Source organism: Yoonia ponticola (genome assembly GCF_014199395.1).
Taxonomy (GTDB): Bacteria; Pseudomonadota; Alphaproteobacteria; order Rhodobacterales; family Rhodobacteraceae; genus Yoonia; species Yoonia ponticola.
In genome coordinates, this window is sequence record NZ_JACIJM010000003.1 from 343,543 (window position 1) to 457,324 (window position 113,782).

Consider the following 113,782-nt stretch of genomic DNA (forward strand, 5'->3'; position numbering starts at 1 on the left):
CACCAGCAAATTCCCCGCCGTGTCACGCGACTTTGACCAGCCAACCGCCGGAATAGCCACGCGCATCCCGCGCAAATTCGACGTGATTGTATAGCGAGGGGCCTGCCCTGTTTGCAGCCGCAGATCAATCTGGCCCGCGCTGCTTCCCGCGACAGATCCAGGCGGCAAAGTGATGTCAAAGGCGTCCATCGCGGCCTGCGATAGCGTCAGCCCGGCCTGTAATCTGCTGCCCGACCCATCAAATTGCTGCACCCATTTGCCGTCAATCGTGATCCCGTCCACGGTCGCGGGCCCTTCGATTTCCAACCGCGTTTTGTCCACGTACAAGGACAACCGATCAGCGGACAGGCTACGGTTCGGGATCAAACGGTCACTCGACAAATGACGCAACACGGCGTTCGCAGAGACCACAAAATCAGCGGCCTGATTGCCGCGTCGCATCGGGTGGGTCAGCGCGATTTGGGCGTCCACATGCCCGTTCGCCATATCAATCGGCAGCTTTGCGCGGCTGATTAATCCCAGCGGCGGCACGTCTAGCAACGACATGACGGCGGTCGCGGGGCCAGCGACGTGCAGGTCATATTCCGCCTGTCGCGGGTCCATGTTGATATCCGCGACATGCAGCGTCGTGCCGCCCAAATCGACGACCCCGCCTTGCTCTGCCGTGACCAATCCGTCGTCCACCGTCACCGTAAACGTCTGGTCCGTGAACGCCCCCACGCCCGATCCGTCGATGACCGGCGGCATGGTGTTCAGGAACCGAACATCGGCTTGCGAAAACGCAAAATTCCCGCCGACCTGTGGCGGCAGCCCCGGTGCCTTGCGCAATGCGAAATGAACGTCGGTGTAGATCGCATCGGGAATTTGCCGTTCCAACCAGCCACGCGATGCCCCCCCGATAGACGCGGGCCAAAGGCGCAACAAAGCAGCATGGTTCATTTCCGAGATATGACTATCAACGGCCACGTCCCAGCCCGCATCAGTCGCCGCAAACCGCCCCTTGGTCAGCAGATTTACGTCGTCCGCTTGGACAAAGACTTGGCCCAGATCAATCGCAAAGGGGCGCATGTGCAACCGCATATCGACCTGCATAAGTGGCAGCGTTAACCCATCATCATAGATCCCCGGAGGGGTCAAAACCGTGTCGGTAAAGCTGAATTGCCCAACCAAAGATTGTGGTAAACCGTCCTGAATATCCTTCAGAAACGCCTGCCCGTTTGCACGCAACTCGCCCCAATCGCTGCTGATTTCCAACTGGTCAAAAGTGATCGTATCTGCGGCGGGATCAAAGCTAAGGTAGGCTTTGGCTGCATCAAACTGGATCGGCTCTGTCGCGGGGTTCGGCTGCAACGCGCCCTGCCCTAATTCCAACGCCGCATTCAACGGCCCTAGCGCACCCGCCTCGTCCAGAACTGTGCGCAACGTCAATGAAATAGGGGCATTAATCTCTGCCATCCAACTCAGCGCCGCCGATTGCGCCGCAATATCGGACGCAAATGCATCGGTGATCGTGACGCCAAAGTCAGCGGCCCTGCTGCCGCGTTCACTGGCGTAGGTCATGGTTAATTCCGTGACGCCCGCCCCGCCTGACAGCACCGAAAACGCACCGCGCAAATCGGTGGTGTTGTCCGTCAGATCAAGGTCAATCTCGCCACCATCCACGGTCCACGCTTTGCCTGCCCGGGCGTCTTGGTAGTTAATTATCAAACCGTCGGCACTGATCGTCTCAAGTGCAGCCAGCGACGGCTGCTCGAACGCTTGATCAAACTGGTCGAGCAATTCAACAAAACTACCAGCCCGCCCGACGTCCGCAGCACCCGATTGAAACGCAAGCGCCACGGTCCCGTCCGCATTACGGCGCAGGTTGATCTGCACGCCGCTCAACTGAACATCCTGCATCAACGCATCACCTTGGTACACCAAACCGCGCGGCGACATCAGCCCCTGCACCACCGGAATACGGACAACAGCCGTGCCAGCGGCATCGGTCAAAACGGTGTCATGCAACGTAACGCGCGGGTGTAAATCACGGCCAATGTTCACCGTCACTTCACCAAAGCTCAGCGCACCACCGCTGAGGAAATCACCCGCAGTCGCTTCGACCCGGGTCTTGATCCACGTCGGCGCGGAAATATCGCGGTCCAAAATTGCAACGAGCCCGACCATCACCAGCACCAACGGGGTGAGCAACAAAATCGCTACCATTTTCATACCATGATGGCCCCAATGACGCCACGCGCGGAGCGCGGGCTTGGCCGTCGTGTCTTGATCTGGTGCCTGTTCTGGTGCGGTCATTGCAGCCCATTCTGGGGGTCTTGGTGGAAATTGCGATCCTGGCCTTTATCTTTGCGCGACTTGCCCTAAAACAAAACCAAGAAATGTAGCGTGACAAAGGATACCCGATGACAAACCTGACGATTGGCGACCAAGCCCCTGCAATCAACTTGCCACGCGACGGCGGTGAAATGGTCGATCTGGCCGCAATGACGGGTCAAGCCGTGGTTGTCTACTTCTACCCCAAAGACGACACGCCGGGTTGCACCAAAGAAGCGATCGGGTTCACCGAACAGGCGATGGCTTTCGCGCGCGCGGGTGCTGTGGTGTGGGGCGTCTCCAAAGACACCGTCGCCAAGCACGACAAATTTCGGGCGAAATACGAACTGGGCATCCCACTGCTGTCCGATGAGGACGGCACGGTCTGCGAAGACTACGGTGTCTGGGTCGAGAAAAACAACTTTGGCAAGAAATATATGGGGATCGAACGGGCGACCTATCTGATTGATGGCAGTGGCAAAATCGCGCAAATCTGGCGCAAGGTCAAAGTGCCCGGTCACGTGGATGCCGTTCTTGAGGCCGTGCAAAACCTCTAAAGGGTGGCGATTTTTCCGGAAAAATCGGACGCATTTTCGCGAAAATGCGCGGCGTCCGGCAAATAGACACAAGGACAGCACCATGTTGCCATTGGCAGAAATGGCCGTGACCGTATTAACCACGGCTAACGGGCGCGACAAAACGGCGATCTCGCGAGAGTTTGCCAGCGTGTGGCGCGATGCCCGTGCGGCGGGTGTTGTCCCTGACATCGGCCATGCCGCCCCGCCCGACATGCCCGCGCGCCCCGACCAACCTGCCCTGCTCGCCCCCCGTGATGTACCACTTCGCAAAACAGGCTCGCCCGAGGGTCGCATCGCACTGCTTCATGCCGTCGCCCATATCGAGTTGAACGCCGTTGATCTACATTGGGACATCATCGCCCGCTTCACTGACGTCGAAATGCCGATCGGATTTTATGACGACTGGGTGCAGGCCGCTGACGAAGAATCCAAGCATTTCAACCTGATGTGCGACTGTCTTGAAGCGGTTGGATCGCATTATGGCGCGCTGCCTGCGCATGCTGGCATGTGGCAAGCGGCCGAAGATACCAAGGATGATCTGTACGGCAGGCTCGCCGTTGTGCCGATGGTGCTTGAGGCACGCGGGCTTGATGTGACCCCCGGCATGATCAAGATTTTCAAGCAGGCCAAATCCCATGACGCGGTCGCAGCCCTAGAGACGATCTACGCCGAAGAGGTCCACCACGTCGCCTACGGCAGCAAATGGTTCAATTACCTTTGTGGGCGCTTAGACCAAGATCCGACCCCATTCTTCCACGCGCTCGTGCGCAAATATTTCCACGGCGACCTGCGCCCTCCCTTTAACGAAGAAAAACGCGCCGAGGCCGGGATACCGCCAGACTTCTACTGGCCGTTAACCAAGGATGGTCGCCCAACTTGACGCCACGTCGGCAGAAACCCGCGCAAATTTGTTGAAAATACGGCAATTCTGCTGACTTATTCCCCAAGCCTGTTGCGGCAACGCCTACCTTTGCCGTACAGAACCCGAGCGGGACACTGGGTGTGGGAGCCCACCGCGAGGGAATTGGGACAAGAGGTCGACACGTGCGGACACGGATAACGAACCGTATTCATCATTGGCTTGAGCAATATTTTCCAGAAAAGCGCCTCTTTTTGCGCTCGGATTCGGAAACGCGGTTCATTCGGTTAATGCCTGAAACACAATTGGTCGCTTGGACCGGTAGCATTGTTGTCGTCGCTTGGACGATCATCGCAACCGCCATTTTGTTAATGGACAGTATCGGGTCCGGCAATTTCCGCGCACAGGCCCAACGTGACCAAATGGTCTACGAACACCGCCTGAACGCCCTGTCCGCTGAACGCGACGCCCGCGCTGACGAAGCGATGGCCGCGCAAGAGCGGTTCAGCTCTGCGCTTGATCAAATCTCGATCATGCAAAGCGAACTCTTGAACACCGAAGATAAACGTCGCGAATTGGAAACTGGTCTTGAGGTTGTGCAAACGACACTGCGCAACACCATGCGCCAGCGTGAAGATGCCCGCGATCAATTGGCTGAACTGGCCGCAGACGGGGCAGACCCTGCCGCTGTGACCGCGATCAGCGAAGAGGCAAATGGCACCGTTGAATTGCTCGCCTCCGCCCTCGCCCAGACCTCCGAAGAGCGCGACTTGATCGCCGAAGATGCACAGTTCGCGATTGAACGCGCCTCAGAGATCGAACTTGAATTGCGCCTGTTGCACGACAAGAACGATGAAATCTTCCGCCAACTCGAAGAAGCCATGATGGTTTCTGTCGAGCCGCTGGACGATATGTTCCGCGCCGCTGGCATGAACCCTGACACGTTGCTCGCACAAGTCCGTCGCGGCTATTCCGGCCAAGGTGGGCCACTGACACCTCTGTCGTTCTCGACACGTGGCGGCGCACCTGATCCAGACGCATCCCGCGCAAACGACATTCTTGGATCGCTTGACCGAATCAACCTCTACCGGATCGCTGCAGAACGCGCGCCGTTTGATATTCCGATCAAAGACAGCTTCCGTTTCACATCAGGCTTTGGCCAACGGTGGGGCCGCTTGCACGCTGGCACAGACTTTGCCGGACCTGTTGGCACACCGATCTATGCCACTGCTGACGGTGTTGTGACTTTCGCTGGTTGGTCTTCGGGCTATGGTCGTCTTGTGAAGATCCAACACGAGTTCGGAATCGAGACACGCTACGCCCACCAGAGCAGACTCCGTGTTAGCGTTGGACAAAGGGTCTCGCGCGGCGAACGAATTGGTGATATGGGAAATTCTGGACGGTCTACCGGATCGCACTTGCATTACGAAGTCCGCGTTGGCGGGCAACCCGTCAACCCAATGATTTACATAAGAGCTGGACAAGATGTTTTCTAAAAGCAAAATCAACGAACCTGCGCCTAAGGCCGGCGACAAAAAACCTGCAACAGACACTGCAGCGGCAACACCGCCTGCGACGTCCGGGACAGATTTCAAATCAACTGCGCCAAAAACAAAGCCGCCAGCGTCTACGCTGTCCGCTGACCTGATGATCACAGGCAACATCAAAACAACCGGCGACATCATCGTTGAAGGTCAAGTTGATGGCGACATCCGCGCTCACCTGCTGACTGTTGGCGAAGGCGCCACTGTTAAGGGTGAAGTTGTTGCTGACGACGTTGTGGTCAATGGCCGCGTTGTAGGCCGTGTACGCGGTCTGAAAGTACGCCTGACAGCGACTGCACGTGTTGAGGGTGACATCATCCACAAAACAATCGCCATCGAATCCGGTGCGCATTTTGAAGGCTCTGTTCAGCGTCAGGACGATCCATTGTCCACTGCCGGTGCAGCACCAAAAGCCAAGATGCCAGAACCTAAGTAAGCGCCGCACCCTACCTAGCGGCCTCAAAGATCAAAGCCTCCTGCGTCAAACGCAGGAGGCTTTTTCGTAGGTTAGGGTGTCGGTCCCCCTATGCAGCACCCGACAGTGCCGCATAGGGAAAGCGTTTATTTCGTGCCGTAAAAGATGCCAGCAGCGCCCCCGGAATCAAATGCACCACCAACAGTGCCGTCGCCATAGAACCCGCCGGTAAAGGCAGTTTCGACGTTTTTGTATTCGATCTCGCCAATGATGCTTCCATCTGCAGCCACATCGCCGTCGACTTCAAAGTCGCTGCCATCAGGCGTCTCGATATCGCGATCCGCAAAATCATACACCAGGGTCAAAGGGCCGCTCACCGACGTCGTTGCTGAGTTGTAGCTATAGCGGCCTTCAAACCTCGCGTTGCCTGTAGGCGCGGCGCTGAGTGTACCGTCGATCCCCGAGAATGCGACGCCGTCAGAGATACCACCCAACAGCGTGACATCATCATTCACAAAGCTGTTGGCGCGGTCGGTCCCATTTATCCATGCGACTTGTTGGTTAAGGATTACGTTTGACGCTGGCAAATCGATCACGTTGCCATCGTCCACAATGCGAAAGCTACCATCCGCATTTGCTGTGATCGCGCCACGGTTATTTGTGTTGACTGTATTTCCCAGGATCGTTGGATTACTGCTGCTGATCGTGGTTGTGCTGCTGCTTCCGCCGCACGCACTTAGCAAAGTCACGGCCGCAAGCGCGGTCATTGTCATTGTTTTCATAACATCTTTTCCTTGTTAACGTTCACACGGTGCAATCGCACCAAATCGTTTTAAAACACACCGACGACGGACGGTGTAGACGTCACGCCGTCAAAATACAATTCCAATTGAATGTCTCGTGTGCGGTCTCGTGATCCGAATAACAGACCACAAGACCGCGATTATCGTCTTACCCGCAAAGCGACGGGTCGACTTATTACTTCGTGCCGTAGAACACGCCGGATGCTGTTTCGCTATCGAACGCACCGCCGACAGTATTCTCGCCGTAGAACCCGCCAGTAAAGCCAGTCTCTACGTCGTTGTATTCGACTGTGCCGGAAATCGTGCCGTCAGCCGCAACTTCGCCGTCGACTTCAAAGATATTATCGTCACGCGATTCGATATCCATATCGAGTAAATCGAAGTCCAGTATCACGTCACCAGTATTGGTGCCGTCTGGCGTGATGTAAGTGTAACCGCCTGTAAATGTCGCGTTACCTGTCGGTGCATTGCCAGCATTGCCGACAATGACCCCAGAGAATGGCAAATCGCCGGAATAGCCACCGATCAGCGTCACATCGTCGTTGGCAAAGCTTGTGATGTCCAAATCGCCGCCAACGGCCGTCTTGACGCCACTGGACGCCACGCTACCCGCAGCCAGCTCAATAGTTTCACCACCGTCAACGATCGTATAGCTGCCGTCAGCGTTCGCAGTCACGTCGCCGCGCTCGGCCGTGAAATCTTCAGAAACATCATCAAATGGATTGCTACCGCTTCCGCCACATGCGCTCAGCAGTGTTACGGTTGCAAGCGCAGTCAAAGTCATCGTTTTCATGTAGTTCACTCCTAATTAGTCCTCGGCTGTTGCATCAGCCCGGCTCATTCCAGATACATCCATGGCGAGAGTAGCAGCCATCAGGCCGTCCAAATCGCCATCAAGAACACCTTGCGTATCGGATGTCTCGTAGCGGGTCCGCAGGTCCTTAACCATCTGATATGGTTGCAGGACATAAGACCTGATCTGATTACCCCATCCGGCATCACCAGCGTTCTCGTGCACTTCGTTAACCAATGCAGACCGTTTATCAAGTTCAATTTGATACAACCTGGATTTGAGCGCTTTCATTGCAATTTCACGGTTCTGGTGCTGCGATTTCTCGGATGATGTGACCACAATCCCAGTCGGATGGTGGGTGATCCGCACCGCGGAATCGGTGGTGTTGACGTGCTGTCCACCGGCACCGGACGACCGGTAGGTATCCAGACGAATATCCGACGGATTCACTTCGATCTCGATGTTATCATCGACCACCGGATACACCTTCACAGAGGTAAACGACGTGTGCCGTTTTGCGGCACTATCAAACGGCGAAATGCGGACCAAACGGTGGACACCGCTTTCGGATTTCAGCCAGCCATAGGCATTCAACCCGCTGATCTTGTAAGACGCGGATTTGATGCCCGCCTCTTCGCCCGGTGTCGTGGATTGCAGTTCGACCTTGTAGCCTTTGCGTTCGGCCCAACGGACATACATCCGCGCCAGCATCGACGCCCAGTCACAGGATTCAGTGCCGCCCGCACCCGAGTTGATCTCAAGGAAGGTGTCGTTTGCGTCAGCTTCACCGTCCAGCAGTGCTTCGAGTTCTTTCTTTGCAGCAACTTCGGCAAGCGCGGTGATCGCCTCTTCGGCTTCTGCCACCACTTCGGCGTCGTCTTCCATCTCGCCCAACTCGATCAAGTCAACCGTGTCGGTCAGTTCCTGTTTCAGCGTCTCGTAATTATCGATCCCATCGACCAGCGCCTGACGATCGCGCATCAGTTTTTGCGCCGCTGTCGCGTCATCCCACAGGTTCGGATCTTCAACGCGGGCGTTGAATTCTTCCAAGCGGTGCGGCGCGGTCTCGTAATCCAACCGCTGCGCCAGCAACGCCAACGACTTTTCAATCGCTACAATCGTGTTCTGTGTCTCAGCGCGCATGGATGATTTCCGCAAATTGGGTGTGATTACAAAGGATGAAAGCTAGGGGTGTGATAGCTCGGGGGATGTGTCCGGCGCAACCCGCCGGACAATCTGGTTAGTACAGACCGCCAGAGGACAGCGTGCCAAAGGTCGCCCGTGGGCCAACCGTCGCCGTTCCGCCAGTCGATGTTGTGACCTGACGGGACGCCTGCGGGATTTCTTCGAACAATGGCAAGTTGGCGGACACGCCAAAGCCACCGTCAAAGGTAATGCCGAACACTGGCTCTTCGCCCGGACGGAAACATTCCGCGATCACGTTGTCGCCTGTGGCACCATCCGGCAATTTTGCACCAGAGAAACGGTCGATGCGGATGAATTGACAATCGCTCGGTGTACGGAACGCACCGCCACCGAATTTATCAACAGCCTTCGTCATAAAGCGGTTAAACACCGGACCACAGGTGCCGCCACCCGACGCGCCACGCATCGTGCGCGGTGTGTCATAGCCGATGTAGCAACCCGCGACGATGTTCGACGAGAAGCCAACGAACCACACGTCTTTGGTGTCGTTGGTGGTCCCTGTCTTACCCGCGATAGGTACAGATTGGTTAATGCTGCGACGCGCGGTGCCGCGATCCACAACGCCCTGCATCATGGATGTCAGCTGGTACGCGGTGATTTCGTTCATCACACGTTCACGGTTCGAAACGATGCGCGGGGCTTCACCAGAGGCCAGTTCATAGCCGCTACAGTTCACGCAATTACGCTGGTCATGTTGGTAAACAGTCTCGCCGTAGCGATCCTGCACACGGTCCACCAGCGTCGGCTCAACCCGTTCGCCGCCATTCGCAAACATCGCGTAGGCCGCAACCATCTTGAACACAGTGGTTTCATCAGACCCCAGCGACGCCGCTAAAACGCGGTTCATCTTGTCATAAACGCCAAAGCGTTCCGCATATTCAGCAACTGTCCCCATGCCGATTTCTTGCGCCAAACGAATGGTCATCAAGTTCCGGGACTGCTCGATCCCTGTCCGCAACGGTGTCGGACCGTAAAACTGGTTCGATGCGTTTTGCGGACGCCACACGCCTTGCGGGGTGTTAATCTCAATCGGGCTATCCACCACAATGGTCGCAGGCGTATAACCGGAATCGAGCGCCGCCGCATAAACAAACGGTTTGAACGACGAACCGGGCTGACGCATCGCTTGGGTGGCGCGGTTAAAGACCGAGTTCTGATAAGAGAACCCGCCCTGCATCGCCAAAACACGACCCGTGTTCACATCCATCGCCATGAAACCGCCCTGCACTTCTGGCACCTGACGCAAGGTCCAACGGATAAACGCGCCGTCGCTGTCTTGGGTCATGCGGCGGACGTGAACCACGTCACCGGGTTCAAAATTGTCAAAGAAGTTGCCGCGCATCCATTGGATATCTTCGCGTGGCACAACCTGCGGTTCGGCTTCAGTAGAGACGATCCCTTCAACACCAATCCGTAACTGATTGTCGGAAATTTCCAGAACAACCGCAGGATGCCATTCGTTCTCAAGTTGAATGTCACGGGCAACACGCACATCGGACAGGGCACTGCGCCATGCGGCCTCGTCGGTCAGCGTCTCAACAGGAACCGATTTTCCAGTGCCGCGCCAAACGCCCAAGCCACGGTCGAACTGCTCAAGCGAGATTTGCAGCGATTCTGCCGCGACCTTTTGCAGCTCTTCATCAATCGTGGCGCGGATCGACAGGCCACCGTTAAAGAATTCTTCCTCGCCAAAGTTCACGCTCAACTGGCGGCGAATTTCGTCAGTAAAATAGTCACGCGGCGGGCGTTCGTCAAAGTGGGACGGGAAATCGCCGCCCTGCACCGTGCGCAGCGGATCAGCCTTTGCGACTTCCCATTCCTCGTCGGTGATATAGCCGTTTTCATGCATCTCGCGCAGAATAAACGCACGGCGTTCCAGCGCATCTTCGCGGTTGCGCACCGGATGATAGCTATAGGGTGCTTTCGGGTGAACGGCGAGGAACGCTGCCTCGGCAGGACTTAGCTCGCTCAGTGATTTGTTGAAATAACTTTGAGCCGCAGCTGTCACACCAAAGGACCGCACACCAAGGTCGATCTCGTTCAGGTACAGCTCCAGAACTCCTTCTTTTCCTAGCGTTTCTTCCAATCGTGGCGCCAGAATAAGCTCTTTGATTTTCCGCGAAATCCCGTCCAAACCGCGCCGCGATCCATCCAGCAAAAAGTTCTTCGCGACCTGCTGCGTGATCGTGGACGCGCCGCGCAATTCCTGACCGCGTGACTGAATAGCCTCAAGCAATGCCGACGCCATCCCGCGCGGATCATAACCCGGATGTGTGTAGAAATTCTTATCTTCGGCGGAAATAAACGCCTGTTTCACCAGATCGGGAATCTCTTCCGCAGGCGTAAACAATCGCCGTTCCGTCGCGAATTCGTCGATGATTTTACCTTCGCCCGAATAAATCCGGCTGATGGTTTTCGGCGCATATTGCGACAGCACATCATAGGACGGCAAATCGCGCCCATAGACATAAAAAACGCCGCCCAAACCGAGCGCCGCAATGACAAGCCCGAATGTGAGCATCGTGAAGATGCCCCCGAAGAAAGAAAGTATAAACCGCAGCAAGCCCGTAATCCTTTTGGATTTGTTGGCCTCGACTATACCTGCTCGGGTCGGGATGGTCAAAAGCCGATTGGGGGGAAACCTGCCGCTTTTGGCCTAATTCCAGCCGCGTCCCGTGACGTTTTATTGACGCACCAAAGGCGCGCGCGCGGCCTCGTCCTGCTCCCATACGAGAACGCTTGCGACGATGCCTTCAACGATGCGGGCGCGGCCTGCGCGGGTCGACAGAATTTCGCGGTCGCTGGCACTGGACAAGAACCCGACCTCGATCAAAACGGACGCAAAATCAGGGGCGTTGAGCACAGCCAAGCGCCCTTCGCGCCGTGGTTTCGAATTCAAACGCGCCCCTGCGTCACGCAATCCAGTCACAACATGTTCGGCAAAACGCTGGCTTTGTGGTTCGGTCTCGGCCCGCGCGAGATCCATTAAAACCGTCGCGACACGGTCATCTTGATCCGACAGATCAACCCCAGCCAGCAAATCACCCCGTTCGTGCCGCTCGGCCATGCGCGTCGCAGCCTGATCAGAGCCTTCGTCGCTCAATGTGTAAATCGACGCCCCCCGCGCCTCGTCCACTTCCAACGCATCGGCATGGAGCGAGATTAACAAATCAGCCTTCGCCGCCCGCGCAATTGACATCCGCCCCTCTAGCGGGACAAAAACGTCAGCCTCACGGGTCAAAATCGCCCGCACACGGCCCGTCCTGTTCAACCCTTCAGCGACCTCGACGGCCAACTGCAGCATCAAATCCGCCTCTTGCACGCCACCTTGAATGGCGCCCGGATCAACACCGCCATGGCCGGGATCGATGACCACGGTTAACGGCCTATCCTCGGACGTAGGCGCAGGCAAACTCGGCAGTGCCGTCGCCACATCCCACGCCGTACTGGCTGGCGCACCGGATTTCTCTGCGAATGTTTCAGCACTCACGCGGTCGAAATTCAACGTTAACTTCGCGGTGCCATCTATCTGATTTGAAACGAGTTCTGCCGTTTCCAAAACAACCGGTTCCGTCAAATCAACAACCAACCGCGACCAGCCCTGCTGGAACGCGCCAAAGCGCACGTCGCCCGCGATTTGCGATTGATCCAACTGCGCCTTATCGGTGCCAGTCCAGTCGATTTCACGAAAATCCACAACCAACCTGCGCGGCTCGTCCAAGGTAAAAACGCGGTACGGCACAACTTGGGTTAACCCAAGATTAAGCTGCATCCCGCCGCGGGTATCTGTGATCGCACTATCAGCATGAACAACACGCGCCAAGCCGCTGAAATCTTGTGATAAAGCTGGCGTGGCGAGAGTCAAAAACGCGATCACATAGCGAATCACGCTTGGCGTCCCTGCATAAATGTCGCGAGCCGCGTTAAGCCTTCGGTCATATCTGCTGTGCTACGTGCATAGGAAAACCGCAACCAATGGTGGCCGCGAATGGGGTCAAAATCCAGACCAGGCGTCACGGCAACACCCGCTTGTTCCAAAATCTCGCCCGCAAACGCGAGCGCATCATCGGTGTAGTCGGACACATCCGCATAAACATAAAACGCACCATCCGGCGGGGCAAACTTGGTAAATCCTGCTGCCTGCAGACCGTCAATCATCAACTGCCTGTTGGCCGTATAGACTGCAATATTCTGCTGCAGCTCTGCATCGCAATCCATTGAATACAATGCCAAACGTTGCGCCGCATGCGGGGCGCAGATGAACATATTCTGTGCCAACCGTTCCACAATACGCACGTGATCTTCAGGGACGATCATCCAACCAACGCGCCAGCCTGTCATCGAAAAATACTTCGAAAACGAGTTAATCACGTAAACGTTATCCGTGACCTCTAACGCCGAAACGGCCCGCCGATCATAGCCCAAACCGTGGTAAATCTCGTCCGAAATCAGCGCCGCGCCAGACGTGTCACAAGCCTGCGCGAGTCCTGCCAATTCATCATGGTCCAGCATTGTACCTGTCGGATTGGCAGGTGACGCCACGATCAACCCCGCCAAATCATGATCCGCAACTGCACGCGGCTGCGGCTGAAAACGGTCTGCTAATGTCGTCTGGATATCCACCGGTGTCAGGCCAACAGCCTTGAGAATTTGACGATATGACGGGTAGCACGGCGTACCCAGTCCAACCTTTTCTGCGTTATCAAACAACGCACTAAACGCCAAAAGGAAAGCACCAGACGCCCCTGACGTAATCACCACACGCCCCGGATCAATGTCGACATCATACCAATCACGGTAGTGCTGTGCGATCCGCGCGCGCAGTTCCGGCAGGCCCAAACCGACCGTATACCCCAACGGATCATCCAGGTCAGCTGCCAGCCGCGCACGCGCCTCTGCAGGCGCCCCCGTTCCCGGTTGACCGACTTCCATATGGATAATGTGACGCCCCGCAGCCTCTAGCTGTCGCGCGGTTTCCATCACGTCCATCACGATAAACGGATCGACCATGCCTCGGGTTGAATGACGCATCTGCTGCCCTCTTAATTTTGGCAGAGTTTTGCACGCAAGCGCCCTGCGACGTCAATGGCACTTGGCACACCTTGTCCAATATGATCTTGAGGCCGCGACCCTCTTGAGGAAAGTAGACATGATGCTTCGTTTTGCCCCCCTTGCCGTTCTGGCGACCCTCGCGACCCCACTGGCCGCCCAAGATATGACAGCCGACGAGCGCACCGCGTTCCGCGCCGAAGTCCGCGCCTATCTGCTCGACAACCCAGAGGTGCTGATGGAAGCCATCGGCGTGCTTGAGGACCGCCAAGCCGCCAATTCCCAAGCCAACGATTTGGCCTTGGTCGCGCAGCATTCGGACGCCTTGTTCAACAGCGAAACGTCCTTTGTCGGTGGCAATCCTGATGGCGATTTCACCGTCGTCGAATTTCTCGATTACCGCTGCGGCTACTGCAAACGCGCACATCCCGAGGTCAACGAACTGATCGGCACCGATACGAATATCCGATATATTATCAAAGAGTTGCCAATCTTAGGCGAAGAATCCCTACTCGCATCACGCTACGCAATTTCCGTGCAAATGCTGGCTGGCAACGACGCCTATAACGATGTGCATAACACGTTGATGGAGTTCCAAGGCAACATCACCGACGCCAATCTCGCGCGCATGTCTGGCGCTTTCGGGCTCGACCACGCGGCCGTCGCGGACAAGATGAACACCGCCGAAGTCACCGCCGTGATCGCGGAAAACCGCGCACTCGCCGACGCTTTGGCGATCACCGGCACGCCGTCTTTTGTGTTTGAAGACCAGATGTTACGCGGCTACGTGCCTTTGGCGCAGATGGAACAGATCGTGGCACAATTGCGATCACGCGATGGTTAACAACTAAAACTAGTTCTTGCTGCGAAATACCCTAGATTTATTGCAACGCATATTGCGCAATCTGGAGGATATTATGCAAAGCCTTAACCAAAACCGTCGTCAATTCCTGATCACGACCGCCGCCGCTGGCACGGTCACTGTTCTGCCGTTTGCGGCCCGCGCAGACAGCCATGGCCCCGACGTTTTCCCGACTGATAACGGCGCAATCGAGATTTCCCCGATTGCGCACGCGTCCTTTGTGATGACGGTGCCTGCGGGCGTGATCTACGTCGATCCGGTCGGCGCTGCTGCGGATTACGAAGGCTTTCCCGCCCCTGATCTGGTGCTGATCACGCACGAGCACGGCGACCACTTTAACCTTGATACGCTAAAAGGGCTCGTCAGCGACAGCACCGTGCTGATCACCAATCCGGCGGTCTACGACATGCTAGACGCCGACATGCAGGGCCGTGCAACGCCTATCGCAAATGGTGAAAACGCGACCTTCGGCGATATCGCGATTGACGCAATTCCGGCGCATAACACAACCGAAGACCGGATGAATTTCCACCCTGTCGGACGTGACAACGGCTATGTTCTGACCGTCGACGGCAGCCGCGTTTATATCTCTGGTGATACCGAAGATATCCCCGAAATGCGCGCCCTTGAAAACATCGATATTGCGTTTGTTTGCATGAACTTACCGTTCACAATGGATGCAACCACGGCTGCCGACGCGGTGAACGAATTCAAGCCGAAAACAGTCTATCCATACCACTACCAAGGCCGCGATGACGGCACGCAAGACCCTGAAGAATTCGCAGCACTGCTCGCGGACGGGATCGCCGCAAAAATGGGCGGTTGGTACGCCTAACGCTACTAGAGGCTCTTGCGCGACGTGCGAGAGCCTCCGGCGAGGCCCTGAGAACGTCAAATAAACGGGGCGGCTGGGGATTACTCAGCCGCCTCTTTTGCGGCCAAGGCATCCAGTTCGGCGGCTTTCTTTTCGACCTGTTCGACGATGTGATCAACCATGCTGGCGTTGTCTTGCTTGTGGCTTTGCTTGCCCGCAAGATAGACCATCCCGTGACCTGCCCCGCCGCCGGTAAAGCCGACATCAGTCATCAGCGCCTCGCCCGGACCGTTCACAACGCAGCCGATAATCGACAGCGACATCGGCGTTTTGATGTGTTCCAGACGTTGTTCCAGCGCCTCGACCGTTTTGATGACGTCAAAGCCCTGTCGTGCGCAGGACGGGCAGGAAATGATATTCACGCCGCGGTGGCGCAAACCCAGTGATTTCAGGATTTCAAAGCCCATTTTGACTTCTTCAACCGGATCAGCGGACAGGGACACGCGGATCGTGTCGCCAATCCCCATCCAGAGAAGATTGCCCATGCCGATAGCCGATTTCACGGTGCCACTGATCAAACCACCCGCTTCGGTGATGCCCAAATGGATCGGCGCGTCGGTAGCGTCGGCTAGTTTTTGGTAGGCGGCGGCGGCCATGAACACGTCAGAGGCCTTGCAGCTGATTTTGAATTCGTGAAAGTCGTTGTCTTGCAGCAGCTTGATGTGATCCAGACCGGATTCAACCATCGCGTCGGGGGTTGGCTCGCCGTATTTATCCAGCAAATGCTTTTCCAGCGATCCCGCATTCACGCCAATACGCATCGAACAATTGTTGTCGCGGGCGGCTTTGATCACCTCTTTGACCCGTTTTTCGTCGCCGATATTGCCCGGATTGATCCGCAGGCAAGCAGCGCCCGCCTCTGCCGCTTCAATCCCGCGTTTGTAGTGGAAATGGATGTCGGCGACGATCGGCACGGATACTTCCGGCACGATCAGTTTCAGCGCACGGCTCGATTCCTCGTCCGGCACCGAAACCCGCACGATGTCTGCGCCCGCGTCTGCCGCCGCTGTGATCTGCGCGATGGTGCCTTTGACGTCCGTGGTTAACGTGTTGGTCATCGTCTGCACCGTGATCGGCGCATCGCCCCCAACAGGCACGTTGCCCACCATGATCTGACGGCTTTCGCGGCGGTAAATATTACGCCAAGGACGGATATGGTTCAGCGACATTTTCAGGGGCCTTTGATCTGCAATGTTGGCCTTAACCTATGCGCGACCGTGCCGCGCAGCAACGGGTCAGCGCAGGTTATTGTGCCGCAGGGATCACTTCTGCGACACGCACAACTTCGGCGAGATCGCTGTCAGACGTGATATCGGCCACGGTGTAGCTGGCGGTCAGGCCATCGACGGACATCGCGAGGTTTGACGTGACCTGCCCGCGCGGGCCAGCAGGGCCGTAATGCGTGCCGTTGATCGCAAAGTAGATCGCGCCGCTTTCGCCCACGCGCAATGTTGCTGGGCTTTCGGTCTGTGGCACGTTGAACGTGTCACCGGCCTGCATTGTGGCCTCGAAAATTGTCGTGCCGTCTGCCGCTTTGACGCGGACCCAAGCGGGACGCACGGCGACCATCTGCACTGCAGGTGCAGGTGTTTCGAGCACTTGAACGCCGCTCACAGGTGGCAAACCGCCAACAGCTTCGGCCAAGGCGCGTTCAACGGCGGTCATATCTGTTGTCGGTGTCGCTTCGTTGCTGGCCACGCCGAATGTACCGGGGTTCAACGACGCAATCGGGCCGTCGCGTGATACCAATACAGGCACATCAAGTGCGGCTGGACGGTACAACCGATCCAACGCTTCAACCGACGGTGCTGTGAAAGATGCCACATCTTCGGTTTCGGGGGCGATATTTGCGCCACCCGCCAGCGGGTCAATGTCGGAGACAACTGTCGGCGTCTGCTCGACAGGCGCGAATTGCACGCGCTGCACTTCTTGCAGAACGGTATAGCCGCCGTAGCCAATGCCGCCGATTAACGCGACCAGCACAAGGACCGATCCAATTGCGCCCGGCTCAATCCGGCTGAACATCGCGTCACCCGACGGAATGAACGGCGTCGCGGAAGACGAGAAAATATCGTTGCCCTTTGCAGGGGACTTTTTCAGCGTGGATGGTTTCGCAGCTGAAGCCTCGGCAGACATGCCGTGCGCTGTCACAAAACCGCTTTCGCCGCAGAACGTATCAAACGCCCAATCGGGGTCCATATTCAGATAACGCGCGTAAGACCGCACATAGCCTGCAATAAATCCGGGTGTGTCAAATGCAGTCGGGTCCGCGTTTTCAATCGCCGCGATATACGCTGCTTTGATCTTGAGCTCGCGCTGAACGTCCAACAGGCTTTTGCCCATGGTTGCCCGTTCACCACGCATCATGTCGCCAAGCCGCAAATCGAATGCGTCAAAACCGTTCGATTCAGCCTCTTGCTGAACGCGATTACGTCTGAATCCCTTGACGATCATACTTGTCCCGTAGCCCGCTAGTGTCCCCTATACCGCCGCAATCTGTCCCGAATCCTAGCAGTAACAGGTAATTCCTAACACAACATGAAGTTGCTTGCACATGCAGAAAGCACAAAAATGTGAGGTCACCCAGCCAATTCGGCGCGATTCAGCGCACAGTGGCTCCACAATAGATCCAATCCGGAAACAAGCGCATCCATCTCGGCAGGACCGTGCACAGGCGACGGGGTAAAGCGCAAACGCTCTGTGCCGCGTGGTACAGTCGGGAAATTGATCGGTTGTACGTAAATGCCATGATCCGACAATAAACGATCAGAAAGCACCTTGGTATGCACAGGATCTCCGACAATCAGCGGCACGATATGGCTGCCTTCGTCGAGGATCGGCAGGCCCATGCCCTTGAGACGGTATTTGAGAATCGCGGCTTGTGTCTGCTGCTGGTCGCGCAAGTCCTGATCGGTCTTGAGGTGCTTCACAGAGGCCGCAGCCCCCGCCGCAATCGCTGGCGGCAGTGACGTGGTAAAGATAAAGCCGGGTGCGTAAGACCGCACCGCATCGCACATTTTCGCGCTGGCCGCGATATAGCCGCCCATGACGCCATACGCTTTGGCCAAGGTGCCGTTGATAATGTCGATACGCCCCATCAACCCGTCACGTTCCGCCACACCTGCCCCGCGTGGGCCGTACATGCCAACGGCGTGGACTTCGTCGATGTAGGTTAATGCGCCGAATTCATCGGCCAGATCGCAGATTTCCTTGATCGGACCAAAGTCGCCGTCCATGGAATAAATCGATTCAAACGCGATCAATTTGGGTGCGTTGCTGTCATCAGCCTCAAGCAATTCACGCAAATGCGCGAGATCATTGTGCCGGAAAATCCGTTTCGCCCCGCCATTGCGACGCACACCTTCGATCATTGACGCGTGGTTACGTTCATCCGAATAGATAATCAGTCCGGGGAACAGTTTTGGCAACGTGGACAAGGTCGCGTCATTGGCGATGTAGGCGGATGTGAACACCAGCGCCTCTTCTTTGCCATGCAGATCGGCCAATTCGGCTTCAAGCAGCTTGTGGTAAACGGTGGTGCCGGAAATGTTGCGCGTCCCGCCAGACCCCGCGCCTGTGGCTTCGATTGCTTCGTGCATCGCGTTCATCACAACCGGATGCTGGCCCATGCCAAGATAGTCGTTCCCGCACCAAACAGTCACAGGCGCCGTGGTGCCGTCTTCTTTGTTCCACGTCGCGTGGGGGAACTGACCGCGCGTGCGCTCGATGTTGATAAACGTCCGGTAGCGACCTTCATCATGCAGACGCTTAATTGCTGCATCTAATTGTCCGTTATAATCCACCGGGTATTCCTTCGTCTTAGCAGCGGTCCAAGTCATTGGCGGCACACCAATCTAGAACCTTTCTAGGTCTCATATAGGGCGGGTCCCCGCGCATCAATACGCTTTGACGCGCTACAAATTGCCGCCCCCTCGATCTGATCAAAATCACATACCCGAAGCACCTCCGATATGATCTACATCAAAAACATGCACTTACCCAAGGTAAAGCGTGCGCGATCGCCAAATTGGTCCGGCGATCTGTTTGCAAGACCGCCGGAATTGGCGTCCTATGTGCAAAACTCAGGTTCCGAAAGAAAGAAGTCCACCATGACCTTAGCCCTAGATCCCGTTCTCGCCAAAATTGATGCAGACCTTGATGCCGCAACGGCGCGTCTGCTCGACTTGTTGCGCATTCAGTCGATCTCGACCGATCCGGCCTACAAGGACCAATGCGACGCAGCGGCGAACTGGTTGGTGGATGATCTGGCGACAATCGGCTTTGACGCCTCGAAACGGCCAACACCGGGCCACCCGATGGTCATGGCGCACACAGGCGACAGCGGCGCGCATGTGCTGTTCTACGGTCATTACGACGTGCAACCCGTTGATCCGCTTGACCTTTGGGACAACGATCCGTTTGATCCACAAGTCGAAGACACCGCCAAAGGCAAAGTCATCCGCGGTCGCGGCTCGTCCGATGACAAAGGCCAGTTGATGACATTTGTCGAAGCCTGCCGCGCATGGAAAGCCGTGCACGGCACCCTGCCCGGCAAAATTTCGATCTTCTTTGAAGGCGAAGAAGAATCAGGCTCGCCGTCGCTTGTGCCCTTCATGAAAGACAACGCCGAGGAACTGACCGCCGACGTCGCCTTGATCTGCGACACGGGCCTTTACGGCGACAGCACGCCCGCAATCATCACGCAATTACGCGGGCTTTTGGGCGAAGAAATCACAATCACGGGCCCGAAACTGGACCTGCATTCCGGCATGTACGGCGGGCTTGCCATGAACCCTGCGCGCGTGCTGGCCAAAGTTATCGCATCCTTGCACGACGAAAATGGCGCGGTCACGGTGCCCGATTTTTATGACGGCGTGCCAGAGCTGTCTAACGAATTGGCAGCCAGCTGGGACGATCTCAAGTTCGACGAAAAAGAATTCCTTGGTGAAGTCGGCCTATCGATTCCCGCTGGTGAAAAGGGTCGTCGCCCGCTCGAAATGATTTGGTCGCGCCCGACGTGTGAAGTCAACGGCATGACATCCGGCTACACTGGCGACGGTTTCAAAACCGTGCTGCCGTCCAAAGCATCCGCAAAAATCAGCTTCCGCTTGGTTGGCACGCAAGACCCGCACAAAATTCGCGAAGCGTTCCGCAAGATGGTCACGGACATGATCCCCGCCGATTGTCAGGTCGAATTCCACGCGCACGGCGCATCCGCTGCGGGGCAAATGTCCACCGAAAACCCGGCCTTCGCCAAAGCCGCGAATGCGCTGTCCGACGAATGGCCAAATGCGGCGGCCTATGTCGGTTGCGGCGGGTCGATCCCGATTGCTGGCCACTTCAAACGGGTGCTCGATATGGACGCAATGTTGATCGGTTTCGGCAAAGACGACGACGCGATCCACAGCCCGAACGAGAAATACGACCTGTCCAGCTTCCACAAAGGTATCCGCAGCTGGGCGCGTATTTTGCACGCGCTTTCAAAGGACTAAGACATGAAGCGTATTTTGGGGTGGACCGTTGCCATGCTGCTGGCAGGCGTTTTAGCGCTTGGCATATCGTGGGTCTACTACGCCCCGCCCCAAGAGATACGCGGCACATGGAAAACCGATGGATACGGGCTGGTGATCGATATCACCGGCCTGACCATCAACGTTTACCAATCCGGCGACACCTACTGCATTCACGACCAAAAAGCGCCCGCACACATGGGCCTCGTGAACTTGGTCGAAGGTGTCACATTCGACATCACCGACGACCGCCTCAAACTTACCTCATCCGGCATTCTCAACCCGATCTATGCGGACCGGATCGCAGAGGTGCCCGCACTATGCGACACACCGCCATCCAATTCAGAGGCCAGCATATTCGACGCCGTCTGGGGGGCCATGAACAGCCACTACGCGCATTTCGACACGCACGGCATCGACTGGGCGGCACGACAATCGCTGCGCCCCACAGCAGGCTCGTCCAGAGACGATGCAGGCGTCTTGGCGCTGCTCAAAGACTTGCTCGCGGGCCTCGACGATAACCACGTTTATATCGCAACAGACACCGACGTCTGGTCGCCTGCCCTGCCCACCGCATGGCACGACGCCCGCCACCTCGTACGCGACACAACGCTCGCCGCTGTACCTGACCTATCCGCACCTAGCGCAACAGGCCTGCAAGTCGGTTGGGCCGCACCCAACATCGGCTACGTCTACATGGCCCATATGGCCCCCAACACAGGCATCGGCCAACGCGCAAATGTCGCAGCATCCCAGGCACTTAGCCAAGTGCTAGCCTATCTTTCCGACGCCGACGGAATCATCCTCGACGTGCGTTATAATCCCGGCGGCTCAGACGACGTGGCGATGGCCTACACTGGGTATTTCACCGACAGCGCCCTGCCCGCCTTTACCAAAACCACACGCACCGACAACGGCTACACCACGCCGTTCACGGCAATGCTTACACCGCATCCCGCAACCACGGATATCCCCACCGTCGTGCTGACCAGCCCCTACACCGGCTCTGCGGCTGAAATCTTTACGCTCGCGATGCGCGAACTGCCGCAGGTCACAACAATGGGCGGATCCACCTCTGGCAGCCTGTCTGACGTGATGACGGTCACCCTTCCAAACAGCTGGGAACTGGGGCTATCGCACCAACGCTACCTCAGCATGACCGGTGATTCCTTTGAACATATTGGTATTCCTCCTGATGTGACGATCCCCGTCGATGTCACTGCTGCGCAATCCGGCCAAGACACGATCTTGGACGCTGCGATCAGCCTACTGCAAACACGTTAAGCATTCCTTACGCGGCCAAATGACCGCGACAAACGCAAAACGCCGCTCTCCAAACAAATTGGAAGCAGCGTCGCATAGCGAATTCATCATAATGTGGAAAGTGGCGCGGTTGACGGGGCTCGAACCCGCGACCCCCGGCGTGACAGGCCGGTACTCTAACCAGCTGAGCTACAACCGCGCGTTCGGGTGGAATAGAAGGAAGCACCCCACCCGTCAACGCTAAATCGCCCCGATCTGCGAAGTTTTCTGCAAATCGCGAAAGTCAGGCAAGCGGATCACCCTGCTTGCCCGAAATCGCGCGTTATTCCGCGATGATCTCTGGCCATTTCGCGTCGCCCGCGGCGATGTAGCCCGCAATGTCACGTTCCCAGCGGCGCTGAATGCGGTTCGAATAGTTCAGGTACAATTTACCATCCACAATAGACCATGCCTCTGGTGTGGTAGAAACCAGCGCACCACTGTCAGCGATCGCATAGGCGCAATAGCCGCCGTACTGCGGCGCATAGGCCGTCGGGTCAGCCGCAAATGTGTCGCGATTCTCGGCGGTAGAAAAACGCCACGTGGCACCCTGCCAGTCAAAGGTAAATTCCGCAGACCCAGCGACAGGTGCACCTTCGGTGAAATAGGCAACCGCATCGGTGCCATCAATCGCAATGCCGTCTTCGGCGTAGATCGGAATCGCTTGCTGCGCGAAGGCAAAGCTTGGTGCGGCGGCAGCAAAAGACGCGGCTGCGGATAGCGTTAAGAAATGGCGGCGTGAAAAGGTCATGGGATGCTCCTGCAAGGTTAACTTGCGGCATCAATACTGCAGGAAAGCAGTCCGCGACAGGCACCTAACGCAAGTGTCATAAGTCGTCATATACTGTGAGGAAAAGAGAGGATGGCGCGGTTGACGGGGCTCGAACCCGCGACCCCCGGCGTGACAGGCCGGTACTCTAACCAGCTGAGCTACAACCGCGCATCTCTCAACATCTTGCGACGTTGGGAGGCTTCTATGCTGGGTGTTGGGGGGCGTCAAGAACGCAGGACACAGAAAACAAAGAAAATGTGATTTTCTTTTTGGGTGGGAGGTTTAGAGGGGAATTCCACACGAATTGGCAGAGCTTACAGCAAACACGCCAAGGTCAGGCCAACGGACAGCAAAACCCAAATACTAACAAAACCCTAGGAGGAATGGTGGGTGATGAGAGGCTCGAACTCCCGACATCTTCCGTGTAAAGGAAGCGCTCTACCAACTGAGCTAATCACCCGATTTGCGTCGTTTAGGCTATCGTCGCGCGTTACTCAAGTAGTTTTTGCACGCCATCTTTCAAATGGTAAACGCAGCCTTGCCCGCCATGGATCGTGGGGACCGAAACAGCCCCCTCGCCCGCCACGATCGACCGTAACATGCGGCTGGTGATTCCATGTGTGACCAACACGCTTGGGCCAGTCAGATCAGCGAGGAACGCGCGACAACGCACCTCTAACCGTGCGAATCCTTCACCACTCGGGGCAATCTCGTACTGGGCCATGAACGGGTCTTTGCCCTCAGGCACCGGAAGCCCGTCGCGCAGCACACCAGACCAATCACCAACCCCGATTTCACGCAAACGGTCGTCGGTGTGAATATCCGCCGCGATCCGCCCCAGCGCCAGACCAGCGGTCTGAAACGCGCGTCCTTGCGGACTGCACAAAAACTGAAACCCCGTCAGATCAAGCCCGTTTAGAATCGCAGCCTGCCGCGCTGCATCCCGCAAACCCTTGTCCGTCAGCGGCGAATTCAACGCGCCTTGCATCCGGTTTTCGGCGTTCCATTCGGTTTCGCCGTGGCGCAGGATATACAGTTCTGGAAATGTCATGCGGCGACCCCATTATGCAGAAAAGGCGCACCATGGTTGGCACGCCTTTGAAAATCTGGTGGGTGATGAGAGGCTCGAACTCCCGACATCTTCCGTGTAAAGGAAGCGCTCTACCAACTGAGCTAATCACCCGATAACGGTGGATTTAATCCGAGTGCCGCAGGACTGCAACCCCCGAAAGTCACATCATCATTCGGTTTGTGTATTTGGGGTGCGCAATTTCAGCGTGATCGCCTTGGCGCCCCGGCCTACTTCCTTGGATTTGATGAATTTCAGCTTGCCCAACGGGGGCACGTGCAAGTCACCTTCGTTAATCAGGTTGGTCGCCATGACCTCGAATAACGCCTCGACAACCATCTTGGCGTCAGACCGTTTCACGCCGCATTTTTCAACGACTTGATCCAAAAGCTCGCCCTTTTTGATCGGGCCATCTTCGGCAATCGTGGCGGCCATCGCAGTTTTCACGCCAGCGGACACGGGTGTCGCTGTCGGCACGGACACCGTCACCGGTTTCGGGCCGGTGTTGACCGGTGCCAGTTTAGCCTTAGGCGTCGGTGTGCCAGCTTCGAGTTTTACAGTTTTGTCGTCGGGGGAATCATTATCAGCCATGGGGCCCTCTTTTACGGTTTAACCTACCCTACTGGGTCCAAACGACACAGCAACGGGGAAAAACAAAAGGGCACAACCATGGCCGCGCCCTTTTGTATTTTACGTCTTATCGCGAGTTAGTGTGCGACTGCACCAGCGGAATTGCCACCCGTACCAAGCGCTTTTGCAGCGGCGGCGGCTTCTTCTGCTTCGGCGTCCCATTCAATGGGTTCCGGTTGACGGACCAACGCATGCTTCAACACTTCGGACACGTGTTTCACCGTGATGATCTCAAGACCTTCTTTCACGTTGGCCGGGATTTCCGGCAAGTCCTTGGCGTTTTCTTCAGGGATCAATACAGTTTTGATCCCGCCACGCAGCGCCGCCAACAGTTTCTCTTTCAAGCCACCGATTGGCATTGCGTTACCGCGCAACGACACTTCGCCCGTCATCGCGATATCGCGACGCACTGGAATGCCTGTTAGAACCGACACAATCGACGTCACCATGGCCAAACCGGCAGATGGGCCGTCTTTTGGTGTCGCACCGTCAGGCACGTGTACGTGGATGTCGATCTTGTCGAACTTCGGTGGTTTCACACCGATTTCGGGACTGATCGAGCGCACATAAGATGACGCCGCGTCGATGGATTCCTTCATCACATCGCCCAGCTTACCCGTTGTTTTCATGCGCCCTTTACCCGGCAGGTTCAGCGCCTCAATCGACAGCAATTCGCCCCCAACAGAGGTCCAAGCAAGCCCAGTCACAACACCAACCTGATCTTCGGTTTCGGCCAGACCGTAACGATGTTTCGCGACACCAAGATAATCGTCAAGATTAGCGGCGTTCACCTCAACGTTGACGACCTCTTTCTTCACGATCTTGGTCACTGCCTTGCGGCAAATCTTGGCCAATTCACGTTCCAAGTTCCGCACACCCGCTTCACGGGTATACCGACGGATCATTTCGGTCAGCGCATCGTCAGCGATCGAAAATTCCTTACCCTTCAGCCCGTGATTTTTCAGGACTTTTGGCAGCAAATGTTGACGTGCGATTTCACGCTTTTCGTCTTCGGTGTAACCCGACAGCGAAATAATCTCCATCCGGTCCAGCAAAGGCCCAGGCATGTTGTAAGAGTTCGCCGTGGTCAGGAACATCACGTTCGACAGATCATATTCCACCTCAAGGTAGTGATCGACGAATGTGCCATTTTGTTCCGGATCAAGCACCTCAAGCATCGCTGACGCAGGATCGCCACGGAAATCTTGGCCCATCTTGTCGATTTCATCGAGCAAGATCAGCGGGTTCGTCGTCTTCGCCTTTTTCAAGGCTTGGATGATTTTACCCGGCATAGAGCCAATGTAGGTCCGGCGGTGACCGCGAATCTCGGATTCATCACGCACACCACCAAGGGAAATGCGGATGAATTCGCGACCAGTTGCCTTAGCAACCGATTTACCAAGCGACGTTTTACCAACACCCGGAGGGCCAACAAGGCACATGATCGGGCCTTTCAGCTTTTTAGAGCGTTGCTGCACGGCCAGATATTCGACGATCCGTTCCTTAACCTTTTCAAGGCCAAAGTGGTCAGCATCCAGCACCTTTTGTGCGCCAGCCAGATCCTTTTTCGTGCGGGATTTCACACCCCAAGGCACGCCCAGAATCCAGTCCAGATAGTTGCGCACAACCGTGGCTTCGGCGGACATCGGCGACATATTCTTGAGCTTTTTCAGCTCGGCGTCGACCTTTTCGCGCGCTTCTTTGGACAGCTTGGTTTCCGCGATCTTCGCTTCCAGCTCTTCAACTTCGTTCTGGCCCTCTTCGCCGTCACCAAGTTCCTTCTGAATGGCCTTCATTTGCTCATTCAAATAGTATTCGCGCTGGGTGCGCTCCATCTGGGATTTGACGCGTGTCTTGATCTTTTTCTCGACCGACAACACGGACATTTCGCCCTGCATCAGACCGTAGACTTTTTCCAGCCGTTCGGACACGGACAGCGTTTCCAGCAATTCCTGCTTTTGCGCCACTTCGATACCCAAATGTCCGGCCACCAAATCGGCAAGCTTCGCAGGTTCTGTTGTTTCACCAACAGCGCCCATCGCCTCTTCGGGGATGTTTTTCTTAACCTTTGCGTAGCGTTCAAATTCAGCCGCAACAGAGCGCAGCAATGCGTCTGTTTCGTCTTCATTGCCCGGCATTTCGGTCAGATATTCAGCTGATGCTTCAAAGAAATCAGGGTTATCAAGGAACCCTGTAATCCGCACACGGCTGCGCCCTTCGACAAGCACCTTCACAGTACCATCGGGCAATTTCAGCAGTTGCAAAACATTGGCAAGCACACCGGCCTTGTAGATGCCGTCTTGCGCTGGATCGTCCTCGCCGGGATCAATCTGGCTGGACAGCAGAATTTGTTTGTCGTCCTGCATCACCTCTTCCAAGGCGCGGACAGACTTTTCACGACCCACGAACAACGGCACGATCATATGTGGGAACACCACAATGTCGCGCAACGGCAATACGGGGTAAGATGAACTCAATGGTTCTTGCATCTCTTTTTCCTTCTTTGCGGCAAACAGATCGGCCCCGCGTCGCGGCAACTCGCCCTGTTTCCTGTCTGGTTTTTACATTTGGGGTCTTAAAGCCCCGCCTTCAACCAGTGCTGCTGTCTCATTGGCGTGTATTTTGACTGTTCGTGCCAGAAGGGGCAAGCCATAGCGCAAAGAATTCCCAATTGAATTAGCTTTTCCACTGCATTGCCGCGATCCTGTCCACATTGGCGATAAGCCGCCACCGTAACGCCCAAATATTAACGAATGTTTCCTGAAATTGCACCTTTCAGGAGAACACGGGGTCAAAGCTGTTCGATATCACCATTTGCGCGACCCGCGTGGAAATCTGCTTCCCATGCGGCAAATGTGCCCGCCGCAATCGCGTCGCGCATCCCCTGCATGATCTCTTGGAAATAGTGCAAATTGTGCCACGTCAGCAGCATCCCCGAGATCATTTCTTGCGACCGGAATACATGATGCAGATAGGCCCTCGAGTATTTTGAACAGGCCGGACAGGTGCATTTTTCATCCAACGGACGCGGATCATCTGCATGGCGGGCGTTCTTAATATTAACCACACCATTGCGCGTGAACACTTGGCCAGTACGACCCGACCGCGACGGCAGCACGCAGTCCATCATGTCGATGCCGCGCTTTACAGCCCCCACGATGTCATCCGGTTTGCCAACGCCCATCAAATAGCGTGGTTTATCAGTTGGTAATTGTTCTGGCGCAAAGTCGAGACAACCAAACATCGCCTCTTGCCCCTCGCCCACAGCAAGCCCGCCAACCGCATACCCGTCAAAGCCGATCTCGGTCAGCGCATTTGCGCTTTCTTCGCGCAGATCCTGCTCTAACCCGCCCTGCTGAATACCAAACAACGCATGGCTGGGGCGGTCGCCAAAGGCATCCTTGGACCGTGCCGCCCACCGCATCGACATCTGCATCGACTCATTTAGCCGCGTGCGATCCGCAGGCAACGCGGGGCATTCGTCGAAACACATGACGATATCAGAGCCGAGCAATTTCTGGATTTCCATCGACCGTTCCGGCGACAAGAAATGTTTTGAGCCATCAATATGGGACTGAAACTGCACACCTTTCTCGGACATTTTACGCAGGTCCGACAGGCTCATCACCTGAAACCCGCCGCTATCCGTGAGGATCGGTTTGTCCCAGTTCATAAATTTATGCAGACCGCCCAGATTGGCAATCCGTTCCGCCGTTGGCCGCAGCATCAGGTGATACGTATTGCCCAGCAGAATGTCCGCGCCAGTCGCCGCGACACTTTCCGGCATCATCGCCTTGACGGTCGCAGCCGTGCCCACTGGCATAAACGCAGGCGTGCGGATTTCGCCGCGTGTGGTGGAAATCACGCCAGTCCGTGCGCGGCCATCGGTGTGTTTCAGATTAAATGAAAAGCGGTCAGTCATGCCAAAAGCGTCCTTATTTGTCACCGCATATGGCCGAGCGGCAGCGATTTGAAAAGCCTCGCGTTGCCTTTTGACCCCACGGACAATCGCGTTTAGCGGCGGCCCTGCCCGTCCTTGAACGCTTGTGCGCGTGCAAAGATCGTCCGCTTGTCCATCATCAACGCAAACAACATCGCTTTGGCGAGCGGAAACATGACCCGTTCCCCTTCGGCCAAATCCCACAGGCGCGCCAACATGTTGCGGTCCAAATCGCCGCGATGAAAACTGTAGGGCTGCATATCAAAGGCAATGCTGATCTGATCCGCCCCGTCAGAGCGCACCAAGGGCGTGTCGCCCGCCTGCCCCACAAAGCGGCGTTCAGATTCGACGAACTTAATCATGTCGAACAGAACAGAAAGCCCCATCCCAAGGCTGCGCTGCTCCATCGTGACACCCCAATCCGCAAAGGTCGTCGCCGCTGATATGCGCCAGCGCATCGGCAATGCCTCGGCCAGCAGACGCCCCTTTTCGGCCCACAACCGATGGAACAATGCGGCGGTCTCGGGTGCTGCGTTGTCACGACGCAAGTTCGCAATCAACATCGCATGTATATAGAAAAGCTGGCTCTGCCCCTGAAATTCAGCGCGATATTCCACGTCCCGCAATGCCAGATCGTTTAACTCGGACGTGTCACCCTGCGGCGCAGTCACCACCGCAACCTCTAATGCGTCAAAATCACAATCCACGGCGGGCAAATACGCCTGCGGATCGGTATAAGGTATCCGCTTATTGTCGCGGTGCTTCATCACGCTATGAAAACCGCCGCGATATATCTGTTCTGACAAATCCAAGGTATTTTTCCGTTAACAATTACAGTCACACGCCCCGCAACATGACATATCCGCCCCCGTAATCCACCTGCAAAGACAGTGCACGCCTTGTGCACGGGTTGTGCACGCCTTGTGACATGACCAAATCGTTAAGATTGCAGGCCCCCGCCCCCTTTACGCCCCCTGCTCCAAACCCTATATGAATGGTCAGGAATAGCAGGAAATACGCCAATGACCGACGCAAGCACACCGATGGAAGGCGCGCCACTGATCGCCCCGTCCAGCACCGACCACCCGCTTTACGACGACATCGTGATGGCCTGTAAATCTGTGTTCGATCCAGAGATTCCGGTGAACATTTACGACCTTGGCCTGATCTACACCATTGATATCGCAGAAGATAACGCTGTGAACGTGACCATGACACTGACCGCCCCCGGCTGTCCTGTGGCAGGCGAGATGCCAGGTTGGGTTGCCGACGCGATCGAACCTCTTCCCGGCGTAAAACACGTCGATGTCGAAATGACGTTCGAGCCGCAATGGGGCATGGACATGATGTCCGACGAAGCGCGTCTCGAACTTGGGTTCATGTGATCTGACTGGTGACGACTTCTTAACGATTGGGTGTTAGGGTCGTTGTCACAGACGTGAACATCAAACTCGGGCCGCACCTTGAACTGATCCAACCGACCGCCTACGTTAACCTTATCCCTAGGAGGCACCCCATGTTTGGCATTCCCGGCAAGCAAGCCGTTTCAATCACCGATAAAGCCGCTGCGCAGATTGCAAAGCTGATGACCAAAGACGGGTCGCAAGGCTTGCGCATTGGCGTTAAAAAAGGCGGCTGTGCGGGCATGGAATACACCATGGACTACGTGTCCGAGGTCGATCCAATGGACGAAGTCGTCGAACAAGACGGCGCGCGCGTCATGATCGCACCGATGGCGCAGATGTTCCTGTTCGGCACCGAAATCGACTACGAGGTCTCACTGCTCGAAGCTGGATTCAAATTTCGCAATCCCAACGTCGTGGACGCATGCGGTTGCGGCGAAAGCATCAAATTCAACGAAGACATCTCCGCCGCATGAGCCTAATCAACCAATGTCGTTAAGCGACGGTGACATCGCGTTCGCCGTTGATCTGTTTAACGATCTTGGTGCGCTCACGACCCGCAAAATGTTCGGCGGCATGTGCCTCTATCACGACGGCACGGTGTTTGCATTGCAGTCCAGTGATGGGTGTCTGTACCTGAAAACCAAAAATCCGGTTGCCCTGTTCGACGCCCAAACCGACCAGTTCCACAACATGCCCTACTATGCGATCCCTGAGGATATTCTTGACGATCCCGACACGGCCTGCGCCCTTGCGCGGCGTGCTCTAATCGCTCTCTAATCCTTTGGATTTACTGCATCTTTTAAATGCACATAGGTCTCGTTAAACCGCTTTTGCAGATGGTCCACGGCCATGATCGGATCGCCGCCCTTTGGCGAAACATCCGCATCGTGGTTCGGGTTGAAAAACAGCGGCACAGATATCCGTTCCGCATCCGTACCAATCACTCGATGGGGTGTCGCGACGATACGTTTCGCGGTCCACATCTCTAACATTTCACCAAAGTTAATGACGAATTCACCCGGCGGTGCGGCCACCGGAATCCAGCCGCCGCCCCGCTTACGCACCTCTAATCCAGCGGAGCCATCCGTCGCCAGCAACGTCAAACAACCATAGTCGGTATGGGTCGCAATGCCGAAATCCTTGTCCGTCGCCCAAGCGGGCCGTTCAGGGTAAAAGTTACCCCGCAACAGAGCCATCGGGTGGCTGAATTTGTCGCGGAAATAGGCACCATCTTCACCCACCGCATCGGCAATCGCACAGAGCAAGTCCAACGCAAAAGCCACCGTATCACGGTAGTATGCCGGCAACGTTTCCGCAAAACCCGCAGGCTGATCCGGCCAGATATTTGGCGCATATGCGGGCAGGTTCAACGCAGCAAGCGGCGCGTGTTCTGCCACGGGCAGGCCGCAGTCAAACACTTGTTTATAATCAGGATTTGCACTCGGATCGACCTGTTCCGATCCCTGCGCACCCCACCCCCGATTTGATCCGGTTTGTGCCATATCATAAGCCGCCTTTTGGCCCGCTGGCAGGTGGAAAAACGCGCGGTACGTCTCGATTACATCTCGCACCGTCCTGGCCGAAATCGGTGTGTTATAGACCGTCAGAAACCCGATATCCGCAGCCCCAGTGACCGCCGCGGCACGTGCATTTGCATGGCCCGGATCATTCGGATCAATCAGTGCTTTGGCGTCAATTCTCGGGATCATCATAGCCTCCTGCGACTTGGCCTATGTCATGATGTACTTTGCATCCTGTCGCAACAACGATACCACAGCCCCACAACCCCAATAGGAGATCGCCAATGCGTCGCAAACTTGCCGCTGGAAACTGGAAAATGAACGGAACGCCTGCAGAATTGGCGCAGTTGAACGCGCTCATCACGGCACATCCGACGCCAAATGTTGACGTGCTGATTTGCCCGCCAAGCACGCTAGTCGCCCAAGCCGCTGATATCTTTGCGGCTTTTCCGCTCGCGATTGGTGGTCAGGATTGCCACACCGCCAAAAGCGGTGCGCATACGGGCGATATCAGCGCGGACATGTTGGCTGCGGCTGGTGCGACGTATGTGCTGACGGGCCATTCGGAACGGCGCACGGATCATGGTGAAACAGACGCTGTGATCGCTTCCAAATCCACCGCAGCTTACGACGCGAACCTGACCGCAATCATCTGCATCGGCGAGACACTCGACGAACGCGAAGGCGGCACAACCCTGGACGTGCTTGATGCACAACTCGCCGGATCGATCCCCGACACTGCGACCGCCGCGAACACCGTTGTCGCCTACGAACCTGTCTGGGCGATTGGCACGGGCAAGGTCCCGACGCTAGATCAAATCGCCGAAGTTCACGCCCACATCCGCGCCCGCTTGACCGCGCGTTTCACAGATGGCGACGGCTTTCGCATCCTCTACGGCGGCTCTGTCAAAGGCAGCAATGCGGCTGATATTTTCGCAGTCGTGGACGTTGACGGCGCATTAGTCGGCGGCGCAAGCCTGACAGCTGCAGATTTCTCGCCTATCATCACAGCGCTCGAAAACGCCTAAAATATAACGCGACCTCCGGCTTCTTTGACTTCTTCAAAATCCCCGCCGGAGGCTCCCGCCCGCACAAAGCAGGACGGCGCATATGGCACGCGCCGTCCTTACCACCCAAAATCTACCAAAAATAAAGCACCACATCACCGCGCAGAACCGATTGCACCTTGCCCGAAAACGGCGCAAATATATGTGATGAAACGCTTTGATCAGTCCCCGACAGACCCCGAATTTGTCCAGAACCCCTACCCGACTTATGCCGCCGTGCGCGCGCAAGATGAGTTCGTGTGGTGGGATACGTATAATGCTGCCTGCGCGATGTCTTACGAGACTGTGCGGTTGGCGTTGCGCGATAAACGGATGGGCCGCGAACAGCCTGCCGAGTTGGTTCAGCCGATTGCCGACCATATGAAGCCATTCTACGCGATCGAAGCCCACTCGATGTTGGAGTTGGAACCGCCAGTGCATACGCGCCTGCGGGGGCAGGTTTTACGGGCGTTTACCTCGCGCAAGATCGCAGAGTTTGAACCACAGATTGCCGCGTTGTCGCATCAGTTGATTGATCAGTTCCCTGACGAACCCTTTGATTTATTGGACGCTTTTGCCAAACCGCTGCCGGTGATTATCATTTCGCGATTGCTGGGCGTACCTGAAACCGATGCGGACCAACTGCTTGCGTGGTCCAATGCAATGGTCGCAATGTATCAGGCCGGACGCACCCGCGAGGTCGAAGATCAGGCCAGTGCCGCCGCCCTCGCCTTTACCGCTTATTTGCGCGACGTGATCGCAGAGAAACGCAAATCCCCCGCCGACGATCTAATTTCGACTTTGATCGCGGCCACGGACAGCGGCGAAAAACTCAGCGAAGACGAGCTGATCACCACCTGTATTTTGATCCTGAACGCGGGTCACGAGGCCACGGTGCATACAATTGGCAACGGCACAAAGACGCTGCTGGAAACCGGCCACCGCGATATCACCGATGGCTGTGTCGAGGAAATTCTCCGCTATGATCCGCCGCTGCATATGTTCACGCGGCACGTTTACGAGGACGTGGTATTGGGCGGCCATCAGTTCAAACGCGGCGACCAGATCGCTTGTATGTTGGGCGCTGCGAACCGCGATCCGGCGGCTTATCCCGATCCTGACCGCTTTGATCCGACCCGCGCGGTGAAGCAGAACACCAGTTTTGGCGGCGGTATTCATTTTTGTGTGGGCGCACCACTGGCGCGGTTAGAGCTGAAAATCGGGCTGGGAATTCTGTTTGACCGCTGCCCGAATCTCGCGATTGCAGCCCCGCCCAAGTATGGAAATGTCTATCATTTCCATGGACTTGAAGCGCTGATGGTATCCGTCTGATCCCGTCAGAGCGGCAATGCAACCGTCGATTTGATTTCTTCCATCGACAGTAGCGCTGTGACGTTGAACACGCGGACCTCTGAAATCAGGGCTTGGTAAAACACGTCATAGGCCCGCGCGTTTTGCACCCGCACTTTCAGGATGTAGTCGATATCACCCGCCAAACGGTGCGCCTCTTGGACCTCGGGACGGGCTTGCAGAGCGGCGAGAAATTTCTGCTGCCAGTCTGCTTCGTGTTCGGACGTGCGGATCAACACAAAGAAACACGCCTCAAACCCCAGCGCCTCTGCGTCCAGCAAAACAGTCTGCTGGCCAATGATTCCCCCTTCGCGCATTTTCTTGATCCGGTTCCACACAGGCGTCTTGGACGAGCCTACTTCGCGGGCAATATCATCAAGACTTTGTGAGGCATCGCGTTGCATTGCCTTGAGGATTTTCCGATCCACATCGTCTAGTCGCACATTCATTCCAAAATCCTTCGTCTCGTGGGAAATACTGCCTACTTCGGCCTCGTGAGGGAACATATGTCCTTTGTTATCTGAGCATGTGGGCAATAACCAGAATAATGTTCTATATAGAAGGTAACAAACACACGAGGTTTTCGGATGGATCATTTTCCAGTCTTCATGGCCGTATCCGGTCGCCGCATTGTCCTGTCGGGCGGTGGCGATGCTGCGATGGCTAAACTGCGCTTGATTTTGAAGACCACAGCGAACGTTGTCGTCTACGCGGATGACGCGGCTGCCGAAATCCACAGCTGGGCCGCTGACGGTAAACTGACTTTTGTTGCGCGGGCCATGCAAACGGGCGACGCGGTGGACACCGTGTTGTTCTATGCGGCAAACGAAGACGATGTTGAGGACGCCCGTGTCGCGGCGATTGCCCACGCTGAGGGTGCGCAGGTCAATATCGTGGATAACCTGCACGACAGCGACTTTATCACCCCTGCGATTGTGGACCGCGATCCGGTTGTTGTGGCGATTGGGACAGAGGGTGCTGCCCCCGTTCTGGCCCGCAAGATCAAGGCCGATATCGAGGCACAGTTGCCTGTATCGTTGGGTCTGCTAGCCAAGATCGGCAAGACATTCCGCCACGCAGTTGACGTGCTGCCGATGGGTGGCAAGCGCCGCAGCTTCTGGTCTGAATTCTATTTTAACGCAGGTCCAAAGGCTGTTGACGCCGAAGGCAAATCTGCTGTGATCCCGACGCTGGCAACGCTGCTGGATAAGCACATTATGACCACTGAAAAGGCCGGTCACGTTGATCTGGTTGGCGCAGGTCCGGGTGATCCAGAATTGCTGACGCTGAAGGCGCGCAATGCCTTAGATAAAGCCGACGTGGTGATCCATGACCGTTTAGTCACGCCGGAAATTCTGGAACTCGCCCGTCGCGAAGCCACGATTATTGACGCGGGTAAAACCGGATTTGGCCCCGCCATGGCCCAAGGTGATATTGATGCGCTGATCGTGGAACACGCCCTCAAGGGTCATCATGTTGTGCGCCTGAAAGCCGGTGATCCAACTGTGTTTGGTCGTCTGGACGAAGAAATCGACGCATGTGATGCGGCTGGGATCAGCTGGCGTGTTGTGCCGGGCATTACCGCTGCGTCTGCCGCTGTCGCCAATATCGGGCAAAGCCTGACCAAGCGGGATCGCAATTCGTCTGTGCGCTTTATCACGGGCCATGACACCAAAGGTTACGCAGATCACGACTGGCGTGCGCTGGCGCAGAACGGCGAGGTTGCCGCGATTTATATGGGCAAGAAATCTGCCCGCTTTATCCAAGGGCGTTTGCTGATGCATGGTGCCAACCCTGCCACGCCCGTGACGATTATTGAAAACGTCAGCCGCACCGATCAACAGATCATCGCGACCACGCTGGCCGAATTGGAACCTACCCTGACACGCGCAAATCTGCGCGGTCCGGCGATTACTTTCTACGGGCTTGCCCCACGTGCGGCGCTGGACGTCGCGGACACTTTACCCCTTGAGGAGCTTGCATAATGGCCCGCGAATTCACACCAAAAGTCATCACAACCAACCACTTGCTGTCTGGCGACGCGGTTTGGTTCACTGTTGATAGCACATGGACCGGCGATATCTCAGAGGCAGAATTGCTCGAGGATGAAGCCCACGCTGACCTACGTCTGCTTGAGGCAAACGCCCAACGCGATCAAGTGACAGGCGCTTATCTGGCCGACGCCAAGGACGGCGAAAACGGCCCAGAGCCAGTGCATTTCCGCGAAGCGTTCCGTACGCGCGGTCCATCCAATTACAACCACGGCAAACAGGCAGAGGTGTAAACCCATGTATAAGTATAATGATTTCGACGAAGCTTTTGTCCGTGAACGTGTGTCCCAATTCAAAGCTCAGGTTGACCGCCGGATTGACGGATCGCTGACCGAAGACGAATTCAAACCGTTCCGTTTGATGAATGGTTTGTACCTACAATTGCACGCCTACATGCTGCGCGTGGCGATCCCCTACGGCACGTTGAACGGTGGGCAGATGCGTCAGCTGGCGTATGTCGCCGAGACTTTTGACAAGGGTTACGGTCACTTCACCACGCGCCAGAATATCCAGTATAACTGGCCTAAACTGGCCGACGTGCCTGTGATCTTGGAAAAGCTGGCCGACGTGGAAATGCACGCGATCCAGACCTCGGGCAACACTATTCGGAACGTGACCGCTGACCACTTTGCGGGTGCGGCTGGTGACGAAATCGCGGACCCGCGTCCGATTGCCGAACTGCTGCGCCAGTGGTCAACCGATCACCCTGAATTCCAAGCTCTACCGCGCAAATTTAAGATTGCGGTGTCTGGGGCGACGAATGACCGTGCTGTTTTGCGTGCCCACGACGTAGCTGTGCAAGTGGTGGAACAAGACGGCCAGCGCGGCTACCGCATTTTTGTTGGTGGTGGTCTGGGACGCACGCCGATGATCGGCAAAGTGCTGCGCGACTTCCTGCCCGAAGCGGATTTGCTGCCATATGTCGAAGCCGTTGTATCGGTTTGGAACCTGTTGGGTCGTCGCGACAACAAATATAAAGCGCGGATCAAGATCACGGTGCATGAGCACGGGATTGAAGAAATCTCGCGGCTTGTCGAAGATCGCTTTGCTGAAATTCGTCCCACGTTCAGTGGCGTGGATCAGGTGATCCTGCGCGAAATCGAAGCGCATTTTGCCAACCCGACGTATAAGACGGGCAGCACTGACGGGTTTGACGCGTACAAAGCCGCGAACCCTGCGTTCCGGTCTTGGGCGGACACGAACCTTGCCGCCCACAAGAACCCTGATTACGCGATTGTGTCGATCTCGCTGAAAGCGCACGGTGCCACGCCGGGCGATGCATCTGCGGATCAAATGCGGATGATGGCAGAGCTGGCTGAAAAATACGGCCACAATGAATTGCGGATTTCGCACGAGCAGAACGTGATCCTGCCCTACGTGCATAAATCTGACTTGCCGGAAATCTACAACGCGCTGCGCGGTGTGGCACTGGCGACCGCCAACATTGGTCTGATCAGTGACATTATCGCCTGCCCCGGTATGGATTATTGTGCGCTAGCCACGGCCCGTTCGATCCCGATTGCGCAAGAGATCGCGACACGGTTCGACGAGCTGAAGCTGGAGCATGAAGTTGGTCCGCTGAAGATCAAAATCTCAGGCTGCATCAACGCCTGTGGTCACCACCATGTGGGTCATATCGGTATCCTTGGGCTTGATCGTGCTGGTGTGGAAAACTATCAAATCACGCTGGGCGGCGACCACACCGAGAATGCCGCGATTGGCGAACGGGCTGGTCCGGGCTTTAGCGCCGACGAGATCATTCCAGCGATTGAACGGTTGGTTCTAGGCTACCTCGATATTCGCCGCGACGCGGACGAGACCTTTATTCAGGCGTACCGCCGTCTTGGTGCGCAGCCGTTCAAAAACATCCTGTATCCAGAAAAGGCCGCTCAAAATGCCGCTTAAGGAAATCGCAGAACGTCAAAACCTGTTGCACGCGAAAAGCACGCCGCAGGCGATTTTGAAACATGTGCTAGATGACGTGCGTTTGGGTGACACAGCACTTGTCAGCTCTTTTGGGGCGGAAAGCGTTGTGTTGCTGCATATGGTTGCTGAAATTGACCGCGATACACCGGTGATTTTCATTGAGACCGAGATGCTGTTTGCCGAAACGCTGGCCTACCAAAAAGAGGTCGCTGACCTGTTGGGCCTGACAAATGTGCAGGTGATCACGCCGTCCCGCGCGGCCCTGCTAGAGCGCGATAACGACGGGTTGCTGCATCAATCGAATGTTGATGCCTGCTGCACCCTGCGCAAAAAGGAACCGCTGGAACGCGCGTTGAAACCGTATGGGTCGTGGATCACCGGTCGCAAACGCTATCAAAGCGGGACACGCGCCGCGTTGCCATTGTTTGAAAAAGAGCAAGACACCATGCGTATCAAGGTGAACCCGCTTGCAAGCTGGGGTCGCGCCGAGATTGCCGACTATTTGGACGAACATGATCTGCCGCGTCATCCGCTGGTGGCAAAAGGGTTTCCGTCAATTGGTTGTAAACCCTGTACCCATGCGGTGGGTGTCGAGGACGATCCGCGTGCGGGTCGTTGGATGAATACTGAAAAAACAGAATGCGGCATTCATTTTTAAGGTTCGCGCCAGAAGATGAGTTGTTATGGCGAAATGAATGAAGGCGTGACGCCTAGAGGAAAATATGATGTCGGATGAAACTGTGATTGTGACGGACAACGGCTTTGTGGCCGATGATTGGGACTGCGGGTTCCGCGAGTTGGACAGCACGCCCGCCAATGATTGCCCGCAAGGGATTGATTTGCCGTCGAACACGCCACCAGAAACATTGGCTGGATTGGCGAATGTTGCGATGATCCGTGTGGATTTTCCGGGTCCGGGTGATGGACGCGGGTTTACGTTGGCGGCATCGCTGCGCCGTTTGGGCTTTAAGGGTCGGTTGCGCGCGAAAGGTCATGTTTTGGCGGATCAATACGCAATGGCGCGGCGGTCCGGTTTTGACGAGGTCGAGATTCCGGCTGATCTGGCCCAACGGCAGCCAGAGGACCAGTGGTTGGCGCGTGCCGACTGGCGTGCCCATGATTATCAGGCGCGGATGCGCGGATAAGCCCCCCTTTACTGATAGCGATCAATGATGAATACGGAGGGCGGTCTGAAAAGGGCCGCTAAATGAGTTATGACAGAGCAAACACCTGTGACCGAAACAACTGCTAAAGCCGTTCCTGTTCTGCCTGATGCGCAGACAGTGACCTCTGTGAAACATTATACTGACCGTCTTTTTGCGTTCCGTGTTAGCCGTCCTGCGTCGCTGCGGTTCCGGTCGGGTGAATTTGTGATGATTGGTTTGATGGGTGATCCGCATCCTGAAACCGGCAAGCAGCGTCCGTTGTTGCGGGCCTATTCGATTGCGTCGCCGTCATGGGATGACGAGTTGGAGTTCTATTCGATCAAGGTGCCTGACGGGCCGCTGACGTCGAAGTTGCAGCACATCAAGGTTGGCGATCAGATTATTCTGAAGCCGAAACCTGTGGGCACATTGGTCCATGATGCGTTACTGCCCGGTACGCGGTTGTATCTGTTTTCGACTGGCACGGGTTTTGCCCCGTTTGCGTCATTGCTGCGCGAACCTGAGACCTATGAAAACTTTGACGAAATCGTCATGACCCATACGTGCCGCGATGTGGACGAGCTGACATATGGTCGTGAGTTGATTGAGAACCTGAAGTCAGACGAGATGATGATCGAATTGCTGGGCGAAGAGAACCTTGCGAAAATTCGGTATTACCCGACGACGACACGCGAGCAGAGCCCGAAGATGGGTCGCATCACCACGCTGATCGAGAATGGCGAGCTGTTTGCTGATCTTGGCGTCCCTGCCCTAGATCCTGCAGTGGACCGCGCAATGGTGTGCGGGTCGTTGGCGTTCAACCTTGATATCAAGGCGTTGATGGAAAAAGCGGGCCTGAATGAAGGTGCCAATTCCGAGCCGGGTGAGTTTGTGATCGAGAAAGCGTTTGTTGGTTAGGTCCACCGCTTAACGATAAAAAAAGGGCCGCGTCATTGCTGACGCGGCCCTTTCTATTTGGTGCGAGGCGGGCTTACATGCCGAGTGCTTCGCGGATTTTTTCCAGTGTGTTGCCCAGCAATTCCGGGTTATTTTGCACAGCTGTCAGGCCTGTTGACAGGGTCGTTTTCTGAACCGCGCCCAGATCGGAGTTGTCGAGCAATTCCTGAACTTTTGCGAGGTTGAAACCTTCTACTGTCAGAAGCTCTGCAATGGATGCGTCGGATTCTACAGTCACGTCAGCAGCTGGCGCTTCGTCAGCAGTTGTAATTTCTGCGTCTGCGGCTGCTGGTGCTTCTTCTGGTGCAGCGTCTGCGTCGCCAGTGAGGGCGTCTTGGATCGCGTCAACAGCGGCGGCTGCGTCGTCGGTGGCTGCATCAACGGCTTCTTCAGCGGCATCAACTGCGTCGTCTACAGCGTTTTCAGCGGCGGCGGCAGCTTCTACGGCTGCGGCTTCTGCTTCTGCCGCGGCTTGTGCAACTGCGGCTTCGGCGGCAACTGCAGCTTCGGCAGCAGCGGCTTCGGCTTCTTCAGCAAGACGCGCGGCTTCTGCTTCGGCAGCGGCAGCTTCTTCTGCAGCAGCTTCTGCGGCTGCATTTGCTTCGGCTTCGGCCGCAGCGGCGGCTGCGTCGATTTCTGCTTGCGCCGAGATTTCAGCCGCTGACGGGCTCATGCCCAATGCTTGAGACGGTGTGTTTCCGTTCACGCCATATTGATATCCAAAAAAGCCAAGTACGGCCGCCACAATGACAATGATTGTCGCTCTCATTTGGTATTCCTTCCACAACAAATAACTTGTCTCACAATTGAGACCCATGGCTCATATGTCACGAAGCACGAATAAGTAAAAGTCCACGATAGCGGGGAATTTCATCGCAGCAGGTCAGTTTTTGCGGGTTGAAGCTGCACCTCAGGCACACTAAGTTGTGCTACGTAACAGTTTTAACGACCAAAGGATAAAGACCATAGGACGCAGACCCCATAACGCGCCACCACAGCGCGACACAGGCCCCCGGATCAATGATCGGATTAGGGCCAACGAGATCCGCCTGATTGGGGCGGACGGCGAGAATGTTGGCGTTGTCACGCCAGAACGCGCAATGAGCATGGCAAATGAAGCCGGCCTTGATTTGGTAGAAATTTCTCCAAACGCGAACCCGCCAGTCTGCAAGATCATGGATTTTGGTAAATTCAAATACGAGACTCAGAAGAAAGAAGCTGAGGCCCGTAAAAAGCAAAAAATCATCGAGATCAAAGAAGTTAAGTTCCGTCCGAATACGGACAGCAACGACTACGATGTGAAGATGCGGAACGTGTTTAAGTTCTTGGAAAACGGCGATAAAGTGAAGATCACTTTGCGGTATCGTGGTCGGGAAATGGCGCACCAAGATTTGGGTCGTCAACTGCTTGAGCGTGTTGCCGAAGACACCAAAGACGCTGGCCGCGTGGAGAACTTTCCGAAGATGGAAGGCCGCCAGATGGTCATGCTGATCGGACCTTTGCCGAAGTAAGCACTGCTTGGCACGGACGCTCTCGGTGTTTGTGCCAAACACCTGCCGCTTGGGACAGCGTTTTCGAGGAAACGCTGGGGAAGGCCGCCAAATGGTTATGCTGATCGGGCCTCTACCGAAGTAAGCACTGCTTGGCACGGACGCTCTCGGTGTTTGTGCCAAACACCTGCCGCTTGGGACAGCGTTTTCAAGGAAACGCTGGGGAAGGCCGCCAAATGGTAATGCTGATTGGTCCTTTGCCGAAGTAATCGAATTTTCACGAAAATTCGTACGATTTTTCTAGAAAAATCTAGTAGCCCTGCGTGTCAAAGCGCGGGGCTATTCTTTTGGGTGGCGCCTTGGGCGATGCCTTGCAGGGCTTTCTTTGAGTAGTCCACCGACCCCCATGCCGGCGATATCTGTGTCGCTGACGTTCAGCCCGCAGAGCGTCCGTTCGACAACCCAGTCAGCCCCGTTTAGTGCCAGCGACCGTGCGCAACCCGGTAATCCGATGACGGGTTTGTCGCCAATCGCCCCCACAAACAGCAGATTTCCCGGATCAACAGGCATGCCGAACCGCGTGATTTTTCCGCCTGCGGCCCGTACCGCTTGGGGCGCTACGTCGTAGGCGTCCGAGGTCGCAGAGCCGGTGAGGATGAGCACCATTGATCCGGATGCCGCGCTGATTGCTTGCGCGAGCGCACCTTCATCGTGGTTAACGACGACCCGCCTTGTGAGTTGACAGCCCAAGCGGTCGAGCCGCGTTGCCATCGCAGCGCGGCCTTTCGGGCTCGGCGTATCGGGGCCGATTTTCGTCTCGATCAGCGTGACCTCTGTGTGCTGTGCGGTCAAAAGTGCGAGCGGTTTTGCGATCTGTACTGCGCGTGTGATGTCTGATGCAGCGACGCCGTAGCTGATGATTTTGACCGTTGCGACCATGTCGCCTGTCACCACGCGCTGATATTGCGGCTGAGTAGCGATGGTAATCATCGGGTTGATTGCATTGACTTTTTCGACTGATGACACGTCACATTTGAAAATGCCCGGTGCGGTCGCAATGATATTCACGCGGCCTGTCGCGGCCTTTGTGACGCGCAAACCAGAGCCGTGCGGCATGAAGGCATCGGCCAGTTTTTGCGCTGCTGCGTCTTCGTGCATATCGTCAGGATCAAGCTGCGCGACGGTGACGGTTTGCACGCCTTGGGCGGTGAGGTTTGTGATGTCGTCTGCAGTTAACACTTTGCCTTTGCGCAAGCGTCCGCTGGCCAGATCGGCGGAGTGCGCCAGAATTGCGCCGAGCGCGTCGCGGGTTGGAATGGGGCCAAATTTCATTTGCGGCGCAAGACGTCAGTAATTTGCGCCATGATACTGACGGCGATTTCGGCGGGAGATTTGCCGCCGATATTCAGGCCGACGGGCGCGTGAATGCGGGCTATTTCGGCGTCGGAAAAGCCCGCGTCTTGCAACCGCAACACCCGTTTGGCGTGCGTGCGGGTCGAGCCGAGGCAGCCGAGGTAGAATGCGTCAGAGCCGAATGTCGCGATGATCGCGGGGTCGTCCAATTTCGGGTCGTGCGTCAGGGTCACGACAGCGGTGCGGGCGTCGGGTTTGAGTGCTGCGAGTGCGTCGTCGGGCCAATCGTCGAGAATTAGCTCATTTGGAAAGCGGGCTTCGGACCCAAATGCCCCACGCGGATCGAGGATGTAGGGCGTGTATCCGCAGGCGTGCGCCATCGGGACGAGGTGTTGCGCGATGTGGACAGCACCGACGATGATCATGCGCAGGGGGGGATTGTGGATGCCGACGAAGGTGCGGCCATCGTCTTCGATCCCTGATTTATCGGAACGGAAACGGGTGGTGAATTCATCTGTGTCTGCGGTGCGCCGCGCGGTGCTTTCGAGGTCGATGATATAGGCGATAGGGGCTTTTGCGTCGGTTGCCGCGACGAGTTGTTCAAGCATTTCCAAAGGCATAGCGCTACCGACGGGTTCGATCAGAACGCGGATGCGGCCACCGCAGGCAAGGCCCACCGCGAAAGCTTCGTCGTCGCTGACGCCGTAGTCGAGCAGGCGTGGTTTGCCGTCTGCGAGGGCCTCTAGCGCTTCGACGATCACCGCACCTTCGACGCAGCCGCCTGAGACTGACCCTTCCATCGCGCCGTCCCCGTCGATCACCAGCAGGCTGCCCGTCGGGCGCGGCGCTGATCCCCATGTTTCGACCACAGTGGCGAGCGCGGTTTTGCGGCCTGCACGGTGCCAATCGAGGGCCAATTTCAGGGAGTTCGTTTCGGTCATTGCGGTGTTCCAATGTCGGAATTGCGGGTGTGGGCCAGCGACCAGCCGAGCCGCGATGTGTCGGGGCGTGGGCCGCTGTCGATCAGCGCCATAAAACGGTGTTTGTCGCCGCCGTCATGCGGTTTTGATAGCGCTGCGGCGACGCCTTCGAGTGAAGCGATGTTATGGCCTGCTCGGAATGTGTCAACATGAGGGAGCATTTGCGCGATGCCGCGGGCCTTGGGCGCAAAGCCGTCGTAACGCAGTAAGGGGTTGAGCCATATGACTTGTTTTGCGGTCAAGGACAGGCGTTCCATGGTTTTGGACAGGTCCGCGTCGCCGTCACGGTCCAGTCCGTCAGTAATCAGCAGCACCACAGCGCCCTGCCCCATCACACGCCGCGACCAATCGCGGTTAAAGCGGTCGAGGCAGGCGGCGATCCTTGTGCCACTTTCCCAATCTTGCGCTTGTGCGCCTGCCGCGGCAAGCGCTGCGTCCACGTCGCGGGTCCGCATGTGGCGGGTGATATTGGTTAACTGCGTCCCGAAAGTGAAGGCGTGGACATGCGCCCAGCCTTGCCCCTGACGGTTCGCGACAGCGTGGACAAAGTGCAGCACGGCGCGGGAATATTGCGACATGGACCCCGAAATATCGCAGAGCACCACGAGGTTTGGATAGCGGATGCGCGGGCGTTTGGTTTTGAACTGATTGATCTCGCCGCCCGTCCGCATGGCCGCCCGCATGGTGTTGCGCCAGTCTGGAATACGGCCATTCAGGGCTTGGGTGCGGCGGCTGAGGATCGGCGGTACGGGTAGTCGCATCGTCGCAAGGATGCGCTTGGCACGGGCCATTTCGGCGATGCTCATTTGCTCGAAATCAAGCGTTTTCAGGTGCTCTTCGCCAGAAGTGGTTTGGCTGGCATCAATGTCGACTTCGACCTCGTCTTCGTTGGTTTTACCGTCGGGCAATTCGGGGTCTTTTTGATCGAGTAATGCTTGGGCCGCGCGGCGTTCGGCGGCGACGGCTTTGCGTTCTTCTTGCACACCGCGCACGGCGGGTGTGAGAAAGGCCATCATGTGTTCCATGAATTGCGGGTCGCGCCAGTAGAGGCGGAAAATCTGTGCAAAAACAGCGCGGTCTTCGGGTTTACTGACGAAACAGGCGTGTAGGGTCCAGTAGAAATCCACCTTGCTGGTGAAGCCTGCGGCGGACACGGCGAGGATTGCGTCGGTGATCCGGCCGGGTCCGATGTTGAGGCCAGCACGACGTAGGGCGCGGCCGAAGTGCGTGATGTTTTCCGCGAGTTTGGGATCGTCGGGGAGTGATAAAGGGGGGAGTTTCATGTGGTTAACGCTGGGGGCTTCACGCCCGCCGCCTTTGTCGCTCGGACCAATGGCGCACCAAAGTCGGCCCCTCCGTGGGATTTTGAAGAAGTCAAAGAAGTCGTGGCGGCGCGAGTGGAGCTAAGCGAGCGCATCATTCTGCAGGGATGCTTTTGCGGGCGTCGTCGAGGATTTTCTTGGCCTCTGATCCTTGTAGGCGTTGAATGTCGTCTTGGTATTTCAGCACCGCGCCGAGCGTGTCGGCGATGACTTCGGGCGATAAGGTCAGCACGTCGAGCGCGAGCAGGCATTTGGCCCAGTCGATGGTTTCCGCGACACCCGGTTTTTTGAACAGGTCTTCGGTGCGCAGGCGTTGGACGAAGGCCACGACCTCTTCTGAGAGCTGCTGTGTGGCTTCAGGAGCGCGGGATTGCAGGATCTCCATTTCGCGCTCGAAATTGGGGTATCCGACCCAGTGGTACAGACAGCGGCGCTTCAGCGCGTCGTGGACTTCGCGGGTGCGGTTGGAGGTCAGGATCACGATGGGTGGTTCGGGCGCGACTATAGTGCCGCGTTCGGGGATGGTGACTTGGAAGTCCGACAGCGCCTCGAGCAGGAATGCCTCGAAGGGGGCGTCCGTCCGGTCAATCTCGTCGATCAGCAAGACGGGTGCGCCACCCTCTTGGGGTTTCATTGCCTCAAGCAGGGGGCGAGCGATCAGGTAGTCATCGGAGAACAGGTTTTCTTTGGCCTCGCCCGTGCGGATTGCGATCATTTGCGCCGCGAAGTTCCATTCATAGACCGCAGAAGACGCGTCTAACCCTTCGTAACATTGCAGCCGGATCAAGCGCTTACCCAACGCCGCAGCAATCGCTTTGGCGATTTCGGTTTTACCGGTGCCCGCCTCGCCCTCTAGGAACAAGGGCCGCCCGAGCCGCTGCGACAGGAACACCACTGTCGCCAATGCGCGGTCGCAAATGTAGCCGGTATCGCCCAATTCGGATTGCACGGCGTCGATGGTGTCAAAGGTCATTTTGTTCTCCTGCTGCTGTCTCAACCTGCACCCCTACCCCGTGGCGTCAAGTCACCCCTTGGTCGTAGTTGATCACAAGGATTGTAACCGCCACGTGGCCCGCGTAGGTTTTGCCCAAACCGCACGAGGAGCCTGCCATGACCGACGCAACACCCCTTCCCCACGGCTACGGCCCTGACCTGAATGCCTTTGATTGGGAAGACGCGCTGCGCCTTGAGGATATGTTGTCCGAGGACGAGCGGATGTTGCGTGATGCGGCCCGTACTTTTGCCCAAGATGTGCTGCAACCCAAGGTAATCGAGGCCTACCGCGACGAGGCGACGGACCCGGCGATTTTCAAGCAAATGGGCGATGCGGGCCTGTTGGGGGCGACGATCCCCGAGGAATACGGTGGATTGGGTGCAAATTATGTGACTTACGGGTTGATTGCCCGCGAGATTGAACGTGTGGACAGTGGCTATCGGTCGATGATGTCGGTGCAATCGTCATTGGTCATGTATCCGATTCAGGCTTACGGATCAGAAGAACAGCGTCAAAAATATCTGCCCGGTCTGGCAGCTGGTACATTGATTGGCTGCTTTGGCTTGACCGAACCGGATGCGGGGTCTGATCCCGCTGGCATGAAGACGACGGCCAAGAAAACCGCTGATGGATATGTGCTAAACGGGTCCAAGATGTGGATTTCCAACGCGCCGATTGCCGATGTTTTTGTGATCTGGGCAAAATCCGAAGAGCACGGCGGGAAAATCCGTGGTTTTGTGCTGGAAAAAGGCATGGAAGGACTGTCTGCCCCCAAGATCGGCGGAAAACTGTCGCTGCGTGCCTCGATCACGGGTGAAATCGTGATGAAAGATGTGGCGGTGTCCGAGGATGCGTTGCTACCGGGTGTGCAAGGGTTGAAGGGGCCGTTTGGCTGCTTGAACCGCGCACGTTACGGGATTGCGTGGGGTGTCATGGGCGCGGCTGAATTCTGCTGGCATGCGTCGCGCCAATATGGTCTGGACCGTAAGCAATTCAACAAACCGCTGGCGCAGACGCAGCTATTCCAGAAAAAGCTCGCGGATATGCAGACGGAAATTTCACTGGGATTACAAGGCGCTCTGCAAGTTGGTCGCCTGATGGACATGGGCAAAGCGGCCCCTGAGATGATCAGCCTGATGAAGCGGAACAACTGCGGCAAGGCGCTGGATATTGCGCGGATGTCGCGGGATATGCACGGCGGCAATGGCATCTCTGACGAGTTCCAAATCATGCGCCATATGGTTAATTTGGAAACCGTGAATACATATGAAGGCACGCATGATGTGCATGCTTTGATCTTGGGACGGGCGCAAACCGGACTGCAGGCTTTCTTTTGATTGGGAATGACCGCAAAAGAGGCGCAGGACCTGCCCATTTTGGCCGCATTGACGTATGATTAAGGTAAGACCCGCTGCTGGAGGCATGAGTGACCAAAGATACACGAATTGACATCGATTCTGACCTAGCTGGCCTTGCTGGCGATGCGTGGTTTGCGCAACTCGAAGAGGTGTCCGAAGATTTAGGATACTTTGAACGCTTAGAGAAACATGCCGCCGCGTTTATCGATGCGGGAACGAAGTTGCTGGTCACTTTCGAAAATGCCGATACGATTCAGACGCAAGACCCTGACGCCGAACCTTTTGGGTTTCACTTTGTGCGCCAAGAAGGCTGGTCGCATTTGGGCATCTATTCCCAATCACCAAGCTGGTATCGCGAAGAACGGGTGTACCGGTATTTCGACCGCTTGATTGATGACGGGTTCTTCGAAGACTTTGATGACGTGCTCTTTTATGGCGCGGATTCAGGGGCTTACGCGGCGACGGCCTATAGTGTTGCAGCCCCCGGGTGTCGGGTGTTGGCATTGCGTCCGCAGGCGACGCTTGACCCGAGGATTGCCGGATTTGACCATCGGTATCGCGACCAACGGATCAAGGATTTTTCCAGTCGTTATGGCTATGGCCCTGATATGATTGACGCAACTGAACGTGCCTATATCGCCTTTGATCCGCATCAGTTGATGGATGCGGTTCATGCAGCCCTTTATACCAAGCCGAATATGACGGCGCTGCGGTGTCATGGCCTTGGGCCACGGCTGTCACGCGCGTTGGAAGGTCTCGAAATTTTGGATGTGATGGTGCATGACGCGATGAACGGATCGCTGACGGCCCCAAGCTTTGGCAAGCTGCTACGCGCCCGCCGGACTTATGCCCCCTATCTGCGCAATCTGTTCAACCAGACGATGAAACGTGACCGGATGGATTTGGCGGTGAATGTCTGCGCCCATGCGATGCGCGTCGGGCATACCCGCTTTTTCGCAGAGCAGTTTGATGCGTTGACCGCGCAGGGCTACCACCCGTACCGCCCCGTCAAAGTAAAGGCGGCCGAATAACGACCGCCCTCTTGTAGGTGCTGAAATAGTGCAACTTAAAATGTGGCGGGTTCAATCGCCACTGGTATGTTCATCCCCGTTTCAGCAATCGAAGAGCTGCTGGACAGGATGTAAGCCGTGTCGAGCGCTGGCAAATATGCGTAAAGCAACGACGCGCCGTAGTCATCGTTTGGCCAGCGATATTCAACAACCGCATGGATCGTTTCGTAATCGCACCCCGAAATACGGGTGACTGGCGCGTCCAAAAAGAACACGTCGTAGAGTTCTGACCGTTTGACCCCATCAGGGAATATATTCGTCGTGTTGCCCGACCAGAAAGTCCCCACCGCTGGTGCGGGCAACGCGGATGATGCTTCGTCAAATACGATCTCGAGACGCGACGCATCTTCGGGTTGTGCGGCACGCAGCGTGACTTCTTCAGTGAAGTAGAGCCCGTGCTGCCCCGTAAATTTGATCGTCAGGTCTTCTGCGGCGTAGGATTCTGTCACCTCGACCAGACCTGTTTGCGTCCTGCGCATCGCTACCGACGACTGGTTTTCGAAGGTGACAATGATTCCGCGGCGCATGTCTTCTTCATTGAGACATGCAGCAGCAGCACCATTTACACCGACAGCCATCGCCAACGCGGCCCCCACCGCGCAAGTGATCGTATTGAACATCTATGCCCCCTAAATTTGAGCCAAGGCCACCGTCACACAATTGCCATATCCTGCCAACAGATAGCTGGCCCGAGAACAGTCATTGTCGGATTTGGCAACAATCGCAGGGAATGATTTCGATGTGGTAAATGGCTTTAGGTTGTGGGGTTCGAGCGGGACTTAGGGCGCATTTTGGCATATAAATAGGGGGTTATGCTAAACGGACGGCACTGCCGAAAATGGGGAACCACTGATCCCCTTCTTAGCACATCTCAACCCTTGCTTGCAGACACGCAGCGACACCCGCAATCGCTGATCTCGCAACAGTTGCCTTATTATGGGCACAATTGGGCGACTTGCAGAGACAGGGTGCTGGTCAGTTTAGGATTGTTTGCCTTGCACAACCGCTAGGATTCGCGTCGCGAAATAGCCCAGCAACAAGCCGACGCTCAGCCCGATGGCGTTGCCGCTGTCGAAGATCGACGCCACAAATGCCGCAATCAGCATTGCGATAAGCAGTGTGATGGCGCGGTGTTCTGACCCGTCGATAGGGATGACTTTGCGCAGGCGCGCAGTGACAGGTTTGCCGATTGCTGTTTCCAGCTGTGGCACCAGAAATCCGGCGATGGCTGCAATAATGAATCCGAGCATTTGATATCCCTTACGTGATGTACACTTCAATACGCCGAGCCTGCGGCCGCGATCAACCAACATTGTGATCTTTGCATGATCGGTGTAATCGAAAGTTATGAAAGATAAAGCGATCACCGAACTCACTATCCGGCGCCCGGATGACTGGCATTTACACCTGCGTGACGGGGCGATGCTGCAAGCTGTTTTGCCTGAAACCGCGCGGCATTTCGCCCGTGCGATTGTCATGCCGAACCTTGTGCCGCCTGTTGTCACCGCTGAACAAGCGCGTGGTTATCGCAACCGGATCATGGCCGCCCTGCCCGCTGGGATGACCTTTGATCCGCTGATGACATTATATCTGACCGAAGATACCGACCCCGACGATGTGGCTGCTGCTTTTGCCGATGGCACGGCGCGTGCGGTCAAGCTGTATCCGGCGGGTGCCACGACAAATTCGGCGTCTGGCGTTGCCGACTTTGATAAAGTCCGTCCGGTGCTGGCGAAGATGGCTGAAATCGGGATGCCGCTGTGTGTGCACGGCGAAGTCACCGACCACAACATCGATATCTTTGATCGCGAGGCCGTGTTCATCGACAAGGTGCTCAAGCCGATCCGCAAGAAGAATCAAGACCTTAAGATCGTGATGGAACATGTCACCACCCAAGACGCGGTGGATTATGTGCGCGACAATACCAAGAACCTTGCCGCGACGATCACCACGCATCACCTAATCATTAACCGGAATCACATTCTGGCGGGCGGGATTAAACCGCATTTCTATTGCCTGCCAGTGGCTAAGCGCGAAACCCATCGCGTTGCGCTGGTTCAGGCGGCTGTTTCCGGCGATAAACGCTTCTTTCTTGGCACCGACAGTGCGCCGCATACCGATCCAGCGAAGCTGCAAGAATGTGGCTGTGCAGGCATTTTCACAGCGCCAAACACGATGTCCTGCCTTGCCGAAGTTTTTGAGGCCGCAGGTGCATTAACCAAGCTAGAGGCGTTCACATCGCTGAACGGTCCCCGCTTTTACGGGCTGCCAGAAAACACTGAAACCATCACACTGACCAAGGGCGATCCTGTCGCTTATCCGTCGCATATCGTGACTGACGATGGACCTGTCACGGTCTTTGACCCCGGCTTTCCTTTGCATTGGAACGTCTCGGTCTAGCATCGATTTTTCTAGAAAAATCGCGGCCCACGCGGCTGCGGTGCATGAAGCAACAAGATGAGACAAACATGATCCCCACCTCATATCCGCCCAAAGAAGAAATCGCCCGCCTGACTGCGAGCATGTTGATTGAGATCGGCGCGATTGATTTCAACGCAAAAGAGCCGTTCACCCATGCGTCTGGCAAACAGGCACCCACTTATGTGGATTGCCGCAAGCTGATTTCGTTTCCACGTATCCGCGCCACTTTGATGGATTTCCTGACCGTCACGATCATGCGCGAAGCCGGATTCGAGCAGTTCGACAACATCGCAGGCGGCGAAACTGCGGGGATTCCTTTCGCGGCGCTGGTGGCGGAACGTATGGCGTTGCCAATGACTTACGTGCGCAAAAAGCCCAAAGGCTACGGTCGCAATGCCCGCATCGAAGGTGTCATGTCTGAGGGACAGCGCGTGCTGCTGGTCGAAGATTTGACCACCGACGGCGGATCGAAACTGTCGTTTGTTGACGCGATCCGCGACACGGGTGCGACCTGTTCGGCGACGGCTGTGATTTTCTATTACGGCATCTTTGACGGCGTGGAAAAAACGCTGGGCGATCATGGCGTGCAACTGTTGCACCTGTGCACATGGTGGGACGTTTTGGCCGAAGCCAAGCGCAGCAACGCCTTTGACGCGGCGACATTGACCGAAGTGAACGCGTACCTGCACGACCCTGACGCATGGTCCGCTGCCCGCGCCACTTAAAACTTATCCCCAAGCCTGTGGGTCAATTCCGTTCGGAATCGGTTAACAGGCTTGGATACGCCCACGTTTTAGTGGGTAGCTGACAGGCCCACACAAGCTGTGGTATAAAGCCGTGACAGCGCGACTTATACACAACGTTGTCCCCGCTTTATCCACCGACATTTGCAGATGGCGCAAATCACGCGCCCACGGTAGGAGGAATGCGGGAACCAAAAGGGGTGAGTGATGAACGAGATTGCGACATTTAACGCAACCGGAACCGACGTCGAAACGACCAATCAGATGCCACATTCCATCGAGGCTGAACAACAGCTTCTGGGTGCGATTCTGACCAATAACGACGTGTTTGACCGTGTGGCCTCTATCGTTGGTCCGGACCATTTTTACGACCCCGTGCATGCACGAATCTTTGAAGTTGCATCCGCGCGGATCGCGAAAAACGCGCTTGCGTCGCCTGTCACGCTCAAGACGTTTCTTGAGGATGACGAGGGTCTCAAAGAACTCGGCGGGCCAGCCTATTTGGCGCGTCTTGCGGGTGCTGCGATCTCTGCGTTTGCGGCGGCTGATTACGCCCAAATGATCTATGATTTGTCGGTGCGTCGCGAGTTGATCACCGTGGGTCAGGCGATTGCCGAAAAGGCCGCCAAGGTCGACGTGAAAAGCGAGCCGCGCGAACAGATTGTTGAGGCGGAACAAGAACTTTACCGCCTTGCCGAGCAAGGCACATCGGAAAGCGGTTTCCAGAGTTTTCTAAAGGCCGTGACCCAAGCCGTGAACCTAGCCAACACCGCGTATCAGCGGGATGGCGATCTGTCCGGTGTCTCTACTGGCTTGATTGATATGGATAAAAAGCTGGGCGGCTTGCACAAGTCCGACCTTTTGATCCTTGCGGGTCGTCCGTCGATGGGGAAAACATCGCTTGCCACCAACATCGCGTATAACGTCGCAAAGGCCTATAAAAAGGGCATTCTGCACGACGGAACCGAAGGCGCTGTAAATGGCGGCGTTGTTGGGTTTTATTCGCTCGAAATGTCTGCCGACCAGTTGGCCGCGCGTATTCTGTCCGAAGCATCCGAGGTTCCATCCGAGCAAATTCGTCGTGGTGACATGACAGAGGCCGAATTCCGGCGCTTTGTTGAGGCTGCCAAGCAGCTTGAAAGCTGCCCGTTGTTCATCGACGACACGCCTGCCCTGCCGATTTCGCAGCTTGCGGCCCGTGCGCGACGCTTGAAACGGACGCATGGTTTGGACGTTTTGATCATCGACTATCTTCAGCTGGTGCGTGGCACAGGTCGCTCGGAAAACCGTGTGAACGAGATTTCCGAGATCACGATGGGCCTCAAAGCGATTGCGAAGGAATTGCAGATTCCTGTGATTGCTTTGTCCCAGTTGTCGCGTCAGGTGGAAAACCGCGAAGATAAACGCCCGCAGCTGTCGGATTTGCGTGAATCGGGGTCGATTGAGCAAGATGCCGACGTCGTGATGTTTGTGTACCGCGAAGAATATTACGTAGAACGCGAAAAGCCCGGCGATCACGAGATGGAAAAAATGGCTGCTTGGCAGGAACGTATGGAAAACCTGCACGGTAAGGCCGAAGTTGTGATCGGCAAACAGCGGCACGGTCCAATTGGGACGGTTGAACTGTCGTTCGAGGGACAATTCACGCGTTTTGGCAACCTTGTACAGCCTTGGCAGAACCCGAATCAAAGCGAAGAATATTAACGTATTTAGTTGCGCCTCTGCTTATCGTGGGGGCGCAGCGTTACGACAATTCGGCGATCAAATCCGGTGCTGGTGATGTCACACGTTGGTAAAGATGCCAGCTTGCGTGGCCCAAAATTGGCATCGCGATAAAGAGGCCAAGGAATAACGGAATCATTGCGATCAGCGTGATAATTCCGATGCAAATCCCCCAGAGTATATAGGTTAATGGACACGCTGCGACCGCCCCGATTGAGGTGATGATGGCGGTGACGAAATCGACATCGCGGTCCAGTAGCATCGGCATGCCTAGCACGCTCATCCCGAAGACGATAAGCGCGAAAACGCTGCCGACGGCCGTGCCGAAGCCGAGCATCATTAGACCGTTGGGACTGAGGAATACGTCGAACGTGGATAGGACGTTGGTCATCGGTGACAGGCCGAGGAACAGCGCAAAGATCATGTGACCGAGGAAGAACCAGAACAGGAAAACCACCACAATGATCGCGGCGAGCCACGGCAATTGCCCGCCACGTTGCGCCCAGACGGTGGCAACCACGTCTTTGAAACGGGCTTGTCCGGTCGTGTGTAATTCGCGGCTGGTCTCGTAGAAACCGAGAGCCGCGAGGCTGCCGATCAGCGGATAGCCCATGACCGCCAAGATTAACCAATATGTCGTGCCTGTTAGCACCGTGATCGCGGCCATGATCAGCCCTGCGAGCACAAAGAAACTGGCAAAGAAAACCGCAAGACCGGGCGCCGCTTTGAAATCCTGCACCCCATGTTTCAGGCTTGCAGTCAGATCGGCAAGTGTGAGCGTGCGCACCTGTGGGGCGCCGTGAGGGCGTGTCATTGTCATAGCTTTACTATGCCGCGTCCTAAAAAAATGTAAACGACACCGATGGTGTGATTTGTTTTTTGGCCGCGCGGACCCTATCTTTATGCGAACGTCATAAGGGGCAATATTCATGGCCAAAGACACCGATCCCGCGCAATTAAGCCGCACGCAGGCCCACGCATTGCGCCATGCCAACGAATTAGAAGGCCATTTGACATGGTTGGACGGGATCACGGGCACCGCCTTGGGCGTGTTGGCCGTGGCGTCTGGCATTTACACTTATTTAGGGGTTTCGTCGTTATTAGATGATAACGGGGCGCTGAGTTTCATTGCGGCGATGGCCTATTCGGTGGCCGTTTCAGTCGCGATCTTTGTGTTCTGGTCGTATCTTTTGCGGTTGCTGCCCGCCGTGCGCACGGTCGGGTCGCGGATCGGGTTATTTTTGTCGATGTGTTTGGGTTCATTGGCAATTATCGCGATGTCCTCGTGGTTAAATGCCGCTGCTTTGGCGGGGGCTGCTGCGGTTGAGCAGCATTTGGCGACGACTGTGCAGGACTATCAAGCCGCTCTTGAGCGGGCGAATACGATTGCCGTATCGGCCCAAGGATTGCAGCGCGATGTGGCGCGTGTGCGGCAAGGCTTTGACGATTTGAGCGAGCAAGAAGCGACGGGAAACCTGTCGGGGATCGCGGGCCAAGGTGCTGTGTTTCGGTTGTTGCAACAAAAGTCGGGCGAATTGGCCGGATTAGAGACCCAGATCGCGTCCCAGCAGCCGTTTGTTGATGCGGCTTTTGCTGAGGGGAACGCAATTCTGTCGCGGATGCGGGCTTTGACGGTTGAAGCGGGTCCGGTTGAGCCGCGCTCGGTTTTGTTCTCGGAAGAGGCCGTGCGTTTGGCGAATATTATTACGCAGTTGCGGCAATTGTCCGTGGCCCCATTAGTCGTGCGTGCCGCGCAGGATTTGTCGGCGTCAGTCGTCACGCCGCAGTTGCGATCCACGTCGAATGAAACGCGGCAGGATCAGGCCGCGACGATTGATTCTGTGCTGACTGTATTGGGTCAACGGGCGGAAACGTTGCGCATCGCCGCAGAGGCCGTCAGCAGCATGACCCCGCCGTCTGACACCGTTTACACGCCGATTTCCACGGCGGACGCGGTGATCAAATATGCGGGTAATTTCATCCCAAGCTGGGCCGGTGCCATCGCGATTGACCTGCTGCCCGCCGTGTTGGTGTTAATCATGACCGTGACGCAAGCCGCCATTCGCGCGGGCCGCGACGGATCGACCACCGAGGACATGATGACGCTGGCTGATTTGCGGGCCGCGATGATCGCCTTGAAAGAGGTCGAAGGGCATTTGCACGTCAAAGCCCCCGAACCGATTGCAGAACCGCATCCCGTGATTGGCCCACAGCCCGTGCAGATGACAAAGCCTGCTGAATGACCGACGCCGCCGGTAAAAAACGCAAGCCTCACAGCCTGTTACGCTGGGTGCTGTGGGTGCAGCTAGGCTTTGCGGTGGTGCTGTTCGGCTCTGATCTGGTGCGGGTTTTGCCGCAGATTGTCGCTCCGTCGAATGCACCGCAGATGACTGAGCCGCTTCGACCTGGCGATCAGACGCGGCGGTTTAATCCTGCGCAATTGCCCGAGCGCGAGGCGTCGCCCAATTCGCGCCCACTACCCAACACGGGCGATATGCCGTCGCGGTTAATGTTCGAGGCTGTGCAGTGGGAGGGCCGTGACGCGGTCACGATGACCGGCCAAATCCAAGCGGGTGATGCAGCGCGATTCACCGAATTTCTGGACCGCAACGACACGCCTGAGGTGGTCTACCTGAATAGCCCCGGTGGGTCGGTCACGGATGCTTTGGTCATTGGCCAAGCGATCCGCGATATGGAGGCGGAAACCGCCATGTCCGACGCTGATATTTGCTTGTCTGCCTGCCCCTATATTCTGGCCGCTGGCACGTCCCGCGCGATCCCCGACGGGGCTTGGGTCGGGGTGCATCAACACTACTTTGGCGAAAACATCGCCCTGCCCGCTTTTTTGGCTGTTGAGGACATTCAACGCGGACAAGGCGACGTCATGCGCTACCTTGATACCATGGGAATCAACCCGCTGGTGATGCAGCACGCGCTCGTCACACCGCCTGACGAGATCTACATTTTGACGCAGGACGAATTGAGAACCTATGATTTCCTACCAGAAAGCGCCGAAGCCACTGCGAACTGACACCTTTTTCTTGACCTCCCGCGCCGGAGTGACAAAAGGGACGTCATGAGCACTGGACACATATCAATCGACCTTTCCGCTGTGGCCGCCAACTGGCGTGCCCTTGATGCAAAAACGACCACCGAGACAGGTGCCGTCGTCAAGGCTGACGGCTATGGCTTGGGGGCTGTGCGGGTCGCAACGGCCTTGGCTAAGGTCGGCGCACGCAAGTTTTTTGTCGCCGTCGCCGAAGAAGGTGCCGCGCTGCGCAAAGCCTTGGGTGACGAGTTTGAAATCAGTGTGTTCGCGGGCCATATGGAAGGCGACACGCAGCTTATTCACGACAACGCGCTGACCCCTATTTTGAATTCGGTTGATCAAATCGCACGGCATATGAAGGCGCTGCCGAAGCACCGTTTCGGTGTGCAGCTTGATACGGGCATGAACCGTCTGGGGCTGGAATGGGACGATTGGGCGGCTGTCGCTGAAATCGTGTTGTCTGAACGCCCGTCTATGGTGATGAGCCATCTCGCCTGTGCCGATGATCCAGATCACCCGATGAACCCTTACCAGTTGGACATTTTTCATAAAATGACTGACGGGATCACCACGCCGCGGTCGTTATCGGCGACAGGTGGCATGTTGCTGGGCGCCGATTATCATTTCGACATTTGTCGTCCCGGGATTGGTCTTTATGGCGGCGCACCGTTCAAGGATTCGCGCCCTGTTGTGCGGCTCGATCTGCCCGTCATTCAGGTCCGTGCGTTGGACGCTGGTGAAGTCGCAGGTTACGGCAATTCTTGGCAGGCCGCCCGCCCGTCCCGCATCGCGACCGTCTCTGCAGGCTATGCTGACGGATTGCTGCGGGCGATGTCCGACAAAGCCACGCTTTGGTATGACGATCACCCCTGCCCGTTGGTGGGACGTGTGTCGATGGATTTGCTGACCGTGGACGTGACGGACCTCGGCTTTGATCCCGAAGCGTTAACCATCCTTGGCCCCAAACAATCTATTGACCAATTGGCAGACCGCGCTGGCACGATCGGCTACGAAATCCTGACGTCGCTGGGTCGCCGCTATTCACGTCAGTCCGTCAGCGGGTGAGATTTTTAGCCGCGATAGGTGCGGCGGTGCTGGGGGCATTGGCGGCCCTTGGGCGCTTTGCGATTTTCACTGGGCAGACGATCAGCCACCTTGCGCGCCCACCGTTTTATGGCGGCGCGTTTGGGCAGGCCTTGATCCAGATCGGCTATTTTTCATTGCCGGTTGTCGGCCTGACCGCGTTCTTCACAGGCGGCGCGTTGGCGTTGCAAATCTATTCCGGCGGGGCGCGGTTTTCGGCAGAGGCCGTTGTACCGCAGATCGTTGCAATCGGCATGGTCCGCGAATTGGGTCCGGTTTTGGTGGGCTTGATGATTGCCGCGCGGGTCACATCGTCGATAGCCGCTGAAATCGCCACGATGAAAGTGACCGAGCAGATCGACGCGTTGGTCACGCTATCCACGCATCCGATGAAATACCTGACCTTGCCCCGCGTTTTGGCGGCGACGTTAATGATGCCGTTGCTGGTCGCTGTTGGCGATACCATCGGGATTTTCGGCGGCTATTTAGTCAGCACGCAACGGCTGGGATTTAACGCCGCCAGCTATATGCAGAACACGATCGATTTTCTCGAAGTGCTTGATATCACGTCGTCATTAGCCAAAGGTGCTGTGTTTGGATTTATCGCTGCCATCGTCGGCTGCTATTACGGGATGACGTCGGAACGCGGCGCGATGGGCGTTGGACGGGCGACAAAGGGGGCGGTTGTGGCCGCGTCAGTCTTGATCTTGGCCGCGAATTTCTTCCTGACAGAAGCGTTTTTCAGCACATGATTACGCTGTCCGGCATTCATAAAACATTCGAGGGGAACCCTGTGTTGCGCGGCGTCGATCTGACGGTTGGGCGCGGCGAAAGCATGGTGATTATCGGTGGGTCCGGGTCCGGTAAATCGGTGTTGATCAAGTGTATTCTGGGGCTTTTGACGCCAGATATTGGCGAGATCACGATTGACGGTGCTGCGATGACGCCGAAATCCCAAACGGGATTTTTAGACCGCTTCGGGATGCTGTTCCAAGGTGGGGCGCTGTTCGACAGCCTGCCCGTTTGGCAAAATGTCGCGTTCAGATTGCTGCGCGGACCGCAAAAAGCGCAGGCGCGTGAGATCGCTGTCGCAAAGCTGGCGCAAGTTGGGCTGAAGGCGGATATTGCTGATCGCTATCCGTCTGAATTGTCGGGTGGCATGCAGAAACGTGTGGGCCTTGCCCGCGCGATTGCGGCTGATCCAGAGGTGATTTTCTTTGACGAGCCGACAACCGGTTTGGACCCGATCATGGCTGGCGTGATCAACGATTTGATCCGCAATGTGGTGACAGAATTGGGCGTGACGGCGATCACGATCACCCACGATATGACGTCCGTAGACACAATCGCGGACAAAGTTGCGATGCTGCATGACGGGAAAATCCGGTGGACTGGCGCGAAATCGGCGATGGAAACTGCCGACGATCCGTATCTGACGCAGTTTATTGCAGGCACGACGGATGGGCCAATTAAGGCGCGTTGGTAAGGCCGATTCGGAGCGAGTTTCTTGGGATTGCGGTATAATTTGTCAAAAAGATGGCAATTGTGACCCTTTTCGCAACAACCGTTTTTGGCATTTTTTGTTTCAACTCAGGAAACATGCGCCAAATCAAAAATGTTTGCGGATTAACCTTTAATTAAGGGGTCATATGGCAGAATTGGAAATGGCAGATCGCGATTGCAAACTGAAAGACCCCGTTTATTGACCACGAAAGGGAAACAATAACCCAAGATACCGCTTAGAATCACGTCGCAAAAGCGGCTGCGTCAACAACGGATTGGAATTCCCCTTTGGCAGCAAGCAGTTGTTCGCCTATCCTAAAGCTATCTTTAGCATTTGGGGGAATGCACTTTGTTGATGTTCATGCGCAATGCCACCCGTATTTGCCACGCCCTTTCTCTTTTTCTGGTCGCGGCTTTCGCCATCGCTTTGGTCTTTTACACGATCATGTGCGCCTTGGGGCAATCGCCTTGGTTCACGATGCCGCTGACGTTTGGGGAAACGACGTTTCCGCACGCGGGGATGTATGTGCAGATCGTCCTCACCGTTCTGGTCGGGTCGATGGCGTTTTACCTGCCAACAAATGCACGGATCATGGCGTTAGAGAACAGTCACCGCAAATTCCACATCTCGATGTCAGATGTCGCCCGCGCCTATCACGAGGTCCACACCGCCGACCGTGCTGGTCTGTTTACCCTATCGTCCGAATTTGACGCGGTGCGTGAACGGCTAGCCTATCTGCGCGATCACCCTGATTTGGAACAGCTGGAACCTGCGGTCATGGAAGTAGCAGCGCAGATGAGCCAGCAAGCCCGTCATTTGGCTGATGTGTATTCAGACGAAAAAGTCGCGCGCGCCAAGGCGTTTTTGGCCCAACGCCAACAAGAGGCCGAAATGCAGCAAGAGCGGATTATCGAAGCGCTGCATGCTTGCACCGAAATTCGCAAATGGGCGCAACAGGTTGAGTTGGAAGAAAGCATCGTAGCCTCGCAATTGGCGCAGTTGGATGAAAAGCTGCAAAAGGCCCTGCCCGTCTTGGGATATTCGTTGGAACACGAAGACGGCGACGAATATTTGGTCGATTTGGAAGTGCCGGACGTTGCAAAGGATCTCGACAGCAACGTGTTGATTTTGGCACAAAAACCGGCGGCGGAATGACGGGGACTTGTATGGCGGCGCACACCATCCCCATTTAGGGCGCAGTGTTTGTCATTCAGGTGTTCCATGCTTTCTGTCCTTAAAATTGTTAACCTTAGCCTATTAATCTTGTTCCCGATCGCGTGGTTTGCCCCTTTGATGCGTGCAGGATTGCTGCCGTTGTTTGGATTATCAGAGATATCCGTGATCTCGGGGCTGCAGAGCCTGTGGAAGACGGATGTGTTTCTCGCCCTGCTGGTCACGGTGTTTGCACTGTTCGCGCCTTATCTGAAAACCATTGGGCTGGCGCTGGTGCATTTTGATCTGCTGAAGGCGAAAACGCTGCCCGTCTTGGGGTATATGGGTAAATTAGCTATGGCTGATATCTTCTTGATTGCACTGTATATTGTCGTCGCAAAGGGTGTCGGTATCGGCAAGGTCGAGACAGCTTGGGGTTTGTATATGTTTACCGCCTGCATTTTGACGTCGATCCTGATTTCCGCACTCACGCCGAAGCAATCGCCTGTCGTTTGACCCCGATTTTTCGCGAAAAATCATACGAATTTTCGAGAAAATTCGCCCCCGTGGATTCCCGTTGCGGCCGGATTGAAAATGGGACAAAACGGAAACATGGCTAAATCATTAACTTACACCTGTAACGAATGTGGCGCGTCCAGCACGAAGTGGTCGGGTCAATGTGATGCCTGTCAGGCATGGAACTCGATTGTCGAGGAAAAGCCGCTGGCGGCAGGACCCGGCAAAAAATCATTGGGTGCGCGACGTGGCAAGGCGATCCCACTGACCGATCTGGCAACCATCGGCGAGGCCCCGCCCCGCACGATGTCGGGCGTCGGCGAATTGGACCGCGTTTTGGGCGGTGGCTTGGTCAAGGCGTCGGCCCTGTTGGTGGGCGGCGATCCGGGTATTGGGAAATCGACGTTGCTTTTGCAAGCCGCCGCACGCTTTGCCCGTAACGGGTTAAAGGTGATTTACATCTCGGGCGAGGAATCGACCGCGCAGGTTCAGATGCGTGCCCGTCGGTTGGGGTTGCACGAAAGCCCTGTTTCCTTGGCCTCTGAAACCAACTTGCGCGATATTCTGACGACGCTTGAGGCCGAAAAACCTGATTTCGCGATCATCGATTCGATCCAGACGATGTGGGCCGATCATGTGGACAGTGCGCCGGGATCGGTATCGCAGGTCCGCACCTGTGCGCATGAATTAACCACGTTCGCCAAGACCCATGATGTCGCCATCGTGATGGTTGGTCATGTTACCAAAGAAGGTGCAATCGCGGGTCCGCGTGTGGTCGAACACATGGTTGATACGGTGTTGTATTTTGAAGGCGAGCGCGGTCATCAGTTCCGGATTTTGCGCTCGGTCAAGAACCGCTTTGGCCCTGCTGATGAGATTGGCGTGTTTGAAATGACCGGTAAAGGGTTGGCTGAGGTTAAGAATCCTTCGGCTCTTTTCCTGTCTGAACGCTCTCCTGCCCCCGGTTCTGTGGTGTTTGGCGGTCTTGAAGGCACCCGTCCGATGCTGTGCGAGATCCAAGCGCTTGTGGCCCCTTCGCCACACAGCCAACCGCGCAGATCGGTGGTCGGATGGGACGCGGGACGGCTTGCCATGATCCTTGCTGTGCTCGAATCGCGCTGCGGTGTCCCGTTCACCGGATTGGACGTTTATCTTAATGTAGCAGGGGGTTTGCGCATCACAGAGCCCGCAGCGGACTTGGCCGTGGCCGCAGCCCTTGTGTCCGCCCGAGAGGACGCAGCATTGCCCAAAGAATCCGTTATTTTCGGCGAAATCAGCCTGTCGGGTGCATTGCGTCCTGTCGTTCAGACCGAAAATAGATTGAAAGAAGCGGCAAAACTTGGTTTTACCTCCGCAATAACACCGCAACAGACCAAACAGGTCGCGGCGTCCGGCCTGTCCATGCGTCAACCGCGGGATTTGGCCAGTTTTGTAGAAGAAGTTTTCGGCGAGCGAAAATAGCTCCCGACCAAGAGGAACGACATGGACTTTACAATCATCGACGGTGCCGTCGCGATCATCATCGTGCTTTCCGCGCTTCTGGCTTACAGCCGTGGATTTGTCCGCGAAGCGATGGCCATTGCGGGTTGGATCGGGGCGACGATCCTTGCCTTTATCTTTGCCGATCAAGTGCAGCCCCTGATCCGTCAAATCCCAGTTGTTGGTGATTTCATCGGCGATAGCTGCGAATTGTCGATCATCGCGTCCTTTGCTGCCGTGTTTGCGGTGGCTCTTGTGGTTGTGTCGATCTTTACGCCGCTGTTCTCTAGTCTGATCCAACGCTCTGCGCTGGGTGGCTTGGACCAAGGGCTGGGCTTTGTGTTTGGTGTGGCGCGTGGCATCTTGTTGGTCGCCGTTGCGTTCTTTGTTTACCAAACGGTTCTATCCACTCAGAAAATCGAGATGATCGAGAACAGCCGTTCTGCTGTTATCTTCTCGCAGTTCACCGGCCAGATCGGCGAACGTGACCCCGAAGCTGCGCTGGGGTGGATCACCACACAGTACGAGCAGCTTGTTGGTGAATGTGGTGCCACAGAGCCTGTTGAGACACTGACAACCGAGTAAGACAACAAAGGTGCGCTGCGGCGCACCTTTTCATTTGGGCAATCCCATATGAAGGGCGTGACTCTGCCACGCCAAAGGACTATGACGCCCCCGAACGCAGCCACTGGATATGGAAAGCTCACCTTGTCCCATCAGATGCCCCCTGCCCACCCTTTTGACGATGATAAGCTCAAGGAGGAATGCGGCGTCTTTGGCGTCGTCGGTGTCAGTAACGCCGCGAACTTTGTAGCGCTTGGCCTTCATGCCTTGCAGCACCGCGGCCAAGAAGCCGGCGGCATTGTCACCCACCATCCCGAGACCGGATTTCACCAAGCCCGCCGCATGGGATTGGTCCGCGATAACTTTACCTCTGCCGAAATGATCGAACGTCTGCCCGGCCCGATTGGCATTGGCCACGTCCGCTATTCCACTGCTGGCAACAAAGACCAGCGCACCGAAATCCGCGATGTGCAGCCGTTCTTTGGCGAATTTTCAATGGGCGGCGCGGCGATTGCGCATAACGGGAACATCACCAACGCGCTGTCTTTGCGGCGTGAGTTGGTCGAGCGTGGCTCGATTTTCCAGTCGTCATCCGATTCCGAATGTATCATCCACCTGATGGCCCGTTCCATGGGGCAACACATCCCTGACCGCATGGAAGAAGCCCTGCGCAAGGTTGAAGGCGCGTTTTCCGTGGTCGCCATGACCCGCACCAAACTGATCGGCTGCCGTGACCCATTGGGCGTGCGTCCGCTAGTGCTGGGCAAGGTTGGCGACGGCTGGGTTCTGTCCTCTGAAACTTGTGCGCTGGATATCATCGGTGCAGAGTTCATCCGCGAGATCGAAGCGGGCGAAATGGTTGTGATTACCAAAGACGGCGTGGAAAGCCATTTCCCGTTTCGTCCTGCGAAATCCCGTTTCTGTATCTTTGAGCACGTGTATTTCAGCCGCCCTGACAGCCAGCTTGGTGGTCGCTCGGTTTATGAAACCCGCGAAGATATTGGTCGTGAGTTGGCGAAAGAAGCCCCTGTCGAGGCTGATTTGGTCTGCCCTGTCCCCGATTCCGGCACGCCTGCTGCTATTGGCTATTCACTGCAATCGGGCATTCCGTTTGCGATGGGCATCGTGCGCAACAACTATATGGGCCGCACGTTTATCGAGCCGACAGAGCAGATCCGCAACATGGGTGTGCTGCTGAAACTCAACGTGAACAAGGCGTTGATCAAAGGCAAGCGCGTGATCTTGGTCGATGATAGCGTTGTGCGCGGCACCACCAGCCGCAAGATCAAAGAGATGGTGCTGGATGCCGGTGCCGCAGAGGTGCATTTCCGGATTGCGTCGCCGCCGACTGCGTGGCCTTGTTTCTACGGCGTTGATACGCCTGAGCGCGAAAAACTGCTGGCCGCGACCATGACCGCCGAAGAAATGCGCGTGCATTTGGGTGTGGACAGTTTGAAATTCATCTCGCTGGACGGGCTATACCGTGCGGTTGGCGAAAAGAATGGCCGTGACAGCGCGTCACCTGCCTATTGCGATGCGTGTTTCTCGGGGGAATATCCAATCCCGCCGTCAGATATGATCAAGCAAGGTTTCAAAGCCAAAAGCACTGTTAAATAAGACTGGAAACTGGGCCATCAGCGGCTTCGACATCGTTTAGCTCTGCCGCCCTCTTGACCGTGTGCGGCAGAGACGTCACATGGTGCTTATGACAAAGATTGCATTGATCACTGGTGCCTCTCGTGGGCTTGGCGCGGCTTTGGCCGAGGAATTGGCTGCGACGCATCACATCGTGGCCGTGGGCAAAACCACTGGCGCGTTGGAAGAATTGGACGACCGTATTCAAGCCAAAGGCGGCCAGTCAACGCTGGCACCGATGGATATCACAGTCGAGGCCGCAATGCAGCAGTTGTGCCGTTCGATCTATGATCGCTGGGGCAAGCTGGATCTGTGGGTGCATACGGCGGTTCACGCGGCACCCTTGGCCCCTGCTGGCCATATCAACCCCAAGGATTTCGACAAATCCGTTCTGACCAACATGACCGCCACTGCGCGATTGATCGGCTATATCAGCCCGCTTTTGGGGACTGATGGACGCGCTGTGTTCTTTGATGATCCAACAGCTGGTCAGGCGTTTTTCGGCGCTTACGGGGCGACCAAAGGCGCGCAAATCGCGCTCGCCCGCAGCTGGCAAGTCGAGAGCGCCAAAACCGGACCTAGCGTGAAAATCCTGTCACCCGCCGCGATGCCGACCGCCACACGCGGCAGGTTCCATCCGGGTGAAGATCGCTCTGTTCTGGCGCAACCTAGTGCTGAGGCCGCACGGCTTTTGCCCGAAATCCTCGGATAAGCGCTACCGCCCCCCGATTCGCCGTCAAAAGCGGCTCAAATCCGGTTCGTTCTGAGTCTCTGCCGCAACATTGCAAAAATGACGCAGGTGCCAGCTTGTTCAATGCGCCAACCTCCCTTACGAACATCGTAACAAAGGGGCTTTTATGCGCATTCTCATCACAAACGACGACGGCATCAATGCGCCCGGCCTGAAGGTTCTGGAGGCCATTGCGCGTGATGTGGCCGGACCTGACGGTGAAGTCTGGGTCGTCTCGCCTGCGTTCGAGCAATCGGGCGTTGGTCATTGTATCAACTACAGCCGTCCCACGATGATCACGGAAATCGAACCGCGCCGGATTGCGATTGACGGTGCCCCTGCCGATTGCGTGCTTGTGGCGCTTCATAAGTTTATGAAAGACGCCAAGCCGGATTTGATCCTGTCAGGCGTGAACCGTGGCAATAACGCGGGTGAAAACACGCTGTATTCCGGCACCGTGGGCGCATGTATCGAAGCCGCATTGCAAGGCTATAACGCCATCGCCCTGTCGCAATATAACGGCCCCGCGAACATTGGATTGGATGATCCGTTTGAGGCCGCAGCGGTGCATGGCCCTGCGTTGATCAAGAAACTGATCGCACAAGGCGTGTGGAACACCGCTGATTACCGTCTGTTTTATAACATCAATTTCCCGCCCGTACCCGCAGCCGACGTCAAAGGCCATCAGGTCGCGACCCAAGGTTATCGACCGACCGCCCGCTTTACTGTCGCCCCGCAGGTGTCCCCGTCGGGCCGCCAGTATTCGTGGATCAAAGGTGGTAGTCAGCAAGAAATGACCGCCGAAGGCACCGACGTGCGCGCCAATCTTGAAGGCATGATTTCGATCACACCAATGCGTGCCGATCTGACGGCCCATGATGTGATGGACCAACTCAAGGATCAACTGGGGTGAACGTCGGCGCTGACATCAAAATGCAATTCTTGTTCGCGCTCCGCTCAAAGGGTGTGACGGACGCACGTGTGCTGACCGTGATGGAACAGGTTGACCGCGCATCGTTCTTGACGGGTCTGTTCAAGGACCGCGCCTATGACGACATGCCGCTGCCGATTGCCTGCGGGCAGACGATCAGCCAGCCGTCGATTGTCGGCTTGATGACCCAAGCGTTAGACGTGCAGCCGCGCCACAAGGTTTTAGAGATCGGCACTGGTTCTGGATATCAGGCGGCCATTCTCGCGAAACTGGCGCGCCGTGTGTACACTGTCGATCGGTTCAAGCGGTTGGTGACAGAGGCCAAAAACCTGTTTGATGCGCAAAACATCAGCAATATTACCGCCCTGACCGCTGACGGCAGTCATGGCCTACCCGAACAAGCCCCCTTTGACCGCATTTTGTTGACGGCAGCCGCCGAAGACCCGCCGAGCACCCTCTTGGCCCAATTGCGGATTGGGGGTATTATGGTATTGCCTGTCGGCCAATCCGATACGGTGCAAAGTTTGATCCGCGTGACAAAGACGCAAACCGGTTTAGACTACGAAGAATTACGGACCGTTCGTTTTGTTCCCCTGCTCGAAGGGCTGGGCCAAGACTAACCAAAAGGCGAGATAGGGCAGAACCTCAGCAAACGGGGCGCCCGCATGAGGAGCAGAGATATGACCGTCATTCAGCCAACTGGGGTGCGCCGCATCCTGATGACAACCGCAGCGCTTGCCATTCTGGCGGGCTGTGCGGAAAATTCACTGAACGGGTTCGACTTTGACCTGCGCGATTTGGGAGACGGGTTTGATACGTCGGATGCCGTGGCCAACATTGCGCCGCGCCCTGCCCCAGATGATCGTGGTGTGATTTCATACCCCAATTACCAAGTTGTGCTGGCCCAAAAGGACGACACAATCCGCGCGATTGCGGGGCGTTTGGGTATGGATGCGGCAAGCTTGGCCTCGTTCAACGGCATTGACGCTGATCTGACGCTGCGCCGCGACGAAGTGATCGCATTGCCGGCCCGTGTCTCTGAACCATCCCCTGCAACTGGTGCCGCGTCAACGGGCCCGATCCAGCCGTTGGATGTGTCCGCCGTTGCCACCACGGCGCTAGACCGCGTTGATGCGCAAGCGCCTGCTGCTGTTGCACCTGCCGCCCCTGCCCGTCAGAGCGGCGCAGAACCTGTCCGCTATCAGGTTGGTCGCGGTGACACGGCCTATACAATCGCCCGCCAGTTCAACGTGCCTGTTGCAAGCATCGCAGAGTGGAATTCGCTTGGCGCTGACCTTGCGATCCGCGAAGGCCAGTTCTTGTTGATCCCACAAAGCACAACACCGAGCCGTCCAGCATCCGTGGCTGCAGCACCCGTCACCACGCCCGGTGCAGGTAGCCAAACACCTGTGCCACCGAGCGCATCAACGCCGTTGCCGGAAGAAGCACCAGAGCCCGCACCAGCGCCTGAAGCACCTAACCTTGGTGCGACGACCACAACACCAGCAGCCCCTGCACCTGCCCCCGCTGCCAGCAGCAACGCGCAACTTGTACGCCCTGTTGCAGGCACGATCATCCGCGCCTACGCGGCTGGCCGGAACGAGGGTATCGACATCGGTGTGCCGTCTGGCACCACCGTGAAAGCAGCGGATGCGGGATCGGTTGCGGCTGTGACAACAGACACGTCAGGCGTCGCGATTGTTGTGATTAAACACGCGGGCAACCTGCTGACAGTCTACACCAACCTTGCTGATCTGAGCGTCGCAAAAGGCGACACCGTGTCACGCGGTCAGGCTATCGCGAAAGTTGGGCCGGGCGATCCGAGCTTCTTGCACTTTGAAGTGCGGCGCGGCTTGCAATCTGTTGATCCAGCTGACTTTTTCTAAGGTTTCTTGCGAGAGCCACCCGAGGTCTTTGTTGAGATTTCGGGAGCCTCTGGCGGGGATTTTAAGAGAGCCAAAGAAGCGAAGGCGTGGCGCACTTAGGTGAGCGTCACGCCTTTTCTACCTGCAAGATCGACAAAGTATTGCCATGCAACGCGGCCAGAACGCGAGCCGCGTGTGGCTTGCCATTCTATCGCTTCGGCCCGCAATGTGTCGTCGTCGATAGCGACACCGTGCGCGTCACAGTAGCCACGGATCATCGACAGATATTGGTCTTGGTCACACGGATGAAAGCCGAGCCAGAGGCCAAAACGGTCTGACAGCGACACTTTTTCCTCGACCGCTTCACCCGGTGTGATCGCGGTAGAGCGTTCGTTTTCGATCATGTCGCGCGGCATCAGATGGCGGCGGTTGGATGTCGCATAGAGCACCACATTTTCGGGCCGTCCGGCGATACCACCGTCCAGAACCGCCTTGAGCGATTTGTAATGCGCGTCGTCGTGGCTGAACGACAGATCATCGCAGAACATCAAGAACCGTTGCGGCTGGCCGCGCAGCATATCAAGGCAACGACCGATGCTTTCCATGTCCTCACGTTGGACTTCGACGATGCGCAGGTCGGGGTGGTCTTTGATAACGGCACCATGGATCGCTTTGACGAGGCTGGATTTGCCCATCCCGCGTGCCCCCCAGAGCAGTGCATTATTCGCGGGCATTCCTTTTGCAAACTGGATGGTGTTCGCGAGCAGCGTGTCGCGGGACCGATCCACGCCGATCAGCAGGTCCAGATCAACGCGACTGACCTTGTCCACTGGCACCAGTTGGTCGGGGTTGGTTTGCCAGACATAAGCGCTTGCCACGCTCAGATCCGGGGCAGGAATTGGCGCGGGTGCCAAGCGATCTAAGGCGTCGGCAATCCGCAACAATGTCTCTTCATTCATGGTTTCTGCTCGTCTTGTGCATTGGTCGTGTCTTCTGCGTCAGCCAAATCGGCCGCTTCTTCGTCGTCGTCGTCGGTATCAAAAAGGCTTTCGCCTTCACCGATGATCCCTTCGGCGCGGGCCGCTTTGTCTTTTCGACGCTCAACAGCCGCGACAAGATGGATTGAGATTTCGTAGAGACCAAAGACCACAACAAACAGGATCAACTGTGTGGTGACGTCCGGAGGCGTGACCAGAGCCGCGACGACCAAAATGCCCACAACCGCATATTTGCGCACGCTACGCAGGCCACGGGACGAGGCCAGACCAGCGGTGCCCATCAATGTCAAAAGCACCGGCAGCTGGAAGCAGATCCCGAAAGCCACGATCATTTTGAGCGTGATATCAAGCGTTTCGTTGACCTTGCCGTTGAACACAATGTCGACGCCAGTGTTGGCTGTCGGGGCTGCAACAATGACATCGACGCCATCAGAAGGCACCACAACCGCGTCCGCCATGATCGCTGAAACAAAGGATGGCAGGTCCGCAAAGCCGAGGAAGAACGCCATTGCCAGAGGCACCACGACGTAATGCGCGAAGGCCGCGCCAATCAAGAACAGCAGCGGGCTAGAGATGATGAACGGCAGGAACGCGCTCTTTTCGTTCTTGTAGAGACCGGGGGCTACGAACCGCCAGAGTTGGTAGGCGATAACCGGAAACGACAGCGTCAGGCCGCCGACCACGGAAATCCGGATCAGCGTGAAAAAGTATTCCTGAGGTGCAGTGTATTGCATAACAGGGTTCGGATTGCCGAGCGAGCGCATGGTTTTCTCGATCGGTCCCAGTAGGAAGTCCAACAATATGCTGCCAAACGAGAAGCAAATAATCATCGCCACCAAGAACGCGCCGACAGAGTAGATCAAACGCGACCGGAGTTCGGTCAGGTGTTCGATCAAGGGTGCTGCGCTGCCGTCCATTTCGTCGTCTTGGGTGCTCATTGGTCGGTCTCTTTTGGGGCGTCGGGGGCTTTGGTTTCCCCGATTGCGGTTTCACCGATGGGCGCTGCTGTGGTTGCAGGCGTCTCGATGTGATTGTCAGATGGGGTTTGTGCTGCCTTAGCGGCTTCGCGTTCTTTGCGTGCCTCAGCCGCTTTGGCCATGCCAGCGTCCATCTTTTCCTTGGCCGCCGCCCGTTCGGGCGACAATGCAGCAGTCGCGGCTGTGATCCCTGACGCCTCTTTCAGCTTGTCGATGCCGAATGCCTTGGGGCTGGTCGCGGCCTTAAGGCTGCTGGAGATGTCGTTGACGCCCGCATCGTTCGCCGCGTCGTTCATCGCCTTGGAAAACTCGCGTGCCATGCCTTTGGCCTTGCCTGTGAACTCTCCGACGGTGCGGAAAAGTTGCGGCAGGTCCTTGGGACCGATCACGATGAGGGCAACAATGCCCACCACCATCATTTCACTCCAGCCGAGGCCAAACATGTGCGATTACCTTATTGGGGATCTTGAGACGGCGAATTAGACTTTGTCTTTTTCGTCAGCTGGGGTCACGTCTTTGGCGGATGCCATGTCGTCCGTGATTTCTTTGTCACCGTCGCTGACGCCGCGTTTGAAAGCTGTGATGCCTTTGCCGACTTCGCCCATCAGGCTGGATACTTTGCCACGGCCAAACAAGACCAAGACGACGACGGCGATCAAAAGGATGCCGGGGATACCGATGTTATTAAGCATGATGTTCTCCATGATGCGGACCATTGGCCGCGCGTAAATCTGTTATTCCCTGACAGATAGGGGGCATTGCGGCGTGATGGAAGTAGGAAACGACAGCATTAAACCCCTTTTTTGCAAGGCTCGCGATAAGGTTACGACAAAAACTTGTCAGTTGTCAGCTTTTTGGCAAAACTAGTACGGAACGAGAGGGAATCACTCATGCGTCGCGCCGACCGATTAATGTCACTTGTCCAAATCCTGCGCGATGGCGCGCTGCACCGTGCATCCGATCTGGCCGCCGCTGTCGATGTTAGCCTGCGCACGATCTACCGCGACATGGAAACGCTGGCCGCATCTGGCGTCCCGATCCAAGGCGAACGCGGTGTGGGCTATCATGTCACGGCAGCGATCACCCTGCCCCCGTTGAACCTGACAATCACCGAAGTCGAGGCGCTGCATTTGGGGCTCATGGCTGTGGCGGGCGGATCGGACGCGGAACTAGCAACAGCTGCGCGCGCGTTAACCCAAAAGATCGACGCGGTGATGCCCGAAGGCAGATCGCGTAGCCCTGCTCCGTTCAGTTTCGCGGTCTATCCCTTTGCGGATGCCGCCAAGGGATTCCAGCATCTGCCGCAAATCCGCCAAGCGATCCGCACCCGCCAAAAGCTGATGCTCACAATTGCGGGCCAAGATCGCACGGTGCGTCCGTTGCAGCTTGATTACTGGGGGCGGTTGTGGACCTGCGTGGTATGGTGCGAAACGACCAAAGCGTTCGCCGATCTGCGTGTCGATCAGATTGCGGCGCTGCGTGTGTTGCCGAGCCTGTTCATCGACGAGCCGCAAAAATCGCTGGCCGCATATTTGGCAAAACGCTGACGTTTGAGACGCCAAATTTTCTCAGAAATTTGTACGATTTTTCGAGAAAAATCGCGCCGCTACCAGCCCAAGGTTTTGCGCAACATGTTCAGCGCTACGAAGATCAGGAACACGCCGAACACCCGTTTCAGCGGCTTTGGGTCCATTTTATGCGCCAATGCGGCCCCCCAAGGTGCGGTGATCAAAGTCATCGCGATGACTAATCCAAAAGCCACGAAGTTCACCGCACCAAATGAAAATGGCGGCGTTGGGTACGCGGACATATCAGTCAGCAAAAATCCGATGACCGACGGCACCGCGATAATCACGCCAAAGCCAGCAGCCGTGGCCACCGCCCTGTGGATCGGCACACCGTAGAGCGACATCACAGGCACGCCAAAAGACCCGCCGCCGATGCCCATCAGCACCGATAGGAATCCGATCAGCGGCGACAATACGGCCCGCACAGGTCCGGTTGGCATCTGTGGGCCCAAACGCCAAGATGCGCGTCCAAAAGTCATGTAAGCACCGACAATTACTGCCAAAATGCCAAATATCAGTTGCAATGCACCGGACCGCAGCGACGTCGCGATGCTGACGCCGATGATCGCGCCGATCACAATGCCGGGCGCCCATGTTTTGAGAATGGCGACGTCAACCGCGCCCTTTTTATGATGCGACAAGCCAGAGCGCACCGAGGTCACGATGATCGTGGCCAGCGAGGTGCCGAGGCACATCTGCATCAACTGCGGGCTGTCATAGCCAAGCACCGAGAACGCATAGAAAAACGACGGCACAAGGACGATCCCGCCGCCCACGCCTAGCAATCCGGCAAGCACGCCCGCAAAGGCGCCAATGGCCAAGATCATGCCGATCATTGGCAGCAAAAGTGTGGCTTCGGGCATCAGGCGGCCTCTTGTGTGATGTATGAAAGGGCTTGCAGCAAAACGGCTTCGTCAGCGCCGTCGCGGTGTGTATTTTCGGACAAATGTCTGCGCCACATACGCGCACCGGGGCGGCCTTGGAACAGGCCGTGCATGTGGCGGGTGACTTGGTGCAGACGGCCACCGCGCGTCATGTGATCGACGATGTAAGGCACCATCAAATGCACGATATCTTCGGCAGTTTTAGTGCCGTCTTTGCCGTAAATCTGGGCGTCCGCATTTAGCAAAACATCCGCTGGCGCATGGTAGGCAGACCGTCCGATCATCACCCCGTCGAGGCCCGCATCAAGGAATGCTTTGGCTTGATCCAGCGACGTAATACCGCCGTTCACGGACAGATGAAGATGAGGGAACAAACCCTTCATTTCATGGACTAATTCATAATCCAAGGGCGGCACATCGCGGTTCTCTTTCGGGGACAGACCTTGCAACCACGCCTTGCGCGCATGGATGGTAAAGCGGTCTACGCCCGCCGCACTGACTTGGGACAGAAAGTCGGGCAAAATCACCTTTGGATCTTGGTCGTCCACGCCGATCCGGCACTTGACTGTGACGGGCAAATCGCTGGCCGATTGCATCGCCTTGACACAAGCGGCGACAGTGGCGGGCTGTTCCATTAGTATCGCACCAAACGACCCCGATTGCACACGATCAGACGGGCAACCGCAGTTCAGGTTTACTTCGTCGTAGCCATATTCTGCTGCAACTTCAGTCGCCTGCGCCAGTTGCGCCGGATCAGAGCCGCCGAGCTGCAATGCAACAGGATGTTCCGCGTCATGAAACCCGAGCAAGCGATCACGGTCGCCATGAATGATTGCAGGGGCCGTGACCATTTCGGTGTAAAGCAAGGTCTCGGACGACATCAGCCGGTGCATGTAACGGCAATGACGGTCCGTCCAATCCATCATCGGTGCGACGGAAAGCCTTGAGGCTGTTTCAAGATTATATTTCAATGACCTACGCCCCACTCTTCATCCAAAACGACGACGCAAAATTGTTGCTAATATCCGGTTTTTCGCGGATTTTTCGACGTTTCGAGATTCTATTTGCGACTAACTAGCAGGTCTAAACCTGCTCTGCACCCCCGCCTGATAGGTCTGTGCGGGGTTCATATGTGTTCGTGGGAAAGGTGCTGCGGGCATGTTGGTGCCCGCAGCACATTGTTTACTCAGCCAGTGTCACATCGCGGAAGTATGGCACGTTCAGCGACGACCGCCAGAAGCCGTCCACGTCGGGCGACATCATCATATAGTTGTAGCGGTGATACATCGGCAAGATGACGTGATCGTTCATCAAAACGCCTTCGGCTTCACGCATCGCGGCTAGCCCTTCGGCCTCGTCAGCGGTGGATTTTGCAGCGGACACGGCGCTCGCGAAATCATCGCTTTTCCATGCGGCCAGATTGTTCGGGCTATCGGGCAAGAACACGTCGAGGAAGGTCATCGGGTGCGGGTAATCCGCGCCCCAGCCCATCTGTGCGATTTGGTATTCGACCTGCTGCACTTCGGGGTAATAGACCTGCCATTCGGTTGCGCGGATTTGCACGTCGATGTTCAGGTTTTCCTTCCACATCTGCTGGATCGCTTCGAGCAGTTTTTCGATTGGCGGTGATGTGTAGGTCACGAACACGGTTTCGGGGAAGCCTTCGCCGTTCGGATAGCCCGCTTCGGCGAGCAAAGCTGCCGCCGCTTCGGGTTGGGCGTCTGCGTCGAGACCGTAGGTATCAATGCCGTCGCGGAAATCTTCGCCGTTCAGTGTCAGACCGTAAGGCACAAGGCCGATCGCAGGCTGGTCCGCAGATTGCAAAACGAAGTCCACGATGTCTTGGCGGTCAATTGCCATCGACAACGCTTGGCGCACGCGCACGTCGTCCAGCGGTGCTTGGGCCGGGTTGAAGAATGCGTAGGTCGTCCCGAGCGCCGGCACGATCATGAAGGCATCGCTTTCAGCCATGAGACGCGGGATTTCGGGTGCTGGAACAGCTTCGATCCCGTCAACCTGACCGGATTCCATCGCAGTTAACGCGGTGGCTTGGTCGGGGATCAGGCGGAACGTCAATGTGTCCAGCGACACGTCGTCAGCTTGGAAATATGCGTCGTTCTTGGCGAACACCACGGATTCACCAAAGTTGAATTCGGTTACTTTGAACGGGCCGTTGCCGATGAAGGTTTCGGGATTGCGGGTCCAGCCTTCGGGGTCGACTTCGACCACATCCTGACGCACGGGGAACCAGTTGGTGTAGGTCAGCAGTTGCATCATGTAGGGAATGCGGTTCGTCAGCGTAAAGGTCAGCGTCTTGTCGTCGGGCGCAGAGATCGCCACGTCGCCCTCGCCGTCAGCTGCATAATGTGCCTCGGCCCCGTCGATCAGGTAGAACATCGCAGGATTTTTCGCGCCGGCCGCCGGATCAAGGACGCGCATCCATGCGTAGACGAAATCTTGGGCAGTGACAGGCTGGCCGTCGGACCAGTTGGCGTCGCGCAGGGTGAATGTGTAGGTTAAACCGTCTTCTGAGACCTCCCAGCTTTCGGCCATTGCCCCTTCGATTTCGCCGCCTTCGGTAAAGCGCACGAGACCTTCAAAGGTATTACCGATGATCGGTGCTGCAAAGGTTTCCGACGTCAGGCCGGGGTCGTAGGTGGCGGATTCATTGTTGACCACATAGGTCAGATCGCCAGCCGCAAAGGCAGGTGCTGCAATCAGCGCTGCAAGGGCCGTGGACATGAAAAGGTTACGCATTTTCTTGCTCCTGTTGGGTGTTGGACATGCTGCCATGCAGCGGGTGGTGGCAGGCGACGGCGTGTCCGTCGTCCTGAGTAATGAGATCGGGTTCACTTTGCGCACACAGCGCGGTCGCATAAGGACAGCGGGTGCGGAAACGGCAGCCAGACGGCAGATCCAGCGGGCTGGGGACTTCGCCAGTTTCAAACGGATCATCGCGGCGCGCGGCGGGGTCCGGAACGGGAATCGCCGACCACAGCAGTTCGGTGTAAGGGTGGCGCGGCGCAGTGTGCAGGGCTTCGGATGGTGCGATTTCAACCAATTTTCCGAGGTACATCACGCCGATCCGGTCCGCGATATGGCGCAGCATCGACAGATCGTGCGTGATAAACAGATAGGCCAAACCCGTGTCGCGTTTCAGCTCTGACAGCATATTCACAATCTGGGCTTGGATCGACACATCCAAGGCGCTGATCGGCTCGTCGCAGACCACAAGTTCGGGTTCCAACGCGATGGCGCGGGCAATGCCGACGCGCTGGCGTTGACCGCCGGAAAACGAATGCGGAAACCGGTCGGCGGCGTCCGCACCTAAACCTACATTGTCGAGCAATTCAGCCACCCGCGCCCGTCGCGTCTCAGCGGTGCCGATCCCCATAATCTCAAGCGGTTCGGCCACAAGTTCGCCCACGGTCATCCGCCCATTCAGCGCAGCCACGGGGTCTTGAAAGATCATCTGCACCTTTTTGCGGTGCGGTTTCAGCGCCTTTTCGTTCAGCGTAGTGATATCGACGCCGTCCAGCACAATCCGCCCGCCAGTTGGGCGATAAAGCCGCATCAAAGCACGCGCGAGCGTGGATTTACCACAGCCGCTTTCCCCCACGAGCCCCAAGGTTTCACCGTGCTGGATCGTTAGACTGACACCATCGACGGCTTTCAACAGGCCTTGCCGCGTTTGGAAGTGCATTTCCAGATTTTCGAGGGCGAGCAATGGCTGGGTCATGAGGGGGTCTCGAATATCTGGGCGGGGGCTGTGGCATCGGCGCGCCAGCAGCGGGCGCGTTGGCCTGCCTGTAGGGCTGGATTACCCGTGGCATCGAACATCGGTGGCGGTGTTTCGCAGATACGCATGGCTTGCGGACAGCGCGGCGCAAACGGGCAACCGGGTGGCGGTGTGCGCATGTCCGGCGGGCTGCCGCGCACGGGTGATAATGGCCGTCCCGCCTGTCGTGGATCGGGGATCGCGGCGAGCAATCCGCGCGTGTAGGGATGGCACGGTGCGGCGAACAGATCAGCGACCAGCGCCTCTTCCATCACCTGACCGCCATACAGCACCATCACGCGGTCAGCGGTTTCCGCAATCACGCCAAGATCATGTGTCACAAGGATAATGGCCATGCCGAGCCTGTCGCGCAATTCTTTCAGCAGTGCCAAAATCTGACGCTGGATTGTGACGTCGAGAGCTGTTGTCGGCTCGTCTGCGATCAGGATATCGGGATCACACGCGAGCGCGATTGCGATCATCACCCGTTGACGCATCCCGCCGGAAAACTCGTGCGGGTAGCTGTCGATGCGGGTTCGCGCGGACGGGATACGCACCAGTTCGAACAATTCGACCGCGCGGTCACGGGCCGCTTTTCTGCTGATCTTGCGGTGCTGCAGCAGCACTTCGACGATCTGGCGGCCAACGGTCATCGTCGGGTTCAGCGCAGACATCGGGTCTTGGAAAACAACGCCGATCTTTTCGCCGCGCACCGCCGTTAATTGCCGTTCCGACAGTTGCAACAGATCGCGCCCGTCGAATTCCGCCACGCCAGAGGTGATATGACCGCCGCGCTTTAGCAGTTTCAGGATGCTCATGCAGGTGACGGATTTGCCCGACCCGCTTTCACCGACAAGCCCTAGGATTTCGCCCCGCTGCAAGGTCAGATCAATGCCGCGCACGGCTTGCACGGTGCCACGGTCGGTGCGGTATTCGGTGCGCAGATCACGCAAGGACAACACAGGTGCGGTCATGATGACAACCTCGGGTCCAATGCATCGCGCAGCCCGTCGCCCAAGAAATTGAACGCCAGCATCGTGAGGCTGATCGCCACGGCGGGGAAGAATAATTGGTGCGGATAGGCGCGCAGGGTTTCAACGGCTTCGGAGGTCAGCGTGCCCCAACTGGCTTGTGGTGGTGTCACGCCAAGGCCGATAAAGCTCATGAAACTCTCGATGAAAATAGCAGATGGGATCAGCATGGTCAGCGTCACAAGGATCGGACCAAAGGCATTCGGCAGCAGGTGTTGAAACAGAATTCGCGAGGTCGAGGCGCCCATGGTCCGCGCCGCAGCCACGTAATCCTGACTTTTCAACGTCAGGATTTGTCCGCGCACAACACGCGCCATATCAACCCAGTAGACCGTGCCGATTGCCAGCACGACGGAAAGCAATCCGGACTGCAAAACCACCATCATCAAGATCACGTAAAGCGTGAGCGGGATGGTCGCCACGATCTCGACAAAGCGCATCATCACGGCGTCAACGCGACCACCTATTAGGCCCGCAACACCGCCATAGATCACGCCAATCACGAAGTTCGCAAGCACGGCTGCGGCAGCGACAAGCAGTGAAATCCGCGCCCCGTACATTTGGCGCACCAGCACGTCGCGGCCCAACTGATCGGTGCCAAAGGGGTTGCGATTGTTCATGGCTAACCCGCCTGCTTGGGCCACTTTGCCGTCGATTGTCAGAACCGCAGGCCGCTGACTGTAGTCCAAGACGACCTCGCGGTCGTCGATGACCCAAGTGCTTTGACGGTTTATCATATCGCGGTCATCTGGGCGCAAAAGTGCGGTCAGGCCGCCTTTTTCGCTCACTTCGTACAGGTTCAGGTTGCTGGTGTTCACATGCACCAGCGTGTTGTCTGTGACCGTGTAAGGTCGATAGGTTGGCGGCAGATTGGACAGTTCTAGGTTCTGCTCGAAATAGCTGTAGGGCGACATCATCGGGCCGAAAATCGCGGCGAATATCAGCAACACAATAAACACCAGTCCCGCCATGGCAGGCCGATGCCGGAACAAACGCCCGCGCACACCAGCCCAGAAACCACGGGTGGCAGTTGATACAATCGGATCGCCAAGCTGCCCCGTTTGGGGATCAAGCGGCAACCACATTTCGGGTGCAATCGGAGGACGGGTCATTTGCGGTCTCCGTAAGAAATGCGCGGATCGAGCCAGAGATACAGCAGATCAACGATCAGAATCATCAGCATCAGAAAAGCCGCATAAAAGATCGTGATGCCCATGATAGCGGTGTAGTCGCGGTTGGTGATCGACTGCACAAAATGCCGCCCGATCCCCGGAAGCGCGAAAATCTGTTCGATCACAAAACTGCCCGTCAAAAGGTTGGCCACGACAGGCCCCAGCACGGTCACAACCGGGATCAGAGAATTGCGCAAACCGTGGCGCAGCATGACGGTATGGGCCGGAAGCCCCTTGGCGCGGGCGGTCATGATGTAGTCTTGACCCATGGTTTCCAGCAGGCTGGAGCGCGTTAGACGTGCCACAAATGACATCCAGAACCCCGACAATGCAAACACCGGCAGAATATATCCGCGCCAGTCATCCAGCCCAAACGCAGGCGTCCAGCCGAGCCGTAGCGCAAAAATATACAGCGCCACCGTGGCGATCACATAAGACGGGACCGCGATGCCGAGGCTTGCGATGAACATTGCCGCCGTATCAGGCCAACGCCCGCGATTAAGTGCTGCGACGATCCCCGCAGGCACGCCAAACGCCACCACGCAGATGATCGCCAGCAGCCCTGTTTGCGCCGTCACAGCCAGCCCGTCGGCGATCATGCTGTTCACGCTCACGCCCGGATATTTGAACGACGGCCCCAGATCGAGCGTCAGCACACCGCCAAGATAATTCAGGTATTGTCGCCAGATCGGCTGGTCGAGACCGAACTTCGCGTTCAGGGCAGCTTCGATTTCGGGGGCGAGCATTTTTTCGGACACAAATGGTCCGCCCGGCACAGCGTGCATCAGCGCAAACGTCAGCGTAATCACCGCCAATAGCGTCACGAGCATCATTGCGACCCGCTGCACCAACCAGCCAATCGGAAGGCGGCTTGCGCTGCTCATGACGGTTGCTCTGCTGCGATATTGGGTCGGCTTTGAAATGTGGGGCCGTTGCCGAGCCAGAACAAAACCGCGTCTTCATCGTGTGGGTTCACGGCCTGATGCCGTAGATCGGACCGGAAATGCAGCGTGTCACCGACGCCTAGATCATAGACCTGTCCGTCGATGGTGAACTGCACGCGCCCTGCCCTGACTTCGACGAATTCTTCGCCAAAGTGCTGATCGGTTTCGGTGGTAAAGCCCGCAGGCAATGTAATCAGAAACGCCGAAAACGATGCGCCGACGAATTCGCCGTGCAGGCGTTCGTAGGTCATGCCGCCTTCGCGGACCCAGATCGTGTCGCGGTCTTTGGCGCGGGTGGTCAGGCCTCGGGCGTTCGGGATCGGAATGAAATGCCCCAAGTCTAGGGATAATGCCGCGGCCAAACGGTTCAGCGATCCCAGCGACGGCGTTGCAATATCGCGTTCGATCTGGCTCAGATATCCCACAGACAGATTTGCGCGGGTGCTGAGGTCTTGCAGCGTATAATTGCGAGAGCGCCGCGCCGCCCGCAAAAGCGCACCCACTGCCGGGCGTTCTGCATCTAACTTGAAATTGGCTTCAGGGGACACGCGGCTAGCTCCTGTATGACACAGGATCAGTCTATCTAAAAAATTTAGATATTTGCAATAAGTTTTATATTCGCCCCTGAAACGCTACGGACGCGGACGTCGCTTGCCCATCAGATGCCCAAAATTGTCGCGTTAATCCCCTGCTGCGTGCGCTTGGGAAAGATCGTCGAGCCAGAAGATGACGCTTGGCGATTCTTGGGCGAGGTTCAATTCTTGGTTTATCGCGTCGACCGCCCTGTCCGCGAGGCGTGTCAGGTATAAATTCCCTTCGCTAAAGATTGCTGCGATGCGGCGGCCGTGGCCTGCCTTGCGGCATGGTTTGCTCCTGACCGGCGCGGGTAAACTCGCTTTGGGTTAGCATACCGTGAAACCATGTGCAGGAAACTGCGGCTGTGATTTTTAGCCATGTCTCGTCAGGCTTAGTCGTCTAGATCACCCTCATCGGGCGTGGTGTTCAGGTAGATGCGCCCGATTGCCTTCACAAATGGCAGATTGCAAAAGACCACGATGCCAGCCGCGATGAGCAACCTGTTAACTATGCTGACAGGCATTGGATCAACGTCGTCCGCATAGAGCGCTATGACCACGGTGATCACCACAAACCAGATGATCAGCGCGCGCAGGTGACGCAGGACGCCTTGTTTTGACATTGCCGGCACGTTGCGCCCTCGCATGTTGATCTGTGCCGCCCATTAGTCAGCGGTGAGAGTAATCTGCAAGCCCTTCTCAAGCAGAGGCCCGCTGTGCGGACCTCTTGAAGAAGATGAAATACAGCACCGGTGCCGCGATCAAGGTCAGGACAGACGCAAACGCCAAGCCACCCATGATCGTGACCGCCATCGACTGGAAGAACGCATCGCTGATCAGGGGCAACATGCCAAGGATCGTGGTCGCCGCGGCTAAAAAGACGGGCCGCAGACGTGACGTTGACGCATTCACAATCGCATCGACGAGCGGCAGGTCCGGTTGTGCGGCCCGCGTGAGGTCGATTTCCTCGATCAGCACGATCCCGTTTTTGATCAACATCCCCGATAGCGACAACAGGCCAAGCAACGCCGTAAAGGTGAATGGCAAGCCAGAGCCGAGCAACCCGAGGCTGACCCCGTTGACCGCCATCGGCACCAAGAGCCAGATGATAATCGGCTGACGTAGCGCGTTGAACAGCAGCACAGAAATCAGCACCATCACGATAATACTGAACGGCAGTTGGCCAGCAAGCGAGGCTTGGGCGTCGGTCGAGCTTTCAAGTTCGCCGCCCCATTCCATGGAATATCCGTTCGGGATGTCCATATCTTCGATGGTTTGGCGCACCTCAAGCAGCACTTCTGATGCGGTCATGTCGCGTGGGATATCGGCCCCGACAGTAATCACATCCGCACGATCCCGCCGCAACAGCAGCGTGTCCTGTGGTTCAAAGACGAAACCGTCGGTGATTTGTTCCAGCGAGACAAAACCGCCGCCGCTGTCCGAATAAATCACGTGATCGGTCAGCGCCAGATCAGCGTCGCGGGGGGCGCGGACGGTGATCGGAATTTGACGGTCCCCCTCGCGGAAGGTGCCTGACGCCAGCCCTTCGATTGCGAATTGCAATGTGTGGGTGATGTCGGACCGCGAGATACCAGCATCCTGTGCGCGGTCTTCGGAATAGATCGGGCGCAGTACAAGTTCGCGTTCACGCCAGTCTTGGCGCGGGGTCAGGATGTTGTCGGACGCCGCACTGAGCCTTGCTATCGCTTCGTCCGCGAGATCGCGCAGGACCTCGTGGTCTTTGCCGGAAAAGCGGACTTCGATAGGTGCGCCACCGCCGGGGCCAAAGGCCAGACGTTTGACACGGAATTCACCTTGCGGCACGGCGTTCAGCGCATAAGCTTCGAGCGCGTTCATCTCGTCTTCGATCACGTCAAGCGAGCTGACGCGCACGATCAAATGCCCATAGCCCGGATTTGGATCTTCGCTGTTGTAGGTCAACATAAAGCGGGATGCGCCCTGCCCGATGAAGGCAGTCGTGGTTGTGACTTCTTCACGCTCGGACAGCCAGCTTTCCAGCACCTGCATATCGTCAGAGGTCTGGTGGATCGATGCGCCCTGCGGCAGTTTGTAATGGACAAAGTACAGCGGCGTGTTGCTGTCCGGAAAGAACTGCTGCTTGATCTGGCCGAACATCATAAAGCAAACCGCAGTCGTCGCGATCAAGGCGGCCACAACCGCCCAGCGCAGTTTGATGCACGCTCGCAAGACGGCAGCATAGGCACGGAACAACCCACCGTCATAGCCGCCGCTGTGTGATCCGTCGCCTTGTTTGAACAGAAAATGTCCCAAAAGCGGTGTGGCAGTGATCGCCAGCACCCACGACAGAAGCAGCGAAATCGCGATCACGGCGAACAACGAGAACAAGAATTCGCCCGTCGCATCAGGGCTGAGGCCGATACCGGCAAAGGCCATGATCCCGATAACCGTGGCACCGAGCAGCGGGATTTGCGTTTTGCTGGCGGCTTCAGTGGCGGCATCGCGTGAATTGCGTCCGCCTTGCATGGAAATCTGCATGCCTTCGGCCACAACAATCGCATTATCGACGAGCATCCCCATCGCGATAATCAAGGCACCCAGCGAAATCCGCTCCATCTCGATAGAGCCCAGCGCCATGACGAACAGCGTGCCCAGAACGGTCAGAAACAGCGTCGAGCCCACGACGATTGACGCACGCCAGCCCATGAAGACCGCAAGCACGACAACAACGATGATCACAGACATCGCGAGGTTCACCAGAAATGCGTTAGAGGCTTCTTCGACAACGGTGTGTTGCTGATAGATCGGCTCGATTGAGATACCCAACGGGATATCCATGCGCAGTGTATTGAGGTGCGCATCGACGCGTTTACCGACTTCAACGATGTTTTCGGTGGCAATGCCAGCGACGCCAAGCGTGAAAGCTTCGGTGCCGTTGTGCCGCACGATCAGGTTCGGGTTTGCTTCGCGGCCACGGTAGACGTCTGCGAAGTTCGACAGGTTCACGACTTCGCCGCCGACGCCAATGGACAGGGCAGCGATTTCGGACACGCTATCGGACCCATAAGGGCGTTGCACGATTGTGCGCCCCGCGGTCGACTGGATTTCACCGCCGTCGACCATTTCGTTCGCACCGGAGATAGCGCCTTGGATAGCTGCGGGCGGGATACCCATGTTGTTGATTAACGCAAGATCGGGTTCGATATAGATCACTTCGTTCGGCACACCCGACAAGGCCACATCAGACACACCGTCCACACGCAGCAGTTCGCGGCGCAGGTACGTCGAGAGCTCATTGATCTCGGCGTCAGAATATCCGGGCGCTGTGACGGCATAGTACATGCCATAGACGTCACCAAAGTTATCATTCACAAACGGCTCGGACGTCCCGCTGGGCATTTGTGCGTCGCCCACACGGTCGCGCAAGCTCGTCCAAATCTCTGGCAGCTCGGTCCCGTCGTATTGGTCCCGCATGTTGACGGTGATCCATGACAATCCGGGCTGGTTCATGGTCTGGATATCTTTGACCTCGCCCATCTTTTGAATCTCGGATTCAATCGGCTCGGAGACTTCAAGAGCGACCTCTTCCGCTGAAGCGCCCGGGTATTGTGTCACGATGATCGCGGTCTTGATGGTGAAGGCGGGATCTTCGAGGCGGCCCAGCGCGTTGAAGCCCCATAAGCCCCCCAAGAGGCAAATCAGCATGACGATCCAAGTATAGATCGGGCGGTCGATTGAAACGCGAGCGATATCCATGGTCAGTCTCAGTCCCCGAAGCCGGTAAAGCGGCGCACTGTTTCGCCATCGGTCAACCGACTTGCGCCAATCACGACGATCTGTTGACCGGGCTCTAGCCCTGCTGTGATCTCGACCTCACCGCTGTTAGAGGGTTGGACCTCTACGGCGGTTTTTTGAACCGTGCCTTGATGCTCGTCCGTGGCTGTGTAAACCATAACGCTGGTTGTGTTGTCGTTTTCAATCACTACGGCAGAGGCAGGCACTTCGATATGCGCGACACCGATGTCTACCAGCGCCGTCACCTTAGCGGATGAGCCTGGAAGAACATCCAAGCCTTCCTGTGGGTCCATCCCCAGTGTGATGGTGTAGGTTTGGCCAACTTGCTCTGTCTCGGCGTTGTATTCTCTGATCTCTAGCGGATACAGTTTTTCGCCAAACGGGAATTCAGCCATGAACGTGGGGTCGATGTATTGCCCCGCGCGTTGGAACAGCTGTTCAGGCACGTCGATCTCGATCCGCAGGTCAGACATATCGAGCAGGCGCACAACAGGCGTACCCGCAGCAACGGTCGAAAAGTTCGGTTCAAGACGCGCGGCGACAATCGCGTCGAATGGCGCGTGCAGCGTGGCATTGGTCAGCTCGCGTTCCGCATTTCTGACAGCAATCTCACTGAGCTCCAGTTGTGTCTGCGCGTCCAGCAAGTTGCTTTCGGCGACAGAGCTACCAAGAAGCTGCTGAAACCGGCTGGCAGTCCGCGCGGCTTGGGTTTGCTGCGCGGTGGCTTCTTCGAGCGCCAATTCGAACGGTTGCTGGTCCATCATGGCGACCATGTCCCCCGCAGACATAAACGCGCCCTCTTCTACCGGAAGCTCGACAATCTGCCCGCCGACTTGGAACGCGAGGTCTAGGGTTTCGCGTGCCACGACACGGCCAAAGAAAACGCGGCGCTCTTCGCCACTACCCGACGTGACCGCTTCGATCTTAACAATCGGGGTCTGTGCCTGTGCAGCGAGCGGCATCACGGCCATAGACATGAGCGTGGCAATCCTGATCAGCTTTGTCACCGGCATCTCCTTAATTCGAATCCAGATATACGATGGACCTGACTAGCGCCCGCCTCTGCTAAAGTTCAAGCCTTACGCAACGGCTTTGCTTGCACGCCCTTATCGTTGCCGCCGTTTAAGTGCGCAAAAGTGGCGATCTTGTGGTCTACGCCCCCCCCCGCCATTTCGCCTGCTCACATTTTTTCCAAAACCTGCGACGGAAACAGAACGGCCCCAAGTATAACCACTGATCCCGAGACAAATGGGGTCACATAGAAACATGAGGCAACAATGATCACTTCATTCTCCAAAAACCTGACACTTGGCATCACACTGGCCGCTGTTCTTTTCCCACTGGCAGCATCCGCACAAGACGGCCAACGTCCCGCGCCACCGACCGCTGAAATCGCAGCCGCACTTGGTGTGAGCGAAGCCACATTGGCCACGTGCATGCCCCGCCCTGAAAGAGGCGAACGCCCTGCCAATGGTGAACGCCCAGCCGAAGGCACACGCCCAGCGCGTCCGGACGCCGCAGCGATTGCCACATGCCTGCAAGCGGAAAACCCAAGCCTGACCGAGCAGACTGTCGCTGACACGCTGAAGTCTTTCGCACCAGAACGGCCTTCGCGCTAATCACTAGCGCGGGGTTCTGCCCCGCGCCCCACACCAGAGCCAAAGGCGCAGACGATGTCCCCTACACCAAACACTCCTTTCAAACTGAGCAGACGGCACGTGTTGCTTGGTTTGACCGCGAGCACGATCCTGTCCGCCTGCGTCGAGACCTCTGACGAATTGATCACGCTGCAATCGACCCGCGAGAAAACCGATCCCCTAGGCAGTCTACGGTTTTCCGCAAATGCAGACGCGACCACATGGGCGCGGCACCTTGATGTGTCGCGCCTCATAAACAAACCCCAGATATTGGCCCTATCGGGTGGCGGTGAAGACGGCGCGTTTGGCGCAGGTGCGTTGGCAGGTTGGTCCCAAACAGGCAACAGGCCGGATTTTGACATTGTGACGGGTGTCTCTACAGGCGCGTTGATCGCACCAATGGCTTTTGTCGGCGCAGAGGGTGACAATGCGTTGCTGCATATGTTTCTCGATAACGGTGCTGACGATATCATGCGGTTCCGCTGGCTATCAGCTGCGACCAGTGACGGGATATACGACACCACCCCACTGGCCGAGTTGATCGCGCTTTATACCCCTGACAGCTTCCTTGAGGCCGTCGCCGCAAAGCATGACGCAGGCGGTAGGTTGTTCGTGGTCACAGCGAACCTCAGCACATCGGACGCAGTCGTGTGGAACATGGGCGCAATCGCCAAGTCCAAGCAATACGATCTGTTTCGCACCGTGATCCGCGCGTCAGGCGCATTGCCCGGTATGTTCTCGCCTGTGAAAATTAACTTTTCTGCGGATGGTTTGGACTTTGCCGAGACCCACGTTGATGGTGGCGTTCAGATGCAAGTTCTTGCCACACCACCCGCCGCCTTTGCGGTTCAGTCTGATGCAGCACGCGGTGGCAGCGCCTATGTGATCGTGAACAATACGCTTGATCCCGCCCCGCAAGTCAGTTCCGGCACCGTACTGGGCATATCCCAACAAGCGATGACGGCGATGGTCCGGTCCAGTGCCGCGTCCTCTATCAACACTGCACGTCTGCTGGCCCATGAACACGGTCTTAACTTTGCAGTTACCAGTGTGAGCCCCGACAGTGGTGTGGTCTATGACCCCAGTGACCGCTTCTCACCGACCTATATGGCTGCACTCTATGAACACGGGTTTGAACGCGCAGCATCAGGCGCATTGTGGGAGGCGTAGTCCTACGCCCCCACAGCATCATCACGGCAAAGGAATAAACTCGTCGCGATCATCCACGGGCAGCTCAAAGCGTCCCTCGCCCCACCGTCCCGCACGCCAGTCTTCCTTGGCCGCGGCGATCTTGTCCCTGCTTGACGCAACAAAGTTCCACCACACATGGCGCGGCCCGTTCAATGTAGCACCGCCCAGCGCCATCATCCGCGCACCTTGCGGGCCTGCGGCGACGGTGATCTTGTCACCGGGCCGGAACACCATCATCTGACCTGCCGTGAAGTCTTGGCCCGCGATCGTCACTGAGCCCTGCGTAATATAAAGCCCGCGATCCTCGTGATCGTCTGGCAAGGGCATCCGCGCACCTGCGTCCAGCACCACGTCCAGATAGAACGTTTCCGAGAACATGGTCGCCGGAGCCGTTTCACCAAAGGCCGTGCCAAGGATCAGTTTTGCGTTGATACCTTCCGCTTCGATCTCGGGCAGTGCCTCTTTGCCGTGGTGTTCAAAAATCGGGTCCATGTCTTCGTGGTCTTCGGGCAATGCCAACCACGTCTGGATACCAAACAAGGAATGCGGCCCGCTGCGCCCTTGTTCCGATGTACGTTCCGAATGCGTCACACCTTTGCCCGCCACCATCCAGTTCAACGCACCGGGGCGAATGATCTGATCGGTGCCGATGCTATCGCGGTGATGAAAATCGCCCTGATACAGATACGTCACCGTCCCAAGCCCAATATGCGGATGCGGGCGCACGTCGATACCCTGCCCTGTCAGAAACTCGGCAGGTCCGGCCTGATCAAAGAAAATGAAGGGTCCGACCATTTGCCGTTTCGGTGCAGGCAAGGCGCGTTTGACTTCAAATCCACCGATGTCACGTGCACGCGGAATAATGACTGTTTCGATTGCATCGACGCCGATCTCGTCGGGGCAGCCGGGGGCCAGTGTAGGGTTCCAACTCATCGCAATCTCCTTTCAGGTTAGGCCGATTGTGCCGCATCGCCCCCATAGCTGTAAACGAAAAGCAGGTCTGCATCGACGAACATTGTCTTCGCGCAACCATAGCTTGATTATCGATCCCGACACCAAGTATGCTAGTATACAACATTCAGATAGACGCAGACAGGACACCCCAGATATGAAGCAAACTTGGCGCTGGTTCGGACCGCATGACACGATCTCAACGGCCGATATGCGCCAATGTGGCGTCGAAGGCGTCGTGTCCGCGCTGCACCATATCCAACCGGGTGCCGTGTGGTCGCAAAACGAGATCAAGAAACGGCAAGCGCAGATCAGCACCCTACCCGACGGGACGCCATCGGGGCTTGCGTGGGATGTAGTCGAGAGCTTGCCAGTCTCAGAGACGATCAAGACCAAAGGGCCGGATTACACCACCCATATCGCCAACTACATTGAAAGCCTGCGCAATCTGGCGGCCTGCGGGATCGAAGTGCTTTGCTACAACTTTATGCCGATTTTGGATTGGACGCGTACCGACCTGCACCGAGCGATGGATCATGGCGGCACGGCTATGTCGTTTAATCTGATCGATTTTGTTGCTTTTGATGTTCATATTTTAGAGCGCGGCGCTGCGTCTGATGACTACAGCACTGACACACTTGCCCAAGCTGCCGAACGGTTCGCGGGTTTGGATACGGCTGCGCGCAAGCAATTACAGAACAACATCATCGCAGGGCTGCCCGGTGCCAATGATGCGTGGAGCTTGCAAGAGGTCCGCGACAACCTAGCCACTTACGCCGATATCGACGCGGCAAAGCTATTCAGCAACATGATCGACTTTTTGGCGCAGGTCGCCCCCGTCGCCCAAGAGGTAGGTATCCGGATGTGTTGCCACCCTGACGATCCGCCCTTTCCGCTGCTTGGCCTACCACGGATCATGTCCACCCAAGCCGATTACACGCGGTTGATCGCTGACGTTGATCTGGACGCAAACGGCATCACGTTCTGCACCGGATCGCTGGGCGTTGATCCTGATTTTGACGGGCCGCAGTTTATCCGCGACCTTGGGCACCGCATCCACTTTGCCCATTTGCGCAATACCAAGCGCGAGATGCCGCATGACGGCAAGCGTACCAGTTTCCACGAAGCCCCGCATCTTGGCGGTGACACCAATATGGTCGCAGTGATGCGAGCCCTACTGGATGAAGAAGCCAAGCGTCGTGCATCAGGTCGCACAGATCACAGCATCCCGATGCGCCCCGATCATGGGCAGAACATACTGGACGACCTCACACGCGACAGCATGCCGGGCTACCCGCTGATTGGGCGTATGCGCGGGCTAGCGGAATTGCGCGGCATTATGGCGGCGCTATTGGATGCGTGACGGCACCTGCCGGAAAACACGGGGATTGCTCTGCTGAAAAGCGCTGGCGCTGATTTCTGCGCGGTGCCTGCAAAGCAGTCTTTCCTTCACGCGGGCGCTATCTTAACATCAGTGCCAGCACATAGCGCAGACATAACAGGAGTTCGCACGATGACCGATTTTCCAGTGATTGAAACAGGCGAAAACGTCACACGCCAAGTGCTTGCGGACCATCCCGATCTGATGCTTGTGGCATTTGGTTTTGGCAAAACGGGCGCAGAAGGCGCGTTGCATAACCACCCGCACGTCCAATCTACATTCGTCGAAAGCGGCCGGTTCCGGTTCACTATTGATGGCGTCGTGTCCGAAGTCGGCCCGGGCGATACATTGATCGTCCCGTCCAACGCGGTGCACGGCTGTGTTTGCCTAGAGCCCGGCCGCTTGGTGGATTGTTTCACCCCGCGCCGCGACGATTTTCTCTGATCCAATCACAAACGAAACCGCCCCAAAATCCGGTTGGACCTTGGGGCGGATCACGATGACAAAAGTTCTTGCGACTTAGCTGAACAGCATGCCGCCGTTGATGTCGATGTTCGTGCCCGTCATGAACGCGCTGTCATCACATGCAAGGAACAAAACCAAGTTCGCAATGTCGTCTGGCAGACCCTGACGGCGCACTGGTGCAGATGCTTCCAGACCGCGACGCGCAGCGTCTGGTGTGTGTACGTTGTGGAAATCTGTGTCGATCATACCCGGACAGATCGCATTCACGCGTATTTTTGGACCCAATTCTTTGGCCAAACCACGTGTCATTGTCATCACTGCACCTTTGGACGATGCATAAGCCACGGAACCCGGTCCGCCGCCGTCACGACCAGCTTGGCTGGCAAGGTTCACGATTGTGCTGTTGTCGGACATATGCGGCAAGCACGCTTTGATCATCAAGAAGATGCTTTTCAGGTTCAAGTCCATGACCGCATCCCAGTGAGACACTTCCATTTCCGCGAATGTTTTACGCGCGATCAGGCCGCCTGTGTTGTTGACCAACACGTCTACGCCGCCAAATTCCGCAACAGTCTTTTCAACCAGCGCATTCACGCCCGCCTCGGATGACAGATCGCCTTGCAAAGCGAATGCTTTACCGCCAGCGGCAGTGATCTCTGCAACAGCTTCATCAGCGCCCTTGCTGGACGAGAAGTAGTTGATTGCGACGTTTGCGCCTTGAGCTGCCAGCATTTTAACGCAAGCCAGACCAATATCGCGTCCGCCGCCAGTGACGATCACTGTTTTACCTTCGAGTTTCATAAATCGTTTCCTTCTTTGTGTATTTACGTATCGCGCAGGCTACCGGCCCACGTCGAATGTCTTTGGCACGACGACCCGAAAGCTGCGGTCGTCGGAATCTGTGAAGTAGAGATCGCAGTCGTAACCTTGATCATCTAAAAAGCTGAAAATCCGCTTAGGGTCTTTCAACGAATAAGGCACGAGCAATGTCGCGATCCGGTGCCGAATGGCCTTTGGGAATGTGGCATGCAGGCACGTGCTGACGGGTAGCCCTTCGATCTCGGAGGGGTCCACGTCTGGAAATCCGGTTTCTTGCGTCAATGCAGCTGCCCCCGCTTCGGACCATAGAAACTGCCCGTAGAACCCGGCCTTTTCGCCTGTGTAGCGGAACGTCGCATCGCCCAAGTGCATCGGCGCGTTGGCGTGCAGCAGCCAGTCGATTTCAACGGGTTCGGACGCATCAATGCTATCGACCATCACAAAGTAGCTGTCATTCACGAAATAGACGTCGCGTTTCACGGATGTGACTTCGGGTGACAGCGATTGATACGCCTCGGTCGCATCCCCTTGAATATACACGTGATCTTCGCGTTGTTCGCATTCAGTGATCTGGCCCTTGGACCGCATCGCCTGCACTTTGTCTTTGCCCGCGTATTGGCCTTTGCCATTGATCAGGATCGCGTTTTTCGACAGTGTCTGACGCCGCCAGTTCTGGTGCATCGTCGAGTTAAACGCGACGTAGTGGCCAGACTGAATGGCCAGATCTTCGCCAAAGCCCGCCAGACAGAACGCGTTCTGGTCGCCGTGGCTGTGACTGATTGATCCGTAAGGCGACGATTTCATCACGAATTGGATATGCTCGTCAGGGTCTTGCATCTTGTGCTGGATCGCGACCCAGCCGATGCCTTTGAACCAGCGCAACTGATCGTCGGCGGCAGGTGGCACCGCCTCGATGATCGGGAAATCGGTCTGGTAGGCCATCTCGTCAAAGTTAAAGTCCCACCAGCCCCAATTATAGAACAGCTTTTCGGTGCCCGGATTGGTGCGTTTGATCTCGTCGTAGTACCATTGATACGCGCCGTTGCCCGTCACACCTGCATACTGGCGCAGGTTAAAGCCGATCTTGACCGCAGGCAGATCGCCCATGGTGCTGTCGTCGCCAAAAGTGGCGCGGCGCGTGTCTGGCGATTTGGTATAAAGCGGGAAGTCTCCGGTTTTCTGGAAGAATGGCCGCTGGTACAGGTCAATCCCAGTGTAGCCTTTCAGCAGGTTCGCCGCGTCAATCAGATAGGCCATACCGGTCATCCAATAGTGCGGACCTTCGGCCCAGCCGCCGTCTTTGTCGCCCCAAGGGGAATAGACGGTGAACAGGAATTCGACGGAATAGTTCAGCCAGTCTTCGGCCTCTTCCGCGTCGTCCAGCAAAGCAATCGACGCGGGGATCAGCACCGCAGAGACCGCGCGTACAGCGTGGCTATCAAACGGGAATAACTGGATATTCGCGTGTTTGATCAGGTGATCGGCTGTTTCACGGGTCCGCGCAAGCAAAGCGGCGCGCACGGTCGCCCGCTCGTCCTCGTCCATCTCGTTATACAGCCAGTCATAGCCCCACGCGAGAGCCACATTCACGCGGAACGCCCATTCGTCGGTGTAACTGCGCGACGTGGTGCCTGTGGGATTCCAAGCGGCGGCAGACAGCAACCATTCCTTGGCGCGGGCCAGCATAGCGGCGTCTTGGGTCACTTGACCGCCAACTGCTAAGTGACGGATCGCATAAAGCAATTCCTGACAGTCGATATAAGTCTGACGCCACACGGACGCGACGCGCTGATGGTTCGGATAACCCGCAGGTTCAGGCATGATGTCGCGGTCCATCCACGGCAGGACAGATTCCTTAAAGAAATGCGACCATGTGCAATGGTCGGCGTTCTCGGCCACATCCTTGCGGAATTGTGCCAAGCGGTCACCAGTGAGCCACATACGCGGGTGGGAACGCGGAGCGTCCTTGAACCGCGTAACGCGGGAGGAAAGCGGCGTCTCTGGCAACCCCTCGGCGACGGTGAAAGCGCGGTTCGAACTCCATGTCGACGCGGCCTCCCCCGTGTTGGGATCACATACAGCGTAGGACCAGACATAATCGCCCGCAGGCAACGTCACGTCCGGTGTGAAAAAGTTGAGGGTAATATGCGCAAACTTATGCGTGGCCTTGGCTGGATATTTCGCATCAGTTGATACGCGCAGCACATAGGTTGCCTCGTCCTCAAGTTCCGGCAACCACGTGAAACGCGGCGGGTTCTCAGAGACGGCAGCACCATCTTGCGGGCCGTATTGAATGGTCAGACGACCTGTTTTTGGTTCATCAAGATGTGCAGCAGACGCAGACATTCTATTACTCTCGTGTTTAGATCTACAATACGGTGCGGGCCACATGCGGCCCGCACCAATTTCGCAGTTTGGACTTAGTTATACTGACGCTCGTAGGCGACGTTCATCACCTCAAGAACGTCCTGTAACCCCATGTCCTGCAACGTTTGTTGGTAACCTTCCCAGTCGGCCATTACGTCACCATTGCCCAAGATCCAGCCTTGCTGGCGCTCAAGCATATAGTCACGGATCGACGGCCAGCTGCGGTCGTAAACGCGCTGTTCGTCGGCTGTGAAAGACACGCCTAGGAAATCAGGGATCAGGTAATCGCCGGTTTCATACAGGTCGATGCCTTCCAACGCGTATTGGTTGGACCACTGCTTTTCATACTCGTAGTCCTGAAAGTAACCACGGGCCTGAAGTTGCGAGCCAACTTGATACAGCTGGTTGTTCACCGGCTCGCCGTTCGTGAGGAATTCCTCGGTGAACTGCGGTTTGCCGTCAACCATCGTGTATTGCTCGCCCTCGACGCCAAAGTTAGCCAAGCGACGGCCTTCTTCGGTGAACCAGAAGTCGAAATACTTGATCGTTTCGACAGGATGCTCGTTCGTGACACCAATCGCCCAACCGTCAGGTTTGATCGGGATGCGACGGTGCTCTTCCATACGCACGCCAGATGGTGACGCGGGCGGCAACATCGCTTCGAAACGGAAGCCCTCGACGGTGTCTGCAAGCGACTCGTTATAGCCAGCAGTGGACGCAAACCAATCGTGGGTCATGCCGCCGATGTCTTCCGACAACAGATATTCACGCGAGGATGACCCGCGCGTAAAGATTTCCGCGTCGATCAGGCCCTCGTCGTACCAGTGTGCAAGACCCGCAATCCCGTCGCGATAGCCTTCGCCCGCGTATGGGTGATCAACATTGCCTTCAGCGTTGATGTAGAAGTCGTGGTAAGTGTCTGACCCCGTAGAGCGGCCATCCCACAATGTCACAAGGCGGATCAGCTCTGGCCATTGGCGGGCAAAGTACGGCACTTCGTCCGCGACACCATTCCCGTTGGGATCGTCGTTTTTGAAAGCACGCAGCACAGCTTCGACTTCTTCCAGCGTCTCAGGCACTTCGAGACCCAGATTTTCCAGCCAGTCGTAGCGGATAAAGTAGCCGCGACCGTATTTGCCGTCTGGCAGATATGGCACGTAATACATGTTGCCATCAGCCGCTGAAATCGCGTTCGCGATCTCTGGACGGTCAGCATAGAACGCGGCCAAGTTTGGTGCGTGTTCTGCGATCAAGTCGTCCAAAGGCAGGAATGCGCCTTCGGGTCCGTATTGGTTCACAAAGTCTTTCAGACGGCTAGAGCCCACGATGTCAGGGATTTCGCCTGTCGCAAGCATCAGGTTCAATGCTTCGGTCTTGCCGTCGTTCTCTGACGTCCGTGTGTTTGCACCCACGGTTGTGTCGCGCAGGCTGATGCCTGTCAGTTCGCTTGCGATTTTCTCAACTGGCCATGTTTCGTCATAGCGCGGGTAACGCGCATGGTTCATTTGAATGGACAGCTCTAACGGTTCGTCGACGATCATCAGGTGGCCATCGGCAAACGCCGTGCCGCCTAGCGATGTTCCGGCCAGTAACGCCGCTGATAGTGTTAGTCGTTGCATAGTTTCCTCCCTTATGCAGTCGTTCATGTAATCTGATGCGCTGATCGCTCGCGCTTATTCTTTGACCCCTCCCAGCAGGATCCCTTTTTCAAAGTACTTCTGGATGAACGGGTAGATGATCAGGACAGGGACAATCGAACAGACGATGATCGCTGCTGATACGGTCTCGACCGAATAGCTTGCGTTAACCAATGTTGCGGTGAACTGCTGGTCATCGGACAGCGTGACGATGGTGTGGCGCAGGAAAACCTGTAGCGGGATTTTGTCTTCGTCTTGCAACAAAACCATCGCCCAGAAAAAGCCGTTCCAGCGCGACACGATGCAGAACAGTGCCACCGTCGCAATCGCAGGTTTTGCGAGCGGCATGTAGACCTTAACCAAAACCTGGAAATCATTGGCCCCATCCATGCGGGCGGCTTCTTCAAACGAGCTAGGCACGCCTTCAAAGAAGTTACGCAGCAAGATCAGGTTAAACCCGTTCACCGCAAAGCCGATGATGATCCCGAAATAGCTGTCCAACAGGCCCAGATCACGCATGTTCAAGAAGAACGGGATCAGACCCGCGTTGAACCACATGGTAAACGCCACCAGCAAGTTCCAGAATCTGCGACCGTAGATTTGCGGCCGTGACAACGCATAGGCACCCGGGATCAGGAACAGCAGGCTCATGATTGTGCCGCCGATGGTGTAGATGAACGTGTTGCCGTAGCTGACCCAGAACATCCGTTCAGACAGGATGTACTTATAGGCCTCTAGCGTGGTCTCGATTGGTGTCAGGATCACGTTACCGGCGCGGGCTTCAAAGCCCGAACTGAACGACAGCGACGCGATATAGATGAACGGATACAGCGTCGAAATCGTAAAGATCCCAATCAGTACCATGTTGACGATCACAAAGATCCGATCGTTGCGCGAATATAGATTCATATTAGCCATGTGCGTGCCCCCCTACCACAATGATGTGCGCGAATAGCGCTTGGAGATCGAGTTGGCAGTCATCACCAGAACGAAAGCAATAACAGCGTTGAACAGACCCGCGGCGGCGGCAAAATCGTATTGTCCGCTTTGCAAGCCCTGCCGGTAGATGAAGGTGTTCACAACATCAGCCGTCTCATAGGTCGCAGGTTGATAGAGCAGGATAATCATCTCGAAGCTGACTTCGAGCATGTTCCCGATGCGGATAATCAACATGATGATGATCGACGGCACCGTGATCTTCCACATCATTTGCCACCGGCTGGCCCCATCCACCACGGCACTTTCATACAGTGTCGGCGACACGCCAGAGATCGCGGCGATAAAGACGATGGATTGGAAACCCGCCTCTTGCCAAATCGTCGTCCCGATAAAGATAGGTCGGAACCATTCGGGCTTGGTCAGGAAGTAAATCGGATCAATGTCGAACCAACTCAGAATCGTATTCACGATACCCGCCGAGGGTGAAAAGGCCGTAATCACAATCCCCGCGATAATCACCGACGAGATGAAATGCGGCAGATACACGATGGTCTGCGCGGTTTTCTTGAACGTCTGATGCAAGACTTCATTGAACATCAGCGCCAAAAGGATCGGCACGGGAAAGCCGATAATCAGGCTCATCATAGAGATATAGATCGTGTTTTTTAGCGCTCGCAAAAACTGTTCGCTGGCAAACAGCGTCTCAAAGTGGTCAAAACCGATCCACGGACTGGCGGCGACACCTCTGAAAATACTGTAGTCTTTGAACGCGATCTGAAGCCCGTACATCGGCTTGTAGAGAAACAACAACAGCCAGATCACTGTCGGTGCCAGCATCAGATAAATTTGCCATTCACGCTTGAGGTGATCGACAATGCGCTGGCTGACAGGGCGCTTGTTTACGAAATGGGTGACGGCGGGTTTTGGGGTGGCAGCGTCGCTCATGCGACACGCAATTGGCCAGACAAGGCCACACCCGTTTCAGCGTCAAACACTTTGATCAACGCGGGATCGGCGGTAAAGCCGTTGACCGCGTTCAGTTGGTCCATGTTGCCCAGCGTTTCCGTGCGGATCACAAATGGCTCGCCGCCAATCGTGGTGTGCAACAGCGCCTCAGAGCCCAGCGTTTCAACCAGTTCCAGCGTACATGACACGCTGCCTTCGACCGCTTTGGTCTGCGGCGTTGCGTATTCAGGGCGGATGCCCACGATGACCTTGCGACCAACTGCGTTCTGCAAGCCCGGCAACGGCGGCAATGTGAATTGTTGACCCGCGAATTCAGCAATCGGGGCCGCGTCGCCGCCGCTAATCACGGCTTGGATTTGGTTCATTGGCGGTGCGCCCAAGAAACCCGCAACAAATGCGTTCACTGGGTTCAAGAACAGCTCCATCGGGCTGCCGACTTGTTCGATACGCCCGTCGTTCATCACAACGATCCGGTCAGCCAGCGTCATCGCTTCGACCTGATCGTGGGTCACGTAGATGCTGGTCACGCCTAGGCGTTGATGAAGGCGTTTAATCTCGGCACGCATCTGGGTGCGCAGCTTGGCGTCGAGGTTGGACAGCGGTTCGTCAAACAAGAACACCTTGGGTCTACGTACAATCGCACGGCCCATCGCCACACGTTGGCGTTGGCCACCGGACAGATCAGCGGGGCGACGTTCAAGGTAATTCTCAAGGCCCAGAATGCCCGCGACATCCTTGATCGCCTTTTCGATATTTTCCTTGCTTTCCTTACGGATACGCAAACCAAAAGCGATGTTTTCAGCGACATCAAGGTGCGGATAAAGCGCATAATTCTGGAACACCATCGCGACATCGCGATCTTTGGGTGCAATCCGGTTCACGACTTTGCCGTCAATCGTCAACGTGCCGTCAGAGATTTCCTCTAGACCCGCGACCATCCGCAATGTCGTCGATTTGCCGCAGCCCGAGGGGCCTACTAACACAACAAACTCTTTTTCTTTAACTTCCAAATCAATGCCATGAACGACCTGAACGGCCCCATAGGCTTTGACGATACTCTCCAGCTTAACCCCAGACATAGACCCCCCTACTGCGCAAAAGCGCGATCTAAACACTAAATGTGCCGAAAGCGGGTAGATTCGCTTTCGGTTAATCTGGTATACCAGTTGAAATACTGGAATACTAGTATTGATTTATTGTTTTGGTTGAATTCAACTGTTGCAACATTTTCCAAGGTTCACAACGAAAATTATGAGTCCAATCCGAATATTGCCGAACACCAATGCGTCGACCCTTCGGAAATATACGAAATAAAAAACGCGACGCTTACGCAACAAAACTACAATTAACTATCAAATTCACATGATTACACGCCGAACTTCATCCATAGGTTGCCGCCGCATTCACGCACTTGGCGTCGCCAGAACAGCATCCAGCGCACAGTCGCCTAACTGGTCATTTCGACCAAGACCGTTTAAAGAATGCCCAAATTCGGAGACCAAAAATGACAAACATAACCCAGAGTAAAGACCGCCGCACGAGCGTCGATGTCGTTTTTGACCATCTCTACGACGAGATTTCGTCTCTCAATCTGCTGCCCGGCGATAAAATTTCCGAAGCCGATATCGCCGCCCGATTTGGTGTGTCACGCCAACCGGTCCGCGACGCATTCAGTCGTTTGGAAAATCTGGACCTGCTTTTGATCCGCCCTCAACGTGCCACCGAGGTCAAACGTTTCTCGTCCCGCGAGATCACCAAGTCCCGCTTTGTCCGCGCCGCCGTCGAATCCGAAGTGCTGCGCCGTGCCGCTGCCGAATGTGACGCCATTGGTGCCGCCCAGCTAGAGGCAAATCTGCTGCTGCAGACCGCCGTCACCGAGGCCCGCCAATACGACAAATTCGGCGATTTGGACTATCAGTTTCACCAAACGCTTTGTGAAATCGGCAAGGTCGATTTTGCCTTCGAGATCATCAAACAAGAAAAAGCAAACGTCGACCGTTTGTGCATGTTGAGCCTGTCCAAAGAGGACCGGATGTCGATGCTCTTGGAAGATCACAAAGCGATCAAAGACTGCGTCTGCAATCACGATGCCGAAGGCGCTGTCGCCGCAGGTATGCTGCACCTGTCACGTCTTGATGCGACAATCGAAGCCATCTCGGAAGCCAACGCCGACTACTTTGATCCATAGGATCAAGCAGTTAGCTGTCGATGACTTGGGCGGATTTCCAACCGCCTTTGAAGATACGCAAGTGGAACGACGGGAATTTGAACAGTTCTTCGACTAAGACGAGCGAGAAAACCCAACCCACGGACAGGTCGAGATAAACCACGAACAATAGCGTCAGCGGCACCTTGCAGGCCCATTGTCCGGCCACAAAAACGTTCATCACATACAACGTGTCGCCCGCCGCCCGTAAGGTCTGGCCGCAGATCGCGTTCGACCCTTTGGGAAATGGTAGCACCAACAGCACTGGCAGGAACATCCACAATGCGGCTGTCGTCTCGGCCTGTAGGTCGCTGTAAATCCAGCCGGAACACAAGATGACGATCAAATAGGTCAGCGACACCAAGCCCGCCGCGACAAATGTCCCGCGCCATGCCCGCCGCAAAAAAACGTCCAGGCTGGCCGCATCCAACTGACGCCCCAACAATTGCGCAGCCGTGATCCCCGTCGCTTGCGCCCAGGCCATGCCAAACGTCCCTGCCGTCTGCACCCATGGCAATATCAGCGTCATGGCGGCAAATTCGTTCACCGACATTTTCGCATAGATCAACGTGCAGACCTGCGTGCCGATTGTCATGCTGATGAACGTGCCAGCGATCGGCAACGCAAACACCCAATGCCTGCGCAACGCGGTCCAGAAATTGTCGCGCGACCAGCCAGATGCGGTAAAGACGTCGTAATCGTCGCGGTATGCGCGGTAGGCCATATAGGCGACCCGTGCCAGCGACGACACCGCACTGCCCCACGCGGCCCCCGCTACGCCCAATTCGGGAAAGCCGTACATGCCGTGGATTAGCACGTAACTTAACGCGATATTGACAGGCACGGCGATCAAGTAGCTGAGGAACGGCACTTTGGTCTTGCCGCAGCCATTGAAATGACTGGCGAGACATTGACCAACGGCCTCGAACAGCACGACAAATAGGAAGATGTTCAGGTATGAAATCGCCTGCTCTGCGATCAGGTCCGTATGGGCGAAGCGCGCGATCAGGTCATCGCCCCAGATGATCACGGCGATCAACCCGAGAAGGCTCATCCCGACGTTAATGAACAACCCACAGTAAAAACTGGTCTTGAGCGTGACAGGCCCCGCAGCCCCGAATGCTTGGGCAATTCTGATCTGGGTGGCGTTGGAAAACGCGAAAATCACGCCCATCAACAGGCCCGCAATCGCCCCCGCAAGCCCCATCGCGGCCAATGCGTTTTCGCCCAGTGGCGACACCAAAAATGCATCAATCACCACGATGCCATGCAGCATCATCGCCTTCAGGCCCAACGGCCAAGCCATCGCAAAAAGATCCCCAGAGGTTGGGGTTTCTTTGAGTGCCGTCGTTTTCTGCAAAGGGACCTTCTTTCCGGACGACTCCGCCCGATAGGCTATCACACTAGTATGCCAGTTAGTAGCAAAGCCGTTTGGAACTGGCCAGTCCCACCTGTCAGATTATGACAGGTCGATGACGTCGTCATCCGGCTGCGGCGCGACGGGCTGCGTTAACCATGACATCTGCGCTTTTTGGGCGGTCTGGGCGAGCTGCGCAAAATATTGTCCTGATTGTTTTTCTGCCAGCAGGACAACTTGGGCGGCGGCACGCGCGTCTTCGCCGGCGTCATGGTGCTGAAATGACAGGCCAAGTGCAGTCTTCAAATGACCCAATCCATGACCACCATTTCCCTTGAATTCAGGCCATGCTGCACGAGCGATTTTCACGCTATCGCTCCAGCTTAGCTCAGGTGTCGGAAGTTGATAAGCGCGACATGCTGCAGCAATCGCTGATTTGTCAAAATTACTATGCTGAACAAGATGATACGGGTACAAGCTGATGTGAAGGATCGGCCAAAGTTGTCCGAATGTCGGCGCGTCTTTTACTGTGTCAGGACCAATGCCGTGCAGCTCTATATTAAAGCTGTCAAAGCGTTGTTCAGGGTTCACATAACTGGTCCAACTGTCGATCTGGCCGGACGCTCGCACGCAGGCAATCCCGATCTGACAAATGCTCGCGCTATCCCTGCTCGCAGTCTCAACATCCAGCGCGATAAAGCGGAACGGGCCAACCGGAAGCGGCGCGATAGGTGGTGTCATATTGGCTGCTCCATTAGCGATTTGCGACACAAATCGCGCGTCCCCGCATTCAGTTGCCACCTTAGAACCAATGAAGCGCAGGAACCACTCGATTGCTGTGAGGCTCGGCAAATCGTCGCGGTCGCATGCTTCGCCGACCGCCCAAATAATCACCAAATACGCCCAACAATCATGCAACCGGCCGTCAACGGCGCAGCGATGCAGGGTTCCGCCCGTCGTTACTTGCTAGTCGGTCCGAACCAAACGATGAAAATATCACCCAAAAGAGAATCCCATTCGATATGAACCAGCGTGTTCTCCTGCCTCAATCCACATCGCTACAACGTGCACGCGGTCAGCTTGATCTGTCTGTAAAGTGCGATGCGAACGCGCAGACCAGATTGGTTGATTTACGCGAAGAAGGGTCGTTGCGTGTGATATTCCCGCGCACCCCGAACCAAAGCGTCGAGGCTGTGATTTTGAATACTGCGGGTGGTATTGCGGGCGGCGATCACTTTAACATCACAGCGCAAGCATTTGAAAATGCTGAGCTATCATTCACGACCCAAGCTGCCGAGCGGATCTACAAAGCGATGGATCACACACCTGGTCGATTGCATACCAAAATCAGCGTCGCAGCTAACGCACGGTGCAATTGGTTACCGCAGGAAACGATCCTGTTTGACGGCGCGCAACTGCATCGCAGGCTTGACGTCGACCTGTCCGAAACCGCGACTTTCTTGATGGTTGAACCACTGGTTTTCGGCCGCGAGGCGTCGGGCGAAACCATTCACAACGGGCTGTTTCACGACCGTGTGCGGATCACGCGCGACGGGCTGCCGATCTATTTAGACGGCGTTCATCTATCAGGCGATATGGCCGCGACGCTGCAATCCGAAGCAATCGCAAATGGCGCACGCGCAATGGCAAATGTTGTTTTTCATCAAAAGGATGCAGCACGATCTTTAAGTGGATTGCGCGACCTTCTCCCAGTCACCGCAGGCGCTAGTCTGCTGAATGACACCACACTTGTTGCCCGTATCCTCGCGCCTGATAGCTATGAATTGCGCAAGATATTGCTCCCCATCATGACGTTACTCACTGATAACGCCGTGCCTAAGAATTGGAGGCTTTAGCCGATGAAACTCACACCTCGTGAAAAAGACAAATTGCTTGTGGCGATGGCCGCTGAAGTGGCCCGCAAGCGTCTGTCTCGTGGCGTCAAGTTGAACTATCCCGAAGCGATTGCGTTAATCACCGACGCAGTTGTCGAAGGGGCACGCGATGGACGATCGGTAGCGGACATGATGCAGGCAGGCGCTCATGTGATCACACGCGAGCAGTGCATGGACGGCATCGCCGAGATGATCCACGACGTTCAAGTCGAAGCGACCTTTCCCGACGGCACCAAACTCGTCACCGTCCACAACCCCATCCGCTAGGAGAACAACATGATCCCCGGAGAATTATTCGTGGCTGACGGCACCTTACCGCTAAATGCTGGCGCCGAAGAGACAACAATGATGGTCGCCAACACTGGCGACCGCCCTATCCAAGTCGGCAGCCACTACCATTTTGCCGAAGCAAATGCGGCGCTGGATTTCGACCGCGAAACAGCGCGCGGCATGCGCCTGAACATCGCCGCAGGTACAGCCGTGCGGTTCGAACCGGGCCAGCGGCGCGACGTTAACCTTGTCGCCATATCTGGCGCACGGCGCATTTTCGGCTTTAACCAGCGCGTTATGGGGGACCTGTAACATGGGCAAAACCTACAAATATCCTGATCCGATGAGCTACATCGGCAATGCGTTTCAGGTCGGGTTCATGATGGCCGAAGCAAATTCCGTGATCGCCATGCGGACGCTCGGCATGATGGGCATATGGTCCGTTACACCATCCGAGGACGGGCGCATGATCTCTGAAAAGGTCCACGCCATCGCCAAAGCGCAGTCCGACGCGACCCGCGTTGCGATGAATGGCGGCTCGTTCGATGAAATCGCTGCTGCCGCGATCAAGCCGATCCGCAACAAAACCCGTGCGAATGCCAAACGCCTTGGCAAACGCGGCCTTAAGAAAGGGTAGACCATGCCTAGCCACATTTCTCGGTCCGATTACGCGGCCATGTTCGGGCCAACAACGGGTGATCGGATGCGGCTGGCCGACACCGATCTGATTATCGAGGTCGAACGCGATTTAACCGCAGAACTGGCTGGCGGTAATGCGCCGCTATACGGTGAAGAGGTGAAATTCGGCGGCGGCAAAGTGATCCGCGACGGCATGGGCCAAAGCCAAGTGACCCGCGCAAACGGGGCCGTTGATACGGTGATCACCAACGCGCTGATTGTGGACCATTCAGGGATTTACAAGGCGGATGTCGGCCTGAAAAACGGGCGCATCCACAAGATCGGCAAAGCGGGCAATCCTGACACGCAACCCGGTGTGGACATTATCGTCGGCCCCGGCACCGAAGCGATTGCTGGCGAAGGGCGCATTCTGACGGCGGGTGGTTTTGACAGCCATATCCACTTTATCTGTCCGCAACAAATCGAGGACGCGTTGCACTCCGGCCTCACGACGATGCTCGGCGGCGGCACTGGTCCCGCCCACGGCACACTTGCGACCACCTGCACCCCCGGCCCTTGGCATATTGGCCGGATGATGCAGGCCGCTGATGCCTTTCCGATGAACCTCGCGTTTGCGGGGAAAGGTAACGCAAGCCAGCCTGCTGCACTGGTCGAGATGGTTAACGCGGGGGCCTGTTCCCTTAAACTTCATGAAGATTGGGGCACGACACCCGCTGCAATCGACTGCTGTCTGTCCGTCGCGGACGACATGGACGTGCAGGTGATGATCCACACCGATACGCTGAACGAATCCGGCTTTGTCGAGGACACTGTGGCCGCTCTCAAAGGCCGCACAATCCACGCGTTTCACACCGAGGGCGCAGGCGGCGGCCATGCCCCTGACATCATCAAAATCTGCGGGGACCCCAACGTTTTGCCCGCCTCGACCAACCCGACGCGGCCCTACACGGTCAACACATTGGAAGAGCATTTGGACATGCTCATGGTCTGTCACCACCTAGATAAATCGATCCCAGAAGACGTGGCATTTGCCGAAAGTAGGATCAGACGCGAGACCATCGCGGCTGAGGATATCCTGCACGACATGGGCGCGTTTTCGATCATCGCCTCGGACAGTCAGGCGATGGGCCGCGTCGGTGAAGTTATAATTCGCACATGGCAAACCGCTGATAAGATGAAGAAACAACGCGGTGCCCTGGCTGAGGAAACCGGCGACAACGACAATTACCGCGTGCGGCGCTACATCGCGAAATACACGATCAACCCTGCAATTGCCCATGGCCTGAGCCAAGAAATCGGCAGCATCGCTGAAGGCAAACGCGCCGATCTGGTGATGTGGGATCCGGCGTTCTTTGGCGTGAAACCGGAAATGGTATTGATGTCGGGCACGATTGTATCCGCGCAAATGGGCGACCCGAATGCGTCGATCCCAACACCCCAGCCCGTCTATTCACGGCCTATGTTCGGGGCGTATGGCCGGTCGGTCGAACATTCTGCCGTGACCTTTGTGTCGGCGGCGGCACAGGCCGATAATATCGGCGAAAAACTGGGCCTCGCCAAGCAGACAGTTGCAGTACAAAACACCCGCAACATCGGCAAAAAGGACCTGATCCTGAACAACGCCCTACCCAAAATCGAGGTTAACCCTGAAACCTACGAAGTTCGCGCCGACGGTGTGCTTTTGACCTGTGAACCCGCCAGCGTATTGCCGATGGCCCAGCGATATTTCTTGTTCTGATGGCTGATTATACCTGCACCGAAGTCCTTAAATCCGGCGCATGGACCGGCAGCTTTGAGCTGTGCGTTCTGACGTATGACGAACGTTTTCTTCGCCGCAAAGTCATTAAAACCGTCCACGATGAGACCGTGTTGGTTGATCTTGCGCACACCACGTCGCTGGATCATAACGACGCTTTACTGCTTGACGATGGTCGCTTGATCGAGGTGATCGCCGCCGAAGAACCACTGCTTGCGATCTCCGGTAAAGACCTTGTGCGTCTCGCGTGGCATGTTGGAAATCGCCACACGCCGTGCCAGATCGAAGCTACCCGACTGCTTATTCAGCGCGACAAAGTTATCGGTCACATGCTTGAACATCTGGGCGCAACTGTCACCGAAATCTCGGAACCTTTTACCCCCGAAGGCGGCGCATATGGCCACGGGCGCACCCATAGCCACGACCACGGGCACACGGCGCATGACCACTGATTTTCTGACCTTGGCGCAACTGTTGTCGCCGTCATTTCCGGTCGGCGCCTTTGCCTATTCGAACGGGTTAGAGACCGCGATTGCGGACGGAATGATCTGCACCGCTGCCGATTTGGAAAATTGGTTAACCGCCCTGCTGACCCATGGCAGCGCCCGCGCGGATGCGGTCTTGCTGAACGTAGCCTACACCGCCGACGCGGACGACTTGGCGATGATCGACGCGACCGCCCGTGCCTTTGCCGCATCCAGCGAACGGTTAATGGAAGCCGATCTGCAAGGGGCTGCGTTTTGCGACACGATTACAGCGGTCTGGGACATCCCCCTCGCCCACCTCACCTACCCCGTCGCCGTTGGCAGCACCGCACGTGCGATGTCGTTGGATTTGGAATTAACCACAGCGATGTATTTGCAATCTATCGTCGCCAATTTATCCGCCGCCGCGATGCGCCTTGTGCCGCTTGGGCAGACCGATGGGCAGCGTGTACAAACCGCGCTGAAACCACTTTGTCAGACGGTCGCATCCGACCTGATCGGTGCAACGTTAGACTATCTGCACAGCAGCGCCTTTATGTCCGATATTGTCTCAATGCGCCATGAAACCCAATATTCGCGTGTTTTTCGCACTTAGTTAGGAAATGTCATGTCCTCGAACGGTCCACTTCGCATCGGTATCGGCGGCCCTGTTGGCGCTGGTAAAACCACGCTGACCGCAACGCTTGCAAAGCTGTTGCACCCGCAATTGTCCATCGGTGTGATCACGAATGACATCTACACCCAAGAAGACGCAGAGGCCCTGATGCGGATGCAAATTCTGCCCCAAGATCGGGTGATTGGTGTGGAAACGGGCGGCTGTCCGCACACCGCCATTCGCGAAGATGCGTCGATCAATCTGGCTGCTATTGCGGAGATGCGCAAACGGCACGATGACCTTGATATCGTGCTGATTGAGAGCGGTGGCGACAATCTGTCTGCGACATTCAGCCCCGAATTGGCCGATGTGACGGTCTACGTGATCGATGTCGCGGCTGGCGAAGAAATCCCGCGCAAAGGCGGCCCCGCGATCACAAAATCCGATATTTTGGTGATTAACAAAACCGATCTCGCGCCACATGTCGGCGCATCGCTGGACGTCATGGATCGCGATGCCCGCAGAATGCGCGGCGAAAAGCCGTTTGTTTTCACGTCGCTGCGCCTGAACCAAGGCGGCCCCGAAGTCGCGGCGTTGCTCGCAGAGATCGGTGGCTTTTCGTTACCAAAAAGCCACCGTTGATTTTAAACGATGCCGCCACCTGCCCCGCTGACTGCTGGGCGTTCTGAACCCACGCGCGCGCGGTAGCCCGATGCACGGTAGGCCGCGACCGGGTCGATTGCCCCGCCGTTTTCCAACCGTGCCATCGCCAAAATCGGTTCTACATCGGTTCGGAAACCATGTTTTAGCGTCGTGGTCGCCATCAGCGCGTCGTTTTCGTCCTGAAATCCAGCCAAGGCAGTCCGGTCTACCAGTAACGCCTGCGCGTAGGCGCGTTGCACTTCGGTTGCGGAAACCATCAGGCTTTCGATAGGATCAGTGACGTTGTGGCTCTGGTCCAGCATATGCGTCGGGTTGAAGTCCGGGTTCGTTTCCGCATCAACTAATTCATTGAAAACAAGGAATAAACGATAAGGATCGATACTACCCGTGTCTAGGTCATCATCGCCGTATTTGCTGTCGTTAAAGTGGAAACCACCCAGTTTCCCGAACTGCGTCAGACGCGCCACGATCATCTCGATATTCACGTTTGGCGCATGGTGGCCAAGATCGACAAGACACTTGGCTTTGTCGCCCATTTGCTGTGCGATCAACAGGTTCGTACCCCAATCCTGCACGACAGTTGAGTAAAATGCGGGCTCGTACATCTTGTGTTCTGTCAACAGCGTCCAGTCGTCGGGCAACGCGTTATAGACCTGTTTTGCAGCATCCAAGTAGCGCTCGAACTGGCGGGTAAAGTTGGTTTGACCCGGAAAGTTGGACCCATCACCAACCCAAATTGTTAGCGCCTTTGACCCCAACTGCGCACCCAATTCAATGCACGCAATGTTGTGATCCACAGCCTGTTGGCGCGTCGCTGCGTCCGTGTGCGCCAGCGACCCGAACTTGTAACTATGCGCCTGATCGGGCTGATCTTGGAACGTGTTTGAATTCATCGCATCGAACGACAAGCCGACTTCTTCGGCTTTGCTATTCAGGTCAGCGGCCGGCTGTGCGTCCCATGGAATATGAAGCGAGACCGACGGCGTCGCACGGGTCAGTTGGTGGATCAAACCACAGTCGCTGAGTTTGTCAAAAATGTCCCGTGGTTCGCCAGCGGCTGGAAACCGAGCAAAGCGCGTGCCGCCAGTCCCGACACCCCAGCTGGGGACCGCGACGCCGTAGCTTGCAACCTTGGATTTGATTGCAGCAATGTCGATACCGCGCCGATCTAGGTGTTCGCCCAAAGCGGTGTAATCTGCGTTTAGTTTTTCCGACGCCGTGTCGTTCGACTTGGCAATTACGTCTGCATTAATCATGATCTGCCCCTTACCGTGTGAACGCTTGGACGTTGCCCGCGTCCACGTTGATGATGTTGCCAGTTGATTTCGCGGATTGGTCTGACGCCAAGAAATACGCGGCTTCGGCAATATCTTCAGGTAATACGGAACGTTTCAGCAAAGAGCGGTCGCGGTACATCGCTTCGAGCCCTTCTTTGTCGGTGCCGTAGGTCCCTGCCCGCTGGTCAAGCCATTCGCCTTGCCAGATTTTGCTGCCCTTCAGGACCGCATCGGGATTAACCACGTTGACGCGCACGCCCATTGGTGCGCCTTCGAGAGCCAAGCAACGCGCGAGGTGGATTTCGGACGCTTTTGCTGTGCAATAGGCGGATGCGTTTGGTGACGCAGCAAGGCCGTTTTTCGATGCGACGAAGACGACTGCGCCGCCCATGTCTTGGACTTTGAACAATTTGAACGCTTCGCGGCTAACGAGGAAATAGCCAGTGGACAGGATCGCCATGTTTTTGTTCCACAGCTCTAATGTTGTCTCTTCGATTGGCGCGGAACTCGCAATGCCAGCATTGCTAACCAAGATGTCTACGCCGCCAAATTCCGCCGCGATGTCACTATACGCAGCGGCCACTGCGTCCTCGTTGGTCACATTCATGTTCACAGTACGCACGACGTCTGCGGAATAACGCGCGCTTAATCCTGCTTGGGTTTCGGCCAAGGCCGCGTCGTCGATATCGGCCAACATCACACAAGCACCTTCGCGCAAGTACCGCTCTGCCGTCGCCGCACCGATGCCGCCAGCGCCGCCCGTCACCAAGGCCACACGGCCCGCCATGGATTTCGGGGCCGGCATCCGCTGCAATTTCGCCTCTTCAAGTAACCAATATTCGATGTCGAAGGCTTCTTGTTCGGGCAAGCCTTGGTATTCCGACACGGCATCCGCGCCGCGCATCACGTTGATCGCGTTCACGTAGAATTCGCCGGAAATCCGCGCTGTCGCTTTGTCTTTGGCAAAGGTGATCATGCCCACGCCGGGGATCAGGTAAACCACCGCATTTGGGTCGCGAATTGCGGGGCTGTCTTCTCTTTTGCAGCGATCATAATAGGCCTGATATCCCACACGGTACGCCGCCACGGCGTCAGCCAAACCGGCGAGCGTCGCATCAACGTCCGGTTTTGCCGGATCGAAGTTCACGACCAACGGGCAGATTTTCGTGCGCAAGAAATGGTCGGGGCAGGATGTGCCAAGCGCGGCGAGACGTTCCATATCTTTGGCGTTTACGAACTCAAGCACGGCGTCGCTGTCGGTGAAATGACCGACCATGTGCTGCTGACCCGAGACCATGCCGCGAATGGCGGGCATCAAACGGGCGGCAGCGTTGCGGCGTTCATCTGCGGGCAAGCTTGTGTGAACCGCCCCGCTAAATGCGTCCTTGCCCGCGGTTTCTTTTGCGAACCAATCCATTGCGGTTTGGATAATTTCAACGGTCAGCTCGTAGCACTCTTTTGCGTCATCAGCCCACGTGAACAAACCGTGGCTTTCCAGCACAACGCCTTTTGCATCGGGGTTCTTGGCGCAGAAATCAGACAACCAAAGGCCCAATTCATAACCCGGCTTTTTCCATGGCAACCAGCCGATGTCTTCGCCGAAAATCTGTTGCGTCAGCGCCTTGCTGTCTTTTGCCGCTGCAATCGCGATGATCGCATCAGGATGCATGTGATCCACGTGTTTTTGCGGCACATAAGCATGAAGCGGCGTGTCGATGGACGCGGCACGTGGGTTCAGGTTGAACGTGCAATGCGGCAGGTAGGCGACCATTTCGTCCTCGAACTCAACCCCGCGATAGATACCGCGTAGCGCGTTCAGTTTGTCCATATAGAGCGTCGAAAACCCGTCCATCTTGATCGACCCAACATCACCGCCGGACCCTTTGACCCACAGCACCTCGACCATGTCGCCCGTCAGCGGATCTTTTTGCGTCACCTTTGCCGAAGTGTTGCCACCGCCATAGTTCGTGATTCTCTTGTCCGAGCCGAGCAAGTTCGAGCGATACAGCAGTTTCTCTGGCTCGCTCATTTTGCTCGCGACAGATTCATCCCATTTGTTTTCAAGACGTTGGCTGTTTTCAGAAAGGGTCATCTTTTGTCTCCATGGACGGCAGGTTGATCGACAGTGTTGCCGACAAACTGTCGAGACGACCACCCCAAGTCAATCACTTTCAATCACAAACAATCATTCTGCACTGCAGCATGATTGAAATTGCAAAAAAATGATTGACACATTACCGCGACTCGTCTCAATTTGACCAAATCGAAAGGGCCAATCATGCATGAAAAAGACCGCCATCGCGTTATCCTATCTGCCGTTCAGGATCGGTCTTTGGTCACTGTGATTGACCTATGTGCGTTGACTGGCGCGTCCGAAGCCACCATTCGCCGCGACATCGGTACGCTGGATAAACACAAGCGTCTGCGCCGCGTGCGTGGCGGTGCCGAAGCGATCACAACCAAGCCGTTTGTCGGTCTCGCCGGACGTCCGTTCTCAGTTAACGAAACCATGAATATCGCGGAAAAGCAGGCCATTGCCGCTGCTGCAGTCGAACTGTGTGACGACGGCGAGCCGATCATTATTAACGGCGGCACCACGACGTTCCAGATGGTGCATCCGCTGGCATCGCGACGGATGCAGGTATTTACCAACTCGTTCCCAATCGCGGAACATTTGCTCAAGAATACGAGCAATACCGTGATGTTATCGGGTGGCATTATCTACCGTGAACAAAACATTATCCTGTCGCCCTTCGACAATGACGTGACCCGCAATTTCTACGCCAAGCGCATGTTCATGGGCGCGCAAGGCATCGGGCCGCTGGGCTTGATGGAACAAGACCCGCTCTTGATCCAAGCCGAACAAAAGCTGATCGGCCAAGCCGAAGAATTGATCGTTCTCGTGGACAGCTCCAAGTTCGAGAACCGCTCTAGTTTGGTGCTTTGCCCGCTTGAAAGAATTGACACAATTATCACCGACGACCGCATTGATGACCGCACCGCGGCTATGCTGGAATCGGCTGATATTTCACTGATCGTCGTGCCCACGGGTGCTGCGCAGAAAGACGGGGTGGCTTCGTCGCCAGCCTGATTGCAACCACTCCAGGGAGGAAACCATGAGTGTACTGAAGAAATTGGCAACATCTGTTGCTCTGGCCGGCGCGATGCTGGGCACGCCAGCAATGGCGCAAGATGACGTGCGGATCGCAGTTGTGGTCAAGGCGCTCGGCATCGGGTTCTTTGAAGCCGCAGCACAAGGCGCAGAAGAGGCTGCCGCGGAACTGGGCAACGTCGAAATCATCTACACGGGTCCAACCGACACCACCGCTGAAGGTCAGATAGAAGTCATCAACGCCTTGATCGCCCAACAGGTCGATGCGATTGCGATCTCTGCCAACGACACAGACGCGCTGGTGCCTGCGTTGCAACGCGCCATGCAGCGCGGCATCACAGTGATTAGCTGGGATTCCGGTGTTGCACCCGAGGGCCGTCAACTGCACCTGAACCCGTCGTCTAACCCGTTGATCGGCAACATGATTATCAAGCTTGCAGCAGACCATTTGCCTGATGGCGGCGACGTTGCATTGCTGTCGGCAACAACCACATCGACCAACCAGAACATCTGGATGGAAGAAATGAACAAGGTCATGGGCGACTATCCTGGCGTGAACGTTGTAGCGACTGTTTACGGCGACGATCTGGCCGATAAATCCTACCGCGAGGCCACCGGCCTGATGCAGTCCTACCCTGATCTTGATGCGATCATCGCGCCAACATCCGTTGGTATCGTGGCTGCAGCACAGGCTGTTGTGGATGCTGGTAAAGTTGGCGAAGTCAACGTGACAGGTCTTGGCCTGCCATCCGAAATGGCGGGTGCTATTGAGTCCGGTGCGTCGCAATCCTTTGCGATCTGGAACCCGATCGATCTGGGTTACTCTGCCACAATGCTGGCTTACGAGTTGAGCCAGAACGACATCGAAGCTGTCCCAGGCGCTGAAATTCCGATGGGCCGTATGGGCACGCTGACGCTAGACGACAGCAACGAAGGCGCGATGGCTGATCCGTTTGTCTATGACGCCAGCAACATCGAAGACTTCAAGTCGATCTTCTAAACAACGCTCTTCCAGCCTGATACCACCATCGGTGTCGGGCTGGTTGCCACTACCATCACCCACTGCATGAGGTTGCCAATGACGACGCATACCGCGCCCGCCAATCGATCTGACGTGTCGCCCGTTGTTTCAATGGACATGATCACGAAAACCTTTCCGGGTGTCACCGCATTGGACCGCGTAAAGTTGGACCTCTACCCCGGCCAAGTGACCGCTCTTGTTGGTGAAAATGGCGCAGGTAAATCCACCACCGTCAAAATCCTGACGGGCATTTACCAGACAGACGGCGGCACGATCCGCATTGACGACGCGCCTGTGTCCTTTGCATCGCCCAATGACGCGGCCAAGGCTGGCATCACTGCAATCCATCAGGAAACCGTGCTGTTTGACGAATTGTCCGTCGCAGAAAACATCTACATCGGCCACGCGCCCCGCACCCGCTTTGGTCTGATCGACACCGCCGCCATGCACGCCGCAGCCGCTAAACTGCTGGACGATATCGGCGCCCCCTTTAGCAGCCACACCCAGTTGCGCGACCTTGGTATTGCCAACAAACACCTCGTCGCCATTGCCCGCGCCTTGTCGGTGGACGCTCGTGTTGTGATTATGGACGAACCGACGGCCGCGCTGTCACACAAAGAGATCGAAGAGCTTTACACGCTTGTCGAGACGTTGAAATCCCAAGGCAAAGCGATCCTGTTCATCAGCCACAAATTCGATGAAATCTTCCGCATCGCGGATCGGTTCACCGTGTTTCGTGACGGGGCTTTTGTCGGCGACGGTTTGATCGCTGATATCACCGAAGACGCGCTCGTCACGTTGATGGTTGGCCGCTCTGTCGATCAGATTTTCCCCGATCGCGCCCACACACCCGGCGAAGAAGTCCTGAAGGTCGTGGGGTATTCGCATCCAACCGAATTTGCCGACATTACTTTCACGCTCAACCGTGGTGAAATCCTTGGGTTTTACGGCTTGGTTGGGGCTGGTCGCTCTGAATTCATGCAATCGCTGTTCGGGATCACCAAACCGACCAAAGGCGTGTGCCGGATCAATGGCGAGATCAAAATTATCCGCTCGCCCGCTGACGCCGTGAACAATGGCATCGTTTACGTCCCCGAAGATCGCGGCAAACAAGGCGCCGTGATCGGTTTGCCGATTTTCCAGAACATCACCTTGCCGTCGCTTGGCCGAACATCATCGCGCGGGTTCCTGAAACTTGCCGAAGAATTCAAACTCGCACGGGAATACGCCGCACGGCTGGACCTGCGGGCCGCCTCGCTCGATCAAGACATTGGCAACCTGTCGGGGGGCAATCAGCAAAAAGTCGTCATCGCCAAATGGCTCGCCACCCAACCCCAAGTCATCATCCTCGATGAGCCGACCAAAGGTATCGACATCGGCTCCAAAGCCGCCGTGCATAAATTTATGGCCGAACTCGCAGCCCAAGGGTTGTCAGTCATCATGGTCAGCTCGGAAATCCCCGAAGTTATCGGCATGTCAGACCGTGTGATCGTCATGCGCGACGGGCTGATCGCCTCTGAATTATCGGGCGACGAATTGACCCCTGAAACCTTGGTGCGCCATGCGGCAGGCATCACCACATCGACAGAAGGTACAGCCCCATGATGCGTCACATTCCCGTCCGCGAAACCATTCTGGCCAGCGCAATTTTGCTGCTGATTGTCTTGATCGCATCACGGTTTGCGGGCTTTGTTGCGCCTGCAAATTTGGCCAATGTGTTTAACGACACGGCCCCGCTGATCATTCTGGCCTTGGGGCAAATGGTCGTTATTTTAACCCGTTGCATCGACCTGTCGGTCGCTGCCAACCTTGCGTTGACGGGCATGGCCGTGGCGATGATTAACGTCGCATTTCCCGGTCTGCCGATCCCTTTTATCCTCGCCATTGCCGTCACGCTTGGTGCGATGATGGGGGCTATCAACGGGGTGCTTGTTTGGAAGCTCAACATTCCGCCCATTGTCGTGACGCTCGGTACAATGACCATCTTTCGCGGCATTATCTTTCTGATTTCAGACGGTAAATGGGTGAATTCCCATGAAATGAGCCCCGCCTTCACAGGCTTTCCGCGCGCCGCATTTCTCGGTCTGCCCGTATTGTCATGGATCGCAATCATCACGGTTGTAGCTTTCGGCGTGATGATGTCCCGTACCCAATTCGGACGGTCAATTTTCGCAGTTGGTGGCAACCCGCACGCGGCGGTCTACACAGGCATTAACGTGGGCCGCACGCAGTTCGGCGCCTTCGTCGTGTCGGGTGCATTGGCCGGATTAACCGGATATCTTTGGGTCGCTCGCTACGCGGTCGCCTATGTCGATATCGCGGGCGGTTTCGAGTTGGAAGTCGTCGCCGCATGCGTCATCGGCGGCATTTCTATCGCGGGCGGCATCGGGTCAGTGGGCGGTGCCGTGCTGGGCGCGATCTTCCTTGGCGTGGTGAAAAACGCGCTGCCTGTCGTGAATATCTCGCCGTTCTGGCAGCTTGCGATTTCCGGCTCTGCAATCCTGATCGCGGTGGCCTTTAACGCACGATCAGGTCGCACCAAAGGCCGCATTATCCTCAAATCCGCCGAGG

At 56.4% G+C, this 113,782-nt stretch carries 109 protein-coding genes and 4 tRNA genes (2 of these 113 running past the window's edge); 57 read left to right on the plus strand and 56 right to left on the minus strand.

Annotated features, from left to right (window positions below):
• On the minus strand, positions 1–2,295 hold the 5' portion of the coding sequence (locus FHS72_RS06715; RefSeq protein WP_183527369.1) for a YhdP family protein. It extends 999 nt beyond the left edge of the window; the window shows 2,295 of its 3,294 coding nt (coding positions 1–2,295); its start codon is at positions 2,293–2,295; its stop codon lies beyond the left edge, outside the window.
• A gap of 107 nt (positions 2,296–2,402) precedes the next feature.
• Between FHS72_RS06715 and bcp the strand changes: the two genes are divergently transcribed.
• The 4 genes from bcp (at position 2,403) to FHS72_RS06735 (ending at position 5,730) form a co-directional block, all read left to right on the plus strand.
• Positions 2,403–2,870: a thioredoxin-dependent thiol peroxidase gene (bcp, locus tag FHS72_RS06720; protein WP_183527371.1), complete on the plus strand. Its 468-nt coding sequence runs from the start codon at positions 2,403–2,405 to the stop codon at positions 2,868–2,870.
• Positions 2,871–2,952: 82 nt separating this feature from the next.
• Positions 2,953–3,771, plus strand: a complete 819-nt coding sequence (locus tag FHS72_RS06725; protein ID WP_183527372.1) for a ferritin-like domain-containing protein — start codon at positions 2,953–2,955, stop codon at positions 3,769–3,771.
• Positions 3,772–3,935: 164 nt separating this feature from the next.
• On the plus strand, positions 3,936–5,246 hold the full coding sequence (locus FHS72_RS06730) for a DUF5930 domain-containing protein (RefSeq protein ID WP_183527374.1): 1,311 nt from the start codon (positions 3,936–3,938) through the stop codon (positions 5,244–5,246).
• Entirely contained in the window at positions 5,236–5,730 is a 495-nt protein-coding gene (locus FHS72_RS06735; protein ID WP_183527376.1) for a bactofilin family protein, read from the plus strand. Before FHS72_RS06730 ends, FHS72_RS06735 begins: the two co-directional genes overlap by 11 nt.
• A 125-nt stretch (positions 5,731–5,855) precedes the next feature.
• On the opposite strand, the gene FHS72_RS06740 is transcribed toward FHS72_RS06735, so the two are convergent.
• The 6 genes from FHS72_RS06740 to FHS72_RS06765 form a co-directional block, all read right to left on the minus strand.
• Entirely contained in the window at positions 5,856–6,491 is a 636-nt protein-coding gene (locus FHS72_RS06740) for a hypothetical protein (protein ID WP_183527378.1), read from the minus strand.
• A gap of 196 nt (positions 6,492–6,687) precedes the next feature.
• Entirely contained in the window at positions 6,688–7,305 is a 618-nt protein-coding gene (locus FHS72_RS06745; protein WP_183527380.1) for a hypothetical protein, read from the minus strand.
• A gap of 15 nt (positions 7,306–7,320) precedes the next feature.
• Entirely contained in the window at positions 7,321–8,448 is a 1,128-nt protein-coding gene (gene prfB / locus FHS72_RS06750) for a peptide chain release factor 2 (RefSeq protein WP_183527383.1), read from the minus strand.
• Between the two features lie 97 nt (positions 8,449–8,545).
• A complete protein-coding gene (locus tag FHS72_RS06755; RefSeq protein WP_183527385.1) occupies positions 8,546–11,074 on the minus strand; it encodes a penicillin-binding protein 1A in 2,529 nt (842 codons plus the stop codon).
• A gap of 120 nt (positions 11,075–11,194) precedes the next feature.
• Positions 11,195–12,400 carry an N-acetylmuramoyl-L-alanine amidase gene (locus FHS72_RS06760; RefSeq protein ID WP_183527387.1) on the minus strand — a complete coding sequence of 402 codons (1,206 nt, stop codon included), beginning with the start codon at positions 12,398–12,400 and terminating at the stop codon, positions 11,195–11,197.
• The gene (locus FHS72_RS06765; protein WP_183527388.1) at positions 12,397–13,542 is read right to left on the minus strand and encodes a pyridoxal phosphate-dependent aminotransferase; all 1,146 of its coding nucleotides are present in this window, start codon (positions 13,540–13,542) and stop codon (positions 12,397–12,399) included. The genes FHS72_RS06760 and FHS72_RS06765 overlap by 4 nt, the downstream gene beginning before the upstream one ends.
• 118 nt (positions 13,543–13,660) lie before the next feature.
• Between FHS72_RS06765 and FHS72_RS06770 the strand changes: the two genes are divergently transcribed.
• Together FHS72_RS06770 and FHS72_RS06775 are read left to right on the plus strand one after the other, a co-directional pair.
• Positions 13,661–14,404, plus strand: a complete 744-nt coding sequence (locus FHS72_RS06770) for a DsbA family protein (protein WP_246414536.1) — start codon at positions 13,661–13,663, stop codon at positions 14,402–14,404.
• Between the two features lie 73 nt (positions 14,405–14,477).
• A complete protein-coding gene (locus FHS72_RS06775; protein ID WP_183527390.1) occupies positions 14,478–15,257 on the plus strand; it encodes an MBL fold metallo-hydrolase in 780 nt (259 codons plus the stop codon).
• 80 nt (positions 15,258–15,337) lie between these two features.
• Here the strand turns inward: FHS72_RS06775 and ispG are convergent, their stop codons facing one another.
• From ispG to hemA, 3 genes are all read right to left on the minus strand, one after another.
• The gene (gene ispG / locus FHS72_RS06780) at positions 15,338–16,465 is read right to left on the minus strand and encodes a flavodoxin-dependent (E)-4-hydroxy-3-methylbut-2-enyl-diphosphate synthase (RefSeq protein ID WP_183527392.1); all 1,128 of its coding nucleotides are present in this window, start codon (positions 16,463–16,465) and stop codon (positions 15,338–15,340) included.
• A 76-nt stretch (positions 16,466–16,541) separates the two neighbouring features.
• Positions 16,542–17,750: a helix-turn-helix domain-containing protein gene (locus FHS72_RS06785; RefSeq protein WP_183527394.1), complete on the minus strand. Its 1,209-nt coding sequence runs from the start codon at positions 17,748–17,750 to the stop codon at positions 16,542–16,544.
• Between the two features lie 125 nt (positions 17,751–17,875).
• Positions 17,876–19,135 carry a 5-aminolevulinate synthase gene (hemA, locus tag FHS72_RS06790; RefSeq protein WP_183527396.1) on the minus strand — a complete coding sequence of 420 codons (1,260 nt, stop codon included), beginning with the start codon at positions 19,133–19,135 and terminating at the stop codon, positions 17,876–17,878.
• 270 nt (positions 19,136–19,405) lie between these two features.
• Between hemA and FHS72_RS06795 the strand changes: the two genes are divergently transcribed.
• Both FHS72_RS06795 and FHS72_RS06800 read left to right on the plus strand, forming a co-directional pair.
• Positions 19,406–20,788, plus strand: coding sequence for a M20/M25/M40 family metallo-hydrolase (locus FHS72_RS06795; RefSeq protein ID WP_183527398.1), 1,383 nt, complete (start codon positions 19,406–19,408; stop codon positions 20,786–20,788).
• A 3-nt stretch (positions 20,789–20,791) separates the two neighbouring features.
• On the plus strand, positions 20,792–22,090 hold the full coding sequence (locus FHS72_RS06800) for a S41 family peptidase (protein WP_183527400.1): 1,299 nt from the start codon (positions 20,792–20,794) through the stop codon (positions 22,088–22,090).
• 101 nt (positions 22,091–22,191) lie between these two features.
• Here FHS72_RS06800 and FHS72_RS06805 read toward each other — a convergent pair.
• The 10 genes from FHS72_RS06805 to FHS72_RS06850 all read right to left on the minus strand — a co-directional run bounded on the left by FHS72_RS06805 (position 22,192) and on the right by FHS72_RS06850 (position 29,331).
• Positions 22,192–22,268: transfer RNA gene (locus tag FHS72_RS06805), tRNA-Asp, on the minus strand.
• Between the two features lie 123 nt (positions 22,269–22,391).
• Positions 22,392–22,859 carry a YHS domain-containing (seleno)protein gene (locus FHS72_RS06810; protein WP_183527402.1) on the minus strand — a complete coding sequence of 156 codons (468 nt, stop codon included), beginning with the start codon at positions 22,857–22,859 and terminating at the stop codon, positions 22,392–22,394.
• A gap of 112 nt (positions 22,860–22,971) precedes the next feature.
• Positions 22,972–23,048, minus strand: a tRNA-Asp gene (locus tag FHS72_RS06815).
• A gap of 216 nt (positions 23,049–23,264) precedes the next feature.
• Positions 23,265–23,340 (minus strand) — tRNA-Val (locus tag FHS72_RS06820).
• Positions 23,341–23,370: 30 nt separating this feature from the next.
• Positions 23,371–23,931 (minus strand): histidine phosphatase family protein, encoded by a 561-nt coding sequence (locus FHS72_RS06825; protein WP_183527404.1) that lies wholly within the window; start codon positions 23,929–23,931, stop codon positions 23,371–23,373.
• 56 nt (positions 23,932–23,987) lie between these two features.
• Positions 23,988–24,063 (minus strand) — tRNA-Val (locus FHS72_RS06830).
• Between the two features lie 57 nt (positions 24,064–24,120).
• Positions 24,121–24,540 carry an HU family DNA-binding protein gene (locus tag FHS72_RS06835; protein ID WP_183527406.1) on the minus strand — a complete coding sequence of 140 codons (420 nt, stop codon included), beginning with the start codon at positions 24,538–24,540 and terminating at the stop codon, positions 24,121–24,123.
• Positions 24,541–24,656: 116 nt separating this feature from the next.
• On the minus strand, positions 24,657–27,068 hold the full coding sequence (gene lon, locus FHS72_RS06840; RefSeq protein WP_183527408.1) for an endopeptidase La: 2,412 nt from the start codon (positions 27,066–27,068) through the stop codon (positions 24,657–24,659).
• Positions 27,069–27,370: 302 nt separating this feature from the next.
• Positions 27,371–28,501, minus strand: coding sequence for a tRNA guanosine(34) transglycosylase Tgt (gene tgt / locus FHS72_RS06845; protein WP_183527410.1), 1,131 nt, complete (start codon positions 28,499–28,501; stop codon positions 27,371–27,373).
• A 92-nt stretch (positions 28,502–28,593) separates the two neighbouring features.
• Entirely contained in the window at positions 28,594–29,331 is a 738-nt protein-coding gene (locus FHS72_RS06850; protein WP_183527412.1) for a hypothetical protein, read from the minus strand.
• Positions 29,332–29,541: 210 nt separating this feature from the next.
• Here FHS72_RS06850 and FHS72_RS06855 point away from each other — a divergent pair, with 210 nt between their 5' ends.
• The 3 genes from FHS72_RS06855 (at position 29,542) to FHS72_RS06865 (ending at position 30,702) form a co-directional block, all read left to right on the plus strand.
• The gene (locus FHS72_RS06855) at positions 29,542–29,904 is read left to right on the plus strand and encodes an SUF system Fe-S cluster assembly protein (RefSeq protein ID WP_183527414.1); all 363 of its coding nucleotides are present in this window, start codon (positions 29,542–29,544) and stop codon (positions 29,902–29,904) included.
• 131 nt (positions 29,905–30,035) lie between these two features.
• Positions 30,036–30,398, plus strand: a complete 363-nt coding sequence (locus FHS72_RS06860) for a HesB/IscA family protein (protein WP_183527416.1) — start codon at positions 30,036–30,038, stop codon at positions 30,396–30,398.
• Positions 30,399–30,411: 13 nt separating this feature from the next.
• Complete coding sequence (locus tag FHS72_RS06865) at positions 30,412–30,702, plus strand: TfoX/Sxy family protein (RefSeq protein ID WP_183527418.1); 291 nt, start codon at positions 30,412–30,414, stop codon at positions 30,700–30,702.
• Here the strand turns inward: FHS72_RS06865 and FHS72_RS06870 are convergent.
• Positions 30,699–31,634, minus strand: coding sequence for an isopenicillin N synthase family dioxygenase (locus tag FHS72_RS06870; RefSeq protein WP_183527420.1), 936 nt, complete (start codon positions 31,632–31,634; stop codon positions 30,699–30,701). The genes FHS72_RS06865 and FHS72_RS06870 overlap by 4 nt on opposite strands.
• A 95-nt stretch (positions 31,635–31,729) precedes the next feature.
• Between FHS72_RS06870 and tpiA the strand changes: the two genes are divergently transcribed.
• Both tpiA and FHS72_RS06880 read left to right on the plus strand, forming a co-directional pair.
• Positions 31,730–32,473 carry a triose-phosphate isomerase gene (gene tpiA / locus FHS72_RS06875; protein ID WP_183527422.1) on the plus strand — a complete coding sequence of 248 codons (744 nt, stop codon included), beginning with the start codon at positions 31,730–31,732 and terminating at the stop codon, positions 32,471–32,473.
• A gap of 186 nt (positions 32,474–32,659) precedes the next feature.
• A complete protein-coding gene (locus tag FHS72_RS06880; protein WP_183527424.1) occupies positions 32,660–33,823 on the plus strand; it encodes a cytochrome P450 in 1,164 nt (387 codons plus the stop codon).
• Between the two features lie 5 nt (positions 33,824–33,828).
• On the opposite strand, the gene FHS72_RS06885 is transcribed toward FHS72_RS06880, so the two are convergent.
• Positions 33,829–34,290 (minus strand): Lrp/AsnC family transcriptional regulator, encoded by a 462-nt coding sequence (locus tag FHS72_RS06885; RefSeq protein WP_183527426.1) that lies wholly within the window; start codon positions 34,288–34,290, stop codon positions 33,829–33,831.
• Positions 34,291–34,428: 138 nt separating this feature from the next.
• Between FHS72_RS06885 and cysG the strand changes: the two genes are divergently transcribed.
• The 6 genes from cysG to FHS72_RS06915 all read left to right on the plus strand — a co-directional run bounded on the left by cysG (position 34,429) and on the right by FHS72_RS06915 (position 39,881).
• Positions 34,429–35,826: a siroheme synthase CysG gene (gene cysG, locus FHS72_RS06890; RefSeq protein ID WP_183527428.1), complete on the plus strand. Its 1,398-nt coding sequence runs from the start codon at positions 34,429–34,431 to the stop codon at positions 35,824–35,826.
• On the plus strand, positions 35,826–36,125 hold the full coding sequence (locus tag FHS72_RS06895) for a DUF2849 domain-containing protein (RefSeq protein ID WP_183527430.1): 300 nt from the start codon (positions 35,826–35,828) through the stop codon (positions 36,123–36,125). The genes cysG and FHS72_RS06895 overlap by 1 nt, the downstream gene beginning before the upstream one ends.
• 4 nt (positions 36,126–36,129) lie before the next feature.
• The gene (locus FHS72_RS06900) at positions 36,130–37,797 is read left to right on the plus strand and encodes a nitrite/sulfite reductase (RefSeq protein WP_183527432.1); all 1,668 of its coding nucleotides are present in this window, start codon (positions 36,130–36,132) and stop codon (positions 37,795–37,797) included.
• Positions 37,787–38,476 carry a phosphoadenylyl-sulfate reductase gene (locus tag FHS72_RS06905; RefSeq protein WP_183527434.1) on the plus strand — a complete coding sequence of 230 codons (690 nt, stop codon included), beginning with the start codon at positions 37,787–37,789 and terminating at the stop codon, positions 38,474–38,476. Before FHS72_RS06900 ends, FHS72_RS06905 begins: the two co-directional genes overlap by 11 nt.
• Positions 38,477–38,543: 67 nt before the next feature.
• A complete protein-coding gene (locus FHS72_RS06910; protein WP_183527437.1) occupies positions 38,544–38,963 on the plus strand; it encodes a DUF934 domain-containing protein in 420 nt (139 codons plus the stop codon).
• Positions 38,964–39,032: 69 nt separating this feature from the next.
• Positions 39,033–39,881 carry a ferredoxin--NADP reductase gene (locus FHS72_RS06915; protein ID WP_183527439.1) on the plus strand — a complete coding sequence of 283 codons (849 nt, stop codon included), beginning with the start codon at positions 39,033–39,035 and terminating at the stop codon, positions 39,879–39,881.
• A 73-nt stretch (positions 39,882–39,954) separates the two neighbouring features.
• On the opposite strand, the gene FHS72_RS06920 is transcribed toward FHS72_RS06915, so the two are convergent.
• A complete protein-coding gene (locus FHS72_RS06920) occupies positions 39,955–40,689 on the minus strand; it encodes a hypothetical protein (protein WP_183527440.1) in 735 nt (244 codons plus the stop codon).
• A 157-nt stretch (positions 40,690–40,846) separates the two neighbouring features.
• Between FHS72_RS06920 and infC the strand changes: the two genes are divergently transcribed.
• Positions 40,847–41,431: a translation initiation factor IF-3 gene (infC, locus tag FHS72_RS06925; RefSeq protein ID WP_425511111.1), complete on the plus strand. Its 585-nt coding sequence runs from the start codon at positions 40,847–40,849 to the stop codon at positions 41,429–41,431.
• Between the two features lie 318 nt (positions 41,432–41,749).
• Here infC and FHS72_RS06930 read toward each other — a convergent pair whose 3' ends face one another.
• The 4 genes from FHS72_RS06930 to FHS72_RS06945 all read right to left on the minus strand — a co-directional run bounded on the left by FHS72_RS06930 (position 41,750) and on the right by FHS72_RS06945 (position 46,038).
• A complete protein-coding gene (locus FHS72_RS06930; RefSeq protein WP_183527442.1) occupies positions 41,750–42,742 on the minus strand; it encodes a molybdopterin-binding protein in 993 nt (330 codons plus the stop codon).
• Positions 42,739–43,704, minus strand: coding sequence for an XdhC family protein (locus FHS72_RS06935; protein ID WP_183527444.1), 966 nt, complete (start codon positions 43,702–43,704; stop codon positions 42,739–42,741). Before FHS72_RS06935 ends, FHS72_RS06930 begins: the two co-directional genes overlap by 4 nt.
• Positions 43,701–45,026 carry a vWA domain-containing protein gene (locus tag FHS72_RS06940; RefSeq protein ID WP_183527445.1) on the minus strand — a complete coding sequence of 442 codons (1,326 nt, stop codon included), beginning with the start codon at positions 45,024–45,026 and terminating at the stop codon, positions 43,701–43,703. Before FHS72_RS06940 ends, FHS72_RS06935 begins: the two co-directional genes overlap by 4 nt.
• A gap of 133 nt (positions 45,027–45,159) precedes the next feature.
• A complete protein-coding gene (locus tag FHS72_RS06945) occupies positions 45,160–46,038 on the minus strand; it encodes an AAA family ATPase (protein WP_183527446.1) in 879 nt (292 codons plus the stop codon).
• Positions 46,039–46,175: 137 nt separating this feature from the next.
• Here FHS72_RS06945 and FHS72_RS06950 point away from each other — a divergent pair, with 137 nt between their 5' ends.
• A complete protein-coding gene (locus FHS72_RS06950; RefSeq protein WP_183527447.1) occupies positions 46,176–47,396 on the plus strand; it encodes an acyl-CoA dehydrogenase in 1,221 nt (406 codons plus the stop codon).
• An 89-nt stretch (positions 47,397–47,485) separates the two neighbouring features.
• Positions 47,486–48,448, plus strand: a complete 963-nt coding sequence (locus FHS72_RS06955) for a phosphoadenosine phosphosulfate reductase (protein WP_183527448.1) — start codon at positions 47,486–47,488, stop codon at positions 48,446–48,448.
• A gap of 35 nt (positions 48,449–48,483) precedes the next feature.
• On the opposite strand, the gene FHS72_RS06960 is transcribed toward FHS72_RS06955, so the two are convergent.
• Both FHS72_RS06960 and FHS72_RS06965 read right to left on the minus strand, forming a co-directional pair.
• Entirely contained in the window at positions 48,484–49,107 is a 624-nt protein-coding gene (locus tag FHS72_RS06960) for a hypothetical protein (RefSeq protein ID WP_183527449.1), read from the minus strand.
• Positions 49,108–49,467: 360 nt separating this feature from the next.
• A complete protein-coding gene (locus tag FHS72_RS06965) occupies positions 49,468–49,737 on the minus strand; it encodes a hypothetical protein (RefSeq protein ID WP_183527450.1) in 270 nt (89 codons plus the stop codon).
• Between the two features lie 97 nt (positions 49,738–49,834).
• On the opposite strand from FHS72_RS06965, the gene pyrC reads away from it, so the two are divergent.
• The 3 genes from pyrC (at position 49,835) to FHS72_RS06980 (ending at position 53,355) form a co-directional block, all read left to right on the plus strand.
• Positions 49,835–50,887, plus strand: a complete 1,053-nt coding sequence (pyrC, locus tag FHS72_RS06970; RefSeq protein WP_183527452.1) for a dihydroorotase — start codon at positions 49,835–49,837, stop codon at positions 50,885–50,887.
• A gap of 68 nt (positions 50,888–50,955) precedes the next feature.
• Positions 50,956–51,633 (plus strand): orotate phosphoribosyltransferase, encoded by a 678-nt coding sequence (locus FHS72_RS06975; protein ID WP_183527454.1) that lies wholly within the window; start codon positions 50,956–50,958, stop codon positions 51,631–51,633.
• A 225-nt stretch (positions 51,634–51,858) separates the two neighbouring features.
• The gene (locus tag FHS72_RS06980; RefSeq protein ID WP_183527456.1) at positions 51,859–53,355 is read left to right on the plus strand and encodes a replicative DNA helicase; all 1,497 of its coding nucleotides are present in this window, start codon (positions 51,859–51,861) and stop codon (positions 53,353–53,355) included.
• A gap of 40 nt (positions 53,356–53,395) precedes the next feature.
• On the opposite strand, the gene FHS72_RS06985 is transcribed toward FHS72_RS06980, so the two are convergent.
• Complete coding sequence (locus tag FHS72_RS06985) at positions 53,396–54,187, minus strand: DUF2189 domain-containing protein (RefSeq protein ID WP_183527458.1); 792 nt, start codon at positions 54,185–54,187, stop codon at positions 53,396–53,398.
• A gap of 115 nt (positions 54,188–54,302) precedes the next feature.
• On the opposite strand from FHS72_RS06985, the gene FHS72_RS06990 reads away from it, so the two are divergent.
• The 14 genes from FHS72_RS06990 to FHS72_RS07055 all read left to right on the plus strand — a co-directional run bounded on the left by FHS72_RS06990 (position 54,303) and on the right by FHS72_RS07055 (position 67,902).
• On the plus strand, positions 54,303–55,616 hold the full coding sequence (locus FHS72_RS06990; protein ID WP_183527460.1) for a hypothetical protein: 1,314 nt from the start codon (positions 54,303–54,305) through the stop codon (positions 55,614–55,616).
• A complete protein-coding gene (locus FHS72_RS06995; RefSeq protein WP_183527474.1) occupies positions 55,613–56,404 on the plus strand; it encodes a COG3904 family protein in 792 nt (263 codons plus the stop codon). The genes FHS72_RS06990 and FHS72_RS06995 overlap by 4 nt, the downstream gene beginning before the upstream one ends.
• Before the next feature lie 45 nt (positions 56,405–56,449).
• Positions 56,450–57,487 carry an alanine racemase gene (gene alr / locus FHS72_RS07000; protein WP_183527475.1) on the plus strand — a complete coding sequence of 346 codons (1,038 nt, stop codon included), beginning with the start codon at positions 56,450–56,452 and terminating at the stop codon, positions 57,485–57,487.
• Positions 57,484–58,257 carry an ABC transporter permease gene (locus tag FHS72_RS07005; RefSeq protein ID WP_183527476.1) on the plus strand — a complete coding sequence of 258 codons (774 nt, stop codon included), beginning with the start codon at positions 57,484–57,486 and terminating at the stop codon, positions 58,255–58,257. The genes alr and FHS72_RS07005 overlap by 4 nt, the downstream gene beginning before the upstream one ends.
• Positions 58,254–58,991 carry an ABC transporter ATP-binding protein gene (locus FHS72_RS07010; protein WP_183527478.1) on the plus strand — a complete coding sequence of 246 codons (738 nt, stop codon included), beginning with the start codon at positions 58,254–58,256 and terminating at the stop codon, positions 58,989–58,991. Before FHS72_RS07005 ends, FHS72_RS07010 begins: the two co-directional genes overlap by 4 nt.
• A 372-nt stretch (positions 58,992–59,363) precedes the next feature.
• Positions 59,364–60,164 (plus strand): spermidine synthase family protein, encoded by an 801-nt coding sequence (locus tag FHS72_RS07015; RefSeq protein WP_183527636.1) that lies wholly within the window; start codon positions 59,364–59,366, stop codon positions 60,162–60,164.
• Positions 60,165–60,230: 66 nt separating this feature from the next.
• Positions 60,231–60,677 (plus strand): paraquat-inducible protein A, encoded by a 447-nt coding sequence (locus FHS72_RS07020; protein ID WP_183527480.1) that lies wholly within the window; start codon positions 60,231–60,233, stop codon positions 60,675–60,677.
• A gap of 96 nt (positions 60,678–60,773) precedes the next feature.
• On the plus strand, positions 60,774–62,138 hold the full coding sequence (gene radA / locus FHS72_RS07025; protein WP_183527482.1) for a DNA repair protein RadA: 1,365 nt from the start codon (positions 60,774–60,776) through the stop codon (positions 62,136–62,138).
• A gap of 21 nt (positions 62,139–62,159) precedes the next feature.
• Positions 62,160–62,741: a CvpA family protein gene (locus FHS72_RS07030; protein WP_183527485.1), complete on the plus strand. Its 582-nt coding sequence runs from the start codon at positions 62,160–62,162 to the stop codon at positions 62,739–62,741.
• Positions 62,742–62,822: 81 nt separating this feature from the next.
• A complete protein-coding gene (gene purF, locus FHS72_RS07035; protein ID WP_425511112.1) occupies positions 62,823–64,337 on the plus strand; it encodes an amidophosphoribosyltransferase in 1,515 nt (504 codons plus the stop codon).
• Positions 64,338–64,425: 88 nt separating this feature from the next.
• On the plus strand, positions 64,426–65,067 hold the full coding sequence (locus FHS72_RS07040; protein ID WP_183527640.1) for an SDR family NAD(P)-dependent oxidoreductase: 642 nt from the start codon (positions 64,426–64,428) through the stop codon (positions 65,065–65,067).
• A gap of 145 nt (positions 65,068–65,212) precedes the next feature.
• Positions 65,213–65,998 carry a 5'/3'-nucleotidase SurE gene (gene surE, locus FHS72_RS07045; RefSeq protein ID WP_183527487.1) on the plus strand — a complete coding sequence of 262 codons (786 nt, stop codon included), beginning with the start codon at positions 65,213–65,215 and terminating at the stop codon, positions 65,996–65,998.
• Between the two features lie 20 nt (positions 65,999–66,018).
• Positions 66,019–66,636, plus strand: a complete 618-nt coding sequence (locus FHS72_RS07050; RefSeq protein WP_183527642.1) for a protein-L-isoaspartate(D-aspartate) O-methyltransferase — start codon at positions 66,019–66,021, stop codon at positions 66,634–66,636.
• 60 nt (positions 66,637–66,696) lie between these two features.
• Positions 66,697–67,902 carry a peptidoglycan DD-metalloendopeptidase family protein gene (locus tag FHS72_RS07055; RefSeq protein ID WP_183527489.1) on the plus strand — a complete coding sequence of 402 codons (1,206 nt, stop codon included), beginning with the start codon at positions 66,697–66,699 and terminating at the stop codon, positions 67,900–67,902.
• A 95-nt stretch (positions 67,903–67,997) separates the two neighbouring features.
• Here the strand turns inward: FHS72_RS07055 and FHS72_RS07060 are convergent, their stop codons facing one another.
• The 4 genes from FHS72_RS07060 to FHS72_RS07075 are packed head-to-tail and all read right to left on the minus strand — an operon-like array spanning position 67,998 to position 70,548.
• Complete coding sequence (locus FHS72_RS07060) at positions 67,998–68,840, minus strand: ATP-binding protein (protein WP_183527491.1); 843 nt, start codon at positions 68,838–68,840, stop codon at positions 67,998–68,000.
• On the minus strand, positions 68,837–69,817 hold the full coding sequence (tatC, locus tag FHS72_RS07065; protein WP_183527493.1) for a twin-arginine translocase subunit TatC: 981 nt from the start codon (positions 69,815–69,817) through the stop codon (positions 68,837–68,839). The genes FHS72_RS07060 and tatC overlap by 4 nt, the downstream gene beginning before the upstream one ends.
• Positions 69,814–70,299, minus strand: coding sequence for a Sec-independent protein translocase protein TatB (gene tatB / locus FHS72_RS07070; RefSeq protein ID WP_183527495.1), 486 nt, complete (start codon positions 70,297–70,299; stop codon positions 69,814–69,816). The genes tatC and tatB overlap by 4 nt, the downstream gene beginning before the upstream one ends.
• A gap of 36 nt (positions 70,300–70,335) precedes the next feature.
• Positions 70,336–70,548, minus strand: coding sequence for a twin-arginine translocase TatA/TatE family subunit (locus tag FHS72_RS07075; RefSeq protein ID WP_183527497.1), 213 nt, complete (start codon positions 70,546–70,548; stop codon positions 70,336–70,338).
• A gap of 198 nt (positions 70,549–70,746) precedes the next feature.
• On the opposite strand from FHS72_RS07075, the gene FHS72_RS07080 reads away from it, so the two are divergent.
• Positions 70,747–71,403 carry a helix-turn-helix transcriptional regulator gene (locus tag FHS72_RS07080; protein WP_183527500.1) on the plus strand — a complete coding sequence of 219 codons (657 nt, stop codon included), beginning with the start codon at positions 70,747–70,749 and terminating at the stop codon, positions 71,401–71,403.
• Positions 71,404–71,462: 59 nt separating this feature from the next.
• Here FHS72_RS07080 and FHS72_RS07085 read toward each other — a convergent pair whose 3' ends face one another.
• The 11 genes from FHS72_RS07085 to FHS72_RS07135 form a co-directional block, all read right to left on the minus strand.
• Positions 71,463–72,287, minus strand: a complete 825-nt coding sequence (locus FHS72_RS07085) for a sulfite exporter TauE/SafE family protein (protein ID WP_183527502.1) — start codon at positions 72,285–72,287, stop codon at positions 71,463–71,465.
• Positions 72,287–73,279: a tRNA dihydrouridine(20/20a) synthase DusA gene (gene dusA, locus FHS72_RS07090; protein WP_221235360.1), complete on the minus strand. Its 993-nt coding sequence runs from the start codon at positions 73,277–73,279 to the stop codon at positions 72,287–72,289. Before dusA ends, FHS72_RS07085 begins: the two co-directional genes overlap by 1 nt.
• A 211-nt stretch (positions 73,280–73,490) precedes the next feature.
• Positions 73,491–75,065, minus strand: a complete 1,575-nt coding sequence (locus FHS72_RS07095; protein WP_183527506.1) for a peptide ABC transporter substrate-binding protein — start codon at positions 75,063–75,065, stop codon at positions 73,491–73,493.
• On the minus strand, positions 75,058–76,047 hold the full coding sequence (locus tag FHS72_RS07100) for an ABC transporter ATP-binding protein (protein WP_183527508.1): 990 nt from the start codon (positions 76,045–76,047) through the stop codon (positions 75,058–75,060). Before FHS72_RS07100 ends, FHS72_RS07095 begins: the two co-directional genes overlap by 8 nt.
• On the minus strand, positions 76,044–77,060 hold the full coding sequence (locus FHS72_RS07105) for an ABC transporter ATP-binding protein (protein ID WP_183527510.1): 1,017 nt from the start codon (positions 77,058–77,060) through the stop codon (positions 76,044–76,046). Before FHS72_RS07105 ends, FHS72_RS07100 begins: the two co-directional genes overlap by 4 nt.
• Positions 77,057–78,229, minus strand: a complete 1,173-nt coding sequence (locus FHS72_RS07110) for an ABC transporter permease (protein ID WP_183527512.1) — start codon at positions 78,227–78,229, stop codon at positions 77,057–77,059. Before FHS72_RS07110 ends, FHS72_RS07105 begins: the two co-directional genes overlap by 4 nt.
• The gene (locus FHS72_RS07115; RefSeq protein WP_183527514.1) at positions 78,226–79,173 is read right to left on the minus strand and encodes an ABC transporter permease; all 948 of its coding nucleotides are present in this window, start codon (positions 79,171–79,173) and stop codon (positions 78,226–78,228) included. Before FHS72_RS07115 ends, FHS72_RS07110 begins: the two co-directional genes overlap by 4 nt.
• Entirely contained in the window at positions 79,170–79,781 is a 612-nt protein-coding gene (locus tag FHS72_RS07120) for a helix-turn-helix domain-containing protein (RefSeq protein ID WP_183527516.1), read from the minus strand. The genes FHS72_RS07115 and FHS72_RS07120 overlap by 4 nt, the downstream gene beginning before the upstream one ends.
• A 419-nt stretch (positions 79,782–80,200) precedes the next feature.
• Positions 80,201–80,431, minus strand: coding sequence for a hypothetical protein (locus FHS72_RS07125; protein WP_246414539.1), 231 nt, complete (start codon positions 80,429–80,431; stop codon positions 80,201–80,203).
• 76 nt (positions 80,432–80,507) lie between these two features.
• Positions 80,508–83,543 (minus strand): efflux RND transporter permease subunit, encoded by a 3,036-nt coding sequence (locus FHS72_RS07130; RefSeq protein WP_183527518.1) that lies wholly within the window; start codon positions 83,541–83,543, stop codon positions 80,508–80,510.
• An 8-nt stretch (positions 83,544–83,551) separates the two neighbouring features.
• On the minus strand, positions 83,552–84,589 hold the full coding sequence (locus FHS72_RS07135) for an efflux RND transporter periplasmic adaptor subunit (RefSeq protein WP_343042659.1): 1,038 nt from the start codon (positions 84,587–84,589) through the stop codon (positions 83,552–83,554).
• A 270-nt stretch (positions 84,590–84,859) separates the two neighbouring features.
• On the opposite strand from FHS72_RS07135, the gene FHS72_RS07140 reads away from it, so the two are divergent.
• Both FHS72_RS07140 and FHS72_RS07145 read left to right on the plus strand, forming a co-directional pair.
• Positions 84,860–85,201: a hypothetical protein gene (locus FHS72_RS07140; protein ID WP_183527522.1), complete on the plus strand. Its 342-nt coding sequence runs from the start codon at positions 84,860–84,862 to the stop codon at positions 85,199–85,201.
• A gap of 54 nt (positions 85,202–85,255) precedes the next feature.
• On the plus strand, positions 85,256–86,389 hold the full coding sequence (locus FHS72_RS07145; RefSeq protein ID WP_183527524.1) for a patatin-like phospholipase family protein: 1,134 nt from the start codon (positions 85,256–85,258) through the stop codon (positions 86,387–86,389).
• Positions 86,390–86,410: 21 nt separating this feature from the next.
• On the opposite strand, the gene FHS72_RS07150 is transcribed toward FHS72_RS07145, so the two are convergent.
• Positions 86,411–87,343 (minus strand): pirin family protein, encoded by a 933-nt coding sequence (locus FHS72_RS07150; protein ID WP_183527526.1) that lies wholly within the window; start codon positions 87,341–87,343, stop codon positions 86,411–86,413.
• Positions 87,344–87,518: 175 nt separating this feature from the next.
• Here FHS72_RS07150 and uxuA point away from each other — a divergent pair, with 175 nt between their 5' ends.
• Positions 87,519–88,724: a mannonate dehydratase gene (gene uxuA, locus FHS72_RS07155; protein WP_183527528.1), complete on the plus strand. Its 1,206-nt coding sequence runs from the start codon at positions 87,519–87,521 to the stop codon at positions 88,722–88,724.
• Between the two features lie 150 nt (positions 88,725–88,874).
• Positions 88,875–89,186: a cupin domain-containing protein gene (locus tag FHS72_RS07160; protein ID WP_183527530.1), complete on the plus strand. Its 312-nt coding sequence runs from the start codon at positions 88,875–88,877 to the stop codon at positions 89,184–89,186.
• Positions 89,187–89,261: 75 nt separating this feature from the next.
• Here the strand turns inward: FHS72_RS07160 and FHS72_RS07165 are convergent, their stop codons facing one another.
• From FHS72_RS07165 to FHS72_RS07190, 6 genes are all read right to left on the minus strand, one after another.
• Positions 89,262–90,008, minus strand: coding sequence for an SDR family NAD(P)-dependent oxidoreductase (locus tag FHS72_RS07165; protein WP_183527532.1), 747 nt, complete (start codon positions 90,006–90,008; stop codon positions 89,262–89,264).
• Positions 90,009–90,047: 39 nt separating this feature from the next.
• Positions 90,048–92,372, minus strand: a complete 2,325-nt coding sequence (locus FHS72_RS07170; RefSeq protein WP_183527533.1) for a DUF4962 domain-containing protein — start codon at positions 92,370–92,372, stop codon at positions 90,048–90,050.
• Between the two features lie 74 nt (positions 92,373–92,446).
• Positions 92,447–94,012, minus strand: coding sequence for an extracellular solute-binding protein (locus tag FHS72_RS07175; RefSeq protein WP_183527535.1), 1,566 nt, complete (start codon positions 94,010–94,012; stop codon positions 92,447–92,449).
• Between the two features lie 54 nt (positions 94,013–94,066).
• Positions 94,067–94,948, minus strand: a complete 882-nt coding sequence (locus FHS72_RS07180) for a carbohydrate ABC transporter permease (RefSeq protein WP_183527537.1) — start codon at positions 94,946–94,948, stop codon at positions 94,067–94,069.
• 12 nt (positions 94,949–94,960) lie between these two features.
• Positions 94,961–95,914 carry an ABC transporter permease gene (locus FHS72_RS07185; RefSeq protein WP_183527539.1) on the minus strand — a complete coding sequence of 318 codons (954 nt, stop codon included), beginning with the start codon at positions 95,912–95,914 and terminating at the stop codon, positions 94,961–94,963.
• Positions 95,911–97,014 (minus strand): ABC transporter ATP-binding protein, encoded by a 1,104-nt coding sequence (locus FHS72_RS07190; protein WP_183527541.1) that lies wholly within the window; start codon positions 97,012–97,014, stop codon positions 95,911–95,913. The genes FHS72_RS07185 and FHS72_RS07190 overlap by 4 nt, the downstream gene beginning before the upstream one ends.
• Positions 97,015–97,439: 425 nt before the next feature.
• Here FHS72_RS07190 and FHS72_RS07195 point away from each other — a divergent pair, with 425 nt between their 5' ends.
• Positions 97,440–98,123, plus strand: coding sequence for a GntR family transcriptional regulator (locus tag FHS72_RS07195; protein ID WP_183527543.1), 684 nt, complete (start codon positions 97,440–97,442; stop codon positions 98,121–98,123).
• Positions 98,124–98,133: 10 nt separating this feature from the next.
• Here the strand turns inward: FHS72_RS07195 and FHS72_RS07200 are convergent, their stop codons facing one another.
• Positions 98,134–99,447 (minus strand): MATE family efflux transporter, encoded by a 1,314-nt coding sequence (locus FHS72_RS07200; RefSeq protein WP_183527545.1) that lies wholly within the window; start codon positions 99,445–99,447, stop codon positions 98,134–98,136.
• Positions 99,448–99,600: 153 nt separating this feature from the next.
• Positions 99,601–100,239, minus strand: coding sequence for a 3'-5' exonuclease (locus FHS72_RS07205; RefSeq protein WP_183527548.1), 639 nt, complete (start codon positions 100,237–100,239; stop codon positions 99,601–99,603).
• A 281-nt stretch (positions 100,240–100,520) separates the two neighbouring features.
• Here FHS72_RS07205 and FHS72_RS07210 point away from each other — a divergent pair, with 281 nt between their 5' ends.
• The 8 genes from FHS72_RS07210 to ureG are packed head-to-tail and all read left to right on the plus strand — an operon-like array spanning position 100,521 to position 105,780.
• Entirely contained in the window at positions 100,521–101,354 is an 834-nt protein-coding gene (locus FHS72_RS07210; protein ID WP_183527550.1) for an urease accessory protein UreD, read from the plus strand.
• A gap of 3 nt (positions 101,355–101,357) precedes the next feature.
• Positions 101,358–101,660, plus strand: coding sequence for an urease subunit gamma (locus FHS72_RS07215; protein ID WP_183527552.1), 303 nt, complete (start codon positions 101,358–101,360; stop codon positions 101,658–101,660).
• Positions 101,661–101,669: 9 nt separating this feature from the next.
• On the plus strand, positions 101,670–101,975 hold the full coding sequence (locus FHS72_RS07220) for an urease subunit beta (RefSeq protein WP_183527554.1): 306 nt from the start codon (positions 101,670–101,672) through the stop codon (positions 101,973–101,975).
• 1 nt (position 101,976) lies between these two features.
• Positions 101,977–102,300: an antifreeze protein gene (locus FHS72_RS07225; RefSeq protein ID WP_246414542.1), complete on the plus strand. Its 324-nt coding sequence runs from the start codon at positions 101,977–101,979 to the stop codon at positions 102,298–102,300.
• A 3-nt stretch (positions 102,301–102,303) separates the two neighbouring features.
• The gene (ureC, locus tag FHS72_RS07230; RefSeq protein ID WP_183527555.1) at positions 102,304–104,040 is read left to right on the plus strand and encodes an urease subunit alpha; all 1,737 of its coding nucleotides are present in this window, start codon (positions 102,304–102,306) and stop codon (positions 104,038–104,040) included.
• Complete coding sequence (locus FHS72_RS07235) at positions 104,040–104,510, plus strand: urease accessory protein UreE (RefSeq protein WP_183527556.1); 471 nt, start codon at positions 104,040–104,042, stop codon at positions 104,508–104,510. The genes ureC and FHS72_RS07235 overlap by 1 nt, the downstream gene beginning before the upstream one ends.
• The gene (locus FHS72_RS07240; protein ID WP_183527557.1) at positions 104,500–105,138 is read left to right on the plus strand and encodes an urease accessory protein UreF; all 639 of its coding nucleotides are present in this window, start codon (positions 104,500–104,502) and stop codon (positions 105,136–105,138) included. The genes FHS72_RS07235 and FHS72_RS07240 overlap by 11 nt, the downstream gene beginning before the upstream one ends.
• A 12-nt stretch (positions 105,139–105,150) precedes the next feature.
• Positions 105,151–105,780 carry an urease accessory protein UreG gene (gene ureG, locus FHS72_RS07245; protein WP_183527558.1) on the plus strand — a complete coding sequence of 210 codons (630 nt, stop codon included), beginning with the start codon at positions 105,151–105,153 and terminating at the stop codon, positions 105,778–105,780.
• A 2-nt stretch (positions 105,781–105,782) separates the two neighbouring features.
• On the opposite strand, the gene rhaI is transcribed toward ureG, so the two are convergent.
• The gene (rhaI, locus tag FHS72_RS07250; protein WP_183527559.1) at positions 105,783–107,057 is read right to left on the minus strand and encodes an L-rhamnose catabolism isomerase; all 1,275 of its coding nucleotides are present in this window, start codon (positions 107,055–107,057) and stop codon (positions 105,783–105,785) included.
• Positions 107,058–107,067: 10 nt separating this feature from the next.
• Positions 107,068–109,170, minus strand: a complete 2,103-nt coding sequence (locus FHS72_RS07255) for a bifunctional rhamnulose-1-phosphate aldolase/short-chain dehydrogenase (protein WP_183527560.1) — start codon at positions 109,168–109,170, stop codon at positions 107,068–107,070.
• 186 nt (positions 109,171–109,356) lie between these two features.
• Between FHS72_RS07255 and FHS72_RS07260 the strand changes: the two genes are divergently transcribed.
• From FHS72_RS07260 to FHS72_RS07275, 4 genes are all read left to right on the plus strand, one after another.
• A complete protein-coding gene (locus FHS72_RS07260; protein ID WP_183527561.1) occupies positions 109,357–110,169 on the plus strand; it encodes a DeoR/GlpR family DNA-binding transcription regulator in 813 nt (270 codons plus the stop codon).
• Positions 110,170–110,194: 25 nt separating this feature from the next.
• Positions 110,195–111,190 carry a rhamnose ABC transporter substrate-binding protein gene (gene rhaS / locus FHS72_RS07265; RefSeq protein ID WP_183527563.1) on the plus strand — a complete coding sequence of 332 codons (996 nt, stop codon included), beginning with the start codon at positions 110,195–110,197 and terminating at the stop codon, positions 111,188–111,190.
• A 78-nt stretch (positions 111,191–111,268) separates the two neighbouring features.
• Positions 111,269–112,816, plus strand: coding sequence for a sugar ABC transporter ATP-binding protein (locus FHS72_RS07270; RefSeq protein WP_183527565.1), 1,548 nt, complete (start codon positions 111,269–111,271; stop codon positions 112,814–112,816).
• Positions 112,813–113,782, plus strand: the 5' portion of a protein-coding gene (locus FHS72_RS07275; protein WP_183527567.1) for an ABC transporter permease. It continues 11 nt past the right edge of the window; the window shows 970 of its 981 coding nt (coding positions 1–970); the start codon lies at positions 112,813–112,815; its stop codon lies off the right edge, out of view. The genes FHS72_RS07270 and FHS72_RS07275 overlap by 4 nt, the downstream gene beginning before the upstream one ends.

Excerpts from the sequence above, each read along its gene's own strand:
- FHS72_RS07235 (WP_183527556.1), top strand. The coding sequence starts at position 104,040 with ATGGCTGATTATACCTGCACCGAAGTCCTTAAATCCGGCGCATGGACC.
- FHS72_RS07015 (WP_183527636.1), top strand. The coding sequence starts at position 59,364 with ATGTTCATGCGCAATGCCACCCGTATTTGCCACGCCCTTTCTCTTTTT.
- FHS72_RS06865 (WP_183527418.1), top strand. The coding sequence starts at position 30,412 with ATGTCGTTAAGCGACGGTGACATCGCGTTCGCCGTTGATCTGTTTAAC.
- FHS72_RS07215 (WP_183527552.1), top strand. The coding sequence starts at position 101,358 with ATGAAACTCACACCTCGTGAAAAAGACAAATTGCTTGTGGCGATGGCC.
- FHS72_RS07125 (WP_246414539.1), bottom strand. The coding sequence starts at position 80,431 with ATGTCAAAACAAGGCGTCCTGCGTCACCTGCGCGCGCTGATCATCTGG.
- FHS72_RS07260 (WP_183527561.1), top strand. The coding sequence starts at position 109,357 with ATGCATGAAAAAGACCGCCATCGCGTTATCCTATCTGCCGTTCAGGAT.
- cysG (WP_183527428.1), top strand. The coding sequence starts at position 34,429 with ATGGATCATTTTCCAGTCTTCATGGCCGTATCCGGTCGCCGCATTGTC.
- uxuA (WP_183527528.1), top strand. The coding sequence starts at position 87,519 with ATGAAGCAAACTTGGCGCTGGTTCGGACCGCATGACACGATCTCAACG.
- FHS72_RS07095 (WP_183527506.1), bottom strand. The coding sequence starts at position 75,065 with ATGCGTAACCTTTTCATGTCCACGGCCCTTGCAGCGCTGATTGCAGCA.
- FHS72_RS07060 (WP_183527491.1), bottom strand. The coding sequence starts at position 68,840 with ATGAATGAAGAGACATTGTTGCGGATTGCCGACGCCTTAGATCGCTTG.
- hemA (WP_183527396.1), bottom strand. The coding sequence starts at position 19,135 with ATGACTTGGACCGCTGCTAAGACGAAGGAATACCCGGTGGATTATAAC.
- alr (WP_183527475.1), top strand. The coding sequence starts at position 56,450 with ATGAGCACTGGACACATATCAATCGACCTTTCCGCTGTGGCCGCCAAC.
- bcp (WP_183527371.1), top strand. The coding sequence starts at position 2,403 with ATGACAAACCTGACGATTGGCGACCAAGCCCCTGCAATCAACTTGCCA.
- FHS72_RS07200 (WP_183527545.1), bottom strand. The coding sequence starts at position 99,447 with ATGGCTTGGCCGTTGGGCCTGAAGGCGATGATGCTGCATGGCATCGTG.
- rhaI (WP_183527559.1), bottom strand. The coding sequence starts at position 107,057 with ATGATTAATGCAGACGTAATTGCCAAGTCGAACGACACGGCGTCGGAA.
- FHS72_RS06960 (WP_183527449.1), bottom strand. The coding sequence starts at position 49,107 with ATGTTCAATACGATCACTTGCGCGGTGGGGGCCGCGTTGGCGATGGCT.
- FHS72_RS07100 (WP_183527508.1), bottom strand. The coding sequence starts at position 76,047 with ATGACCCAGCCATTGCTCGCCCTCGAAAATCTGGAAATGCACTTCCAA.
- FHS72_RS06775 (WP_183527390.1), top strand. The coding sequence starts at position 14,478 with ATGCAAAGCCTTAACCAAAACCGTCGTCAATTCCTGATCACGACCGCC.
- FHS72_RS07240 (WP_183527557.1), top strand. The coding sequence starts at position 104,500 with ATGACCACTGATTTTCTGACCTTGGCGCAACTGTTGTCGCCGTCATTT.
- FHS72_RS07140 (WP_183527522.1), top strand. The coding sequence starts at position 84,860 with ATGATCACTTCATTCTCCAAAAACCTGACACTTGGCATCACACTGGCC.
- FHS72_RS07110 (WP_183527512.1), bottom strand. The coding sequence starts at position 78,229 with ATGACCCGTCCTCCGATTGCACCCGAAATGTGGTTGCCGCTTGATCCC.
- FHS72_RS07270 (WP_183527565.1), top strand. The coding sequence starts at position 111,269 with ATGACGACGCATACCGCGCCCGCCAATCGATCTGACGTGTCGCCCGTT.
- FHS72_RS07180 (WP_183527537.1), bottom strand. The coding sequence starts at position 94,948 with ATGGCTAATATGAATCTATATTCGCGCAACGATCGGATCTTTGTGATC.
- FHS72_RS07075 (WP_183527497.1), bottom strand. The coding sequence starts at position 70,548 with ATGCTTAATAACATCGGTATCCCCGGCATCCTTTTGATCGCCGTCGTC.
- FHS72_RS06905 (WP_183527434.1), top strand. The coding sequence starts at position 37,787 with ATGCCGCTTAAGGAAATCGCAGAACGTCAAAACCTGTTGCACGCGAAA.
- ispG (WP_183527392.1), bottom strand. The coding sequence starts at position 16,465 with ATGTCGCTGAACCATATCCGTCCTTGGCGTAATATTTACCGCCGCGAA.
- FHS72_RS07190 (WP_183527541.1), bottom strand. The coding sequence starts at position 97,014 with ATGTCTGGGGTTAAGCTGGAGAGTATCGTCAAAGCCTATGGGGCCGTT.
- FHS72_RS07185 (WP_183527539.1), bottom strand. The coding sequence starts at position 95,914 with ATGAGCGACGCTGCCACCCCAAAACCCGCCGTCACCCATTTCGTAAAC.
- pyrC (WP_183527452.1), top strand. The coding sequence starts at position 49,835 with ATGAAAGATAAAGCGATCACCGAACTCACTATCCGGCGCCCGGATGAC.
- FHS72_RS07080 (WP_183527500.1), top strand. The coding sequence starts at position 70,747 with ATGCGTCGCGCCGACCGATTAATGTCACTTGTCCAAATCCTGCGCGAT.
- FHS72_RS07040 (WP_183527640.1), top strand. The coding sequence starts at position 64,426 with ATGACAAAGATTGCATTGATCACTGGTGCCTCTCGTGGGCTTGGCGCG.
- FHS72_RS07145 (WP_183527524.1), top strand. The coding sequence starts at position 85,256 with ATGTCCCCTACACCAAACACTCCTTTCAAACTGAGCAGACGGCACGTG.
- lon (WP_183527408.1), bottom strand. The coding sequence starts at position 27,068 with ATGCAAGAACCATTGAGTTCATCTTACCCCGTATTGCCGTTGCGCGAC.
- FHS72_RS06800 (WP_183527400.1), top strand. The coding sequence starts at position 20,792 with ATGAAGCGTATTTTGGGGTGGACCGTTGCCATGCTGCTGGCAGGCGTT.
- FHS72_RS06915 (WP_183527439.1), top strand. The coding sequence starts at position 39,033 with ATGACAGAGCAAACACCTGTGACCGAAACAACTGCTAAAGCCGTTCCT.
- tpiA (WP_183527422.1), top strand. The coding sequence starts at position 31,730 with ATGCGTCGCAAACTTGCCGCTGGAAACTGGAAAATGAACGGAACGCCT.
- FHS72_RS06885 (WP_183527426.1), bottom strand. The coding sequence starts at position 34,290 with ATGAATGTGCGACTAGACGATGTGGATCGGAAAATCCTCAAGGCAATG.
- FHS72_RS06745 (WP_183527380.1), bottom strand. The coding sequence starts at position 7,305 with ATGAAAACGATGACTTTGACTGCGCTTGCAACCGTAACACTGCTGAGC.
- FHS72_RS07220 (WP_183527554.1), top strand. The coding sequence starts at position 101,670 with ATGATCCCCGGAGAATTATTCGTGGCTGACGGCACCTTACCGCTAAAT.
- FHS72_RS06810 (WP_183527402.1), bottom strand. The coding sequence starts at position 22,859 with ATGACCTTTTCACGCCGCCATTTCTTAACGCTATCCGCAGCCGCGTCT.
- FHS72_RS06995 (WP_183527474.1), top strand. The coding sequence starts at position 55,613 with ATGACCGACGCCGCCGGTAAAAAACGCAAGCCTCACAGCCTGTTACGC.
- FHS72_RS06895 (WP_183527430.1), top strand. The coding sequence starts at position 35,826 with ATGGCCCGCGAATTCACACCAAAAGTCATCACAACCAACCACTTGCTG.
- FHS72_RS07030 (WP_183527485.1), top strand. The coding sequence starts at position 62,160 with ATGGACTTTACAATCATCGACGGTGCCGTCGCGATCATCATCGTGCTT.
- FHS72_RS06935 (WP_183527444.1), bottom strand. The coding sequence starts at position 43,704 with ATGACCGAAACGAACTCCCTGAAATTGGCCCTCGATTGGCACCGTGCA.
- FHS72_RS06855 (WP_183527414.1), top strand. The coding sequence starts at position 29,542 with ATGACCGACGCAAGCACACCGATGGAAGGCGCGCCACTGATCGCCCCG.
- FHS72_RS07195 (WP_183527543.1), top strand. The coding sequence starts at position 97,440 with ATGACAAACATAACCCAGAGTAAAGACCGCCGCACGAGCGTCGATGTC.
- FHS72_RS06795 (WP_183527398.1), top strand. The coding sequence starts at position 19,406 with ATGACCTTAGCCCTAGATCCCGTTCTCGCCAAAATTGATGCAGACCTT.
- FHS72_RS06950 (WP_183527447.1), top strand. The coding sequence starts at position 46,176 with ATGACCGACGCAACACCCCTTCCCCACGGCTACGGCCCTGACCTGAAT.
- ureC (WP_183527555.1), top strand. The coding sequence starts at position 102,304 with ATGCCTAGCCACATTTCTCGGTCCGATTACGCGGCCATGTTCGGGCCA.
- FHS72_RS07020 (WP_183527480.1), top strand. The coding sequence starts at position 60,231 with ATGCTTTCTGTCCTTAAAATTGTTAACCTTAGCCTATTAATCTTGTTC.
- FHS72_RS06880 (WP_183527424.1), top strand. The coding sequence starts at position 32,660 with ATGAAACGCTTTGATCAGTCCCCGACAGACCCCGAATTTGTCCAGAAC.
- FHS72_RS06945 (WP_183527446.1), bottom strand. The coding sequence starts at position 46,038 with ATGACCTTTGACACCATCGACGCCGTGCAATCCGAATTGGGCGATACC.
- FHS72_RS06920 (WP_183527440.1), bottom strand. The coding sequence starts at position 40,689 with ATGAGAGCGACAATCATTGTCATTGTGGCGGCCGTACTTGGCTTTTTT.
- FHS72_RS06835 (WP_183527406.1), bottom strand. The coding sequence starts at position 24,540 with ATGGCTGATAATGATTCCCCCGACGACAAAACTGTAAAACTCGAAGCT.
- FHS72_RS07085 (WP_183527502.1), bottom strand. The coding sequence starts at position 72,287 with ATGCCCGAAGCCACACTTTTGCTGCCAATGATCGGCATGATCTTGGCC.
- ureG (WP_183527558.1), top strand. The coding sequence starts at position 105,151 with ATGTCCTCGAACGGTCCACTTCGCATCGGTATCGGCGGCCCTGTTGGC.
- FHS72_RS07205 (WP_183527548.1), bottom strand. The coding sequence starts at position 100,239 with ATGACACCACCTATCGCGCCGCTTCCGGTTGGCCCGTTCCGCTTTATC.
- surE (WP_183527487.1), top strand. The coding sequence starts at position 65,213 with ATGCGCATTCTCATCACAAACGACGACGGCATCAATGCGCCCGGCCTG.
- FHS72_RS06825 (WP_183527404.1), bottom strand. The coding sequence starts at position 23,931 with ATGACATTTCCAGAACTGTATATCCTGCGCCACGGCGAAACCGAATGG.
- FHS72_RS06985 (WP_183527458.1), bottom strand. The coding sequence starts at position 54,187 with ATGACACGCCCTCACGGCGCCCCACAGGTGCGCACGCTCACACTTGCC.
- FHS72_RS07150 (WP_183527526.1), bottom strand. The coding sequence starts at position 87,343 with ATGAGTTGGAACCCTACACTGGCCCCCGGCTGCCCCGACGAGATCGGC.
- FHS72_RS07175 (WP_183527535.1), bottom strand. The coding sequence starts at position 94,012 with ATGCAACGACTAACACTATCAGCGGCGTTACTGGCCGGAACATCGCTA.
- radA (WP_183527482.1), top strand. The coding sequence starts at position 60,774 with ATGGCTAAATCATTAACTTACACCTGTAACGAATGTGGCGCGTCCAGC.
- FHS72_RS06980 (WP_183527456.1), top strand. The coding sequence starts at position 51,859 with ATGAACGAGATTGCGACATTTAACGCAACCGGAACCGACGTCGAAACG.
- FHS72_RS06765 (WP_183527388.1), bottom strand. The coding sequence starts at position 13,542 with ATGCGTCATTCAACCCGAGGCATGGTCGATCCGTTTATCGTGATGGAC.
- tgt (WP_183527410.1), bottom strand. The coding sequence starts at position 28,501 with ATGACTGACCGCTTTTCATTTAATCTGAAACACACCGATGGCCGCGCA.
- FHS72_RS06785 (WP_183527394.1), bottom strand. The coding sequence starts at position 17,750 with ATGATCGTCAAGGGATTCAGACGTAATCGCGTTCAGCAAGAGGCTGAA.
- FHS72_RS07170 (WP_183527533.1), bottom strand. The coding sequence starts at position 92,372 with ATGTCTGCGTCTGCTGCACATCTTGATGAACCAAAAACAGGTCGTCTG.
- tatC (WP_183527493.1), bottom strand. The coding sequence starts at position 69,817 with ATGAGCACCCAAGACGACGAAATGGACGGCAGCGCAGCACCCTTGATC.
- prfB (WP_183527383.1), bottom strand. The coding sequence starts at position 8,448 with ATGCGCGCTGAGACACAGAACACGATTGTAGCGATTGAAAAGTCGTTG.
- FHS72_RS06740 (WP_183527378.1), bottom strand. The coding sequence starts at position 6,491 with ATGAAAACAATGACAATGACCGCGCTTGCGGCCGTGACTTTGCTAAGT.
- FHS72_RS07050 (WP_183527642.1), top strand. The coding sequence starts at position 66,019 with ATGCAATTCTTGTTCGCGCTCCGCTCAAAGGGTGTGACGGACGCACGT.
- FHS72_RS06990 (WP_183527460.1), top strand. The coding sequence starts at position 54,303 with ATGGCCAAAGACACCGATCCCGCGCAATTAAGCCGCACGCAGGCCCAC.
- rhaS (WP_183527563.1), top strand. The coding sequence starts at position 110,195 with ATGAGTGTACTGAAGAAATTGGCAACATCTGTTGCTCTGGCCGGCGCG.
- FHS72_RS07165 (WP_183527532.1), bottom strand. The coding sequence starts at position 90,008 with ATGAAACTCGAAGGTAAAACAGTGATCGTCACTGGCGGCGGACGCGAT.
- FHS72_RS06940 (WP_183527445.1), bottom strand. The coding sequence starts at position 45,026 with ATGAAACTCCCCCCTTTATCACTCCCCGACGATCCCAAACTCGCGGAA.
- FHS72_RS06860 (WP_183527416.1), top strand. The coding sequence starts at position 30,036 with ATGTTTGGCATTCCCGGCAAGCAAGCCGTTTCAATCACCGATAAAGCC.
- FHS72_RS06975 (WP_183527454.1), top strand. The coding sequence starts at position 50,956 with ATGATCCCCACCTCATATCCGCCCAAAGAAGAAATCGCCCGCCTGACT.
- FHS72_RS07130 (WP_183527518.1), bottom strand. The coding sequence starts at position 83,543 with ATGGATATCGCTCGCGTTTCAATCGACCGCCCGATCTATACTTGGATC.
- FHS72_RS06965 (WP_183527450.1), bottom strand. The coding sequence starts at position 49,737 with ATGCTCGGATTCATTATTGCAGCCATCGCCGGATTTCTGGTGCCACAG.
- FHS72_RS06770 (WP_246414536.1), top strand. The coding sequence starts at position 13,661 with ATGATGCTTCGTTTTGCCCCCCTTGCCGTTCTGGCGACCCTCGCGACC.
- FHS72_RS07115 (WP_183527514.1), bottom strand. The coding sequence starts at position 79,173 with ATGAGCAGCGCAAGCCGCCTTCCGATTGGCTGGTTGGTGCAGCGGGTC.
- FHS72_RS07255 (WP_183527560.1), bottom strand. The coding sequence starts at position 109,170 with ATGACCCTTTCTGAAAACAGCCAACGTCTTGAAAACAAATGGGATGAA.
- FHS72_RS07105 (WP_183527510.1), bottom strand. The coding sequence starts at position 77,060 with ATGACCGCACCTGTGTTGTCCTTGCGTGATCTGCGCACCGAATACCGC.
- FHS72_RS07225 (WP_246414542.1), top strand. The coding sequence starts at position 101,977 with ATGGGCAAAACCTACAAATATCCTGATCCGATGAGCTACATCGGCAAT.
- FHS72_RS06725 (WP_183527372.1), top strand. The coding sequence starts at position 2,953 with ATGTTGCCATTGGCAGAAATGGCCGTGACCGTATTAACCACGGCTAAC.
- FHS72_RS07160 (WP_183527530.1), top strand. The coding sequence starts at position 88,875 with ATGACCGATTTTCCAGTGATTGAAACAGGCGAAAACGTCACACGCCAA.
- tatB (WP_183527495.1), bottom strand. The coding sequence starts at position 70,299 with ATGTTTGGCCTCGGCTGGAGTGAAATGATGGTGGTGGGCATTGTTGCC.
- FHS72_RS06930 (WP_183527442.1), bottom strand. The coding sequence starts at position 42,742 with ATGAAATTTGGCCCCATTCCAACCCGCGACGCGCTCGGCGCAATTCTG.
- FHS72_RS06900 (WP_183527432.1), top strand. The coding sequence starts at position 36,130 with ATGTATAAGTATAATGATTTCGACGAAGCTTTTGTCCGTGAACGTGTG.
- FHS72_RS06870 (WP_183527420.1), bottom strand. The coding sequence starts at position 31,634 with ATGATCCCGAGAATTGACGCCAAAGCACTGATTGATCCGAATGATCCG.
- FHS72_RS07055 (WP_183527489.1), top strand. The coding sequence starts at position 66,697 with ATGACCGTCATTCAGCCAACTGGGGTGCGCCGCATCCTGATGACAACC.
- FHS72_RS07010 (WP_183527478.1), top strand. The coding sequence starts at position 58,254 with ATGATTACGCTGTCCGGCATTCATAAAACATTCGAGGGGAACCCTGTG.
- FHS72_RS06735 (WP_183527376.1), top strand. The coding sequence starts at position 5,236 with ATGTTTTCTAAAAGCAAAATCAACGAACCTGCGCCTAAGGCCGGCGAC.
- FHS72_RS06910 (WP_183527437.1), top strand. The coding sequence starts at position 38,544 with ATGTCGGATGAAACTGTGATTGTGACGGACAACGGCTTTGTGGCCGAT.
- purF (WP_425511112.1), top strand. The coding sequence starts at position 62,823 with ATGACGCCCCCGAACGCAGCCACTGGATATGGAAAGCTCACCTTGTCC.
- FHS72_RS07210 (WP_183527550.1), top strand. The coding sequence starts at position 100,521 with ATGAACCAGCGTGTTCTCCTGCCTCAATCCACATCGCTACAACGTGCA.